Source organism: Halopseudomonas aestusnigri, assembly GCF_002197985.1.
Classification (GTDB): Bacteria; Pseudomonadota; Gammaproteobacteria; order Pseudomonadales; family Pseudomonadaceae; genus Halopseudomonas; species Halopseudomonas aestusnigri.
Genome location: NZ_NBYK01000005.1, coordinates 10091 through 124423 on the forward strand (window position 1 = coordinate 10091; position 114333 = coordinate 124423).

At 61.1% G+C, this 114333-nt stretch carries 107 protein-coding genes, 3 tRNA genes and 1 CRISPR repeat array (1 of these 111 running past the window's edge); of the genes, 42 read left to right on the forward strand and 68 right to left on the reverse strand.

Going from position 1 to position 114333, the window contains the following annotated elements; genetic code table 11:
- Positions 1-545: 545 nt before the first annotated feature.
- The 14 genes from B7O88_RS09175 to pedF form a co-directional block, all read right to left on the reverse strand.
- Positions 546-3146 carry a NahK/ErcS family hybrid sensor histidine kinase/response regulator gene (locus tag B7O88_RS09175; protein ID WP_412779070.1) on the reverse strand — a complete coding sequence of 867 codons (2601 nt, stop codon included), beginning with the start codon at positions 3144-3146 and terminating at the stop codon, positions 546-548.
- The gene (gene nosP / locus B7O88_RS09180) at positions 3130-4290 is read right to left on the reverse strand and encodes a nitric oxide-sensing protein NosP (protein WP_328587510.1); all 1161 of its coding nucleotides are present in this window, start codon (positions 4288-4290) and stop codon (positions 3130-3132) included. The genes B7O88_RS09175 and nosP overlap by 17 nt, the downstream gene beginning before the upstream one ends.
- A gap of 312 nt (positions 4291-4602) precedes the next feature.
- Entirely contained in the window at positions 4603-5769 is a 1167-nt protein-coding gene (locus tag B7O88_RS09185) for a porin (RefSeq protein ID WP_088275457.1), read from the reverse strand.
- A gap of 183 nt (positions 5770-5952) precedes the next feature.
- Positions 5953-8529 (reverse strand): insulinase family protein, encoded by a 2577-nt coding sequence (locus B7O88_RS09190; protein WP_088275459.1) that lies wholly within the window; start codon positions 8527-8529, stop codon positions 5953-5955.
- A 168-nt stretch (positions 8530-8697) separates the two neighbouring features.
- Positions 8698-10476, reverse strand: a complete 1779-nt coding sequence (locus B7O88_RS09195) for a PQQ-dependent methanol/ethanol family dehydrogenase (protein ID WP_088275461.1) — start codon at positions 10474-10476, stop codon at positions 8698-8700.
- A 197-nt stretch (positions 10477-10673) separates the two neighbouring features.
- Positions 10674-12713 carry a TonB-dependent receptor gene (locus tag B7O88_RS09200; RefSeq protein WP_088275463.1) on the reverse strand — a complete coding sequence of 680 codons (2040 nt, stop codon included), beginning with the start codon at positions 12711-12713 and terminating at the stop codon, positions 10674-10676.
- 99 nt (positions 12714-12812) lie between these two features.
- A CRISPR array of direct repeats spans positions 12813-15781; the repeat unit is 28 nt; unit sequence TTTCTGAGCTGCCTACACGGCAGTGAAG.
- Between the two features lie 128 nt (positions 15782-15909).
- Positions 15910-16467 (reverse strand): type I-F CRISPR-associated endoribonuclease Cas6/Csy4, encoded by a 558-nt coding sequence (gene cas6f, locus B7O88_RS09205; RefSeq protein ID WP_088275465.1) that lies wholly within the window; start codon positions 16465-16467, stop codon positions 15910-15912.
- A gap of 3 nt (positions 16468-16470) precedes the next feature.
- Positions 16471-17499 (reverse strand): type I-F CRISPR-associated protein Csy3, encoded by a 1029-nt coding sequence (gene csy3, locus B7O88_RS09210; protein ID WP_088275467.1) that lies wholly within the window; start codon positions 17497-17499, stop codon positions 16471-16473.
- A gap of 12 nt (positions 17500-17511) precedes the next feature.
- Positions 17512-18483 (reverse strand): type I-F CRISPR-associated protein Csy2, encoded by a 972-nt coding sequence (csy2, locus tag B7O88_RS09215; protein WP_088275469.1) that lies wholly within the window; start codon positions 18481-18483, stop codon positions 17512-17514.
- Positions 18476-19783 (reverse strand): type I-F CRISPR-associated protein Csy1, encoded by a 1308-nt coding sequence (gene csy1, locus B7O88_RS09220; protein ID WP_088275471.1) that lies wholly within the window; start codon positions 19781-19783, stop codon positions 18476-18478. The genes csy2 and csy1 overlap by 8 nt, the downstream gene beginning before the upstream one ends.
- Before the next feature lie 20 nt (positions 19784-19803).
- Positions 19804-22998 (reverse strand): type I-F CRISPR-associated helicase Cas3f, encoded by a 3195-nt coding sequence (gene cas3f / locus B7O88_RS09225; protein WP_235821148.1) that lies wholly within the window; start codon positions 22996-22998, stop codon positions 19804-19806.
- 35 nt (positions 22999-23033) lie between these two features.
- A complete protein-coding gene (gene cas1f, locus B7O88_RS09230; protein ID WP_088275475.1) occupies positions 23034-24011 on the reverse strand; it encodes a type I-F CRISPR-associated endonuclease Cas1f in 978 nt (325 codons plus the stop codon).
- A gap of 180 nt (positions 24012-24191) precedes the next feature.
- Positions 24192-25079 (reverse strand): substrate-binding periplasmic protein, encoded by an 888-nt coding sequence (locus B7O88_RS09235; protein ID WP_088275477.1) that lies wholly within the window; start codon positions 25077-25079, stop codon positions 24192-24194.
- Between the two features lie 4 nt (positions 25080-25083).
- Complete coding sequence (gene pedF / locus B7O88_RS09240) at positions 25084-25521, reverse strand: cytochrome c-550 PedF (RefSeq protein ID WP_088275730.1); 438 nt, start codon at positions 25519-25521, stop codon at positions 25084-25086.
- A gap of 378 nt (positions 25522-25899) precedes the next feature.
- Here pedF and exaA point away from each other — a divergent pair, with 378 nt between their 5' ends.
- The 18 genes from exaA (at position 25900) to B7O88_RS18065 (ending at position 41034) form a co-directional block, all read left to right on the forward strand.
- Positions 25900-27756, forward strand: coding sequence for a quinoprotein ethanol dehydrogenase (gene exaA, locus B7O88_RS09245; protein WP_088275479.1), 1857 nt, complete (start codon positions 25900-25902; stop codon positions 27754-27756).
- A 49-nt stretch (positions 27757-27805) separates the two neighbouring features.
- On the forward strand, positions 27806-28471 hold the full coding sequence (locus B7O88_RS09250) for a pentapeptide repeat-containing protein (RefSeq protein ID WP_088275481.1): 666 nt from the start codon (positions 27806-27808) through the stop codon (positions 28469-28471).
- Between the two features lie 89 nt (positions 28472-28560).
- Entirely contained in the window at positions 28561-30894 is a 2334-nt protein-coding gene (locus B7O88_RS09255; protein WP_088275483.1) for a putative bifunctional diguanylate cyclase/phosphodiesterase, read from the forward strand.
- A 489-nt stretch (positions 30895-31383) separates the two neighbouring features.
- Positions 31384-32634, forward strand: coding sequence for a tyrosine-type recombinase/integrase (locus B7O88_RS09260; RefSeq protein ID WP_088275485.1), 1251 nt, complete (start codon positions 31384-31386; stop codon positions 32632-32634).
- Positions 32635-32715: 81 nt separating this feature from the next.
- The gene (locus tag B7O88_RS09265; RefSeq protein WP_235005768.1) at positions 32716-32970 is read left to right on the forward strand and encodes a hypothetical protein; all 255 of its coding nucleotides are present in this window, start codon (positions 32716-32718) and stop codon (positions 32968-32970) included.
- Positions 32967-33248, forward strand: a complete 282-nt coding sequence (locus tag B7O88_RS09270; protein ID WP_088275487.1) for a hypothetical protein — start codon at positions 32967-32969, stop codon at positions 33246-33248. Before B7O88_RS09265 ends, B7O88_RS09270 begins: the two co-directional genes overlap by 4 nt.
- The gene (locus tag B7O88_RS17955) at positions 33245-33517 is read left to right on the forward strand and encodes a hypothetical protein (RefSeq protein ID WP_088275488.1); all 273 of its coding nucleotides are present in this window, start codon (positions 33245-33247) and stop codon (positions 33515-33517) included. Before B7O88_RS09270 ends, B7O88_RS17955 begins: the two co-directional genes overlap by 4 nt.
- 90 nt (positions 33518-33607) lie before the next feature.
- Positions 33608-34246 carry a hypothetical protein gene (locus B7O88_RS09280; protein ID WP_088275490.1) on the forward strand — a complete coding sequence of 213 codons (639 nt, stop codon included), beginning with the start codon at positions 33608-33610 and terminating at the stop codon, positions 34244-34246.
- 117 nt (positions 34247-34363) lie between these two features.
- A complete protein-coding gene (locus B7O88_RS09285) occupies positions 34364-34552 on the forward strand; it encodes an AlpA family transcriptional regulator (RefSeq protein ID WP_088275492.1) in 189 nt (62 codons plus the stop codon).
- Positions 34553-34840 (forward strand): helix-turn-helix domain-containing protein, encoded by a 288-nt coding sequence (locus B7O88_RS09290; RefSeq protein WP_088275494.1) that lies wholly within the window; start codon positions 34553-34555, stop codon positions 34838-34840.
- A 2-nt stretch (positions 34841-34842) separates the two neighbouring features.
- On the forward strand, positions 34843-34986 hold the full coding sequence (locus B7O88_RS17960; RefSeq protein ID WP_160003171.1) for a hypothetical protein: 144 nt from the start codon (positions 34843-34845) through the stop codon (positions 34984-34986).
- Positions 34974-35846, forward strand: a complete 873-nt coding sequence (locus tag B7O88_RS09295; RefSeq protein WP_088275495.1) for a toprim domain-containing protein — start codon at positions 34974-34976, stop codon at positions 35844-35846. Before B7O88_RS17960 ends, B7O88_RS09295 begins: the two co-directional genes overlap by 13 nt.
- Positions 35843-37480: a DUF3987 domain-containing protein gene (locus B7O88_RS09300; RefSeq protein ID WP_160003170.1), complete on the forward strand. Its 1638-nt coding sequence runs from the start codon at positions 35843-35845 to the stop codon at positions 37478-37480. Before B7O88_RS09295 ends, B7O88_RS09300 begins: the two co-directional genes overlap by 4 nt.
- On the forward strand, positions 37477-38040 hold the full coding sequence (locus B7O88_RS09305; protein ID WP_088275498.1) for a TubC N-terminal docking domain-related protein: 564 nt from the start codon (positions 37477-37479) through the stop codon (positions 38038-38040). The genes B7O88_RS09300 and B7O88_RS09305 overlap by 4 nt, the downstream gene beginning before the upstream one ends.
- Positions 38037-38267 carry a helix-turn-helix domain-containing protein gene (locus tag B7O88_RS09310; protein ID WP_088275500.1) on the forward strand — a complete coding sequence of 77 codons (231 nt, stop codon included), beginning with the start codon at positions 38037-38039 and terminating at the stop codon, positions 38265-38267. The genes B7O88_RS09305 and B7O88_RS09310 overlap by 4 nt, the downstream gene beginning before the upstream one ends.
- Positions 38268-38349: 82 nt before the next feature.
- Entirely contained in the window at positions 38350-38628 is a 279-nt protein-coding gene (locus B7O88_RS09315; protein WP_088275502.1) for a hypothetical protein, read from the forward strand.
- A gap of 400 nt (positions 38629-39028) precedes the next feature.
- On the forward strand, positions 39029-40159 hold the full coding sequence (locus tag B7O88_RS09320) for a phage major capsid protein (RefSeq protein WP_088275504.1): 1131 nt from the start codon (positions 39029-39031) through the stop codon (positions 40157-40159).
- A gap of 467 nt (positions 40160-40626) precedes the next feature.
- The gene (locus tag B7O88_RS18065) at positions 40627-41034 is read left to right on the forward strand and encodes a hypothetical protein (RefSeq protein ID WP_140418573.1); all 408 of its coding nucleotides are present in this window, start codon (positions 40627-40629) and stop codon (positions 41032-41034) included.
- Here B7O88_RS18065 and B7O88_RS09325 read toward each other — a convergent pair.
- The 5 genes from B7O88_RS09325 to dapA all read right to left on the reverse strand — a co-directional run bounded on the left by B7O88_RS09325 (position 41035) and on the right by dapA (position 44725).
- A tRNA-Ser gene (locus B7O88_RS09325) sits at positions 41035-41124 on the reverse strand.
- Between the two features lie 45 nt (positions 41125-41169).
- Entirely contained in the window at positions 41170-41883 is a 714-nt protein-coding gene (purC, locus tag B7O88_RS09330; protein WP_088275506.1) for a phosphoribosylaminoimidazolesuccinocarboxamide synthase, read from the reverse strand.
- A 36-nt stretch (positions 41884-41919) separates the two neighbouring features.
- Positions 41920-42681: an MBL fold metallo-hydrolase gene (locus tag B7O88_RS09335; RefSeq protein ID WP_088275508.1), complete on the reverse strand. Its 762-nt coding sequence runs from the start codon at positions 42679-42681 to the stop codon at positions 41920-41922.
- Positions 42659-43813 carry an outer membrane protein assembly factor BamC gene (gene bamC / locus B7O88_RS09340; protein WP_088275510.1) on the reverse strand — a complete coding sequence of 385 codons (1155 nt, stop codon included), beginning with the start codon at positions 43811-43813 and terminating at the stop codon, positions 42659-42661. Before bamC ends, B7O88_RS09335 begins: the two co-directional genes overlap by 23 nt.
- Before the next feature lie 36 nt (positions 43814-43849).
- On the reverse strand, positions 43850-44725 hold the full coding sequence (dapA, locus tag B7O88_RS09345) for a 4-hydroxy-tetrahydrodipicolinate synthase (RefSeq protein WP_088275512.1): 876 nt from the start codon (positions 44723-44725) through the stop codon (positions 43850-43852).
- A 230-nt stretch (positions 44726-44955) separates the two neighbouring features.
- On the opposite strand from dapA, the gene B7O88_RS09350 reads away from it, so the two are divergent.
- A complete protein-coding gene (locus B7O88_RS09350; protein WP_088275514.1) occupies positions 44956-45513 on the forward strand; it encodes a glycine cleavage system transcriptional repressor in 558 nt (185 codons plus the stop codon).
- 18 nt (positions 45514-45531) lie between these two features.
- Positions 45532-45999, forward strand: a complete 468-nt coding sequence (locus tag B7O88_RS09355) for a peroxiredoxin (protein ID WP_088275516.1) — start codon at positions 45532-45534, stop codon at positions 45997-45999.
- 23 nt (positions 46000-46022) lie between these two features.
- On the opposite strand, the gene B7O88_RS09360 is transcribed toward B7O88_RS09355, so the two are convergent.
- Together B7O88_RS09360 and B7O88_RS09365 are read right to left on the reverse strand one after the other, a co-directional pair.
- Positions 46023-47120, reverse strand: a complete 1098-nt coding sequence (locus B7O88_RS09360) for an AI-2E family transporter (RefSeq protein ID WP_088275518.1) — start codon at positions 47118-47120, stop codon at positions 46023-46025.
- Positions 47121-47126: 6 nt separating this feature from the next.
- On the reverse strand, positions 47127-47378 hold the full coding sequence (locus B7O88_RS09365; protein WP_088275520.1) for a sulfurtransferase TusA family protein: 252 nt from the start codon (positions 47376-47378) through the stop codon (positions 47127-47129).
- 125 nt (positions 47379-47503) lie between these two features.
- On the opposite strand from B7O88_RS09365, the gene B7O88_RS09370 reads away from it, so the two are divergent.
- On the forward strand, positions 47504-48928 hold the full coding sequence (locus B7O88_RS09370) for a M48 family metalloprotease (RefSeq protein ID WP_088275522.1): 1425 nt from the start codon (positions 47504-47506) through the stop codon (positions 48926-48928).
- A 40-nt stretch (positions 48929-48968) separates the two neighbouring features.
- On the opposite strand, the gene nadA is transcribed toward B7O88_RS09370, so the two are convergent.
- The 15 genes from nadA to aspS form a co-directional block, all read right to left on the reverse strand.
- A complete protein-coding gene (gene nadA / locus B7O88_RS09375) occupies positions 48969-50027 on the reverse strand; it encodes a quinolinate synthase NadA (RefSeq protein WP_088275524.1) in 1059 nt (352 codons plus the stop codon).
- A 153-nt stretch (positions 50028-50180) separates the two neighbouring features.
- Positions 50181-50256, reverse strand: a tRNA-Lys gene (locus tag B7O88_RS09380).
- Positions 50257-50328: 72 nt separating this feature from the next.
- Positions 50329-51024, reverse strand: a complete 696-nt coding sequence (gene queC, locus B7O88_RS09385; RefSeq protein ID WP_088275526.1) for a 7-cyano-7-deazaguanine synthase QueC — start codon at positions 51022-51024, stop codon at positions 50329-50331.
- A 79-nt stretch (positions 51025-51103) separates the two neighbouring features.
- Complete coding sequence (gene ybgF / locus B7O88_RS09390) at positions 51104-51889, reverse strand: tol-pal system protein YbgF (RefSeq protein WP_088275528.1); 786 nt, start codon at positions 51887-51889, stop codon at positions 51104-51106.
- A gap of 13 nt (positions 51890-51902) precedes the next feature.
- Complete coding sequence (gene pal, locus B7O88_RS09395; protein WP_088275530.1) at positions 51903-52403, reverse strand: peptidoglycan-associated lipoprotein Pal; 501 nt, start codon at positions 52401-52403, stop codon at positions 51903-51905.
- A gap of 43 nt (positions 52404-52446) precedes the next feature.
- Positions 52447-53748 (reverse strand): Tol-Pal system beta propeller repeat protein TolB, encoded by a 1302-nt coding sequence (gene tolB, locus B7O88_RS09400; protein WP_088275532.1) that lies wholly within the window; start codon positions 53746-53748, stop codon positions 52447-52449.
- Positions 53748-54773 carry a cell envelope integrity protein TolA gene (tolA, locus tag B7O88_RS09405; protein WP_088275534.1) on the reverse strand — a complete coding sequence of 342 codons (1026 nt, stop codon included), beginning with the start codon at positions 54771-54773 and terminating at the stop codon, positions 53748-53750. The genes tolB and tolA overlap by 1 nt, the downstream gene beginning before the upstream one ends.
- On the reverse strand, positions 54770-55210 hold the full coding sequence (gene tolR, locus B7O88_RS09410; protein ID WP_088275732.1) for a protein TolR: 441 nt from the start codon (positions 55208-55210) through the stop codon (positions 54770-54772). The genes tolA and tolR overlap by 4 nt, the downstream gene beginning before the upstream one ends.
- A gap of 24 nt (positions 55211-55234) precedes the next feature.
- Positions 55235-55906 (reverse strand): protein TolQ, encoded by a 672-nt coding sequence (tolQ, locus tag B7O88_RS09415; protein ID WP_088275536.1) that lies wholly within the window; start codon positions 55904-55906, stop codon positions 55235-55237.
- Positions 55907-55961: 55 nt separating this feature from the next.
- Positions 55962-56399, reverse strand: a complete 438-nt coding sequence (gene ybgC, locus B7O88_RS09420; RefSeq protein ID WP_088275538.1) for a tol-pal system-associated acyl-CoA thioesterase — start codon at positions 56397-56399, stop codon at positions 55962-55964.
- Between the two features lie 61 nt (positions 56400-56460).
- Positions 56461-57522: a Holliday junction branch migration DNA helicase RuvB gene (gene ruvB, locus B7O88_RS09425; RefSeq protein ID WP_088275540.1), complete on the reverse strand. Its 1062-nt coding sequence runs from the start codon at positions 57520-57522 to the stop codon at positions 56461-56463.
- A 48-nt stretch (positions 57523-57570) separates the two neighbouring features.
- Positions 57571-58176: a Holliday junction branch migration protein RuvA gene (gene ruvA, locus B7O88_RS09430; protein WP_088275542.1), complete on the reverse strand. Its 606-nt coding sequence runs from the start codon at positions 58174-58176 to the stop codon at positions 57571-57573.
- A 24-nt stretch (positions 58177-58200) separates the two neighbouring features.
- Positions 58201-58728: a crossover junction endodeoxyribonuclease RuvC gene (ruvC, locus tag B7O88_RS09435; RefSeq protein WP_088275544.1), complete on the reverse strand. Its 528-nt coding sequence runs from the start codon at positions 58726-58728 to the stop codon at positions 58201-58203.
- 76 nt (positions 58729-58804) lie between these two features.
- Positions 58805-59551: a YebC/PmpR family DNA-binding transcriptional regulator gene (locus B7O88_RS09440; RefSeq protein ID WP_088275546.1), complete on the reverse strand. Its 747-nt coding sequence runs from the start codon at positions 59549-59551 to the stop codon at positions 58805-58807.
- A 60-nt stretch (positions 59552-59611) separates the two neighbouring features.
- The gene (gene aspS, locus B7O88_RS09445; protein ID WP_088275733.1) at positions 59612-61387 is read right to left on the reverse strand and encodes an aspartate--tRNA ligase; all 1776 of its coding nucleotides are present in this window, start codon (positions 61385-61387) and stop codon (positions 59612-59614) included.
- A 250-nt stretch (positions 61388-61637) separates the two neighbouring features.
- Between aspS and B7O88_RS09450 the strand changes: the two genes are divergently transcribed.
- Both B7O88_RS09450 and B7O88_RS18280 read left to right on the forward strand, forming a co-directional pair.
- The gene (locus B7O88_RS09450; protein ID WP_088275548.1) at positions 61638-62108 is read left to right on the forward strand and encodes a Dps family protein; all 471 of its coding nucleotides are present in this window, start codon (positions 61638-61640) and stop codon (positions 62106-62108) included.
- A 146-nt stretch (positions 62109-62254) separates the two neighbouring features.
- Positions 62255-62896: a cold-shock protein gene (locus B7O88_RS18280; RefSeq protein ID WP_276527215.1), complete on the forward strand. Its 642-nt coding sequence runs from the start codon at positions 62255-62257 to the stop codon at positions 62894-62896.
- A 10-nt stretch (positions 62897-62906) separates the two neighbouring features.
- Here the strand turns inward: B7O88_RS18280 and B7O88_RS09460 are convergent, their stop codons facing one another.
- Both B7O88_RS09460 and B7O88_RS09465 read right to left on the reverse strand, forming a co-directional pair.
- The gene (locus tag B7O88_RS09460; RefSeq protein ID WP_088275553.1) at positions 62907-63125 is read right to left on the reverse strand and encodes a SlyX family protein; all 219 of its coding nucleotides are present in this window, start codon (positions 63123-63125) and stop codon (positions 62907-62909) included.
- Entirely contained in the window at positions 63122-63553 is a 432-nt protein-coding gene (locus tag B7O88_RS09465; RefSeq protein ID WP_088275555.1) for an HIT domain-containing protein, read from the reverse strand. Before B7O88_RS09465 ends, B7O88_RS09460 begins: the two co-directional genes overlap by 4 nt.
- 272 nt (positions 63554-63825) lie before the next feature.
- Between B7O88_RS09465 and B7O88_RS09470 the strand changes: the two genes are divergently transcribed.
- The 4 genes from B7O88_RS09470 (at position 63826) to B7O88_RS09485 (ending at position 68246) form a co-directional block, all read left to right on the forward strand.
- The gene (locus tag B7O88_RS09470; RefSeq protein WP_088275557.1) at positions 63826-65079 is read left to right on the forward strand and encodes an OprD family porin; all 1254 of its coding nucleotides are present in this window, start codon (positions 63826-63828) and stop codon (positions 65077-65079) included.
- A gap of 150 nt (positions 65080-65229) precedes the next feature.
- Positions 65230-66963: a proline--tRNA ligase gene (locus B7O88_RS09475; RefSeq protein WP_088275559.1), complete on the forward strand. Its 1734-nt coding sequence runs from the start codon at positions 65230-65232 to the stop codon at positions 66961-66963.
- Positions 66963-67667: a hypothetical protein gene (locus B7O88_RS09480; protein ID WP_216359006.1), complete on the forward strand. Its 705-nt coding sequence runs from the start codon at positions 66963-66965 to the stop codon at positions 67665-67667. The genes B7O88_RS09475 and B7O88_RS09480 overlap by 1 nt, the downstream gene beginning before the upstream one ends.
- 3 nt (positions 67668-67670) lie before the next feature.
- Positions 67671-68246: a lytic transglycosylase domain-containing protein gene (locus B7O88_RS09485; protein WP_088275563.1), complete on the forward strand. Its 576-nt coding sequence runs from the start codon at positions 67671-67673 to the stop codon at positions 68244-68246.
- Between the two features lies 1 nt (position 68247).
- Here the strand turns inward: B7O88_RS09485 and B7O88_RS09490 are convergent, their stop codons facing one another.
- The 3 genes from B7O88_RS09490 to B7O88_RS09500 are packed head-to-tail and all read right to left on the reverse strand — an operon-like array spanning position 68248 to position 70253.
- Positions 68248-68520 carry an acylphosphatase gene (locus B7O88_RS09490; RefSeq protein WP_088275567.1) on the reverse strand — a complete coding sequence of 91 codons (273 nt, stop codon included), beginning with the start codon at positions 68518-68520 and terminating at the stop codon, positions 68248-68250.
- 3 nt (positions 68521-68523) lie between these two features.
- The gene (locus tag B7O88_RS09495; protein ID WP_088275569.1) at positions 68524-68982 is read right to left on the reverse strand and encodes a TlpA family protein disulfide reductase; all 459 of its coding nucleotides are present in this window, start codon (positions 68980-68982) and stop codon (positions 68524-68526) included.
- Entirely contained in the window at positions 68979-70253 is a 1275-nt protein-coding gene (locus tag B7O88_RS09500) for a YihY family inner membrane protein (RefSeq protein WP_088275571.1), read from the reverse strand. Before B7O88_RS09500 ends, B7O88_RS09495 begins: the two co-directional genes overlap by 4 nt.
- Positions 70254-70338: 85 nt before the next feature.
- On the opposite strand from B7O88_RS09500, the gene arsC reads away from it, so the two are divergent.
- Genes arsC through B7O88_RS09515 form a run of 3 tightly spaced genes read left to right on the forward strand, consistent with a single transcriptional unit; the run spans position 70339 to position 71706 of the window.
- On the forward strand, positions 70339-70689 hold the full coding sequence (arsC, locus tag B7O88_RS09505) for an arsenate reductase (glutaredoxin) (protein ID WP_088275573.1): 351 nt from the start codon (positions 70339-70341) through the stop codon (positions 70687-70689).
- Positions 70686-71303, forward strand: coding sequence for an NAD(P)H:quinone oxidoreductase (wrbA, locus tag B7O88_RS09510; RefSeq protein ID WP_088275575.1), 618 nt, complete (start codon positions 70686-70688; stop codon positions 71301-71303). The genes arsC and wrbA overlap by 4 nt, the downstream gene beginning before the upstream one ends.
- Positions 71296-71706 (forward strand): DUF2069 domain-containing protein, encoded by a 411-nt coding sequence (locus tag B7O88_RS09515; RefSeq protein WP_088275577.1) that lies wholly within the window; start codon positions 71296-71298, stop codon positions 71704-71706. The genes wrbA and B7O88_RS09515 overlap by 8 nt, the downstream gene beginning before the upstream one ends.
- Before the next feature lie 35 nt (positions 71707-71741).
- Here the strand turns inward: B7O88_RS09515 and hda are convergent, their stop codons facing one another.
- Genes hda through B7O88_RS09530 form a run of 3 tightly spaced genes read right to left on the reverse strand, consistent with a single transcriptional unit; the run spans position 71742 to position 74703 of the window.
- The gene (gene hda / locus B7O88_RS09520) at positions 71742-72455 is read right to left on the reverse strand and encodes a DnaA regulatory inactivator Hda (RefSeq protein WP_088275579.1); all 714 of its coding nucleotides are present in this window, start codon (positions 72453-72455) and stop codon (positions 71742-71744) included.
- Positions 72455-73570, reverse strand: a complete 1116-nt coding sequence (locus B7O88_RS09525) for an AI-2E family transporter (protein ID WP_088275581.1) — start codon at positions 73568-73570, stop codon at positions 72455-72457. The genes hda and B7O88_RS09525 overlap by 1 nt, the downstream gene beginning before the upstream one ends.
- A gap of 50 nt (positions 73571-73620) precedes the next feature.
- A complete protein-coding gene (locus B7O88_RS09530) occupies positions 73621-74703 on the reverse strand; it encodes a DUF2066 domain-containing protein (protein ID WP_088275583.1) in 1083 nt (360 codons plus the stop codon).
- Positions 74704-74973: 270 nt separating this feature from the next.
- On the opposite strand from B7O88_RS09530, the gene purM reads away from it, so the two are divergent.
- The 3 genes from purM to B7O88_RS09545 are packed head-to-tail and all read left to right on the forward strand — an operon-like array spanning position 74974 to position 77481.
- Positions 74974-76038 carry a phosphoribosylformylglycinamidine cyclo-ligase gene (purM, locus tag B7O88_RS09535; protein ID WP_088275585.1) on the forward strand — a complete coding sequence of 355 codons (1065 nt, stop codon included), beginning with the start codon at positions 74974-74976 and terminating at the stop codon, positions 76036-76038.
- Between the two features lie 4 nt (positions 76039-76042).
- The gene (gene purN, locus B7O88_RS09540) at positions 76043-76702 is read left to right on the forward strand and encodes a phosphoribosylglycinamide formyltransferase (RefSeq protein WP_088275587.1); all 660 of its coding nucleotides are present in this window, start codon (positions 76043-76045) and stop codon (positions 76700-76702) included.
- Positions 76703-76713: 11 nt separating this feature from the next.
- Positions 76714-77481, forward strand: coding sequence for a DUF3108 domain-containing protein (locus B7O88_RS09545; protein ID WP_088275589.1), 768 nt, complete (start codon positions 76714-76716; stop codon positions 77479-77481).
- Between the two features lie 329 nt (positions 77482-77810).
- Here the strand turns inward: B7O88_RS09545 and B7O88_RS09550 are convergent, their stop codons facing one another.
- The 12 genes from B7O88_RS09550 to B7O88_RS09610 form a co-directional block, all read right to left on the reverse strand.
- Positions 77811-79034, reverse strand: a complete 1224-nt coding sequence (locus B7O88_RS09550) for a 3-hydroxyacyl-CoA dehydrogenase (protein WP_088275591.1) — start codon at positions 79032-79034, stop codon at positions 77811-77813.
- A 173-nt stretch (positions 79035-79207) separates the two neighbouring features.
- Positions 79208-80545, reverse strand: a complete 1338-nt coding sequence (locus B7O88_RS09555) for a tetratricopeptide repeat protein (RefSeq protein ID WP_088275593.1) — start codon at positions 80543-80545, stop codon at positions 79208-79210.
- 111 nt (positions 80546-80656) lie between these two features.
- Positions 80657-81130 carry a winged helix-turn-helix transcriptional regulator gene (locus B7O88_RS09560; RefSeq protein WP_088275595.1) on the reverse strand — a complete coding sequence of 158 codons (474 nt, stop codon included), beginning with the start codon at positions 81128-81130 and terminating at the stop codon, positions 80657-80659.
- 52 nt (positions 81131-81182) lie between these two features.
- Positions 81183-82154 (reverse strand): NAD(P)H-dependent flavin oxidoreductase, encoded by a 972-nt coding sequence (locus B7O88_RS09565; protein WP_088275597.1) that lies wholly within the window; start codon positions 82152-82154, stop codon positions 81183-81185.
- A 164-nt stretch (positions 82155-82318) separates the two neighbouring features.
- Entirely contained in the window at positions 82319-83020 is a 702-nt protein-coding gene (locus B7O88_RS09570) for a hypothetical protein (RefSeq protein ID WP_088275599.1), read from the reverse strand.
- 131 nt (positions 83021-83151) lie between these two features.
- On the reverse strand, positions 83152-84378 hold the full coding sequence (locus B7O88_RS09575; RefSeq protein WP_088275601.1) for an alanine racemase: 1227 nt from the start codon (positions 84376-84378) through the stop codon (positions 83152-83154).
- Entirely contained in the window at positions 84375-85667 is a 1293-nt protein-coding gene (locus B7O88_RS09580) for a D-arabinono-1,4-lactone oxidase (protein ID WP_088275603.1), read from the reverse strand. Before B7O88_RS09580 ends, B7O88_RS09575 begins: the two co-directional genes overlap by 4 nt.
- Before the next feature lie 236 nt (positions 85668-85903).
- On the reverse strand, positions 85904-86806 hold the full coding sequence (gene arcC, locus B7O88_RS09585; protein WP_088275605.1) for a carbamate kinase: 903 nt from the start codon (positions 86804-86806) through the stop codon (positions 85904-85906).
- Between the two features lies 1 nt (position 86807).
- Entirely contained in the window at positions 86808-87809 is a 1002-nt protein-coding gene (gene argF / locus B7O88_RS09590; protein WP_088275607.1) for an ornithine carbamoyltransferase, read from the reverse strand.
- 22 nt (positions 87810-87831) lie between these two features.
- Positions 87832-89061: an arginine deiminase gene (locus B7O88_RS09595; RefSeq protein WP_088275609.1), complete on the reverse strand. Its 1230-nt coding sequence runs from the start codon at positions 89059-89061 to the stop codon at positions 87832-87834.
- 31 nt (positions 89062-89092) lie between these two features.
- Positions 89093-90541: a YfcC family protein gene (locus B7O88_RS09600; RefSeq protein ID WP_088275610.1), complete on the reverse strand. Its 1449-nt coding sequence runs from the start codon at positions 90539-90541 to the stop codon at positions 89093-89095.
- A gap of 806 nt (positions 90542-91347) precedes the next feature.
- A tRNA-Ser gene (locus tag B7O88_RS09610) sits at positions 91348-91438 on the reverse strand.
- 202 nt (positions 91439-91640) lie between these two features.
- Here B7O88_RS09610 and B7O88_RS09615 point away from each other — a divergent pair.
- The 3 genes from B7O88_RS09615 (at position 91641) to B7O88_RS09625 (ending at position 94779) form a co-directional block, all read left to right on the forward strand.
- Positions 91641-92333, forward strand: coding sequence for a crotonase/enoyl-CoA hydratase family protein (locus B7O88_RS09615; protein WP_088275734.1), 693 nt, complete (start codon positions 91641-91643; stop codon positions 92331-92333).
- A gap of 78 nt (positions 92334-92411) precedes the next feature.
- Entirely contained in the window at positions 92412-93479 is a 1068-nt protein-coding gene (locus B7O88_RS09620) for a metal-dependent hydrolase (RefSeq protein ID WP_088275612.1), read from the forward strand.
- A gap of 73 nt (positions 93480-93552) precedes the next feature.
- A complete protein-coding gene (locus tag B7O88_RS09625; protein ID WP_088275613.1) occupies positions 93553-94779 on the forward strand; it encodes an MFS transporter in 1227 nt (408 codons plus the stop codon).
- On the opposite strand, the gene B7O88_RS09630 is transcribed toward B7O88_RS09625, so the two are convergent.
- From B7O88_RS09630 to B7O88_RS09645, 4 genes are all read right to left on the reverse strand, one after another.
- Positions 94780-95109, reverse strand: coding sequence for an AzlD domain-containing protein (locus B7O88_RS09630; RefSeq protein ID WP_088275614.1), 330 nt, complete (start codon positions 95107-95109; stop codon positions 94780-94782).
- A complete protein-coding gene (locus B7O88_RS09635; RefSeq protein ID WP_088275615.1) occupies positions 95096-95827 on the reverse strand; it encodes an AzlC family ABC transporter permease in 732 nt (243 codons plus the stop codon). The genes B7O88_RS09630 and B7O88_RS09635 overlap by 14 nt, the downstream gene beginning before the upstream one ends.
- Before the next feature lie 117 nt (positions 95828-95944).
- Positions 95945-99442, reverse strand: a complete 3498-nt coding sequence (locus B7O88_RS09640) for a hybrid sensor histidine kinase/response regulator (RefSeq protein WP_088275617.1) — start codon at positions 99440-99442, stop codon at positions 95945-95947.
- A 100-nt stretch (positions 99443-99542) separates the two neighbouring features.
- Entirely contained in the window at positions 99543-100190 is a 648-nt protein-coding gene (locus tag B7O88_RS09645) for a response regulator transcription factor (RefSeq protein WP_088275618.1), read from the reverse strand.
- Between the two features lie 178 nt (positions 100191-100368).
- Here B7O88_RS09645 and B7O88_RS09650 point away from each other — a divergent pair, with 178 nt between their 5' ends.
- Positions 100369-101304 carry a DMT family transporter gene (locus B7O88_RS09650; RefSeq protein ID WP_088275735.1) on the forward strand — a complete coding sequence of 312 codons (936 nt, stop codon included), beginning with the start codon at positions 100369-100371 and terminating at the stop codon, positions 101302-101304.
- Here B7O88_RS09650 and B7O88_RS09655 read toward each other — a convergent pair.
- Entirely contained in the window at positions 101298-101981 is a 684-nt protein-coding gene (locus B7O88_RS09655; RefSeq protein WP_088275619.1) for a tRNA-uridine aminocarboxypropyltransferase, read from the reverse strand. The two genes, B7O88_RS09650 and B7O88_RS09655, sit on opposite strands and share 7 nt — an antisense overlap.
- A gap of 170 nt (positions 101982-102151) precedes the next feature.
- Here B7O88_RS09655 and B7O88_RS09660 point away from each other — a divergent pair, with 170 nt between their 5' ends.
- Both B7O88_RS09660 and B7O88_RS09665 read left to right on the forward strand, forming a co-directional pair.
- Positions 102152-102550: a PA3611 family quorum-sensing-regulated virulence factor gene (locus tag B7O88_RS09660; RefSeq protein ID WP_088275620.1), complete on the forward strand. Its 399-nt coding sequence runs from the start codon at positions 102152-102154 to the stop codon at positions 102548-102550.
- A gap of 11 nt (positions 102551-102561) precedes the next feature.
- Positions 102562-103647 carry an LOG family protein gene (locus tag B7O88_RS09665; RefSeq protein WP_088275621.1) on the forward strand — a complete coding sequence of 362 codons (1086 nt, stop codon included), beginning with the start codon at positions 102562-102564 and terminating at the stop codon, positions 103645-103647.
- On the opposite strand, the gene B7O88_RS09670 is transcribed toward B7O88_RS09665, so the two are convergent.
- The 3 genes from B7O88_RS09670 to B7O88_RS09680 all read right to left on the reverse strand — a co-directional run bounded on the left by B7O88_RS09670 (position 103607) and on the right by B7O88_RS09680 (position 105733).
- Positions 103607-104050, reverse strand: coding sequence for a regulatory protein RecX (locus B7O88_RS09670; RefSeq protein WP_088275622.1), 444 nt, complete (start codon positions 104048-104050; stop codon positions 103607-103609). The genes B7O88_RS09665 and B7O88_RS09670 overlap by 41 nt on opposite strands.
- Before the next feature lie 12 nt (positions 104051-104062).
- Positions 104063-105100, reverse strand: a complete 1038-nt coding sequence (recA, locus tag B7O88_RS09675; RefSeq protein ID WP_088275623.1) for a recombinase RecA — start codon at positions 105098-105100, stop codon at positions 104063-104065.
- Between the two features lie 111 nt (positions 105101-105211).
- Positions 105212-105733 (reverse strand): CinA family protein, encoded by a 522-nt coding sequence (locus B7O88_RS09680; RefSeq protein WP_088275624.1) that lies wholly within the window; start codon positions 105731-105733, stop codon positions 105212-105214.
- Between the two features lie 241 nt (positions 105734-105974).
- Here B7O88_RS09680 and mutS point away from each other — a divergent pair, with 241 nt between their 5' ends.
- A complete protein-coding gene (gene mutS / locus B7O88_RS09685; protein ID WP_088275626.1) occupies positions 105975-108554 on the forward strand; it encodes a DNA mismatch repair protein MutS in 2580 nt (859 codons plus the stop codon).
- A 145-nt stretch (positions 108555-108699) separates the two neighbouring features.
- The gene (gene fdxA, locus B7O88_RS09690; protein ID WP_088275627.1) at positions 108700-109023 is read left to right on the forward strand and encodes a ferredoxin FdxA; all 324 of its coding nucleotides are present in this window, start codon (positions 108700-108702) and stop codon (positions 109021-109023) included.
- A 729-nt stretch (positions 109024-109752) separates the two neighbouring features.
- Here the strand turns inward: fdxA and groL are convergent.
- The 3 genes from groL to B7O88_RS09705 form a co-directional block, all read right to left on the reverse strand.
- On the reverse strand, positions 109753-111396 hold the full coding sequence (gene groL, locus B7O88_RS09695; protein WP_088275628.1) for a chaperonin GroEL: 1644 nt from the start codon (positions 111394-111396) through the stop codon (positions 109753-109755).
- 48 nt (positions 111397-111444) lie between these two features.
- A complete protein-coding gene (locus B7O88_RS09700; RefSeq protein ID WP_088275629.1) occupies positions 111445-111738 on the reverse strand; it encodes a co-chaperone GroES in 294 nt (97 codons plus the stop codon).
- A gap of 204 nt (positions 111739-111942) precedes the next feature.
- Entirely contained in the window at positions 111943-112392 is a 450-nt protein-coding gene (locus B7O88_RS09705) for an FxsA family protein (protein WP_088275630.1), read from the reverse strand.
- A 200-nt stretch (positions 112393-112592) separates the two neighbouring features.
- Between B7O88_RS09705 and B7O88_RS09710 the strand changes: the two genes are divergently transcribed.
- Positions 112593-113351, forward strand: a complete 759-nt coding sequence (locus B7O88_RS09710) for an SDR family oxidoreductase (protein WP_088275736.1) — start codon at positions 112593-112595, stop codon at positions 113349-113351.
- A gap of 60 nt (positions 113352-113411) precedes the next feature.
- Here the strand turns inward: B7O88_RS09710 and B7O88_RS09715 are convergent, their stop codons facing one another.
- On the reverse strand, positions 113412-114333 hold the 3' portion of the coding sequence (locus B7O88_RS09715; protein WP_088275631.1) for a DUF481 domain-containing protein. The gene runs 95 nt beyond the window's last position; 922 of the gene's 1017 nt are visible here — the last part of the coding sequence; its start codon lies beyond the right edge, outside the window — the gene reads right to left on this strand; it ends in the stop codon at positions 113412-113414.

A 114333-nucleotide genomic window follows, 5' to 3' on the forward strand; every position in this document is an offset into this window, starting at 1 on the left:
GCCTATGACTCTTTTTCCCGATAAATCTGCGCTACTCGCCCGCGTAAACGGGATCTGGGGCCGTGCGCACTCGACCCTATCCTCCGTAATCAAAACCACACACACGGGACGGTCGAGCTCCCGCTCGACCAGCGAACCGCCGTGCAACGTCATGGCCGAGTTGGAACTCGGCCTTCCCGTAGTGCATGTTCCTGCGACGGGGGATGAGGTGCGCACGGACCAATACCCCCGTCTGCGCGGGCGAGTAGCGCAGGGCTGACGGGAAAAAGAGTCGTAGGCTGTCTGAGGAGCGCAGCGACGAGTTTTACGACTCCCCGTCAGGCCGAGCAACGCAGCGAACCCGAAGGGCCGCGCAGCCGGGTGGCCTTTCTTTTGGTTACTTTTCTTTGGCCACACAAAGAAAAGTGACTCGCCAGAAAGGCGAAAGGAATCGCAATGAATGCGAGGAAGTGAGCCTTAAATACCAAAGCCGAGCACGCATATCGAAGAGACCACAAAACCAGCAAAGGGCACGATTTGCTGTATTTATCAGGGCGACCCAAAGATCACCCACTCACCGCCAACAAATGACTCATCGCCGTCTTCAACTTCATCGGCTTCACCGGCTTGTGCAAAATCACATGCCCCAACTCCCGCACCTGTAGCTTGAGCGCGTTGCTGTAGTTGGCGGTGATCAGCAGCACGGGCAGCGGTGAGCTGCGGCGGGCGTTGATGCGTTGGACGACGTCGACGCCGTTGACGTCGTTGTCGAGGTGGTAGTCGGCGATCAGCAGGTCGGCCTGGGCGTGGAAGTTGTCGACCTGGGCTGCGAGGTCTTCTTCCGACAGCGCGGTGATGACGTTGCAGCCCCAGCCTTCCAGCAGCGTGCGCATGCCGGCGCAGATGGCGGCATCGTTATCCAGCACCCAGACGGTGGAGCCCGGCAGGCGTTCGCCGATGCGGGCGGTGACCGGTTCGTCCTGCACCACGGTCGGTTGCAGGCGGCCGAACGGCACATCCACGCTGAACACCGAGCCACGGCCTTCGACCGAGCGTACACGGATGCGATGGCCGAGCATGCGGGCGATCTTGTCGACGATGGCAAGACCAAGCCCCAGCCCACGGTCGCGGGTGTTGGCGCTGGGGTTGACCCGTTTGAACTCCTGAAAAATCTCCTGCAGCTTGTCTTCCGGGATACCCATGCCGGTGTCCCAGACTTCGATGCGCAGGCCGTGGGCATGGCGACGGCAGCCAAGCAGGATGCGCCCGGATGGCGTGTAGCGGATGGCGTTGGTGAGGAAGTTGCGCAGGATGCGTAGCAGCAGTTGGGCATCGCTGCGCACCACCGCACCACACGGCACAAAGCTCAGCTGCAGACCTTCGCTGGCGGCGAGCTGGCGATATTCGTTGGCGAGGTTGTCGAGCAGGCTGTCGAGGCAGAAGGCGTTGATATCCGGCTTGATGACCCCGGCGTCCAGCTTGGAAATGTCGACCAGCGTGCCGAGCAGGTTTTCGACATCCTCCAGCGAGTGGCTGACCTGCCGCACCAGCGATGCACTGCCCTCCGGCACCTGCTGCTCCAGCAGCGCGCCGGTGAATAGCCGGGCGGCGTTGAGCGGCTGCAGCAGGTCGTGGCTGACGGCGGCGAGAAACTTGGTTTTCGACAGGTTGGCCTGCTCGGCTTCGCGCTTGGCCTCGCGCAGGCGCGCTTCGGCCTCGGCGCGCTCGCGGATCTCCTGGCGCATCTGACTGTTTACTTCGGTCAGCTCCTGAGTGCGCTCGCGCACGCGCTGCTCCAGATGCTGATAGGCCTGATGCAGCGCCTCGGAGGTGCGCCGCCGCTCGGTGATGTCGCGAATCATGACGAAGATGCCGACCACCTCGCCCTCGCTGTCACGGTTCGGCACATAGGAGCGCAGCAGGTAGCGCTGGTGGCCGTCCAGATTGGGTTCGGCAAACTCGAAGCTGACGCTTTCGCCGTTGAAAGCCCGGGCGATGTATGGCTCCAGGCGGGCGTACTGCTCGGCGCTGTGCACCCGATGCAGGCTGTGACCGAGAATCTCGCCACGCGCCCAGCCGTACCAGTCTTCATAGACCTTGTTGGTGAACTGGTAGGTCAGATCGGCACCGACGTAGGCGATCAGCGCCGGTACATGGTCAGTAATCAGCCTGACCCAGCGCTCGCTGTCCTCCAGCGCGCGGGCGTAGAGGTCGCGCTCAGTAATGTCGGTAAAGGTGTTGACGAAGCCGCCGGTGGGCATGGGATGCGTGCGCACCTCCAGCACCCGGCCATTGCCCAGATGCTGCTCGCAGGTCAGCACCGGCGCGCCCTGCTCGGTGCGGCTATAGGGCGTGAACAGCTCCAGCTCGCTGTCTTCCATCACCTCATCAAAGGGGCGGTGGGCTTCAATCGGCGCCAGCCCGGCCAGTTCCAGGAAGCGGCCGTTCCAGACTTCCAGCGCGCCTTCGTCATTCACCACGGCGACGCCCTGGGACAGACTGTCGACGGTACGCTGCAGCAACCGGGTCTTCTGCTCCAGCGCCTTCTCGCGCCGCGCTTTCTCGGACTGCTTGAGGTCGGTGATGTCGGTGTACATGATCACCAGCCCGCCTTCGCGGGTCGGCCGTTCGCTGACCTGCATCCAGCGCTGGTCACGCAGCTGGTGCAGCAGATGGCCGTCGGCAGCGGCGTCGGTGTCGACAATCAGCCCGGCACGCAGCGCCATGCGCTTGACCTCACCCAGCGAGGTGCCTTCGGTAATGCGCACGCCGGTGCCCTGCCAGAACGCGGCGAAGCGGCGGTTGTAGAGCACGATGCGCTTGTTCTCGTCGAACAGCACGAAGGCATCGGGCACGCTTTCGATGGCGTCGATCAGATAGTGATGCGCCTTTTCGGCGCGCGCGCGCGCATCGCTCAGCAGGCGGTTGCTGGCCTGCAGCTCGGCCATGGTGTCGTTCAGCGCCTGAGTGCGTTCACGCACCTGTTCGGCCAATTCCACCGAGTGCTGAAACGCGGCGTAGCTTTCGGTGCGCTGGCTGGAACTGGATTCGACCCGTTCGATCAGCGCGGCGTTGATGCGTTTGAGTTTGCGGTTTTCCGCCCGCAGCGCCTCCAGCTCGGCCAGCAGCTCCGGGTCATGCAGCGGCAACTCAACGCGGGAATGCAAAGGCCACCCCGGTGAAGGTCTGGTTGATGTGCATGCCGTTGAACTGCTCGCCGTAGGTGTTGAAGCCGATCACCCGGTTGGCAGCGAGAAACTCCGACATGCGCTTATCTTCACCACGCAGCTCGGATTCCATGCGGCGCAGGAAGCAGTCGCAGCCGAGGATCAGCACCGGTTCACCGAGACGCTGACGCAGCTGCTCAAAACGCAGGCGCAGATTGGGCAGCAGCTCGCCTGGTGTCATCGCGGTCAGCACGATGCCGGTATCCACCGCGCAGTAGAAGGTCAGGCTGCGGTCCGGATTGACGCGCTGAATCGAGCGCACGTAGAACTGGTCGCGAATGCGCACCGCCAGCGCGTCGAGGGCGAAGTGTTTGCCGCTCAGCTCATCCACCGGCACGCCGACCAGCCGGGCGTATTCCTCGGCGGCGGGTTCGGCGTTCAGTTCAAGTACGGTACGGGTGCTGCTGTCGGCGTCGGTCACCACCAGCTTGCTGTCGGTGGGTTTGAGGTGATGGGTGGTGAACACCTCAAAGTCCAGCCAGGTGTTGACCATCACCACCACGGCGGCGCCGGTAACGAAGCGGCCCTGGTAGTAGACGTGGGTGTGGCTCAGGTGGTTGTCGTCGCCGGCCGAACCGCCGAAATGGGGAATGCTGCCGAGCGCGGCGCTCAGGGTGTTGAGCACCAGCTCCTCGCGACTGGACAGACCATCGAGCAGGGTCAGGGCAAAGGTGTGATCCTTGACCGGTGCCAGATTGACCTGCCGACAGTGACCCAGCATCCGCTCTACCGCCTGCTGCGCCTCAACCAGACTGAAGCTCTCAAGTCCACGGATCAGCGTGCAGTCGACCGCAAAGGTGCGCAGGTCGAGCCCGACCGCGCTGATGCAGCCGCGGCCATATCCTGCGGCGCTGATTTCTCCGGCGGTGGTGCAGCCCAGCAGCATGACGCCGCCAAAGTGCTGATCCAGCGCGGTCGCCAGCTGGTCGAGCGGATATTCCGCCGAGCAGAAGAACAGCACGCAGCCCAGATGCGGGTGCAGCAGCTGACGCGCCAGATCCTGCGCCGCAGCGTCCGGGTCGGTGGCCTCGGTCATGGCGGTGCGGAAGCAGTCGTCGAGCGGCTGGGTGCTGAAGTCGGGCATACCGGAAATCGGGTTCATGCCAACGATTCTAGAGAGCAGGCAAGCCCCGGCCCTATGCTACTTCAGTACTGGATTGGTAGGTCTTGGGGACGACGCGGAGCGGGGCTGGTGATTGACGGAGAAGCCTGCGGCGTTCTCCATCCTACATGGTTGAGGTGCGGGGCTGGCGGCGGCCGTAGGGTGGAGAATCGCGTAGCGTTCTCCACCATGAGCGCCCCGCCGAAGCCCCGCAGCCAAGCTGGAACTCGGCCGTCCCAGAAACAAAAACCCCCGCCTGCTCACACAGGCGGGGGCCGGTACTGCTGAAGGCTCTTACCAGCTCAGGGCAACACCCAGAGCGACGGAGTCGGTCTCTTCGATGGTGACGCTGTTGGTGCGGTCTTCGATCTCAAACTGGTTGTACTCGGCTACCAGCGTCAGGTGCTCGTTGATGCTGTGGAACAGGCCGATGGCGCGGGTTTCGTAGTCAGCGGCAACGCCCAGGCCATTGCCGTCGTCTTCGGTCTTGCCATAGGACAGCGCCAACCGGGTCTTGCCGCCGAAGGTGTAGGAACCCTGCAACAGGTGTCCAGTGCTGTCAACTTCACGCAGTACCGCTTCGCCCGCATTGTTGGTGAAGAACGGGTTGATGCCTTCGGCGTCAAAACCGGATGCGGTCAGCGACAGGGCGCCCATCTTCGCCTGGACGCCGTAGCCAAAACCCTGCGAGGTCACGTCGTCGACGGTGCTGTCGGTGTTCTTGGAGGTCTGGTAGCCGGCGTTCACCCAGCTGTAGATATCGGCGCCAGCCAGATCGAACTGGTAGGTGACTTCAGTTTCGAAACGCGGTGCGTCCTGGTAGTTCTTGCCGACAGCGCTGTCGTCACTGGTGTCGACCGGGTCCATGATACCGGCGGCAACACGCAGGCCACCCATGACCGGCGAGCGGTAGGTGATCTGAGCGGTCGGGAACGGGTACGGGTAGCCGCTGCCGATGTTGCCGAAGGACACGCCGCCGCCGTCGACCAGACCCAGTGTGTCGCTGACCTGACCGTAACCGGCGAGCATTTCGTCGAGCAGGATGTTGGAGCGGGCAAACAGCCCGAAGTCCTTACCGACCAGCACTTCACCCCAGTCGCCGCCGATAGTGCCGTAGAACTGACGTACGTCGATGGCGGTCGCGGTGCCGTTGGTTTCGCTGTCGTTGATGGTGACCCAGAACGACGAACGCGCGCCGAGTGTCAGGTCGCCCATGTCCTTGCCCATGTTGAAGCCGATGTAGTTCGGCAGAAAGCCCATCTTGACGCGGGCCTGATCGCGGTCCAGGTCGTCATTGATGTTGTCGGTGTCGGTCTGAACGTAGAAGGCATTGACGTAGCCGTCAGCGGAGAAGGTGGTGCCGTCTTCGTCGTACAGGGTAATGGCGGCGGAGGCCGGCGCGCTCAGCAACGCGAGGGCGATGGGGGTCAGCAGGGTGCAGGCAATCTTGTTCTTGTACATGGTGCTCTCCGATGTAATCAGTGACTGAAGCGTCACGCCGATTATCAGAAAGCCCCCTGCCCGCCCCCATTGGCCATGAGCGGCGGTTGTATTGCCCTTTGGTGTGTGCGACCAAGCGACGAAGAAAATCGCCGGCGGCAGGTTGTATTTACAACCTACCTAGGTAGTACACATGCGCCTTTTTCAGTCCGCCCCGGCCTGCCGACTGAGCAGGCGCCAACGCGCACTGTGCGGCAGGCGACTGACGAATGCGCGCCAGTGCAGGGCGTCAAGCTGCAGCAACGCCTGCCGCTCTGCCACCAACTGATCTTCGCGCTGCCAGAGACAGTCTTCCCAGTGCGCCTCAAAACCCTGCTGCGGGTGCTGCCGATACTGCTCCAGCAACTGCGAAAGGTGCACGGCATGGTCCTGCAATTGAACGGTAGACAGGGCACCCAGATGCTTGAGGCTCTGCTCCAGAAAGCGGTCTACCGCCGATTCGATGCAGCGGTGTGAACGGTCCGGCGACTGCACCAGCAGCAACAGACCGGGGCGGCCGGCACGGCGATGCAGGCGCGCGACTACCCAGTAGCCCAGCTGCTGGCGGGTGCGCAGCTCGGCAAAGAAGGAATCAGCCAGCAAGTGGTGCAGCAGACGCCAGCAGGCCGCTTCCAGCAGGCTGTCGCCTTCAGCCGGCAGATACAGCAGCTGGGCGCGGTCGGTGTGCTTGCTGCTGACCTCGCTGACCTGCAGCTGCCCCGGCTGCAGCTGCGGCAACGGACAGCGCCAGGCAAACGGCTGCATCAGACTCGGGCACAGATTGATCAGCAATTTGGCCACTTGCGAGCGCTCGGCCTCCGGCCAGCCGTCGGGTTTGAGCCAGATGATCTGCGCCTGCCCGCACAGCCGCTGCCAGAGCGCCAACGGGTCGCGCAGCCGCAAGGCCTGAGTCGAGCGTTCCTGCTCCAGCGTCTGCAGCAGCCGCCAGGCGGGCAAGGCGTCCTGCTCGTCCTGCAACCAGCGACGACTGCGACGCTCGATCAAAGGCAGCTGGCTGGCCGCAGGCGGCGTCTGCAACTGACTCAGCAGCTCGCGCACAAAGCCAGGCAACAGGGCCTGCGGACCACGCACATCCAGCACCAGTTGGCCCGGCGCCAGCGACCATTGCAGCCCCACGCCAACCCGCGCGCCCCAACGCTCCAGCGCCTCGCTTTGCAGCGTCCAGCAAGCCTGCAGCCAGCGCCGCTCGGCCAGTGTTGCCGAACTGTCTGCCCAGCACCATGCCAGTCGGGTGCGCAACGCCCCACCTTGCGGACTAAAGCGTTGCAGACGCAGACCGGGCGCGACCGATGACCAGCGCAGCCCTTTGGGTGCCTCGGCCAGCGGACCAAGGCAGGGGCCGAGCCGACCGGCCAGGTTGGCGGTCGGCGCAGGGCTAGGCGGCAACGCGCATGCCTGCCAGCGGGTGTCGGTGTGCGCACACAGCTCGTCGCCTGGCAGCCTTGGCAGGCGCTGCAACAGTAAACGGTTGGTCGGATTCAGTTGGCTGAGCAGTTGCTGCCAATCGGCCAGGCCGAGAGTCGGCAGCGCAACGCCAGCCACATCCAGTACCTGTTCCGCCGACAGCGTCAGCAACCGATCGGCGTAGCAACGGCAGCTGTCGAGCATGTCACCCTGCGGGCCAAGATCAAAGGCGGTCTGCGCCAGAGCCCGACGCGCCGCCTGCTGCCACTCGGCCGGGTCCTTGCTGCGCATGGCCTGCAGCCAGCCGTCCAGGCCGGCCAGCACCTGTTCGGGCTCGGCGTCAGCACTGTACAACTCGATACGCAGCAGCGCCTGACCGCCGACGTCCGGCTCCAGCGAGGCGCGCAACTCATCGAGCAAACCGCGATCGCGCAGATATCCCAGCGCGCCTGCGGGCGAGGGGCTGTTCAGCCATTCATCCAGCCAGTGCGCTGCAGCGCCGTGCGAATCACACTCGCGCAGGGGATACAGCAACACCGTCTGCGGCTGACTGCTGCGACCTTGCCATTCCACCTGACGCGGCAACTGGCCTGGCGCAAACAGCGGCAGGACGAAAGGTTCAGGCGCGCGCCCCGCCGGCAGTTGCTCCGCGCTGTCCCGTGCCAGCGCCAGCAGTTGCTCTGGCGCCTGCGGCCCGTGCAGCACCAGCGCCATGCTTCCCGCACGGTAGTGGATGGCGTGCCACTGGCTCAGCCGCTCGGATACCCTAGCCGCGTCCCCCGCCAGTGTTTGCGCATTGCCGGCGGTAAAGCGGCTGAGTGGATGCTGCGATTGCACCTGCGTGGCGAGCACCGCCTGGGCATGGATGTCATCGTCGGCCAGTCGGGTCTTGAACTCGGCGTCAATCACCCGCCGTTCCTGCTCGATCTGTTCAGGGGCAAACAATGGTGCCGCCAGCATGTCGGTCAGCTGGGCCAGGCATGGCTGCAGGCCCTGCGGGCTGACCGAGCAGAAAAAACGGGTGGCATAGGGTGCGGTGCTGGCATTGAAGCGCCCGCCCCACTCCGCTACCCGGGCCGGGAACGCGCCGGGCTCAGGCCAGCGCTGCGAACCCATAAACAGCATGTGTTCGAGCAGATGCGCCAGCCCCGGCAGGTCATCGGGCTCGGCATGGCTGCCGGCGGCAACCTGATAAACCGCCGTCGCCTGGCTGGCGTGGGCGTCGTGAATCAGCAGACAGAGCAGACCGTTACTGGCGCGGTACAACTGGTAGTCGCGCTGGTCGGCAGGCAGGGAGGCAAGCGGTATCGGGTGCACGGCAGGTCACGCAGGGTAGAAGCCAGTGCTCAGGTTAACGCAGCCTGAGAGGGCGCCCGGCAAACCGGTACCAAAGTAGTAAATTGCCGCGACAGGCGGCGAAGAACCGGGCGCAGGACGCGCCCGGTGGCAGGATGCGGGAGTACGCCTAGGCGCACTCCCGACTGCTTAGCGCTGGCTGACTGCCGCGCTGCTCGGCAGCTTGAAGGTCCAGAGAGTGCCGCCCTGGGTGAAGTTCTTCACCCGCTCGGCAACGTGGCCACCCCACAGCGGTACCGCACCACCCCAGCCGGACATGACGGAGACATACTGCTCGCCGTCCATCTCCCAGGTAATCGGTGAGCCGATCACGCCGGAACCGGTATTGAACTGCCACAGTTTCTCACCGTTACGCGAGTCAAACGCCATCAGGTAGCCCTCGGGGTTACCGGTGAACACCAGGTTGCCCTTGGTGCTCAGCACGCCGCCCCACAGCGGAGCCTCGTTCTGGTAACGCCAGATTTCCTCACCGGTTTTCGGATCCATCGCACGCAGGACGCCGATGTACTCCTCGTTCAGCGGCTTGATGGTGAAGCCGGCACCCAGGTAGGCGGCGCCCTTCTTGTAGGTGGTGGATTCGTTCCAGATGTCCATGCCCCACTCATTGGACGGGACGTAGAACAGACCGGTGTTCTGGCCGTAGGACATCGGCATCCAGTTCTTGCCGCCGAGGAAGGCCGGTGCGGTGAACACCTGACGGCCGGCATCGCCGGATTCAGTCGGTGCGCCCGGACGGTAATCATCGGCGTAGATCGGACGGCCATTCTCATCCAGACCGGTTGCCCAGGTGATCTTGTCTACGAACGGGAAGCCGCGGATAAAGTCGCCGTTGGTGCGATCCAGCACGTAGAAGAAGCCGTTGCGGTCGGCGGTACCGGCCGCTTTCACTTCCTTGCCGTCTTCTTCGTAATTGAAGGAGATCAGTTCGTTCACACCGTCAAAGTCCCAGCCGTCATGCGGGGTGGTCTGGAAGTGCCAGACGATCTGACCGTTGTCGGGGTTCAAAGCCAGACGCGAAGACGAGTACAGGTTGTCGCCGGGGCGCAGGTGCGAGTTCCAGGGTGCCGGGTTACCGGTGCCGAAGAACAGCAGGTTGGTTTCCGGATCGTAATAGCCGCCCAGCCACGGCGCGCCGCCACCGGTCTTCCACAGGTCGCCCGGCCAGCTCTGGTTTGCTTCGCCACCGGAGATACCGGCCTCGACGGCCTTGCCGTCTTCGTAGGTGTAACCCATGTGACCTTCGATGGTCGGACGGGTCCACAGCAGTTCGCCGTTGGAGGGATTGTAGGCTTCGATCTTGCCAACCACGCCGAATTCACCACCGGAGACGCCGGTGATCAGCTTGCCGTCAACCACCAGCGGAGCTGCGGTGATCGAGTAGCCGGCCTTGTAGTCAGCAACGGTCTTGCGCCAGACAACCTTGCCGGTGTCCTTGTCCAAGGCGACCAGCTTGGCGTCCAGGGTGCCGAAGATCACCAGGTTATCCCACAGGGCTACACCACGGTTGATTACGTCGCAGCACGGCATGATGCCGTCGGGCAGGCGGGCGTCGTATTGCCAGAGTTTCGCACCGGTGCGGGCGTCAACCGCGAAGACCCGCGAGTAGGAACCGGTGACATACATCACGCCGTCCTTGATCATCGGCTGGGACTGCTGACCGCGCTGCTTTTCGCCACCCAGCGAGAAAGCCCAGACCGGCTGCAGGCTGCTGACGTTTTCGGTATTGAGCATGTCCAGGGTGCTGTAACGCTGACCCTGCAGACCCATGCCGTTGGTGACCACCTGGCTGTTGTTGGTGGCATCGGCACGGATATCGTCGTTGGTGACATTGGCTGCGGCCACGCCGGCGACGCTCATGGCGGCAACCAGCGTGGTCAACAGAAAGGAAGAGCGGGCATGTTTGGTCATTGCTGCTACCTCTGAGATGTTGTTGTATTGGCGCAGTCGGGTTGTGCCGAGCGATACTCGCTGCCGCTCGGCACGTCCCACACGATGAAACGGGAAAATTTCCTGCTTCTGGCCACGATTCTTGGCTCAGAGCCCAATACCAACAATTGCTCGCAGGGGTAATTTCCTTACTCCCTTGGTAGCACTACCCGCCCGCCTCAGAACACGAAACGCGCGCCAACCGTGAGGTTGCGGCCCGGCAGCAGCACCTCATCCTTGATGAACGAACTGTGCTGACGCGCCTTCTCGTTGAGCAGGTTGTTGCCGCGCAGATACAGCAGCAGATCGCTTTCACCCAGCTGTCCACGCCAGTTCACGCCAGCGCCCAGCAGGGTGTAATCGCCTGTCTCGGTCTCGTAGTCGGCGGTGTTGTCCTGACGCATCACCTGACTCGCTTCCAGCTGCGCAGACACTGACCCAGTCAGACGCTGATCCAGCCGCACGCCGACCCGATCAGCCGGGATACGCGGCAGATCACCACCGTCCTTCAGACGGCCACGCACACTATCGCCGAACAGGGTCAGCCCGGTCGCCGCGGTTGCCTGCCAGCTCACGCTGCCTTCCAGCCCCTGCAGCACGGCATCAGCCTGGCGGTACTCAACGACGCGATAGCCCGCGCCGGGATCAGCCCCGGTATCAGCGGCGTAGATGAAGTCATCCACCTCGTTGCGGTAGACACTGACATCAAAGGTGACCGCGCCACGGGTACGACGCAGACCGAGTTCAGCGTTGATCGCAGTTTCCCGATCCAGATCCGGGTCACCCAGTTCTACCGTACGGGTCGCCGCATGCGGGCCGTTGGCATAAAGCTCTTCGGCGGTCGGCAGACGCTGTGAGCGCGACAGCGAACCGTACAGCGCCAGGTCCGGCTGAAACTGCCAGGACGCGCCGAACGACAGCGAGGTACCGCGATGGTCAGCGTCGTCACTGCCCTGCTTCACATCGACCGACTGCCATTCCTGGCGCAGACCGACTTCGTACAACCAGTCGCCGGCCTCATAGCTTTCCAGCAGGAACAGCGCGCGGTTGTGGGTCAGCGTCGCCGGAACGTACGCCTCCTCCCCTTCGGCGGCAAAGTCGCGACGAGTCAGCTGGGTGCCGATCACCCCGCGCCAGCCGGCAACCGGGGCGTGAGTAACCTCCAGACGCCCGTCTGTACCGCGATTGGTAAAGCGGGTTCCGACTTCATCACCTTCCATCTCGACGTGGCGGTAGTCGGTATCGGCAACGCGCAGGCGTACACGTTCTACCCCGGCAAACGGATTCTGGTATTCGCCACGCAGATCCCAGCGGCGCTGCTCCATATCGATCCAGGCATCGGCGTGTTCGTGGTCATGATCATGGTCGTCGTGATCATCGTCGTGGTCGTGATCGTCATGACCGCCGCAGTGCCAATCAGGGCCGTGGGTGTGACAGTCGGCGTGCTCGTGCGCCAGCAAACCGTATTCGCGATCCTGACGGCTGTAGGCCAGGCCCAGATAACCCTGCTCACCAATCCAGCTCAGCCCCAGAGAACCGGTATCGGTATCGTTGTAGGCGCCTTCCTGACGGGAGGGGTGCCCGGGAATACGATAGGGATCAGCCTCACTCTTGCCGCCCTCGATACGCATGGCAAAGGCACCGGTACCCAACGTCAGACCCGCAGAACCCGCGCGCTCATCGGCAACCGTATTGGCGCGCAGATCAATCTCACCCTCGTAACCGCGCTCGGGTACGTAGGTCGGCACCCGGCGGTCGATCAGGTTGACCACCCCGCCAATCGCACCGCCACCGTACAACAGCGTGGCCGGGCCCTTGAGTACCTCCACCCGCTCGATCAATGCGGTATCGGCGCTGATCGCGTGGTCCGGGCTGATAGTCGAAGCATCCAGCACATCAGCACCGTCGCTGAGCACCCGCACCCGCGCACCATCCAGCCCGCGAATCACCGGTCGGCTGCTGCCCGGGCCAAACCCGGCAGCGCGCACCCCCGGCAGCGACTCCAGACTGTCCGCCAGCCCGGTCTCACGCAGCGCAAACCAGTCCTCACCCTGCAGCACCGCCGCCGGCTGAACCATTTGCTCCGGAGTCTGATTCAGCGCACTGGCGCTGACCGTCAGCGTCGGCAAATCCAGCGGCGCATCCGCTGCCTGCACGGAAGAGACACCAGCGGCCACCGCCGCCAGCGCCAGAGTCAAAGGCGTCTTGCTTGAAAACATGGCTGCTCCCTTTCGATTTGGTATTGGCAACGGCGTGGCTGACACACCGCGGGGCAGACTATAATTGTTATAACGTAACAATAAAAGAGATTTTCCACGAACCTATGCTGCCTACACGGCAGTGAAGATGGGCAAGCCGGGCGGTTATTCTGATCCGATTTTCTGAGCTGCCTACACGGCAGTGAAGCCACTCTTTGCGCCCGGCGCGGATCTCAGACATTTCTGAGCTGCCTACACGGCAGTGAAGTTCCGCCTGCATTTCGAGTGCTCGGATTTGTGTTTCTGAGCTGCCTACACGGCAGTGAAGTGGGCGCCATTGTGGTCGACCGGTCAGAGTCGTTTCTGAGCTGCCTACACGGCAGTGAAGACTCCAGCGCGAACTGCACTGTGTAGGGTGCCTTTCTGAGCTGCCTACACGGCAGTGAAGGGGCGGTTGGGTCAGCAGCATGGCGCTGGACCTTTCTGAGCTGCCTACACGGCAGTGAAGCAGTGGCTGGCGTACCAGGCGGTGCAGATGCTTTTCTGAGCTGCCTACACGGCAGTGAAGGCAAGTGGTATGAGCTGCGTGATCTGGGCAACTTTCTGAGCTGCCTACACGGCAGTGAAGCGTAGGTGCCGCCCATGGGGTTGGTGGCATCATTTCTGAGCTGCCTACACGGCAGTGAAGCTGGACTGCGGACTCCCACTCTTCCGGAGTAATTTCTGAGCTGCCTACACGGCAGTGAAGTGCGCCGGATAGCATTCTCTGATCGTTCGATATTTCTGAGCTGCCTACACGGCAGTGAAGGGTCGGTGATGGCCTGCAGCGTGCCGTCCATTTTTCTGAGCTGCCTACACGGCAGTGAAGGACAAGATCGGCGACGTTTTCAAGGATGTGCATTTCTGAGCTGCCTACACGGCAGTGAAGTATGCACAGGCGCGTGACAGCGGCGTGCTGCTTTTCTGAGCTGCCTACACGGCAGTGAAGGTGACCCTGAATCACCCTGCGAGAAGTATCGCTTTCTGAGCTGCCTACACGGCAGTGAAGGAGTCGATGATCTTCGATGCAGAGACGTTGGATTTCTGAGCTGCCTACACGGCAGTGAAGTGGCACGTAACAGCTTGCTGGTCTCCGTGGTATTTCTGAGCTGCCTACACGGCAGTGAAGGGGGACCCCGGCAGCGCAGCGGTAGCGCGGCTTTTCTGAGCTGCCTACACGGCAGTGAAGTACACCGCCCAACAACCGGCAGCGCCTGATCCTTTCTGAGCTGCCTACACGGCAGTGAAGGGCGCGGTCTCGCTGGCCAGCTTCAAGGTGCATTTCTGAGCTGCCTACACGGCAGTGAAGCGAACCCAGAACTTCGCGGTAATCACGTCCTTTTTCTGAGCTGCCTACACGGCAGTGAAGTTTGTTGTCAGCGTGCCCTTGGTCAACGGTGTTTTCTGAGCTGCCTACACGGCAGTGAAGTCGCCGGCGTCACTGATGCCTTTGGACTTCTGTTTCTGAGCTGCCTACACGGCAGTGAAGATGATCTACGATGCTGGCGGAGATCCGTTGGCTTTCTGAGCTGCCTACACGGCAGTGAAGAGCAGAAGCTGGCACTGCAGCGGCTGATGGAATTTCTGAGCTGCCTACACGGCAGTGAAGGGTCGCTCTATCGCTCGCTGATGGAACCTATCTTTCTGAGCTGCCTACACGGCAGTGAAGAGTAGAAATCAAGACAAGTGAGCTGGAAGGTGTTTTCTGAGCTGCCTACACGGCAGTGAAGGGGACGCTTGCGCCTCTTGACCGGATCACTACTTTCTGAGCTGCCTACACGGCAGTGAAGAGAAACGCCTTGCTGATGCCGGTGGCCTGGACTTTCTGAGCTGCCTACACGGCAGTGAAGCTCTTGCGCGATAGTGTTCGCGATTACCGTCTTTTCTGAGCTGCCTACACGGCAGTGAAGTCGAGCTTGAGACCATGATGGCGGAATGGGACTTTCTGAGCTGCCTACACGGCAGTGAAGGATCAGCCGCATCAATGGTGCCGTTTAGCGCTTTTCTGAGCTGCCTACACGGCAGTGAAGAGCAGGCACGGCTTGATGCCGCGCTCAATACCTTTCTGAGCTGCCTACACGGCAGTGAAGTTTCGCGTCTTCGTTCCGGTCAATTTCATCTTTTTCTGAGCTGCCTACACGGCAGTGAAGGTTGTGGTGCTGTTCCGTGCTGGCTACGGTTCTTTCTGAGCTGCCTACACGGCAGTGAAGTTATTGTTCCCGGGATAAATATGCATTTCTCATTTCTGAGCTGCCTACACGGCAGTGAAGGGTGCTTGTCGAATAGGGTCCACGGGCAAGACTTTCTGAGCTGCCTACACGGCAGTGAAGGGACGCGGATAGTCTCAACCGGCGCGCTAGAATTTCTGAGCTGCCTACACGGCAGTGAAGAGAGTCTGCGCAAACTGCACGGGGTGCATGATTTTCTGAGCTGCCTACACGGCAGTGAAGGCTTTTCGGGTACAGACGCTTGAGCTCAAGCATTTCTGAGCTGCCTACACGGCAGTGAAGGAGGTCGGTGCCCATTGCGGTTGCGACGTCCATTTCTGAGCTGCCTACACGGCAGTGAAGATACCCAGTTCTGGGACACAGCGCTAGCAGCTTTTCTGAGCTGCCTACACGGCAGTGAAGACTACCCAGCACGGCATCCAATGCGCCGGACTTTTCTGAGCTGCCTACACGGCAGTGAAGTCACCCGGACAGCGACCGGCGACAAAGGCCGATTTCTGAGCTGCCTACACGGCAGTGAAGGCAAGCGTGGGGACGTACCGAGCATCGCTACTTTTCTGAGCTGCCTACACGGCAGTGAAGTCATCAACGTAGTCGGGAACCACGACGACACGTTTCTGAGCTGCCTACACGGCAGTGAAGTTCCAGATGCCCAGCAGATCCGCTGCTGGGGCTTTCTGAGCTGCCTACACGGCAGTGAAGAAAACAAGTTTGATATTCGATGCGACTTCTCTTTTCTGAGCTGCCTACACGGCAGTGAAGACTTGCTTGGCACCGGAGGTCATCGCCGAGCGTTTCTGAGCTGCCTACACGGCAGTGAAGTAGAGATACTTGCACATAAATTATTGGTTTTTAAAGAGCAAAACCACCTGCCTGGTGTTTTCCCTTTTTTTCAGAAAAACACCAAGCATTTGATTTCAAAGGCAGTTATGGAGCGCCCTAAAAAAGGGTCAGAACCAAGGCACCGTAGCTGTACTGCTAAGGCCATAGCTGTTGAACTCACCCGTTCGAGTTTCTGGCGCTTGGGTCTGCTGAATGAACAGCAGAAACTGCTGCCCCGAGCTGGTGCTGTTGATACGCAGATGCGGTAATGCCAAAAGACGCTCGACCCTATCTGGTATCAGCTCAACAACGGAGCTTGAGTCTGTAGTTGGGTGGCGTTTCAAATAACGCCTCCGCAGTCGTGCTGCATTGGATTTGGCTTGGACACGCCTCACCTGATAGGGCACTGCCATAGGAGGGACAGGCTCAACTCGCGTTATTTCCAGGTGATCTCGCATGCCTCCCAGCCAGGTTTTCGTCATATGCGCAGTCAACCGGGCAACACTACCGTGCAGGCGCATAACGCGCCCAAGATGCGACGCGGTCGCATCCGGGAAGCTGATCGCGATATCGATAGACGCATCAGCAGCAAGGGTTCTATGCAGCTTGGCAAACAGTGCATTCATCAACATCGGCGCAGAGAACTCGGGATCAGGCAGAAGCCGTATGTCCAGATAATGATCCATGACTCAATCCTTGTCTGAAGCGCCGAATACACCACCGCGAATCAGCGTGGCCATAACGTAATGCTGATCCCCTGCAGAAGGCGCTTGCCCCTTGAGCACCCAGTTATCGAGAAGGTTGTAGAAATCGACCTTTTGCTTCGGCTGACGATAGGCACGCCCTTCTGACGTAACCGAACCATAAGGTTCAACTGCAATCGGCCCGATGCTGCCCTCTTCCATCGGATACCAAGTATCGATAGTACGCAAGGCATTGCCGATCTTCTGGCTGTGCATTCCAGCAACATTGTCGATCACATACAGGGTTTTGCTCTTGCCTTTACCCCGGTCCAGAATCAGCTCTTGGGAGGGATAGACTTCCTGTGCATCCCCCATGCGTGCGTAAGCTTGCACATCCAGCAACGCGTAACCATCCGGCGCTGCAAGCCCACTCTCGATCACGGCTGCCAGGGCGACCAGATCACTATTGCTCGCTTCAAACCCACGCAGGGAAAAATCATGCGCGCTGAAAGTCCAATTCGCGACCACCCTGCCCTGTTCAAGATGGCTGACTCGCACTTCAACAACTTCTGCGCCTACCCGGTTACGCCACAGAAAGCGACCGTTGGCTATATTGCAGGCAAAACGCGTGGCCAACTCCGTAAAGCCCTGGCTCTGCGTGTACCCTTCAACCACCTGTAAAAGTGCTGCCTGATAATCGGCATTGTTGCAGGCAGAGGGGACTCCAGCACCGCCGAGAACCCGCAGCGTAAAGCGGGCACGCAGAGTATCTGCATTAGCAGGCAGGGTAGCCACGTCAACCGTCTGCAGATTGGGCGACTGAATCTGCGCGTCCAGCTTGGCTGGATCCTGGGCGTTAGCTTTCAGGCGATTTGAAATAGTGCCGCGTACGGACTTCTCACGCACGCTAACAGCTGGCCATTGGGCGCCATTGTCACGGTCTTCCCAGCGCCCCGCGCTAAATAGCGCGTCAGACGGATCCAGCTTACGTTCAAATGCCAGTACGGATGCGGTTTTAAGTTCACTCTTGGCCATGATCACATCTCCTTATGCTATGCCTTCAGCGGCATCGGTCAGATAGTCGGTATAGCGGTTGATACAACGGTATATGCCGGCTTCAGGGTCGGCTTGGTGGTGCCAGAGCAACTGCTCCAGACAACTAACACGGTGCGGACTCACCCATTCGCCAATGCTGTACAGGCTTTCCACAAAACGAACGGGGGTTTCAGCATCCCGGCTGTTGAGTACTTCGCCCGGCGCATACAGCTCGCCAAGACCGGCATAGCCGATGGGCAAAGGCACCAGCCAGCCCTCGCGACGACGAACATGCCACTCGGTGCTGCCATTCGGCTCAGGTTCGGCGTTGGGTTCAATATTCAGGCGCGACAAGTCCAGCAAGGCATCCAGTGCTGTAGCGTTGGGTCGGGTTTCACGCAGGCGTTGCAGTCCTTGAGCCAACCGATCTTCACGCAGGGTGAGCGCAAAACCCGGCAACCAGTGGCGGCGTAAGCTTCTGAATGCATCATGCCGATCAGCCTCGGCCGAAGGCCATTCCTCCAGCCGTGGTGCATAAGGAGGGCCAGGGCGCTGCGGTAGCAGGCTCCCCCCCGCCAGGCGCATGGACATAGCCACTCGGCTGATACTCGCCAGAACCCATGCACGATCATCCTCGGGCACCCAGTCGGCCAGCGCAATCACCAGCGTTACCTCCAGGTGCGCTTTGCCCTCCTCCACCAGAGAGGCGGTTGCTCCGTCCTTATTTACCGGGTTGCGGGTGAGACAGAACACGCGGGTATAGCTGCCTGCCGGGCGGTACACCTGCGGTTCGAACTGATGACAGATAATGCCTACTCCGGCAAAGCCGCCGGGCAGCTCAGCGGTCAACCGACGCTCCAGCGCATGAGCAAAACCGGTGAAAGCTGTGGGCGACGGAAAGCCCCAGCTCAGCGGCCCAGACACAGCATTAGCCGCCTGAACGCGCAGGCGCGGCAATATCAGCAGACTATTGATTTCAGTCATGGCGTAACTCCCTATACAGCATGGTCAGCTCTTGCTCCAGCAGGCGACTCCATTCGAACGCCTCGCTCTCACCAACGGGGAGGCCTTTGCCCGTATCAAACAGACGAGCATTAAACCAGTTGGCAAAGCGGCGGCAGACCTGATCCTGCCAATCGGACTGCCGATAGCGTTCGGCGAAGCCTTCATCCAGAAGGCTTCGCTGCGGATCCAGCCAGCATTGCTCTTCCTCGTTCAAACGGCACTCCGCCTCGGCTGACCACCCTGGGGCAAGGCCCCACAACGAAGCCGCATAATGCAGCAACGCATCAAACACAGCCTGCACTCGCCGCGCCCTGCCCTCGCGCACTGGTTTGTTATTGACGTTTTTGACGCGCTGCAAATAGCTGCGCAGATCGTCCATCGCATCCCGCACGCTGCGCTGACTGGTAAACCCGCGAACAAAAATGCTCTCGGTATTCAGCGGGGGCCGAATGGCCGCTGATTGCCAAGAGGGCGGTACCGACGGCAAAAGATGGTTCTCGCCGTAACGCTCACTGTTTAGCTGACTGATATTCTGCGGCTTGGTACCGCCAAACTTCTGCACTACTACATTGGGATACTCGTGATAGCCATGGGCAAAAGGGAGCTTGTTGCGAGCCGCTTCACGAGCAGCCTTGGCGGGATCTGAGAAACGGTATTCCCGCACCTCTCGCCAGACAGCACTGACCAGGGAACTGGGGAACAACGGCGCCAGCAAATGGTACTCGCCATTACCCAGAGGCCAGTACATCTGCTTGGCCAAGGTATGCGAAGCCGGTTTGCCCTTGGCCTCTACCAGCCCGGCAAAGGCCGTCATCCACTCCTCGGCTTTGGCGGTATCTGCCGACAGTGCCTCTCGCAGCGCGGAGTTTCGCTCCAGTGCCAGCGCCAACAGACTTCGGCCAGCCACCTCAACGCGGAGGAATTTGTATACGTCCAGGGCGGCGGCATTGCCTACTACATCAGGCTCAAACGCATCGCGCAGAACATGCGTACCGACATACTGATCACCAACATACAGATTGCCAGCATTGAACAAGTTGGTGCCGCGCGCATCCGGGTGGATGTACTTTATGGCATGCGTGACCTGCTGAATCTGCCCCACCCGCCGCGCAGCGTCTGCCAACCAAGTCTCCGGCTCATGCGCTCCCAACAGTTTTGCTCGCTCCTCGTGCTGATCCTCCTTGAGCTTGTCGAGCTTGGCTTGCAGGCGGGTCTGAATAAACTCGCTTATTGCTTGCCGCACGTCGCTTGCCGTCAAGGCAACAGTCGTTTCTTCCATGCAAATAGCTCCCTGCGTTACTAAACCATTCTGTTAAACCCCAATACCGGGTGATACGTCCAGCCGTTCTCACACCCTTTCGCTGGCAAATCCAACCAGCCATAACGGCGAGCAGTCTGCTCAACTGACATATCCAGCTGTTCTGCGAGCCGCTCCAGCTCTGCCAGATAATCCGTCACACCCCAGGCGCTGATCCCCGGCGCCAACTCCAGGACAATGTCATGCTTCAGGTTCTCTACCGGCACCAACTGCCCCTCCCTGTCTAACTGGTGCAGCCGCGCTCTCGCATCGTCCGGCATCAGGACATAGCGTTGACGCCCTTTGGGGTCATAGCGAAACGGCTGATGACGCTGAAGTACCGAAGTCAGTCCGGCAGACGTCTTCCACCAGAAACTTGCCGGGATGACCTTTAGCGGTGAGCCGTCACCAGCGCCCTGAATCCAGTGGCGAGTGACCTCATGTTCGAGGTCAACGAGGTTCCCAGCAGGATCAGTCTGGTCCCGCTGCCGAATTCGGCTGCGGGCATCAATGTGCTGCCACTGCTCATCGCTAAGCAGCTCATGCAGCAAGTGTGTGCGCAAACGAAACTCTTTGCTCTCAAAACCGGGCCGGCAAAATGCTTCGGCCGCAAGGCCGCTGCGCAGGTGTTTGAGGTTGGTATCCAGCAAGTGGAGGTTGGGCGCTGCAACGTTGCCTGGTCGATGGCGGCGCACACGCCCCGCCAGTTGAATGATCGAACGCATGGAGGACGGCTCTACTATCCCCCAATCGTAATCATGATCACGCCCCACTTCAGCGACCGGTGTGGCCAGCACCACCAGAATATGATTTTGCTCAGGATTACCATCAAGGATGTGCCTGACTGGCTCAGAGGCCCACCAGGTATCCGGCTGATGCCTGGCAAGCAAGTGATCCAGCTTCCCCTCAATAGCCGAGCGCACCAGTAGCGGATGCTGCGAGTGGTACACGCATAAATGCACTCGCGTGTCCTCAGCCGCCGGTAAGGCGCACAGCGCCTGTGCGACGTTCACCAACGGATGAATATTGGCCATACGCACCAAACCAATACTCAACCGCTTGCCGCTAACCGGATCAGCCATCGAATGCGCCCTGTCCAGCGCGACAACCTGCTGTCGAATGCTGGCTGCAAAAGTGCGGAATAGTTCGGACTCTGGTAGTCCGTGGCGTATATCCAGCGGCTGAATCAACGCCTTGCGACGGTTATCATCCGCCTGTCTGCTCTCCAGTTTGCGCAAGCGCTGGGCGACAAACGCCTGATGCTGGCAGAGAAAACTGTCCGCGTCGCCATGCTCGCCCGCGAGCGGCGTGAACTCGTCAAACCAGGCGCAACACACAGACAATGACCGACCGGGCTGCCCTCGGTTGAGTTGATACTGTTCTCGCCCAGCGAGGTAGGCGTTAAACAGCCCCTGAATCAACACGGGTGGCAGGGTGGCAGAGGACAGCAAGACCCTGCTGCCCAACATACCCGCCCAGTTGACCAGCCGCGCCAACGCGGGCAGATCTTCAAGCCCGAAGTCATCCGGCTCATCCAGTACCAGGTCGGAAGTCATCAGCCGCAGCATGGGCGCAATTTGCTGGCCTCCACGGGTACCCTCGGTTGCAGGCATCAGGTGATCAATAGTGCAGGCCAGCACAGGCGCATCAAGCAAGCGCTGCGCAGTCGGGCTTTCAGCCAGCCAGCGATGTAACGGGCCATCAACCATGCTGCCCTCGAAGTGAACGTGCTGCCACTCGGGAAGCAGCGGTGCCGCCGATTCGGAGCCATTGTGCAGTTTGAGTTCGTACAATTCCCTGACGGCAGCGCCGCCAACCATAACGGCCAAGTCCTGCTCCGTCAGACCAAGCCGATCCCGGTAGGCCTGTCCAGTCTGCAGGGTCAAGGTACGTAAACCCAGCGCGACACTGAAACGCGCGCCGCGCGCAGGATTCGAAAGCGCATACATGATGCGACCGTTGGCCAAGGTCTTGCCACACCCGGTGGACGCCATATTGACGCCGAAAAAGCCCTGCTCTGCGCTTTTGTGCTGCAGTCCCTCAGCCAGGTCAAAGGCCTTGTCTTGCCAGGCAAATCGTCTGTCCGCGCTACGCTGACGAAACCCCTTGTGACGGGCAATACTGGGCAGACTGCCGGTCAACTGAGGCAGGCTACGCAGAATGCGGCTGGCATTCACTTCAACACCTATCAGGTGCTCGTCCAAGCGCTGTTTGAGCGCCCTCGTCTGCCTATCCGTGTTGGCATAAAGCGGGAAGTCCGCATCGCCATAACGTGCATGCCCGGGTTGGCCAGAGTAATAATGGTCCGCCAGCATCAACGTCATACGAGCGGTATGCATGGCATAGGCGTTGATGCACCAGTCTGTGCTCAACAACCCGACCCGGCGCAGCATCTGTACGGCCAGCTTACGGGCATGTTCGCACCAGTGACGGCTGTCAAAAGGCAAACCGGCCTTCAGATTCCAGCACTGTTTCAACTCGGATTGCGTCGCATCCTTGCGCTCGCCGCACCACGCCTTGGTAATAGCGTCAGGCAAAGATTCGATGTGCTTGTGATTGAATTTTTCCTGCGACGCGGGCATCCGGTGGTGACTTACGATCAGCCAGCCAACCGCCTTGGCCAGCGGCGGCAGGCCCGCAAAGGGCCCGCGGTGCTCGCCAAGTCCGTCGCACTTCAGCAGTTTGAGGCACGCCTTGGTTGCCGTTGCATCAACGGCTGCCAATCGCTGCAGCCACTGCTCATCCTCTTGACCTGCAACAAAGGCCTCAAACAAGCGCAGGGAGATCCACTCATGTCGATAGGGATCAGCAATCGCAAGGTTTTTGCGTAACTTGTTCTGAAATGCCAGCACCGCCTTGCCAAAATCGTGAAACAGCGCCGCGACACAGGCAAGCAGGCGAATGTCTTCGGCACTGTGCCAGTCATCCTCATCTCCGGCGCGCAAGACATCGCGCTGGGTCATGTTAGTTGGCGTTGCGCCCTGGCTATTGAACTGCCGGGCGTCGCCCACAATCCAGAGTAACTCGCTGTGATCCTTGCCACGAATCCAGTGGCAGGCAACCGCCGTGTTCTTGCGCGCAGTCTTGCGCAACAGCTTGTGCAGCGTCTGCAACCCCGCCATGGTGATCGGCGTCTGCCAAGTGCGCTCGCCGCGGCGCTCGGCGAACTGGTCGAGGATACGGCGAGTCTCTGTCAACGCACGCTTGCTGCATTGAGAAACCAACAGGACATTCATTGCGTCCCGTCCCCGAGCGCATCCGCTACCACTTTGATCGACTCAATCATAAAGTCCAGCGATTCACTGCGGCTCAGGTTTTCAATACATGCCTGACGAAATTCCTGCTCCTCATCACCACGCATCGCGGATATAAATGCCTGCGGCAGAATGGAGGCATCTTTCACCAGGTCCGCGACATCAAAAACCAGTCCGCCGCGTCGGGTTTTTCCATGCAGCACGGACAGCCCGTGCGGTAACCCGAGCACCCAGGTCGCAGTCGCAGCAAGGCCATAAGCGAGGTAGTTGCCGTGATCAAGAAAACGATTTGCCGGATCGCCACCCGAGCCGCGCTTGGCGCGGGTAAAATCACCATAGCCAGTGGCATCAACCGCCAGTTTGAACAGCGCCTTGGTCAGTCGCGCCTCTTCGGTCAACAACATGGTGTTGTCGCCTGCCTCTTGGTTACGGGCTGCAGCCTCCTTGAGTAAGTGCCGCAGGCGCTCCGCTGGCACCGTAAAGCCTGCGTCGTCAAAGGCACGATTACCTAGCCATGTACGCTCAATACGGTCAAGGCGCAACTGTTGCAGTTGTTTGGCAGCAGCCAGCCGCTGCACATCGTCAAACCAGAACTTCACCCATGCCTGCAGGTACTCTGTCGGTCGATACTCACTCTGCGGTGATAGCCACGCCACTTCCACATCCACTTCATTGGCGCTGAACAGGGGCGTCCCACCTCCACCACAAAATCCGACTAGCACACCAGCCTTTGCCAGCTCGCGCATTGCCGCCTGAGTAATGGAGGTGCCAGTCCCCAGCAATACTGTTGTGGTGTTGGCAATGGGAATATTCCAGTAGAGAGACTGCTTGCCCTCATCGGTAACGTATTCAACGCGTCCACCGTTGACCAACACCCGGCAGTGCTGCAAGTAATAAATATTGGCCCGCTTGGAATGCAGGATCGTTTTCAGATCCGAGGGAGAAAAGTCGTCCATGCCGTGAGTCCTTCACTATGGCGATTAGGAGCAGATAGCCATCATCCTGATAAGGGCAATAGCAGCACGCCTGAGGTGATGTGTCCAGCATCGAAGCACATCGACACGACAAACACTGTCGCTGTAACGCAAGGCAAACAAAAAAAGCCGGCCCAGAGGCCGGCAAAGGAGATCAGTCGATTACTGCGCGTAGCGATCAGGCGGCAAATACCGCAGCCCGTGCGCCGCGTAGATAGCCGCCATCCGGCCATCGAGAATCATGCTTTCCACCTCATCACCCAGCGCGTAGGCCAGTTGACGGTTGGATTCGTGGACGGCCATACCCAGCTCCCACACCTGCTTGCCGATGTTCGGGTAGGCGTTTTCAGTCAATTGCATGCCCGCTGCCGGGTGTTGCGCCAGCAGCCAGTCGATTTCCGCCTGGGTGCCCATTACCGCGTTGACCTCGCCCTTGAGCATCGCATCAAAGGCAACACTGAGGGTGCGGTAGTGGTGAATCATTCCGGCCAGGCGGCCGTTCATCACCGAGCCCAGATAGAACGACGGCACCGAGTCTTCCTCTACCCCGACCGGGTAATACTGGAAGATGGCGATGCTGGGGACGGCGTCGATCTTGCCTGGGTCAAACGCCGCCTGCCAGCGTTCGCGCTGGTAGGGCCCGAACATGTGCACCAGCTCGTTCTTCGGCAGACCAAGCTCATCGCGGCGGTTGCTGAAGTCCTGATCGTAGGGCACCCGCAACATCACATCGGCGACTTCGCCCGGGCGCAGGTAATGCCCTTTCCACAGGTGGTTACGCAGGTCACCGTCAATGGTTTCGTCCGCCTGCATCCACTGGATACTCAGGCGGACGCCAAGCCCTTCGGCCAGTGCCTTGGCCAGCGCGACATCAACCCCGGTGGGCTCGCCGTTTTGCATGAAGCTGTAGGGCGGGAAGTCCTGGTACAGGGCCACCCGCAGCTCGCCAGAGGCGACGATTTCGTCGTACTCACGGATGTGGGTGATGTTGTACGCCTGCGCTGGCAGTCCCAGCAGCAGGCAGAGACAAAACAGCCAGGCGCGGACCATGGCGTTATTGCTCCACTGCCACGCTTTCCAGCCAGGTACGGATGGACCAGAGTGCTTCCTGACTCAGGAAGTCGGCCATCTTCGGCATGTAGACGCGTCCATCTCGGACCGAGCCATTGATCACCCGCTCCTTGAACCACTCATCGCCGTAGTCGCCGACTTCCAGATAGCGCAGGTCGGGCGTAATGCCGCCGGAGATGCCTTCCAGACCATGGCATGCGGCGCAGTTCTGGTTGTAGGCTGAGGCGCCGACCTTGATCGCCAGCTCGTGCTGCGGGTGGCCCTCACGGTAGGGGTTGGTTTCGCGCCATTCCGTGCCCAGCTCTTCCAGCCCCTTGGTATCTACTGCCTGAGGGGTGACATTGCCGTGGGCCAGCGCCTGACCGGCGGCCAGTGCCAGGCCGAGTGCGGTCATCTTCAGTGCGTTCTTGTAATGGTTCATACTGCTCACCTCGTGGCCGAATCGATTGCGCAAGTGCATTGCTGTCGATGGCCATGGTAGGAAGCAGCCGCAATCGGCCCAATGCTGCTTTGGTGGCCGCGATCTAGTTCGTTGGTAGTAGAAACCACATCGAACCCGACCAGAAAGCCTTGTTCTAGAGCGGCTACGACGGCTGTGACCGAACACCGCATACTCATTGGGCCAAATTCACTCCGCCCCAAGTCCTGCTACCTTTCACCCGCTACCAAGCGCCACCGGTACGGGCAATTTTCCCGCCGTACCCGGGCTGTTTTCCGTATCCGCGCCCTGACACCACGCCCACCATGAGCCGTGGATCAGCCCTCGCTGAACACGCCAACGATCAACAGGAAAACTGCCATGAAAACAACAAGACTTCCCGCGCTGAAGCCCGTCAGCCAGGCCATCAGGAGCCTGGTATTCGCCGCTGGCCTCGGCCTCGTCGCGGGCCCTGCTGCGGCCACCCCGGTTACCTGGGAGGACATCGCCAACGACCACATGACCACCAACAACGTGCTGATGTACGGCCTGGGCACGAACGCCCAGCGCTACAGCCCGCTGAACATGGTCAACGACGAGAACGTGTTCAAACTGACGCCGGCGTGGTCCTTCTCCTTCGGTGATGAAAAGCAGCGCGGTCAGGAATCCCAGGCCATCGTCCATGATGGCGTGATCTACGTCACCGGCTCCTACTCGCGCATGTTCGCCCTTGACGCCAAAACCGGGCGGCGACTGTGGAGCTACTCGCATCGCCTGCCCGACGATATCCGCCCGTGCTGCGACGTGGTCAACCGCGGCGCCGCCATCTACGGAGACAAGGTGTTCTTCGGTACTCTTGATGCCGGCATCGTTGCGCTCAACAAGGACACCGGCAAGGTGGTCTGGCGCAAGAAATTCGCCGACCACAAGGCCGGCTACACCATGACCGGCGCACCAACCATCGTGCAGGACCAGGCCACCGGCCGCGCGCTGCTGATCCACGGCTCCTCCGGCGATGAATTCGGTGTGGTCGGGCAGCTGTTTGCCCGCGACCCGGAAACCGGCGAAGAGGTATGGATGCGCCCGTTCGTCGAAGGTCACATGGGCCGTTTGAACGGCGAAGACAGCACCCCCACCGGCGACGTAAAAGCGCCCTCCTGGCCGGATGATCCGAACTCGCCGACCGGCAAGGTCGAGGCCTGGAGCCACGGCGGCGGCGCGCCCTGGCAGAGCGCCAGCTTCGATGCGGCAACCAATACCATCATCATCGGTGCAGGCAACCCGGCCCCCTGGAACGGCTGGGCACGCACTCCGGAAGATGGCAACCCGAACGACTACGACAGCCTCTACACCTCCGGGCAGGTCGGCGTCGACGCCACCACAGGCGAGGTCAAGTGGTTCTACCAGCACACCCCGAACGACACCTGGGACTTCTCCGGCAACAACGAGCTGGTGCTGTTCGACTACGAGCAGGACGGCGAGAAAGTACCCGCGACGGCCCACGCCGACCGCAACGGCTTCTTCTATGTGGTTAACCGCGAAGACGGCAAGCTGATGAACGCCTTCCCGTTTGTCGACAACATCACCTGGGCAAGCGGCATTGACCTGGAAACCGGTCGCCCGATCGAGAACGCAGGTCAGCGTCCGCCGCGCCTGGAAGAAGGCCAGGAGCGCAGCGAAGCGATCGAGGTCTCCCCGCCGTTCCTCGGCGGCAAGAACTGGAACCCGATGGCCTACAGCCGAGACACCGGTCTGTTCTACGTTCCGGCCAATCACTGGAAGGAGGACTACTGGACAGAAGAAGTCAGCTACACCAAGGGCTCCGCTTATCTGGGCATGGGCTTCCGTATCAAGCGCATGTATGACGATCACGTCGGCATTCTGCGCGCGATGGACCCGCAGACCGGCCGCGTGGCATGGGAGCACAAGGAGCCACTGCCACTGTGGGCCGGTGTACTGGCCACCGGTGGCAATCTGGTATTCACCGGCACCGGCGATGGCTACTTCAAGGCCTTCAACGCCGAGACCGGCGAGCAGCTGTGGCAGTTCCAGACCGGCACCGGGATCATCTCCCCGCCGATCACCTGGGAGCAGGATGGCGAACAGTACATCGGCGTGACAACCGGTTACGGCGGCGCGGTTCCACTGTGGGGCGGCGACATGGCCGAGCTGACAAAACCGGTCGCTCAGGGCGGCTCGTTCTGGGTATTCAAGCTGCCCAGCTGGGCCAACGAGTAACCCCCTGAAACGCCCTGCCCACCTGGTGGGCAGGGCTATGGAGAAGAGCATGAAACTGCTTATTCGTTTGACTGCCAGTCTGCTGGCACTGGGCAGCCCCGCGTTGCTGGCGCAGAGCGCTGACATTGCCGAGGAAGACATTCGCACGCTGAACGGCTGCGCGCTGATTCCCGGCACGCAATGCCAGGGTGCTGATCTGCGTGGCGCTGATCTCCGCCACCTGGATCTGCGCAAGGCGGACCTGACCGGCTCCGACCTGCGCGATGCAGACCTCCGTCATGCAGTACTTGACCAAGCCAGACTCGACAACGCCCGGCTCGAAGGAGCCAACTTTACCCGTGCCAGCTTGCAGCAAACCGCCATGCGCGGCGCCCAGGCCGACGAAGCACAGTTTGTGGCCATCAGTGGCTGGAACCTCACAGCGCAGGGAGCCAGCTTCAAGGGCGCAGACTTTACGGGCGCCAGCCTGGACTTTGCGCGTTTCAGCGGTGCAACCATGCAAGGCACCGTGCTGCGCGCCGCCAATCTGGAGATGGCCTGGCTGCCCAAGGCCGATATGGCCGGCGCCGACCTGCGCGACGCCAACCTGCAGGAAGCCAAGCTCAACCACGCCAACCTGACCGATGCCAACCTGGAAGGCGCTCGCCTGCACTACGGCACCTTTCTGGACGTCACCATGCATGGCTGCCGGGCCTGTCCGGTTGATTGGGAATAACTCGGCTGCGACCTAAAGCCTATCGTCAGATGTGATTGCATTCTGCTAGTGTCTAGACAGAATGCAGTCACGTCATCGGTGGGTGTCGTTTGAAACCATATTCACAGACCTTTGAATCACTGCGCGACGACATCGCGCAAATGTACCGCAGTAACGAGCGCGAAATGGCGCTGTTACGGGGCACCCACCTCACCTCGGTAATTCGCGTTACGCCCGCGATGATGTTTGCCAACGTCGGCGCCGGCGGCTGCATCCTGCTGAGTTTTTCGCCCGATATTCCAAGCGGGCTATGGGTCTGGTTTTGTGCTCTCACCCTGAGCTGCCTGCTCGCCTGCGTCAGTTGGTGGCGAATGCCGGATAAGGGTCTGATGACGTCAGGTGTAAGCCGAATAAAGCGCTCTACCCTTCTCGCGGCGGGGCTAGCCTGCCTTTGGGGTGTGATGATCATCCTCTGGTTCCCAACCAGTGGTGGCCTGCAGCAGATGACCATCTCGACACTGGTAACAGGAATGATCGGCGCCGGCGGGTTTGTTCTCAGCCCGCTGCCACGTGCCAGCATCATCTATGTCGGCATATACACGCTGGCCTCCCTGATCGGCCTGCTGTTTACCGGTCAAACTCACTTCTTTGCTTTCGCCCTGCTGCTGTCACTCTACTCGCCGATGGTAGTCATCGGTGCGCTGCTGTCGTGGCGCAAATCAACCGACCTGATCAATGCGCAGCGCAAAGCTTCGCGCCAGGGCGAAATGCTCTCGGTGCTGCTTCAGGACTTCGAGCTGGATGCCGGTGACGCGCTGTGGGAAACAGACGCCGATGGCATGCTCAACCACGTTTCGCCGCGGCTGATCGAACTGCTTGAACTGGCGCCCAATGAGCACCTGGAAAAACGCTTCGTGGAGCTGCTGAGTGATCGCTGCGCGGAGTTGAAGAAGCAAGGCACCGAACTGATTGAATGTCGCCAGAACTTCCGTGCACTGCCGCTCAGCTTGCAAGGCCGCCGCGGAGTGCGCCACCTGGCCTTGACGGGCAAAATTCTTCTGGATGATCAAGGCCGCTTTGTCGGACGGCGTGGCATCGTCAGCGACGTGACCGACAAGGTCAACAACGAACGCATGCTGCAAACCCTGGCCCATACCGACTCACTGACCGGCCTGGCCAACCGTTTCAAGCTGCGCGACACCATCAGTGCACTGGTCAAACGCGACCAGCCACTGGCCCTGCTATCGGTCGACCTGGACCGCTTCAAGAGTATCAACGACAACCACGGCCACAGTACCGGCGACGCCCTGCTTCAGGTCATCGCCCGCCGCCTGCTCGGTTGCGCCGGCGACAACATGCTGGTCGCCCGCCTCGGCGGCGATGAATTCGCCTTGGTGGTATGGCAGTTTGAGAGCAGCACAGAGATCACCACCCTGGCCCAGAAGCTGATCAGCAACCTCAGTAACCCTGTCACCGTCGCTGAGCGAGAGTTTCGCGTTGGCGCCAGCATCGGTATCAGCGTGCGCCCGCCGGGCGGTCCTCATCTGGATGATCTGATGGTGCAATCGGATATGGCACTCTACACAGCAAAGGCTGCGGGCAGGGGCTGCTGGTCGCTCTACTCCGAGGAAATGGGCGAGCGCAGCCGGCGCAGACTGGCCATTGAAGAGGGTTTGCGACACGCCATTGAGCGAGGGCAGATTCAGGTTCACTGGCAACCAAAGGTTGATCTCGCGCAGTGGGAGATTGTCGGCGCCGAGGCATTGATTCGCTGGAGCCATCCCGAGCTGGGCAGAGTCGGACCGGACGAGTTTATTCCCATTGCCGAACAGTGCGGTCTGATTGACGGTCTGGGCCACTGGGTACTTGAGGAGGCCTGCCGGGCCGCAGTCAACGAACTGCAAGGGCTGACCATTTCAGTCAATGTCTCGGCGATGCAGATACAGTTCGGGCATTTTCTTGAGGACCTCAAGACCCTGCTGCAACGCTACCAGCTCGCCCCGCAGCGGCTTGAGCTGGAGGTCACCGAGTCGGTAATTTTGGATGACCCGGATCAGGCGCTGGCCATGCTCCACGCCATCCGTGAGACCGGCGTAAGACTGGCACTGGACGACTTCGGTACTGGCTACTCGTCTTTGTCGTACTTGCGCTGCTTTCCGTTCGACACCCTGAAGATCGACCGCTCATTCATTACCGAATTGCTGACCCGACAGGATGCCCAGGCCATCGTGCGGATGATTACTGAGCTGGCCATCACCCTCAGCAAGCGTACGGTCTGCGAAGGCGTTGAAACTGCCGAGCAGCTCAATGCCATCTGCGCCACTGGCTGCAACGAGGTACAGGGCTATCTGATATCCGCGCCGGTGCCGCTCTCGGCATTCCCGCGCAGCCTGCCCGAGCGCCCCAGCGTTGTCACGGTCATGACAAGCGAGCTGCAGAACTGACGCCGCCCGGCCCTGAGATGGCAGGTAAGCTTGCAGGCTCGGTCGAACGAGGGTTCTCACCGAGAGCTCGCCGGATAAACAAAAACGCCCAGCTGAGCCGGGGACTGTGCCGTCTGAGACTTCGTCAGGGATTATTCGGCGCTGCGCGCCTCACCCCTCTTCGAGGGGCCGCCGTCGCGATGCTCCGGCGTTCCTCGCCTGCAAGCAGGCTCGGTCGAACGAGGGTTCTCACCGAGAGCTCGCCGGATAAACAAAAACGCCCAGCTAGGCTGGGCGTTTTTGTTTATTGGCGGAGAGTCAGTCCTACAAAAACCAATCTATAAGCGTCTATTCAATTCCACTAAACGAACAAAATAAATCAACAAAGCCTAGCATTCACGGGCATTACAGCCTAACATCCGTCCAACAAGCACCAAAGCACCCTGTTTCCTTCCACCATCTTAATGGGGGATCAAATGGGGGATCAGCCGAATAAGTGGGGGATCAGGCATGGCGGACCGGACTGCAAACAAGCTGAAATCCAAGCAGGTGGAAAGCCTGACAGAGCCGGGAACCTATGAGGACGGCAACGGCCTGCGCCTTGTAGTCAGCAAAACTGGCCGCAAGTCGTGGGTGTTCCGCTATCAGATCAACGGCAAGCGCCGGGAGATGGGGTTAGGCAAATACCCTGGCCGTTCACTGGAGAACGCCCGCAGGGATGCCGAGGACGCTCGCAGACAGATCGCTAGCGGCATTGACCCTATCGACGCCGCCCATGCTGAACGCGAAGCCCAGCAGGCCGCCGCTATTGTCGAGGCCGCCAAACGGATCACCTTTGACCAAGTGGCCGCCGATTACATTGCCGCCCATCGCGCCGGCTGGAAGAACGCCAAGCATGCCCAGCAATGGGAAAACACTCTGAACACCTATGCATCGCCCGTTATCGGCAAGCTGTCACCGGATGACATAACCACCGAGCAGGTGTTGAAGGTCCTGCAACCGATCTGGACGACCAAGCCCGAAACCGCAAGCCGAGTGCGCAACCGCATTGAGTTGGTACTGGACGCAGCCAAGGCACGCGGCCTGCGCGATGGCGAGAACCCAGCCCGCTGGCGCGGACACCTGGATAAGCTGCTGCCCAAGCGTGCCAAGGTGCGAGCGGTGAAGCATCACCCCGCCCTACCCTGGCAGGACCTGCCCGCGTTTATGGCGCGACTGAGCGAAGCCGGCAACCTGACGCACGCCGCCATGCGCCTAACCATCCTGACCGCCTGCCGCAGTGCCGAGGTGCTGAACGCTGAATGGTCGGAGATCGACATGCAGGCCCGCACCTGGACCATTCCAGCCGAACGCATGAAGGCCAGCAAAGAACACCGGGTGCCACTATCTGACGCTGCCATCGCTGTGCTGGAAGCCCTGCCCCGTGATGATGACAGCCCCTATGTGTTCCCTGGTGCCCGACGCGGCCGCCCGTTGTCCAATATGGCTATGCTGATGGGGCTGCGCCGTCTGGAGCGTGACGACCTGACCATGCACGGCTTTCGCTCCACGTTTCGGGACTGGGCAGCAGAGGCCACCCATTACCCGCGCGACGTATGCGAGCAGGCACTAGCCCATACCATCGGCAATGCAGTTGAGGCGGCTTATCGGCGTGGCGATCTGTTCGACAAGCGCCGGGCCATGATGGATGACTGGGCGCATTACGCGACCACCGCCCCAAGCGGCAAGGTAGTGCGCGGCAATTTCAAGAAATCTGGATGACCGGACGGCATCCGATAGGTGCCGGGCCGCTGTTGGAGCAGTGGCCCGGCTATCACACGGCGACTATACGAGGTACACGCCATGCAATACCAAGAGCATATCAAGAAGCTGCCTAAACTGGCATGGGACCACGGCGAGCGGACGGTAAGCGCTGCACTCGGGCTTGATGCTATAGCCAACCTGCTAGGCGCTGACGGTTCTGAGCACTACATGAATAACGAGGACCGCGAAGGCCTGGCGCACGCAATTCGTGCTTTGTCCGGGTTCCTTCATAGTGCAGGCAACGACCTGTGCGAAGAAGCCGAAATGTGCGGCGCGCTGGAGAAATCACAATGACCACTGAAAACACTACTGCTCTCCTGCATAGCATTCTTGGTGAAATAGGAACCGCAGCAAACACCCTGGGCGGCGAGCTTATGGAGGCGTGCGCCACCGCAGACGCTTGCACCGGCCGACGCCTGCACGCGCTTGGGGCATTGGCTGACAAAATCGGCTGGCTTGCAGACCTGGCGTTGGAGAAAACCACCGGGAGCGCGGAAATTGTGGGCGATGCCGAAGACTGGTTTCTGCCGCCGAGTTACCACGCCGCCAAGAGCATGGAGGGCAAGCAATGAACAAGTCTACGCACCCCAAGTTCGATTCCGCTGGAGACTTCACCCGGTTTCTTGTCGTGCAGCGCGGAGACATACTCCGAGGCCCCTATGGGTATCTAGGACCATTCGCAACTGACGATGAAGTAGATCTAGCCTGCGAACGGCTGGCCTTGGCAGAACCGGCACAGAGCTTCTACGCAGCAGAATGCATGCTTATCTCGGTCGCAGCATCGGAGATCGAGGCGGACTACCAACAGGCATTGCGACGCCTTGACGGCCTAGCAGCCTAACCGAGTTCGACCAGCCTAGCCCGACGGGGCGAAAAGCGGATCACCTACCCGCCTGGCTGGTTGATTTAGTAGGTCGCCTGAGGAGGCGCTATGAAAGTATCAGACCTTGTTTTGTATCGCCGATTTGACCCAAAGGTTCACGGCATTACGGCAGAGGAAGCACTGGACCGAGCAGTTGACGGCGAGATACCCGTCTTTTACAAAATTGACGCGCCCGTCACGCTTCACGGCCCAACACATACCGAGCCAAGTGGAAAGAAAGTTGCCGGCCCAGACCTTGGCAAGTGGCACAGCATCACTATTCAGATACCGCAAGGCCTCCTGTTCGACCTCATGCTCGACGAGCAAGCACACCTGACCGACGCAGATGGCAACCCAACCGCACTTGAGGTTGAAAGCGTCTACCCTGCCGCTCCACAAGAGTTCAGCTCATACTTGCTATGGCCGGAAGGCCGCCCGATCCAGCTAGAGAGGGACAAGCTATTTTTCAACGCTGCCGACTTGAAGGGGCTTGCTACCGACAAAGAGCGACCAATACATACAAGAGAGCGCCGGAACGTAGCCCAGATCATAGCCGCGCTGGCACGCATGGCTGACCTTGACCTGTCCGAGCCTTACAAAGCGTACGATGCTATGGAGAGCTCGAGCGACCTAGCCGGCGCGCAACTCCCCAGCAAAGACACAGTGGCAAGATGGCTCAAAGCCGCCCATGCAGAAGATAAAGCATGAACGCCAGAGTCTAACTAGAACAACGGCAATTCTAGTTAGAACACCTCAGAGGCAACCATCTATTGAATGCATAACCACAACCCATTAAGCGCCAACAAGCGCAAAGGAGTTCTGGTTATGTCTACCCGCTACATCATGCGCCTGCCGGAAGTGATCGAGAAAACCGGCTACAAGCGCGCCAGCATTTACAACTTCATGAAGGCCGGCACGTTTCCGCAGGCCCGCCGCATCGGTCCGCGCGCCGTTGGCTGGGATAGCCTGGAAGTCGAAGCCTGGATCGCCAAGCAACTGGGGGAGGTCGCCTAAATGACAGGCAAAGAAAAGGCCGACCCGAAGGCCAGCCCCAATACACACAGCCCCAATAATACCAGTACTGGCGCTCAACGCGCACGACTGCTGGAGCACCTGGAATATGGCGCGGTGGACACCATCACCGCCCGCAGCAAACTGAACGTGATGCAGCCCGCCGCACGCATCAAGGAACTGCGCGACGCCGGCCACAACATCAGTACCCAACGCATCACCCAGACCGACGAACACGGCCGCACCCATAAGGGCGTCGCGCTGTACTACCTAAGCCAGTCGGAGGCATAACCATGACCACCAACCAACACTGCCGGCAGGCGGTGACGCCCCCGGCTTGCCTGCAAACAACCAACGCCCTGTTGCTGGCGCTGCAACCCGCTGGCCCTGACCTGATACTGCTGCTGGCGCTGGAGGTGCTGCTATGGACTGCATAACCGCCTTCCGTGATGCCCCGCAAGCGGTCTATGGAGCAATGGACCTGGACCCGATAGCAGACGGCATGATTCATCGTTTCACCGTCCCCGGCGACCGACCCGGCAGCAATAACGGCTGGTACGTCCTGCACGCTGGCGTCATTGCGTCTGGTGCCTTTGGTAGCTGGAAGATTGGCGACTGCCACACCTGGACCAGCCGGGAGCCTGCCGACCAGCGCGAAGCCCACCACCTGCGCCAGCAGATGGAACAGGCCCGACGCCAACGGGAGGCAGAGCAACGCCAGCGCCAGCAGGCCACCGCCGAGTATGCCCGCAAGCTGTGGCGTGATGCCCGCCGCGCCGATCCAGAACACCCCTACCTAACCGCCAAGGGATGCCGACCGCACGCCCTCCGCCAATTGGGTGATGCCCTGCTGGTGCCGCTGACCCACAAAGGCGAGCTGATGAACGTACAACGCATCCACCCAGACGGCAGCAAGCGCTTTCTGTCTGGTGGCCGCGTGAAAGGCTGCTGTAGCCCGCTGGGACTGATACAAGCAGGCCAGCCCCTGTACCTGTGCGAAGGTTGGGCAACCGGCGCAACCCTGCACGAGAACACCGGCCACCCCGTCGCCTGCGCGATGAACGCCGGCAACCTGTTAGCCGTCGGGCAGCAGCTGCAACGCACCTACCCTGACGCCCTGCTGATCGTAGCCGGTGACGACGACCGCCAGACCGAGGGCAACCCCGGCAAGACCGCTGCCATTACCGCCGCCGCGACGCTGGGCTGTGGCCTGATCCTGCCGCCCTGGAGCGGTGACGAACCCCTGACCATGACAGACTTCAACGACCTGCGCCAATGGCAGGAGGGCAAGCTATGACGCTGATACCAGATCCCACCTACCCCCAGCCGTTGCCGCTGATGCCTGAAGCATCCGAGCCCGCGCCCTATCCGGTGCATGTTCTGCCAACACTGCTGCAAGACGCTGCAAGGGCTATCGCTCACCATGTGCAGGCACCCGAAGCCATCGCCGGGCAATGCGTTATTGGCGTCGCTGCCTACCTGGCTCAAACCCGCGTCAATGCCCCCGCGCTGAATCGCCTGGACGGCATGCCCTGCTCCCTGTTCCTGCTCACACTGGCAAACAGCGGCGACCGCAAGAGCGAGTGCCGCCGCCTGGCGTTTCGCGTCATCGACGACGCCGAGCGCGAAGCCCGCAGCGCCTACCGCCAGCAGTGCAAAGAGATCGAGGACGGGGCGGCACACCTGAAAGGCAAAGCCCGTGATGAGTACCTGGCAGAGCATCCATTGCCGAGTGATCCACGCACGCAATACAGCGACGCCACGTTCGAGCCGATTGCAGGCGACTTTATCCGAGGCATGCCGGCTGCCTGCTGGGACACCGACGAAGGCGGCCAGCTGTTTGGTGGTGCATCACTGAAAGCCGATACCCGCGCTTCAACACTAGGCGGCCTGGTCAAGGCGTTTGATAGCGGCACCTTTGAACGCACGCGATCACGAGGCAACGTCGAGGGCTCTGGCGTGGCCTATCACCGCCGCCTAAGCGTTCACCTGCTGGCGCAGGCTGTGACAGTGGCCGAAGCGCTGGACGACCCGCTATTGCAAGGCCAAGGCTTCCTGCCGCGCTTCCTATTCGCTGACGCCCCGAGCCTGGCCGGTACGCGCCTTTTGACCCCGGACCGCATGCACAGCAGCGCATTTAACGATCCGCGCCTGCATCGTTTCTGGGACCGCTGCCGGGCCATCATGGCAACCGATGCTGCCATCGACACCGAGACGGGAGAGGTGACACCGCCCACCTTGCAGCCAACCCCGGCGGCCGAAGAAGTCTGGCGAGAGCATTACAACGCCACCGAAGCCGAACAGAGCACACTAGGCGATCTGGCAGGCGTGCGGCCTTTCGCTGGACGCGCTGGCGAACTAGCCAGACGCCTAGCCGCCGTCCTCGCCTGTTTTGAGCAGTGCCCAGAGATCACCGACAGCATCATGCAAAGCGCCTGCGCGATAGTCCGCTACTCGGTTGGTGAGTGGGCGCGCTACACCGAGGGGGAACGCCTTAGCCCTGACCTGAAGCAGGCCGCAGCGTTAATAGCCTGGCTGGTAGAGAAAGATTGGCAGTCCTTCGATGCCCGGCAACTACAACGAGAAGGCCCCCAATCTGTTCGCCGCAGCGCCAAAGCCCGCGACCGCCTGCTAGCCGTCCTGGTCGAGCACCGCTATTTGCTGACCAGCAACGGAAAGCAATTTCAGCTAAACCCCGCTGCGACAACTGCGACACCCGCGACAACGCCCGCCACACCTAGCCCCGGAACGTGCGACACCTTTGCGACAACCTGCGACAAATCAGAGCCGGCCGACACTTTGTCGCAACCTGTCGCAACTCTGTCGCAACCGTCAAACCCAGTAAACACGGGACTTGTCGCGGGTGTCGCAAATGTCGCAACCACTTCACGCGAAAAAGAACAGGCCGCCCTGTTTGAGGGGGAGATATGAGCCCCGCCCACCTGATCGAACACGCCCGGCAATCCGGTGTTGTACTGATGCTGATTGGCGACCGCTTGACCTGGAGTGCACCCGAACCACCAACCCCCGATCTGCTGGCCCTACTGCGCGACCACAAGCCCGCCGTAATCGAGCACCTGCGCCAGCAGCAACGCACCTGGCTGGAGCGTGTGGCCGCCCTGCTGAACACCACCGCAGATGATCTGCTGGCGCGTGGATTGATCGACGCCAGCGACATGGCAGAGCAGTACCGGACAGACCCACGACACGCCGCCAAGCTGATCGCCAGCTGCCCGGATTGGCTGGCACTGGCGCGAGTATGCGGGCAATTGCGGGAGCAGTACGCGCGCGCGCATGCGCGCGTAGGCCCGTTTCGCGAAAGCAACCCCATAAGCGGGAGCAGCAACACCCGCACCGCTGAATGGACGGCCGCGCGCGACGCCCTGCACCGTCACAGCCTGAGCAGTTGCCCTGCCTGCCATCCGGCGACGGGGCGATACTGCCCGACCGGCCGGGCACTGCTGGCGCAATACCTGGAGCAGCAGCCATGACCATCGACGACGAGATTCGCGCCCACCTGGAGCGCATGGGCGTAGTACCACTGCTGGGCGGCCTGATACCTGAGCCTGCAACAGCAGAGATGCTTGGCTATGCACCGTCCTGGCTGCGCCGGCTAGCCGCTGCCGGCACCCCGCCCCTGCCCTATGTGCGCAGAGGGAATCGGCGCTTTTACAGAATCGACGACATACGACGCTTTGTGACTGAAACCAACGAATGACGCCCGAGAACGCCCTACCAGCAGAGCAGCAACGGGCCTAATTTGGGCTTATCGGGCTTTTTCATCAGATAGAGGACAGCGAATGACCAGTGCAGCACCAACCAGAGGCCGCCAAGCGAGAGCCACCAAAGCCGAAGTAACCAATGCCTGGCGCCGCATTCGCGACGCTGCCGAGGATGGCAGCTTGCTCGGTAGCGCCCTGCTGATCGCACTCAGTGAAGGCAAACCGTTTGCGCACGCTGATGGCGGCATCCTCAACCTGCCCGGTCATGGCGGCTGGGTAGGCGATCCAGCCGACCCCGGCGAGACAATCCGGGCAGCTATTCAAGCCGGCACTACCACCCGGGGCGGCGACCAATGAGCACACCCAGGGCGGCGATCAAAAGCATTCGCGACTATGAGCAGTTCCTCAAGGTCCGAGGCTTTAGCTGCCGAGAGGCAAAGATTCTGGCGCGCGCCTGGCGCACGCTCGAGCCACCAGCGCAGGGGGAGGGTTTTCGGGCATAGGGCTGCCCCAGTTTCGCGACTCCCCTGCGCGGGCCTCCCGAGTCGCGAAACAGCCCAGGGACAATGACCGCTTGAGTCACCCGTAGCAGTACATCGAGCAAGGCATAGGGGGCGGCACCGGGAAGGTGCTGCCGGCCCCCTTCGACGAAGGAGCCGCGGCGAGAGGTCGCGAACCACCCGAACTGATTGCTGGCGTGAGGCCTGGCGGCATCGGGAGTCGCTGAACACTCAATCCCCAACTGAAGGACACCACCATGCCTACAGACCTGAAAGACGTACAAGCAGTGGCCGAAGCCCTCGGCCAGAAGTTCGACCAGTTCAAAGCCAAGCAAGACGAGCGTTACGACCTCATCGAGAAGGAACTGGTTACCCTGAAGCGCCCCGGAAGCATTGCCGAAGGTCGCAAATCGCAAGCGAGCAGCGAAGGCAAATCAGCCCTGCGCACCTACATCAAGAGCGGCGACGACAGCGGCCTGATCGAGCTGCAAGGCAAAGCCATGTCTATCGGATCAGATCCGGATGGCGGCTATGCTGTGCCCGAGTATCTCGACCAAGAGGTGGAGAGCCTGGAGCTCGACGCATCAGCCATTGCCCGCCTGGCGCGAACCGTCACCACCGCAGGCCCGAACTACAAGAAGGTGATTAACCTGCGCGGCACAACCTCTGGCTGGGTCGGAGAAACTGACGGCCGCCCCGAAACGGGCACCCCGCAGCTCGCGATTATCGATATTCCGGTAGGCGAGTTGTACGCCAACCCGAAGTTGACCCAAGCGATGATCGACGACGCCATGTTCGACGCCGAGAACTACATCACCACCGAGATTGGCGACGAGTTCTCCGACCAACTGGGCGCGGCGCTGTTCAACGGCGACGGCACCAACAAGCCGACCGGCATCCTCACGAAGACCATCACCGCAGAGGCCGACGGCGTTCGCGCATTCGGTAGCCTGCAATCGGTCGAGTCGGAGACCGCTGGAGCGATTGGGTTCGACGACCTCAAGAACCTGAAAGCCGCCCTTCGCGCCAAGTACCGAACCGGTGCCGCCTGGATCATGAACGACAACACCGCCCTGGTGCTGAGCAAGATCAAGGACAACAACGACGACTATGTGTGGCGCGATGCAGTGGCGGAAGGCGAGCCCGACACCCTGTTCGGTTACCCGGTCGAGATCGACGAGAACGCACCGGACATTGCGGCCGGCGCATACCCTGTCCTGTTCGGCAACTTCCAGCGGGGCTACTACATCGTGCGCCGAACTGGCCGCCGCCTGCTGCGCGATCCGTTCACCAGCAAGCCATACGTTAACTTCTACACGACCGAGCGTGTAGGCGGTGACGTGGTGAACAGCGAGTGCATCAAGCTGCTGAAGGTCAAAGCGTCGTAAAGGTGACGGGGGCAGGCAATCTGCCCCCTTTCCTGATGCCGCAGCAGGCGTCATAACGGGACACCGCCCCGCATCAAAACCAGCCCTTCCTGCATTTCTGCGAAAACACTGCACACCAAGCACGGCGCGGCCTGTAGCCGATTCCTGCATTTCTGCACTGAGAGGATGCAGGAACACATTCGGCAGCATGATCCATATCTGGATCACTCGCCCCGCCAACAGTGCGCCTATCGAGCAGCCACTATATCTAGGCCCAGCCAGCAGGCTTTACCACCACTGGAGGTAAAGGCCTAGCAAACGCTGACCTGTCCGCATCGCGTGCGGACACATCGAGCCAAGCCCCGCGCCCCGGTCAATGGGTCCTCCCGGCCACCCCTGCCCCGAGGGTAATTCGGGCCCCGCCATCACGCTATGTACGACAAAAATGCAGAGGTTGGTTGTTGTGTTGTCAGCGCGATGAAACGCGCATGGAAGACGGCCTGCATGCCGTCGATATGCCAACCAACGCCTGGTATGACAACGAGCCAAGCCCCAAAGACGAATCGGTGCCGACGCGACGCTGTGCGCGGTGGCTTGGACGCCTACACCGCTGGACGGCTAGCGTCACGGATCTGGAACAGGGAGGGGGGAGGCAAAAAGCTGGAGCTCTGGATATCCCGAACGACGGGGGGAACCGTTTTTATGTTTCCGCAAAATTCGCATTCTGGAAATTATGGGCAGACCACGCAAATCGACGCCCTGGGGACCTCGGATTTCCACAAAATTCGTATTACCGAGAGAACGGCTTTCCGCCAACCAAATGGGGGATCAAGTGGGGGAACAGCGAAACCCAAAAACAACAAAGCCCCGATATACGGGGCTTTGAGGTCGAATAGTGGCGGAGAGTCAGGGATTCGAACCCTGGGTACGGTTGCCCGTACAACGGATTTCGAATCCGTCCCATTCGACCACTCTGGCAACTCTCCAAGTCGGCGCGCATCTTACCAGCATTCGCGGGCAGGACGGAAGCCTTACGGCAGCGGTACGCCCAAGCGATGGGCAACTTCTTCGTAGGCTTCGATCACGCCGCCAAGGCCCTGGCGGAAGCGATCCTTATCCATCTTCTTGCGGGTTTCCTTGTCCCACAGGCGGCAACCGTCCGGGCTGAACTCATCGCCCAGGACGATTTCGCCCTTGAACAGGCCGAATTCCAGTTTGAAGTCGACCAGAAGCAGGCCGGCAGCGTCAAACAAGCCCTTGAGGATGTCGTTGATCTTGAGGGTCAGTTCCTGCATGCGCGCCAATTGTTCAGCGGTCGCCCAGCCGAAGGTGACAACGTGCGACTGATTGATGAAAGGGTCGCCCTTGGCGTCGTCTTTCAGGAACAGTTCGAAGGTCGGCGGCGTCAGGGCCATGCCCTCTTCCACACCCAGGCGCTTGACCAGGCTGCCGGCGGCGAAGTTACGCACGACGCATTCGACCGGGATCATGTCGAGCTTTTTGACCAGGCATTCGTTGTCCGACAGCAGGGCGTCGAACTGGGTCGGAATACCCGCTTCTTCCAGCTTCTGCATGATGAACGCGTTGAAGCGGTTGTTGACCATGCCCTTGCGATCGAGCTGTTCGATCTTCTTCCCATCAAAGGCGGAGGTGTCGTTGCGGAACAGCAGGACCAAGCGATCCGGATCATCGGTGGTGTACACCGACTTGGCTTTACCACGATAGAGTTCGTTACGTTTTTCCATTATCGGCTCCCGCTGTCCGCAACATGGTGATGGGTGTTACTCGATGGTCTGCCAGGGCAGCCCTTGATTCTGATGTGCCATAAGCAGGTTGCCGGACCAATCGGTCAGGGCCTCCTGCATGGCGGCCAGAGCGAGCTCGGGCCGATTATTCTTTTCGCTGATATGGGCCACGGCAATATGCTGCAAACGCTCGCGGCCGCCGGCAATGCGCAGAAATCCGGCCGCCTGCTGATTGCTCAGGTGGCCCAGATCACCGCCTACACGCGCTTTCAGGAAGGCCGGATAGGGGCCGACCGACAGCATGTGCGGATCATAGTTGGCTTCGAGAAAAAGCGCATCCAGATCGGCGTAATGTTCAACGATCCAGGGGGTAATGGTGCCAGTATCGGTCAGCACGCCGAAGCGCCGCCGGCCGTCGTCAAAGATGTACTGACAGGGCTCACGCGCATCGTGGGGCACGGCAACCGGGGTAATCTCCAGATCGCCAATCTCGAAGCGCCCGTGCAGATCGACCCAGCGCAGATCCAGGCCCTCTTCGCGCAGCTCAAAGCCGGTACCGGGGGTAAGGTATACCGGCAAGCCATAGCGGCGTGCCAGCTTGCCGACCCCCTGGATATGATCGCTGTGCTCGTGGGTGACAACAATGGCGCTCAGTTGGTCGCCCCGCAGACCGGCTTCAGCGAGGCGCTGCTCGGTGGCCCGCAGGCTGAAACCGCAATCCACCAGCACCCGAGTGGCACCCTGTTCAATCAGGGTGCCGTTACCACGACTGCCACTACCGAGGGAGCAATAGCGCACCGCCGTTGGACCCCTCGTTCAAGCCGCGCTGAATGCGCTCCAGCAGGTCGCGCGCGCGTGCCGAATCTGCCGCTGTTTCAATGCCGGCATCGACACTGACTTCAATCCGGTTGGAGGACGGGGTCAGGCGCACCTGCAGCTGATTCTCGTCAGCTACCTGTTGCTCGGCTTCATCGTCACCACCGAACCAGCGGGCGAAGAAGCCCGGCTCTTCCTTCTCGGAGCGGGTCCGATCCAGGTCAACATAGTAGACACCGGAGCTGCGATTGTAGTCGGTCACAAGGACATCGGCGCGAGCCAGGGCCTCGCCAACATCGGCCCAGGCGCGGTTAAAGTCGGCGCTGATGTACAGGACGCTGTTGCCTGCGCCGTCCTGCTCGAGGCTGTTCTCAACCGGACCACTGTTGATGATGCTCGAGACCAGAGCACTACCGCCAGCGCTAACGCTCTGGTTGAGATAAGTTTCCAGCTCGGCCAGCAGACCACGCTCGAAGTTGGGGTTATCGGAACGCGCCGGCCACTGGCTGTCACTGTCGCCAATGTCCCGGTTCTGATGGATCACCTTGATCTCGCTGGTGCCGGCGTTGACGCCCGGTTCCAGGCGAACACGGAAGCGTTGCTCCTCATCGTCCACCCGGCGGCCATCCTCAAGCAGCGGCATCATGCGACGCACCAGCGGATTACCGGCAGCCTCACCGAAGTTGACCCACTCGGTGGAGAACTCGCTGAGCGCAGCGTCCTGCTCGGCCATGGGCACCCGATAATCGGACCAGAAGCGTGCCAGCAGCGGCCAGACTTCGTTGGCAGGCAGCTGAGCCACCAGCCAGCGTGAGCTGCCCTGCTGCTGCAGAGCAAAGGCCGAGCTGTCGGCGCTGGCCAGCATCGGGCGTGGGCGCGGCGTTTCAAAGCCGTCTTCTCCGGCCGGCGCAGCTGCTACCTGGCCCGGCACCGGCAGCAGATCGCCAATGGAACGCGTTTGCAGATCTGCCGGGATAGTCATCCGCGGTGCGACCTCGGCCTGCTGATAGTCACTGCCACGATCACGGAAAAATCCGTTGTCGCCCATCAGATACCCACAGCCGCTCAGGCTGGCCAATACCCCCAGAGTCAGTGCACTCAGCACAGGCTTCATAAACGTTTCCTTGGTCAACAGGTCTTCCCGGTTAGATTACAGCATCCCGCATTGGCGCAGAGCGCCGTGCACGGCGTCATGGCAGCGAGCACTGAGCGGCGTCAGAGGCAAACGAATGCCATCGGCGATCAGGCCCATTTCCATCAACGCCCACTTGACCGGAATCGGATTGGATTCGATAAACAGTGCCTTGTGCAACGGCATCAAGGCTTCATTGAGACGACGGGCAGTCTGCTCGTCGCCACGCAGGGCAGCAGCGCACAATTCATGCATCTGTTGCGGTGCGACGTTGGCAGTAACCGAAATATTGCCCTTGCCGCCCATCAGAATGAGTTCTACGGCAGTTGCGTCGTCGCCCGAGTAGACCGCCATACGACCATCGACCCGCTCAATCACCTCACGGGCACGCTGCAGGTCACCGGTCGCTTCCTTGATACCCACGATATTACTGATGGCAGACAGGCGCTCGACAGTTTCCGGCAACATGTCACAGGCCGTTCGGCTGGGCACATTGTAGAGAATCTGCGGGATAGCCACGGTTTCGGCGATATGCTTGTGATGCAGGTACAGGCCTTCCTGGGTCGGCTTGTTGTAGTAGGGCGTCACCAGCAATGCGGCATCAGCGCCCACACTGCGTGCGGCTTCGGTCAGCTCAACGGCTTCACGCGTAGAGTTGGCACCGGTACCGGCGATCACGGGAATGCGGCCGGCCACCTGCTGTACCACCCGACGAATGGCTTCCTTGTGCTCGGCCATATCGAGGGTTGCAGACTCGCCGGAGGTACCGACTGCAACGATGCCATCGGTGCCCTTCTCCAGGTGGAAGTCGATGAGACGCTCCAGTGCCTGCCAATCGAGGCCCCCGCCGGAATCCATGGGTGTTACCAGCGCCACCAGACTACCCGAGATCATGCAACTCTCCACTTGAAACAATAAACGGCAATGGTACTTTCGCGCTGCGGCCAGTACAAGGGAAGCGCCGATTAAATACGCAGGCTTGCGACGGATCGACAGCCCTCTGGACACAGGGCATCAACCCAATCGGCGGCGGCAGTTGAACCGCTCCCGACAGGCTGTGACAATAGGCCCTTGCTTTGCGCCCGCCAGACGGGCGATGCCCTTTTTTCAGCCCGAGGAACCCAATGTCCAGCACCCCGAGTCACCGCGAGCAATATCTGGTCGTTCATGTCATGGGCCAGGAAACCACATCGCTTGCCAGCCTGCTGACTCGCCTGTGCACCGAGCACCGCTGCCAGATCGTCAGCAGCCGGATGAGTCGCCATGGCTCCTGCGCCGTTCTGCTGCTTCAGCTCAGCGGCAATTGGGATGCGCTGGCACGCCTGGAGTCGCTGCTGCCGGCGCTGGCCAAGCGTGAGCACTTCCAGTTGTCCATGAGCCGCAGCCACAGCATCGACGAGCGCCCCCAGGCACTGCCGTACAACGTATTTGTGACGGCGGCCCAGCGGCCCGAACTGGTCGGTGAACTTTGTCGTTTCTTTCAGCACCTGAACATCGACATCGAGGAGCTGCACAGCTTCACCTATCTGGCCCAGCACACCGGCACCGCGATGCTGAACCTGACGCTGACCATCGCCATTCCGGTGCAGACCCAGCTAAGCTGGCTGCGGGAGCAGTTTCTGGACTTCTGTGACGAACTCAACCTGGATGCCGTGATCGAACCCTGGCGTCCGCTTCACTGACTAGCTGACGAGGTTTTCATGCACGTTGAACTGAACAAGCCCGTACCGGATTTCAGCGCCCAGGCCACTGGCGAGCAGACCGTGACACCGGCAAGCCTGGCCGGCAAGAACGTTGTGATCTATTTCTACCCCAAGGACAACACCCCCGGCTGCACCACCGAGGGCCAGGACTTTCGTGACGCCCATGCCGAGTTTGCAGCGGCCAACACGGTCATTTACGGGGTATCCAAGGACAGCCTGCGCACCCATGCCAACTTCAAGGCCAAGCATGAGTTCCCATTCGAGCTGATCAGCGACCCGGACGAGGCGCTATGCCGCCTGTTCGACGTAATCAAGCTGAAGAAGCTGTACGGCAAGGAATACGAGGGAATCGAGCGCAGCACCTTCCTGATCGACGCCAAGGGCGTGTTGCGTCAGGAATGGCGCAAGGTGAAGGTACCCGGCCACGTGGCCGAGGTGCTGGCCGCCGTCCGCACCCTCGGCTGATCGTCAGGTACTCGTTCGCTGCCTCAGGCCTGCTCGGTCCGAGGCAGCTCTTCTGACTTGATGTCATGGGCGGCTTCAATGCCGCGTGGCCAGGCGTAGAGCACGGCCTTGAACAGGGTCGCCAGCGGGATCGCAAAGAATACCCCCCAGAACCCCCACAAACCGCCGAAGATCAGCACAGCGGCGATAATTGCCACCGGATGCAGGTTGACCGCTTCGGAGAACAGAATGGGCACCAGCACGTTGCCGTCCAGTGCCTGAATCACGCCGTAAACGATCATCAGCATCATGAACTCGTTACCGAGCCCCCACTGGAACAGACCAATCACGGCAACCGGGATGGTTACAACCGTAGCGCCGATATACGGCACCAGCACCGACAGGCCCACCAGCACCGCCAGCAACGCCGCGTAGTTGACGCCGAGAATGGCAAACGAGATGTAGGTTACCGCCCCTACGATCAGAATTTCGACCGCCTTGCCGCGAATGTAATTGGCAATCTGCTGGTTCATCTCGGTCCAGACGACGCGCATCAGCCGGCGCTCACGCGGCAGATGACTCACGGCCCAATCGGTTATGGTCTGGCTGTCCTTGAGGAAGAAGAACACCAGGATAGGTACCAGCACCAGATAAACCAGCACCGTAACGATGACCGGCAGGCTCGCCAGTGACTGCGACAGCGCCCACTGACCAAACGAGCCCACCTCGCCGTTGATGGAGGCCATCAGGCGCTCAATCTGCGCGGCGGAAATGAACGACGGATACTCCTCAGGCAGATGCAGAAGCTGATCACGCCAGGAGGCGATCATTCCCGGCAGCTCGTTGAACAGATTCAGCATCTGCTTCCAGACCAGCGGCACCAGCACGCCGAACAGTGCCGCCAACGCGCCGAGAAACAGCAGAAACACAATCCAGACTGCCAGGCCGTGCGGCAGCCAGCGCTGCAGCCGCGATACCAGCCCCTGCAGCAGATAAGCGAGCACCACACCGGTCAGCAACGGCGCCAGCTTGTCACCGAAACTGATAACAATGGCAAACCCCAGCGCCAGCACAACCGCAAGCACAACCGCCTCTTCGTCGGAGAAATAGCGCTGAACCCAGCCTCGAAAAACTTTTAGCATCGGAACCTAATCTGCTTTACGCAACCAATAGTGAAATTCGCCGTCCAATACCCGGGACTCAAGCAATGCATGTCCGGACAACTCCGCGAAGCGTTGAATATCCCGCTGAGACCCCGCATCAGTGGCAACCACATGCAGCGTCTGGCCTGCTACCATGCCGTTCAAGGATTGCTTTGCCTTGAGCAAGGGCAACGGGCAAGACAGACCGCGGGCGTCCAGCTCGACGTCGATGGGTAGATGGGTGTTTTCAACAGACATGCAGGGACTCCACAGCGAGTGGGCCACAGTATAGCCTTGACGGCTCTCACTCCGACAACTGCCAGCACGGGTACGCAACAAAAATGATGCAAAAAAGGATGTCCAGCCGACCGCTCGTCAGGGCCATGATGCTTGCAGTATCAATGACGCTGCCCGGCATTGCCCTGCCCGCCGGCGACGAGTTCAACCTGCCCTCCCTTGGCGACACCAGCTCGTCCATCATGTCCCGCCAACAGGAATACCAGCTCGGCCGGACCTGGCTGACCATGCTCAGGGGCGCAGTCCCGACGCTGGATGATCCGCAACTGAAAAGCTTTGTCGAAGACCTGACCCGTGGTCTGGCGGAAACCAGCCAGCTGAGCGACCGCCGCCTGGCTTTTGTACTGATTGACAGTCCGCAACTGAACGCCTTTGCCGCGCCCGGCGGTGTGGTGGGCGTCAACGGCGGCCTGTTCCTGCATGCCCGTAGCGAAGCCGAGTTTGCCTCGGTTCTGGCCCACGAACTGGCCCACCTGTCGCAGCGCCACTTCGCCCGCGGCCTCGAGCAGCAACAGCGCATGCAAGTGCCCTTCATGACCGCCATGCTCGCCAGCATTGTGCTGGCCGCCGCCGGCGGCGGGGACGCTGGCTTTGCCGCCTTGGCGACCACCCAGGCCGCCGCCATCCAGGAACAGCGCCGCTTCTCGCGCCAGAATGAACAGGAAGCCGACCGCATCGGCATTCTCAACCTGGAAAAAGCAGGCTACGACCCCAGAGCAATGCCGGACATGTTCGAGCGTCTCGCCCAGCTCAGCCGCTACGACACCACGCCGCCCGAGTTCCTGCTGACCCACCCGGTCAGCCAGTCGCGCATGGCCGATACCCGCAACCGTGCCGAACAGATGGCGGGCAGCGGTCGTACGGATTCACTCAACTTCCAGATGATGCGTGCCCGGGTTCAGCTGAAGTACGAGCAAAGCCCGGGGCTCTCTGCCAAGCGCTTCCGCGCCCTGCTTGACGATAACGGCGGCGAGCACGCAGCGGCGCGCTACGGCCTGGCACTGGCACTCAGCCGCGGCGGCGAGCACGGCGAAGCCACAAGCACCCTCGCCCCGCTACTCGAAGCGACACCGGATGACCTGACGGTCAACCTCGCCCAGATCGAGATCGACACCAATGCGGGCCGACTGGCACAGGCGCTGGAGCGCAACCGTCGGTTGCAGCAACGTTATCCTGACAACTTCCCGCTGGCCTTTTCCGAAGCCGACCTGCTGATGAAACAGCAGCAGTATGCCGAGGCCGAACGCGCGATCAATCGACTCGCCAATCAGCGCGAGAGCGATCCGGACGTATGGTACCTGGCGGCAGAAATACGCGGCCTGGCCGGCAATATCCTGGGCGTGCATCTGGCCCGCGCCGAGTACTTCAAGCAGACCGGCGACCTGCAGCAGGCCGGGCAGCAACTTGACCTGGCGTTACAACGTGCGGGAGGCAACTTTGTTGTCAGCTCGCGTATCAAGGAGCAGCAGAACGAGCTGCAGCGTCAGCGCGAGCTGATCGAATCACTGTAGGGGAAGGCAACGCCCGCCGCACACCGCGGCGGGCGCGCAGTCAGGCATTACCCTTGGCGGCCAGACTGGCCTGGCGGGTAAAGTCGAGCATGCGATCCAGCGGGCGCACCGCACGCGGAATCAGCTCGGGATCAACCAGAATCTCATCAGTACCCTGCTCCAGGCTGGCGAGCACCCGAGGCAGAGTGTTCATCGCCATCCACGGGCAGTGCGCGCAGCTGCGACAGGTTGCGCCATTGCCCGCCGTTGGCGCTTCAATCAACAGCCTGTCCGGCGCAGCCTGCTGCATCTTGTAGAAGATGCCGCGATCGGTCGCAACGATAAAGGTCGGATTGGGCAGATCACGCGTCGCCTGAATCAACTGACTGGTCGAACCAACCACATCGGCCATCTCGACAACCGATTGCGGAGATTCCGGGTGCACCAGGACGGCTGCGTCGGGATAGACCTTGCGCAGATCCTCCAGCGCCTTGGCCTTGAACTCCTCGTGAACGATGCAGGAGCCCTGCCACAGCAGCATGTCTGCACCGGTTTCACGCTGAATGTAGTTACCCAAGTGCTGATCGGGTGCCCACAGGATCTTTTCACCCTTGTCCATCAGGTGCTCGACGATCGGCAGCGCACAGCTGGACGTCACTACCCAGTCAGCACGCGCCTTTACCGCCGCTGACGTATTGGCATAGACCACCACGGTGCGGTCCGGATGCTGATCACAGAACGCGGAAAACTCGTCTATCTGACATCCCAGATCGAGCGAGCAGGTCGCCTCCAGCGTCGGCATCAGAACGCGCTTTTCCGGGCTCAGAATCTTCGCCGTCTCACCCATGAAGCGAACACCGGCAACAATCAGCGTGGTGGCCGGGTGATCACGACCAAACCGGGCCATTTCAAGCGAGTCGGAGACGCAGCCACCGGTCTCCTCGGCCAACTCCTGCAACAGGGGGTCGGTGTAGTAGTGGGCAACCAGAACGGCGTTCTGTGCCTTCAGCGCTGCTGCAATACGGGCCTTGTAGTCTGCCTTCTCTGCATCGCTGAGCGGAGCAGGCGCCTTGGCATCCAGGTGGGCCTGAACGAGCAGACGCTCGGGAATCTGGGACATGGTTTGTATCCATCAGGAGAACAACGGAGGGCGGCATTGTAGCACGGCTGCCGAAACTGCCCAGCGGCGCCGAATCGCACGAACGCGAACGCCTCGGCCGAAGCCAAGGTAGAAAACACAATAAGGGGATCACATCCTGGGAAGGATCCAGAGTGGTGGGTCGTGTAGGATTCGAACCTACGACCAATTGGTTAAAAGCCAACTGCTCTACCAACTGAGCTAACGACCCCTGCTGGACGCGCGCTATATTACTGATTTATCAGAGGAACTCAAGACTTTTTTCGCATCCAGTGAAAAAAGATCAGCTGTAGCGAGTCGGGTCGGCCAGGCCGGCTGCCCTGAACCCTTCCGCCCTCAGCCGGCAACTGTCGCAGCGCCCACACGCCCTGCCCTGATCATCGGCCTGATAGCAGGACACCGTCTTACTGTAATCCACACCGAGGGCCGCGCCAGCCTGCACGATCTCTGCCTTGCTCATGTGCTGCAAAGGTGCACGAATATGAAAGCCTTCACCCTCCACGCCTGCACGGGTGGCCAGATTGGCAAGCCGCTCGAACGCCTCGATAAACTCCGGCCGGCAATCGGGATAGCCCGAGTAATCGACTGCGTTGACGCCGATAAAAATCTCCCGCGCACCCAATACCTCGGCCCAGCCCAGCGCAAGCGACAGAAACAGCGTGTTGCGTGCCGGCACGTAGGTCACCGGAATACCGTCCTGCGGCCCTTCGGGCACCGCGATGCTGTCATCGGTCAGCGCTGAACCGCCTATGCCACCTAGATTCATGCCAATGACCTTGTGCTCGACCACACCAGCAGTACACGCCACCCGCTCGGCCGCCTGCAGCTCGGCGCGGTGACGCTGACCATAATCAAAACTCATGGTGTAGCAGCGCAGACCCTGCGCCTGAGCCATCGCCAGCACAGTCGCCGAATCCAGGCCGCCGGACAACAGCACAACGGCGGCAGGCGCTTCTGACGCAGGATTGGCATGACTCATGAAACCTCCGGGGCAGAAATACAAAAGCGCCCACAGGGCGCTTTTGCACAGACATATCGACGGGCCAGCGGCCGCATCATCAGTTGAGCGTATTCAGCTCACGACCGGCCAACTGGGCCGCCGACGAGTCGGGGTACTTGCTGATGACCTGCTGAAACAGATCACGCGCCTTGTCGTTATTGCCAAGCCGACGCTCGACGTCGCCCAGCTTGTACATCGCATCCGACTCCTTGCGGTGATTCGGATAGCGGCTGATTACCTGGGCAAACGCCTTGCCGGCGGACTCCAGGTCAGACTGAACCAGATAGACCTCACCCAACCAGTACTGTGCATTGCCTGCATACTGACTGTTCGGATAACGCCTGAGGAAAGCATTGAAGGCCTGTGCAGCCTTGTCAAAATCCCGCGCCTTGACCAGGTCAAAGGACGCGTCATACAGCAGTTTTTCCTGCTCGGGATCAGCCGGGCCGGCGCTGGCCGCTGGCGCTTCGGCAGGCGGTGCTGCAACATCACTGTCAGCCGACGCACTGCCACTGGCGGCGGGAGCCGGAGCGGAGGTCATGCCGGACAGACGGCGATCAAGATCCTGGTAACGATCAAGCTGGTCCTGCTCCATCTGCTTGATCTTGTAATTCTGCTCTTCGAGCATGCCCCGCAGCAGAGTGACTTCCTGCTGGAGCTGATACAGCTGTTGAAACAGCTGGCCTTCACTTGAAAGGCCAGCCGGGGCCTGTTGGGTCACAGAGGAACCCCCGTAACTGGCAGACGACGCGTTGCTCGAACTACCTTCCATTACCGGGACCTGGGCAACTGCCGCCAGCGGCGACAGTGCCAAGGCCATTACGATGCCTCTGTAACCCTTCATAAGACCTCTTTTATTACTTGCGCAGCTCTACACGACGGTTCTGAGCCATGGCTTCTTCAGTAGAACCCATCGCTGCAGGCTTTTCTTCGCCGTAGGATACCAGTTCCAGCTGAGCCGGAGACACGCCTTGCAGAACCAGGTAACGCTGTACGGAGGCCGCACGACGCTCGCCCAGAGCCATGTTGTACTCGCGAGTACCGCGCTCGTCAGTGTGACCTTCCAGAACAACGCGGTTACCAGCGGACTTCAGGTCCTTGGCGTGAACGTCCAGAGCGCGCATGGCTTCCGGCTTCAGCTCGGAGCTGTCGTACTCGAAGTAGAAAGTGGTGATGGCGCGCAGAGCAGCTTCTTCGCTGTTCATGCCGTTGTCCATACCAGCGCCGTTGCTGCCTGCGCCGTAGCCAGCGTTCGGATCAACTGCGCCAGAGGTGTCACCACCCTTGGAGGAACAGCCAACAACAACGCCGAAAGCAACAACCAGAGCAGCCGCTTTGCCAAACTTGATAACTTGCATCATGAACTCCTATTAACCCCATATGGTTTAGTGTTGGTGCGCCCTATGGCAGGTATGGGGACCATGATGGTACGCGCAGGTCGTTGAACTGAGTCGGTATCACCGACCGTGCACGCCCGTTTGTTGATACCAGCATGAGTACACCCCGCCCCTGTTGACGGGTAGCATAAATTAACATAACGCCGTTGGGTGAGACCGTCGGGGACTCATCCAGTGACGTTTCTGTTAAAACTCTCAGGTTGCCGCGCTCAAGATCCTGCGTGGCAATCTGAAAATTACGGTAGCCCTCCTGACGGTGCACCATCACCATGGTGCGGCCGTCCACGGACAGCTTGGCGTTGGCGTTGTAGTTGCCAACGAAGGTCAAACGCTCGGTATTACCCGAACTCAAATTCTGCTTGTAAATCTGCGGGCGCCCGCCGCGATCGGAGGTAAACACCAGCGTATCGTTACCCATCCAGGTCGGCTCGGTATCGATCGCGAAGTGGTTGGTCACCCGACGCAACTGCTTGCTCGCCAGATCCATCACATAGATTTCCGGATTGCCGTCGCGCGACAGCACAAACGCAAGCCGCGTGCCGTCAGGCGACCAGGAAGGCGCTCCGTTCAGGCCCTCAAAGCTGCTGATGCGTTCACGACGGCCGGTACGAATATAGTGGATATAAATCTCCGGGCGACGCGACTCGAACGACACATAGGCGATGCGCTCGCCGTCGGGCGAATAGCTCGGGCTCAGAATCGGTTCGCGCGACTGCAGCAGCGTCACCGCACGCGCGCCATCGTAATCACTGCGCTGCAGGGTGTAACGGGTATTGTCGACCGAAAACCGCTCGGCAGCGACGTACAGCAACTTGGTGTTGAAGGCGCCCTGAATACCGGTCAGCTCCTTGAACACCTCATCACTGAGATGGTGAGCGATATCCCGCAGCTGCGTGCGAGTACCACTGATCGAACGCGCCAGCACGACCTGCTCACGCACCACATTGTACAAACTGTAGGTCAGCGAAAACGCATCTGCCCCTGTGGCAGACACCTGCCCCACCACCACGTAGTCAGCCCCGATCATGCGCCAGTCGCGGGCATTGATTTCGCTGTCGCGGGTTGGATAGCTGAGCATGTTGCCGCGCGGAATCGGCGCAAACATACCCGAGTTGCGCAAATCGTTGGCGGTAATGTCCGCCATATCTTCCGGCAGCGGCGCGCTGCCCTGCCAGCCAAACGGCACTACGGCAATCGGCGTGGCCTTGTCGGTACCACGGGTAATCTCGATGGCGCCCTGGGCCAGCAGAAGCTGGGTAAAACACAGGGCGACCAGGCCTACCAGTACGTGCGTCAGTCTCTTCATCAGAATGCCAGATCCTCTGGTTTGAAGCGCAGCGTACGCTGTCGATACATGCGATCGAACGCTGCGGGATTTTCACGTGACAGTGTCTGCATTTCCGGGATGCGTCCCACATTTCTGACCGCCTGCACGGCGGACTGATCAAAACCGGCGTCCCCACTGGAGCGCGTGACCACCACATCGGTGATCTGCCCTGTCGGCAGCATACTCAGCTGCACCTCAACGACCATGCCATTACGCGCGGTCGGCGGGCGGCGCCACTGCTGGCTGACATAGCGACGAATCACATCGTCGTAGCTGGCCGCAACCTGATCACCACTGCGATCAGCCTGGGCCATCTGGTACTGCGTCTCTTCTGCCAGCAACTCGCTGAGGGCGCGGGCCTTGGCCTCTTCCTGGGCACGGCGCTCATTGGCCTGACGCTCCTGCTCGCGACGACGCTGCTCGGCGGCCTCCGCAGCCTTGCGCTCGGCTTCGGCTTCAGCCTTGCGACGAGCCTCTTCCTGCGCCTTGCGCCTTGCCTCTTCTTCGGCGCGCTTGCGCTCTGCCTCGGCACGCCGGGCTGCTTCAGCTTCTGCGGCCTTTTTCGCCTCTTCAACCTTGCGTCGCTCGGCGGCAGCAGCCGCCTCGGCCGCCTTGCGATCGGCCTCTGCCTGCGCCTGACGTTCCGCCGCTGCAGCGGCTGCCTGCGCTTGCTCTCTGGCCTTTTCGGCCGCGGCAGCGCGGGCGGCTTCAGCTGCTTGCTGCTGCTGACGCTGGGCTTCCATAGCCTCTTCTTCATGACGCGGCGCAGCTGTCTTCTGCGCCTCGCCGGCAATCTTCTGGTCAGTCTGCGTCACAGCCGGACTCATTGAGTCCAACTGCACCAGCGTGGCTTGCACGATCGGCTTGGCCGGCTCGAACTCTGGCGCACTGCTGAATGAAGCGAACAGCAGAATCGCCACCGCCAAATGCAGCCCTGCGGCCTTCAAAAACGGCGTCGAGTAGCGCTCGGACGCCGTAGGCCGATGTTGATATCGCGTGCTCACGGCGCCTCGGTAATCAGACCCACGTTGGGGACGCCTGCCTGCTGCAAGGCCCCCATGGCAGTCACAACCACGCCATAGTTGGCGTTCTTGTCACCCCGAATGTAGACCAGCGTGTCCGGTTTGGCGGTCATGATCTTGGTGACACCTTCGGTCATTTCGGCCAGCGATACGACGCTGTCGGAATGATTTTCGGTATCCACGCTCTCACCCAGGTTCCAGTAGTAGGTACCATCAGCCAGCACCGACAGGGTCAACACCTGCTGATTGCTGTCAGACGGCAGAACCTCACTGGATACCTGCGGCAGATCGACCTTTACACCCTGGTTGAGCATCGGCGCGGTCACCATAAAGATGACCAGCAGCACCAGCATCACGTCGATGTACGGCACCACGTTCATTTCCGCGACGGGTTTGCGCTTCTGTCGCCGCCCCTGCATGTGCATGCCCATAACGACTCTCGCTTACTCCTCGCGTGCGTGAACGCGGCGGTGCAGAATGCTGGAGAACTCTTCTGCAAAGGTGTAATAGCGGCCGATCAGCATTTCCGAACGCGCGGCAAAGCGGTTGTAGGCCACCACGGCCGGAATGGCCGCAAACAGGCCGATTGCCGTCGCCACCAGTGCTTCGGCAATACCCGGAGCAACGGTCGCCAGCGTCGCCTGCTGCACGGTCGCCAGCCCGCGGAACGAGTTCATGATCCCCCAGACCGTACCAAACAGGCCCACATACGGACTGGTTGAACCGACGGTCGCGAGGAACGGCAGATGCTGCTCAAGCTTTTCCTCTTCGCGCGAAATGGCAACACGCATGGCGCGCTGCACTGCGTCCATCACCGCATCGGGATCCACTCCCGACTGCTGACGCATGCGTGAAAATTCCTTGAAGCCGGCACGAAAGATCTGCTCCAGACCCGAGTTCTCATCCGGGGAGCCGGTGACCTGACGGTACAGCTGGGACAAATCGACACCGGACCAGAAGCGGTCTTCAAAATCATCCAGTGCACTCTTGGCCCCGCGCATGACGCTGCCGCGCTGGAAAATGAGCACCCACGACATCACCGATGCCGCCAGCAGCGACAACATTACCAGTTGCACCAGCACACTGGCGCCGGACACCAGGTGCCATATCGACATTTGGTCAGCCTGCACGCTCAGCTACTCCTCGCTTGTCCATCAAATTTCTGACTCATTACCCGTTGATCTCGGCCCGGGCGGTGTTCTCGAATGCCGTACGCATGGCTTCGGGAATCGCTCTCGGGCGATAGCGGTCGGCGCTGACGCAGGCGACCAGCACCTCACCTTCACACAACAACTCTCCCGCCCGAGTCACGCTCTGGCGGAAGCGAATACTTGCTCGCTTGGTTTCCAAGACAGTCGCAGTTACGACAAGTTCATCATCCAATCGTGCGGGCGCGTGATAACGCGCCGTGACCGAGTGCACAACAAAAATGACGTTTTCTCTCTGCAGAGCGCTTTGATCAAAGCCCAGAGTACGGACCAGCTCCGTCCGCGCACGCTCCATAAACTTCAGGTAATTGACGTAGTAGACGATGCCACCGGCATCGGTATCTTCAAAGTAGACGCGGGCTTTCAGCTCGAACGGCGGCCCAGAACGTTCAACGCGCATAATGTAGAGCCAAGCAAGGGTTTTGCATAGTGGGTCTCCTGGCAAAATGCAAAATATTTTTTCAGGACGCGTCCGGCGCCGCCGGATCGTCAAACAGATCGGCTGCCGCCCCGGCCATCCGGGGCGGCAGCCTCAGACCAAAGTGCTGATAGGCGTGCCGCGTGACGACCCGACCACGGGGCGTGCGCATGATGAACCCCTGCTGGATCAGGTAGGGCTCCAGCACATCCTCAATGGTGTGTCGTTCCTCGCCGATAGACGCCGACAGATTGTCCAGCCCGACCGGCCCGCCATCGAACTTGTCGATCATGGTGAGCAGCAGGCGGCGGTCCATATGATCAAAACCCTGCTCGTCCACATCCAGCAGGTTCAGAGCCTGATCCGCCACGTCCTGGCTGATGACACCGGCACCGCGCACTTCGGCAAAGTCCCGTACCCGGCGCAGCAGGCGGTTGGCGATTCGGGGGGTGCCGCGGGAGCGGCGGGCGATCTCGCGCGCGCCGCCGTCATCCATCTGCAAACCAAGAATGGCGGCAGAACGCGCCACGATGGTTGCCAGGTCGGCAACCGAATAGAATTCCAGCCGCTGCACAATGCCGAAGCGGTCGCGCAGCGGGTTGGTCAGCATTCCGGCTCGGGTGGTGGCCCCGACCAGGGTAAAGGGCGGCAGATCCAGCTTGATCGAACGGGCAGCCGGGCCTTCGCCGATCATGATGTCGAGCTGATAATCTTCCATCGCCGGATACAGAATCTCTTCGACGACCGGAGACAGGCGATGAATCTCGTCAACGAAGAGCACATCGCCCGCTTCCAGATTGGTCAGCAGTGCAGCCAGGTCACCGGCGCGCTCCAGCACAGGTCCGGAGGTGCTCTTGATCTTGGCGCCCATCTCCTGGGCGATGATATTGGCCAGCGTGGTCTTGCCGAGACCGGGCGGCCCGAAGATCAGCACATGATCCAGCGCCTCGCCACGCCCCTTGGCCGCCTTGATGAACAATTCCATCTGCTCGCGCACGGTCGGCTGGCCGATATATTCCGCCAGCTTGAGCGGCCGAATCGCCCGGTCAATGACTTCTTCCTGCTGCCTGGGCGTTGCCGCGATCAGGCGATCTTCTTCCAGCATGTCTTATCCATTCAAAGGGAACGCAACCGGTTCTGCACCGGATCTGCGCTACACCATGCCCCTGAGCGCACGGCGAATCAACTCCTCACTGCTCAGACCGTCTTCCTCGACCGCCGCAACCGCCTTGCTGGCCTCCTGCGGCTTGTAGCCCAGGGCAATCAGCGCACTGACCGCGTCGGCACTTGGCTTGACCGGCGCATTGGCGATACCCGACGGGGCCGCCAGAGACACTGCACCCGGCAGCGCGTCCCAGGCCTTGAAGCGATCACGCAACTCGATCAACAGGCGCTCGGCAGTCTTCTTGCCAACCCCCGGCACCCTGACCAGGGCACTGACATCCTGATGCTGCACGGCCATGACCAGCTCATCAACTTCCATGCCCGACATCAGCGCCAGCGCCAGCTTCGGACCCACGCCATTGAGCCGGATCAGCTCGCGGAACAGCTCTCGACCGCGCTTGTCAGCGAAGGCATAGAGCAACTGCGCATCCTCACGCACGACCATGTGGGTATGCAGGGTTACCTTCTCGCCAAGCGCCGGCAATTGATAAAACGTGCTCATCGGCGCATCCAGCTCGTAACCAACCCCTTGCACATCCAGCAAAATATGTGGCGGCTGTTTTTCCAGCAAAATACCGCTCAAACGCCCTATCACCAGTGCCTCTCCCTGAAAGTCAGTTCAACGACGGCGCACACGGCCGGCGCGCATCGCCAGCGCGGCATTGCCCAGCTGCTGCTGCACACCGCTCATGTGGGCATGACAGAGGGCAATCGCCAGTGCATCGGCAGCATCGGCCTGGGGTGTACCGCCCAGGCCCAGCAATTGGGTAACCATGTGCTGCACCTGCTTCTTGTCAGCCGCCCCGGTGCCGACTACCGCCTGCTTGACCTGGCGCGCACTGTACTCGTGCACCGCCAACCCGGCATTGACCGCAGCGACGATAGCCGCCCCCCGCGCCTGACCCAGCTTGAGGGCAGAATCCGGGTTACGCGCCATGAACACCTGCTCGATGCTGACCACATCAGGCTGGTATTGACCAATCAGCTCCGACAGATAGTGAAAAATTCTCTGCAGGCGCTCCGGGAAGGCACCATCGCCCACCCGGATACAACCGGACGTCACATACTCCTGACGGCCAGCCGCGTGGCGGACAATACCGAAACCGGTTATCCGGGAGCCGGGGTCAATCCCCAGTATCAGCGCCATGTGTTATCCGTCAGCATGCGGGCCATAGAAAAAAGGGAGGCCCGCGCCTCCCTTACCTGCATCAGTATGCGCCGGCTCAACCCAGCTGTTCCATGATGTCATCGGAGATCGATGCATTGGAATAGACATTCTGCACATCGTCCAGATCTTCCAGCATATCGATCAGCCTGACCACCTTCTGCGCCGTATCCAGATCCAGCTCGGCCTGGGTCGACGGCACCATGGTGACCTCCGCCGATTCCGGTGCAAAGCCCGCCGTCTCAAGGGCATCGCGCACCGCACCGAACTCCTCGAAGCTGGTGAACACGTCAAAGGAGCCGTCATCATTGGTGACGAAATCTTCCGCGCCCGACTCCAGCGCCGCTTCCATCAGCGACTCTTCATCCGCATCGGCAGAAAACGTCAACTGACCGCGCCGGGTAAACAGATACGCAACGGAGCCATCGGTACCCAGATTGCCGCCGCACTTGCTGAACGCATGACGCACTTCGCTGACTGTGCGGTTGCGATTGTCCGTCATCGCCTCGACCAGCACGGCCACACCACCGGCACCGTAACCCTCGTAAGTCAGCTCTTCCATGTTGTCGGCATCGTTGCTGCCGGCACCACGAGCAATGGCGCGATCGATGGTGTCACGGGTCATGTTGGCGCCCAGCGCCTTGTCGACCGCCGCGCGCAAACGCGGGTTGTCAGCCGGATTGCCGCCGCCGACCTTGGCGGAGACAGTCAACTCACGAATCAGCTTGGTAAAGATCTTGCCGCGCCTTGCGTCCTGAGCCGCCTTGCGGTGCTTGATATTGGCCCATTTTGAATGACCGGCCATAAAACCAACTCCAGATAGCAGAATCCCCGCCGAGCCAGCGGCACTGCGGGGACAAGGAACTTACTCAGCCTTGGGCTGTTCACGCAGACGAATGTGCAGCTCGCGCAGCGACTTGTTATCCACCTCACCCGGCGCCTGGGTCATGACACAGGCAGCGCTCTGGGTTTTCGGGAAGGCAATGACTTCGCGAATCGACTGCGCGCCGGTCATCAGCATGACCAGACGATCCAGGCCAAAGGCCAGACCACCGTGCGGCGGCGCACCATATTTCAGCGCATCCAGCAGGAAGCCGAACTTCTCCTGCTGCTCGTCTTCGCTGATGCCCAGCACACGGAATACGGTCTGCTGCATGGTCTTGTCGTGGATACGAATGGAACCGCCACCCAGCTCGGTACCGTTCAGCACCATGTCGTAGGCACGCGACAGCGCGGCAGCCGGATTGGCTTCCAGCTCTGCCGGGGTGCACTTGGGCGCGGTGAACGGGTGGTGCATCGCGGTCAGACTGCCGTCGTCGTTCTCTTCGAACATCGGGAAGTCGACCACCCACAGCGGCGCCCATTCGCAGGTGAACAGATTCAGATCGTGACCGAGCTTGATACGCAGCGCGCCCAGTGCCTCGGATACGATGCGCGCCTTATCTGCGCCAAAGAACACGATGTCACCATCAACCGCGCCAACGCGATCCAGAATCACATTGATGTTGTCCAGCGGGATGTTCTTGACGATCGGCGACTGCAAGCCTTCTACACCTGCTGCGCGCTCGTTGACCTTGATGTACGCCAGGCCCTTGGCGCCATAGATGCCGACGAACTTGGTGTAGTCGTCGATCTGCTTGCGCGGCATGCTCGCACCGCCCGGAACGCGCAGCGCGGTGACGCGGCACTTGGGATCATTGGCCGGACCGGCAAACACCTTGAACTCGACATCCTTGAGCTGATCTTCAACATCCACCAGCTCCAGCGGGATACGCAGGTCGGGCTTGTCGGAGCCGAAACGGCGCATGGCTTCGGCCAGTGACATGTGCGGCAGCTCGCCAAACTCGACATCCAGCACTTCCTTGAACAGGTTGCGCACCATGGTCTCGGTGATACCCATGATGTCTTTTTCATCGAGGAAGCTGGTCTCGATATCGATCTGGGTGAATTCCGGCTGACGGTCTGCGCGCAGATCTTCGTCGCGGAAGCACTTGGCGATCTGGTAGTAACGGTCGAACCCGGCAACCATCAGCAACTGCTTGAACAGCTGCGGCGACTGCGGCAGGGCGAAGAAGCTGCCCGCGTGGGTGCGGCTCGGCACCAGGTAGTCACGCGCACCTTCCGGCGTGGCACGGGTCAGAATCGGGGTTTCAACATCGAGGAAACCATTGTCATCCAGGTAACGGCGAATGCTGGAGGTGATGCGCGAACGCAGCTTCAGCTTCTCGGCCATTTCCGGGCGACGCAGGTCGATAAAGCGATAGCGCAGGCGGGTTTCCTCGCCCACGTCGGTATATTCGTTGAGCGGGAACGGCGGCGTCTCGGCCTCATTCAGCACCTCAAGCTCGTAGCCCAGTACCTCGATGGCGCCCGACGCCATGTTGGCGTTGCGTGCACCTTCCGGACGCAGGCGTACCTTGCCGGTCACCTTGACCACATATTCGCTGCGCACACGGTCAGCCTTGGCAAAGGTTTCAGCGCGGTCCGGATCAAACACCACCTGGGCCAGGCCTTCGCGATCACGGATATCAAGGAAGATGACCCCACCATGGTCACGGCGACGGTGAACCCAGCCGCAAAGAGTTACTTCCTGATCCGCCAGCGATTCGTTCAGCTGGCCGCAATAGTGGCTACGCATCATGGTATGGTGCTTCCTGTGGTCGGCAAATTCGTTGCGATAGGATGCGTTGCGGCGGTACACGCGCAAGGCACCCAAACAAAACGCCATACTATACCGGAAACTTGCCCCGCTAGGGAGTCCGCCCCGGCATGCTCACGGTACCGGGGAACCTCTCGCGATAGCGGACATCGGAGTAAAGAGATATACCGCAGCGACGACACATCCAGCAGCGCCGCAGCGGTACAAACAGCAATGCAAGCAAGGAGCCAAGATGAAAATTGATATCGGCATTACCGAAACTGATCGCGCGCAAATCGCTGAAGGCCTGTCACGCCTGCTGGCAGACACCTACACCCTGTACCTGAAAACCCACAATTTCCACTGGAACGTCAAAGGCCCGATGTTCCAGACCCTGCATCTGATGTTCGAGACCCACTACACCGAGCTGGCACTGGCAGTCGACGAGATTGCCGAGCGCATTCGCACACTGGGCTTCCCGGCGCCGGGTACTTACCGCCAGTTCGTCGAACTGAGCAGCATCAAGGAAGAAGAAGGAGTACCGGAGGCGAAGGAAATGATTCGCCTGCTGGTCGAGGGTCACGAAGCCTGCGTACGCACCGCGCGCAGTATTTTTCCGCAATGTGACGAGGCCCATGACGAACCCACGGCCGATCTGCTGACCCAGCGCATGCAGACCCACGAAAAAACTGCCTGGATGCTGCGCAGCCTGCTAGAAAGCTGATCAGGTCGACAGCCCCGGCAACCGGACGCCCGACTCCGTTTGGAGGCCGGGCGTTTTCAGGTTAGAGTGCCCCGGCGGCTCAAGCTATGAGCCGCACCAAGCAGCATGATCACAATACCAACAGCACTCTATTTACGGTGAGCCTCTTGAAGACCCTTCGTTATTTGCACCTTTTCATCGGTGCTGCCGCCCTGCTGGCCGGCCTGTTTGCCAGCGTCCCGTTCCTGACCCCGTCAGCACCGATCAGCTACCCTGGCCTGCTGGCCATTCTGACCGGCCTGATCAACCTGCAGCAATTCGCCCAGCAGCGCACAGCAGACCACGGCATGGCCGGCGGCGTTGCCCTTCTCGGCTCGGCCCTGCTGATCGTCTCCGCGTGCATCCCGTTCGGCGCGTTGCTGATCCACCCGATGTTTGCCGACTGGAGCATCTGGGCACTCAGCGCCGCCATTACCGGCGTCTGCCTGCATACCCTGATCGTACTGGTGCAGGAACTGGCTGCCATTCAACGCGCCCCGCGACCAGCCAAAAAGGCAGCCAAGCCCAAAGCATCCAGCAACGGTGGCAGCGGACGAGAAAACGGCACTGTCAAATGGTTCAACACCAGCAAGGGTTTCGGCTTCATTACCCGCGATGACGGCGGCGATGTCTTTGTCCACTTCCGGTCGATTCAGGGCGAAGGTCATCGAGCCCTGCAGGAAGGCCAGCGCGTGTCCTACGTGGTTGCCAATCGCGACAAGGGCCTGCAGGCCGAGGATGTCACCATTCTCAACGAGCGCAAGCGCTGAACACCGCGTCTCAGTAATGGGGCGGCGGTGCTTCCTCCCCGGCGTCGCCGGGGATCTGCGCCGCCAGGTCGGCCTGCCGCTTGGCCACCAGCTCCAGCGAGCGCCGCAGGCGATCCAGCTCAAACTGCTGCGCCGCCAGCGCGTCATTCAACGCCTGAATGGTGTCATCCTGAAACGCCAGACGCGTTTCCAGCTCATCCACCCTTGCCACCAATTGATCCTGCGTCATTTTTCCTCCTCAACGAACCCGCATTCGCCGCGCAGAGCAATCCTCACCTTATCCAGAACTGCTTGCAGCGCCGCGGCTTCATAAGGCTTGGCGGGCAACTTGCCCCACACCGGGGCCGGCCATGCCGGATCCGTTTGATATCGCACAATATGATGAACATGCAGCTGGGGCACCATATTCCCCAATGCCGCAATATTCAGCTTGTCAGCCGAAAAGATATCAGCGAGCAACGCAGCAAGCCGATCGGATTCCCGATGAAACTGAGCCCGGTCATCATCGGCAAGTTCAAACACCTCATGCATCTGCGCTCGCCGCGGCACCAGAATAAACCAGGGATATTGACTGTCGTTCAACAGCAAAACACGACAGAGCGTAAAGTCTCCGACAAACACACAGTCCTTCTGCAGCTGTGCATGTAATTCAAACATCCGAATCCGCCTCAGAATCAATAAACTTTAAAAACGTCTCAAACAGGGATAAATCAAACGCTTTTCCGGTATTTACGCACACTGCGTATAAAAAAATGCACACAAGGTATCGCCATTTGTGGCGCAATATTTTATAAACATTCCCCGACAAAACGCTGTTTTTTAAGGCGCTTGCTTTCGCCTTTGGCACATAGGTGCTTAAATATAGAGCGAAAACAAGAGACCAGGCCGCTAGAGCCTAAAGGTTTTCTTTATATCAAAGGAGCACACCAATGAAGAACGCAGTTAAATGGAGTACGCTCGCACTGGCAGTTGCCGCTGGCAACGGCCTGATTGCAAGCCAGGCAATGGCAGAGGGCGAAGGCTTCGTGGAAGGCGCCTCCGCCACCCTGAGCAACCGCACCGTTTACTTCAACCGCGATTTTCGTGACAACACTGCCGGCCAGAGCAAGGCAGACGAGACCGCTACCGGCTTCCTGCTGAACTTCCAGTCCGGCTACACCCAGGGCCCGATCGGCTTCGGTGCCGACGTTCTTGCCATGCAGGGCATCAAGCTGGACAGCGGCCGCGGCCGTTCCGGCACACGCCTGCTTGAGCTGGACGATGACGGTTCAGCCAAGGATGAATACTCGGAAATCCGTGGCGCTGTGAAAGTCGCCATTCTGGAAGACACCGTTGTGCGCTATGGCGTCCATCTGCCGGAAAACCCGGTTGCCTACTACGACGACGCCCGTCTGCTGCCGAACCACTACCAGGGCTACAGCATCACCAACAGCTCCATCGATGGTCTGTTCGTCGAAGCCGGTCGCCTGACTGATCGCAGCGAGATGAACGACTCCAGCGAAACCGATGGCGCCCTGCGTGAAGACGAGAACCTGACCTACGCCGGCGGTACCTACAGCTTCAACGACAACCTCAGCGTCTCGCTGTACGGTGCAGAAGCCGAAGACTTCTATGATCGCTACTTCGTGGGCGCTGACTGGACCCTGCCGCTGAGCGAAGGCACCAGCCTGAGCACCAGCCTGGCGTACTATGACACCAGCGACGAAGACAGCACCGACGGCGATGAAGTAGACAACCAGGCAGCGTCCCTGTCCGTAACGCTGAGCACCGGCTACCATGCGTTCGGCGTTGCCTACCAGCAGATGCGCGGCGATGCTGGCTACTACTACACCGATGGCGACATCTATCTGGCCAACTCCATCCAGTACCTTGACTTCAACGCCAAGGACGAGAAGTCGTATCAGGCTCGCTATGACTACGACTTCGCCGGCATGGGCATCCCGGGCCTGAGCTTCATGACCCGTTACATCACCAGCAGCAGCATCGATACCGACTACGTCGGCATTGATCGCGACTCCCGCTGGGAACGTAACACCGAGCTGCAATACACCGTACAGAACGGCTTCCTGGAAGGCCTGAATGTGCGCTGGCGTAACGCCACCATCCGTCAGGATGCCAACCTCGACGGCGGCGACGTCGACGAGAACCGCCTGATTGTTGGTTACACCTGGACTCTGCTGTAAGCCTCCAGGTACTTGGGAAAACCCGGCTCCGGCCGGGTTTTCTGTTTCTGCGTCTCTCATCCACTGCACTGCCGCGCGGGCTGTACGGCTTACCGGCACAATCGTACAATACCGCCCAAATTGCCCGTCACATCAGGACACCTGTTTCCCATGCGTACCAGTCAATATCTGATTTCTACCCTCAAGGAGACACCCTCCGACGCCACCGTCATCAGCCACCAGTTGATGCTGCGTGCAGGCATGATCCGCAAAATTGCCTCGGGCCTGTACACCTGGCTGCCGATGGGGCTGCGAGTGCTGCGCAAGGTAGAAGCTGTAGTGCGTGAGGAGATGGACAAGGCCGGCGCGCTGGAAGTGCTGATGCCAGCCATCCAGCCAGCAGAGCTGTGGCAGGAATCAGGGCGATGGGAGCAATACGGCCCAGAGCTGCTGCGCCTGAAAGACCGCCACGATCGCGACTTCTGCGTAGGCCCGACCCACGAGGAAGTGATCACCGACCTGGCCCGTAACGAGATCACCAGCTACAAACAGCTGCCGATCAACATGTACCAGATCCAGACCAAATTCCGTGACGAAATTCGTCCACGTTTTGGCCTGATGCGCGGCCGCGAGTTCCTGATGAAGGATGCCTACTCCTTCCATCTCACCCAGGAGTCGCTGCAGCAGACTTACGACGGCATGTACCAGGCCTACTGCAACATCTTCAGCCGCCTGGGTCTGGAATTTCGCCCGGTAGTCGCCGACAACGGCTCTATCGGCGGTGAAGGCTCGCACGAATTCCACGTGCTGGCAGACTCCGGCGAAGACGCGATCATCTTCTCCGACACCGGCAGCTACGCCGCCAACATGGAGAAAGCCACCGCTCAACTGCCGCAGGGCGAACGCCCCGCCGCCAGCCAGCCGATGACGCTGGTCGATACCCCGGACCAGCTGACCATCGCTGCGGTCAGCGAATTCCTCAAGGTGCCGGCCGAGCAGTCGGTCAAGACCCTGATCGTGCTCGGCAGCGAAGAGGAAGGCAAACCCCAGCCACTGGTGGCGCTGGTACTGCGCGGCGATCACGAGCTGAACGAGATCAAGGCCGAGCATCTGCCCGAAGTGCACGCACCGCTGACCTTCGCCAGCGAAGCGCAAATTGTTTCTACCGTTGGCTGCAAGCCCGGCTCCATTGGCCCGGTCAAGCTGCCGATCACCGTCATTGCCGACCACAGCGCCGCTCATCTGGCGGACTTCGTCTGCGGTGCCAACGTCGACGGCAAGCACTACACCGGCGTGAACTGGGAGCGTGATGCCCAGTACACCCGAGTTGCCGACCTGCGCAACGTCGTCGAGGGTGATATCAGCCCGGACGGCAACGGCACGCTGGTGATCAAGCGCGGCATCGAAGTGGGCCACATCTTCCAGCTGGGCCAGAAGTACAGCCAGGCAATGAACTGCACCGTGCTCAACGAGCAGGGCAAGAGCCAGACCCTGATCATGGGTTGCTACGGTATTGGCGTTTCCCGCGTGGTTGCCGCCGCTATCGAACAGAACTACGACGACCGCGGCATTCTCTGGCCGGACGCCCTGGCGCCGTTCCAGGTTGCCCTGATCCCGATGAAAATGGAAAGCTCCGAAGCCGTACAGCAGGCGACCATGGCGCTCTACGAAGGCCTGCAGGCCGCCGGCGTTGAGGTGCTGCTGGATGACCGCGACAAGAAAACCAGCCCCGGCGTCAAGTTTGCCGACATGGATTTGATCGGCATTCCGCACCGCGTGGTCATCAGCGACCGCGGCTTGGCTGAAGGCCAGCTAGAGTACAAGTATCGTCGCGATCAGGACGCCACCAGCGTGGCTGCAGATCAGATGCTGAACTATCTGCTGGAGCGCATTCAGGGAAAATGATGCCGCGCCGACTGGATGCCCTTACCGGCAGTCGCCTGCTGTGGGCCAGCGCCTTGCTGGCCACACTGCAAGCCTGCAGCGTAAACGAACCCCAAGAACCCGCGTCCGGCCATATCGAACGCGAGCTGCTCAGCCACACCCTGCACATCGAGACCGGCGAGCCCCGGGTACTCGACACGCCACATCGCAGCATTCGCATCACCGAAAACCGGCTGTTCCGGGTCAGCCAGTACGATGCCGGTGGCACCCTGCTGGACCAGCACCGTCAGTATCAGAGTCTGCCCTGGGCGAACCGCACGGTGGATATCCAGCTCGGTGAGCTGCAGGTCCAGCGCGAGACAGACAGCGAAGGCACGTTCCGTCTCAACCTGCTTGACGAAGACATCGTACCCGTCGACTTCGATCAGCTCCGCACCATTGAGTTCGACGCGCGCACCAGCGCAGAAGTCCACGCCGAAGCAGTGCTGCTGGTTGACCGCGAGTTACGCACGGTACTGCATGAAGCCTCGGAGCTGATCTACGACAACCTTGAGGAAGACGACGTAGAGCAGTGGGTCAAGCGCATTCACCGGTTAAGCGAGCTGGGACTCAAGGAAGAAGCCAGTCAGCTGGAGAACATGCTGATTCTGCTGACCACCGGCGACCCGCACCTTCAGGGCGAGTTCATCCAGGCCCTCGACAACAGTCTGCAGCATCAGGAGTAAGGCATGCGCCCAGGGATGGTGCTGTTTCTCCTGAGCTGGCTGGCGTGCAGTCAGCTCCAGGCGTCGACCGAACCGACACCGGTAGATCCCGAGCTGCGCGCCGAGCTGATGCGTACCATTGCCAGTGCCGACAGTTTCCAGGATCGCTTTGACGCCGAAGTCTGGCTACTCGACATGTCGACCCGCATGGCCCCCTTCATCCCCGACGAGCAGGCACGGCTGCGACTGCTGCGACTGGCTCACCAGGCCGCCAAGCGCGCCGGGCTAAAGCCGGATCTGGTGATTGCCGTGATGCACGCCGAAAGCCTGTTCGATCCCTATGCGCTGTCGTCCGTTGGGGCCCAGGGCGTCATGCAGGTCATGCCGTTCTGGAAAGCGGAGATTGGTCGGCCGGACGATAACCTGATTGATCTGGCGACCAATCTGCAATACGGCTGCACCATCCTCAAGTTCTATCTGGACAAGGAGAATGGCAACCTGCGTCGCGCGCTGGCGCGCTACAACGGCAGCCTGGGAAGCAACCGCTACCCCGACCGCGTGCTCGATTACTGGTACAGCTACTGGTACGTCAAGGACTGAATCAGAGCTGAACAAAGCCGGCTATGTCCTGCCAGACGCAGGCTTCCAGCTCGACACGCTCAACCTCTGCGCGCGCCGGGCCGCGCTGCAGCCAGCCGGACATCGCTTCCAGCGCATCCTCGGCACCACACAGCAGCACCGCGACGCTGCCGTCCGACTGATTACGCACCCAGCCACTGATCCCCAGACGTGAAGCCTCGCGCACCGTCGCCTGACGAAAGCCGACGCCCTGCACCTTGCCCACTACCCGCCCCTGCAGACAGATATCACTCATCGCTCACTCCCCCGCTTCGGTTGCCATCAACGGCTTCAAGTCATCGTAATGTTGCGGCCCCTGCAATGTAGCCAGGATCGCGCCCTCGCCATCCAGCAGGTAGGTTGTCGGCAGCACCTGTGGGCGCGGCAGACCGTAGGCACTGGCAAACTCGGCACCCAGCACCGGAAAGCGAATATCCATTCGCGTGACAACCGCCTGCAACTGCTCACCAGTGGCGCCATCATAATCAATGCCGATAACCCCCCCGCGCGGCAACTCGGCGGCCAGACGATTTAGCTCCGGCAGTTCATCCCGGCATGGTGCACACCACTCGGCCCAGAAATTGACCAGCACGCGCTGGCCCTGCAACTGCTCCCGGTCCAGCGCCACGCCCTGATGGTCAAGCCAGCCAGCCGAACGATCACAGCCGCTCAGCAGCAGCGCAGCGCTGAGCAACAGCATCAATCTGCACAGTTTCATGTGGTCTCCTTGTTCGCCGAAACAGCCGCCGACACAGCGGCCGAAAGGGAGTCTCCCAGCAGCCACTGCCGTACACTCCCCTGCAGCCGCGCCCTGCGCGCCTGATCCGCCTCCGCCAGCGCTTCACTGAAAGCCGGATACCAGTCCTCGCCAGCCGGCAGCGCCGCTGGCAGCTCCTCGTGGGTAACCGGGGGCACCGGCATACGTTCCAAAAGCCGGTTCAGCTCCAGCGTGTCGGGATCACGGCAGAGCACAAAGCTGCCATTCTGGGTTCGAGTCACGACCTGCTCGCCCTCCAGCCAATCGGTCAGCTGCAGCCACAGCTCCTCGTGCATCACCCAGCCAGCGGCGTTGACCCGTGCCTGGTCCACCTGCTCCCCGCGCTGCTGGGCAATGAGAAAAACCCGCAACAGCACCAGCAGATTGATCATCCACGGATACTCCGGGCGACGCCAGGCATGACCATTACCCAGATTACTGACCAGCTCGGCGCCCAGCAGGATGATCAGCCAGCTGACATAAATCCACAGCAGAAACAGTGGCACTGCGGCAAAGGCACCGTAAATCAGTTGATAACCGGGGAACAGTTTGACGTAGACCCCAAAGCAGGCCTTGGCCGCCTCGAACAGCAGCGCAACAAACACGCCACCGACCAGACCATAGCGCAGAGGCACCCGGGTGTTGGGCACCGCAACAAAGATCAATGTGAAGGCAGCGATGCTGAGCAGGATTGGCAGCAACAGCAGGACCTGGCTCCAGACCGACCCCAAGAGTGCGCCCTGCTGAAACAGCGAGATGGAAGCGATATAGGTACTGACGACAAAACCGGCACCAAGCAGCAACGGCCCGATACTCAACACCGCCCAATAGAGCAGAAAGCTCGACAGCCCCCGGCGTGGCTGGCGAATCCGCCAGATGGCGTTAAACGCCTTTTCGATGTTCACCAGCATCAGCAACGCGGTAATCATCAACAGCGCAACACCCACACCGGTCAGCTGCCGGGCCTGGGTCGAAAACTCGCTCAAATGACGCTGCAACGCTTCGCCACTGGCAGGCAAAAAATTCTTGAAGATGAACGCTTCAACCTGCCCGCCCACCTGATCGAACGCCGGAATGGCCGCCAGCATGGCGTAGGCCACCGTCATGACCGGCACCACCGCAAACAGCGTGGTATAGGTCAACGCGGCCGCATTCTTGATGCAATTGTCTTCGAGAAAGCGGCGCACCAGATAACGAACGAAGTGCAGAAACAGATTCAGTTGGCGCGGCATTCCATCTCCCTGACAGCCCGAGGCATTAACGCTTAGAATACCCCCCAACCCTGACTCAGGCCACCGTCACACGGAGCACCTCCCGATGACCACTACCATCTTTCACAATCCGCGCTGTTCCAAATCCCGTCAGGCACTGGAACTGCTCGAGCAGCGTGGTACCGAGATCGACATTGTTCGCTATCTGGAAACCCCGCCGGACGCCGCCACCCTGGTTGACCTGCTCGAACGCCTGGGGCTCAGCGCCCGCGAACTGATGCGCAAGGGCGAAGATCCGTATAAGGAACTGAATCTGGACAACCCCGAGCTGAGCGAAGCGCAGCTTGTGCAGGCCATGGTCGACTACCCGAAGCTGATCGAACGTCCGATCGTCATCCATGACGGCAAGGCGGTTATTGGACGCCCGCCCGAGCGCGTGCTGGAGCTGTTCGCATGAACCAGTCCGGGTACGTTCTAGTGCTGTATTACAGCCGTCATGGCGCAACCGCCGAGATGGCTCGACTGATTGCCGAGGGTGTCGAGCAGAGCGGTATCGAGGCGCGGGTTCGCACGGTGCCGCCGGTTGCGCCCGAGACCACAGCCAGCCTGCCACCGGTGCCGGAAGATGGCGCCATCTATTGCACCAGCGACGACCTCAAGCACTGCTCGGCACTGATTCTTGGCAGCCCGACCCGCTTCGGCAACATGGCTGCCCCGCTCAAGCATTTTATTGATGGCACCAGCAGCCTGTGGCTGGCCGGTAACCTGAGCGGCAAACCGGCTGCGGTATTCACCTCCACCGCCAGCCTGCATGGCGGCCAGGAAGCCACTCTGCTGTCGATGCAGTTGCCGCTGCTGCACCACGGCATGCTGCTGGTCGGATTGCCGTACAGCGAAAGTGCGCTGACCGAAACCCGCGGCGGCGGCACGCCCTACGGTGCCAGCCACCATGCCGGCGCACAGGGCGACCGCCGGCTCGATAACCACGAAAGCCAGCTGTGCCGCGCACTCGGCAAACGGGTCGGCAGCATCACCCGCCAGTTGGCAGCAGGAGCACAGATCGGTGGCTAGAGAGAAAAAACCCCTGCCGTCGCTGGCCTACCTGCAGCCGCGCTGCCGCGTCAGCCGGCTGATCGCGCTGGTCGGCTATGCCGGGCTGGTGCTTGGCATGCTCGGCTACAACCTGCTGGTGGCCGATCTGCACGGCGCCAATCCGGTGATTATCATTGGCGTGCAGCTGCTGCCACTGCTGATTTTCCTGCCCGGCATTATCACCGGCCACGTGCGCACCCACGCCTGGCTCAGTTTTGCCATCAACCTGTATTTCATTCAGGGCGTGCTGATCTGCTTTCAGCCCGGGCGCCTGGGCTACGGGCTGTTCATGGCCGGGTTCAGTGTGCTGTATTTCGTTGCGGCGCTGTACTACATCCGCTGGAGCTTTCAGGCGCAACGCGTCGAGCGGGGGGAAACCTGAGCGGAGCCGCCCAGGCAGATACGCGGGAGCTGCGGCTACCAGCCCATCTCCCGCTTGACGAAGGGAATGGTCAGACGGTGCTGATCTCGCAACGATGCCTGATCCAGCGTTTCTAGCGCGGCAAACAGCTCACCCATGCCGCGGGCACCACGACTGAGAATGTAGCGAGCAACATCGTCGCCCAGTTGCAGCCCGCGCTGGGCCGCACGCAACTTGAGCACCTCCTGCTTGCCCTCATCGTCCAGCGGCTGCAGCTGGAATACCAGGCCCCACCCCAGTCGCGACTCGAGATCGGGCAGCTTCAGCCCCAGCGCTCTGGGTGCAGCCGCCGCAGCCACCAGCAGGCGGCCGCCCTGCTCACGCAGGCGGTTGTAGAGATGGAACAGCGCCTCTTCCCAGTCAGGCCTGCCGACCACTGCCTCCAGCTTGTCCAGACACAGCAAGTCGACCGACTCCATCCCTTCCAGCAGCAGCGGACCTTCGTCAGCCAGCTCATCGAGCGGCAGATACATGGCCAATCCGCCCTCGTCTGCCAGCGCATGACACGCCGCCTGCAGCAAGTGGGTGCGTCCGGTACCCTCGGTTCCCCAAAGAAACAGACAACACTCAGGCACCGCCGACTGCAACGAAGCGAACGCGCGGGTTGCAGCCAGCACGGTGGCATTGGGCCCCGGGTAGTAGCTGGCGAAGGTCGCCTCGTCCCTCAGTTTAATCCCCAGGGGCAGTTGAACGGGTTGTCCTGCAGACATCAGCGCTGCTCTTCCTCATCCAGTTCGACACGCACGGTGTCGACTTCATAATTTTCCGCCAACGGTTCGCCATAGGCGGCCGAGGCGCGATAGTGCCGATAGGCATGGCGCAGCAGCACCATGACAACCGCCGCAATCGGCAGCGCCAGCAGGATACCGACAAAACCGAACAACTGCCCGCCGGCAAGGATGGCAAAGATAACGGCCACCGGGTGCAATCCAATACGATCACCCACCAGCAGCGGCGTCAGCACCATCCCTTCAATCATCTGGCCGACACTGAACACGGCTACCACTGCGACCAGATGGAACAGGTCACCAAACTGGAATACCGCAGCGATCAACGCCGCACAAATACCGACAAAAAAGCCCAGGTAGGGCACGATACTGGCCAGACCGGCGAGCATCCCGATCAGCAGCGCCAGATCCAGACCGACCAGCCAGAGGCCAAGCCAGTAGATAACGCCCAGGCAGGTCATAACCAGCAACTGACCGCGAATGAACGCGCCGAGCACCTCGTCGCACTCTCCCAGCAGCTTGACGATCAGCGGCTCCTGACGACGGGGCAACATCTCACGGCACCGGGCGACGATCACATCCCAGTCGCGCAGCAGGTAAAACCCGACGACTGGAATCATCACCAGATTGGCCGTCCAGGTAACCAGCGCCATGGTCGAACGGGTGGCCTGCGCAATTACCGTAGCCAGCACGCCACCGGTTTTGCCGAGATTGTCGGCAAGACTCTCGCGCACGCTATCGAGCCTGAAGTCAGACACCTGCACACCAAGCCGTGCTTCAACCCAGGGCAAGGCGGCATTGTGAAACCAGTCGATCATCGCTGGCACATTCGAGCGCAGGGTGGCGATCTGGTGACCCAGCAGGGGAATCAGTATCAGCAGCGCAGCGATCAATATGCCCGTCACCACAGCAAAGACCACAACCACGCCGAGGGTGCGGGACAACCCGCGCGCTTCCAGTCGATCAACCAGCGGGTCACCCAGGTAGGCCAGCAGCATGCCAATCAGAAAAGGCGCCAGAATGGGCTGCAGAAAATAGATCAATGCCAGCAGCGCCGCGAGGCCAGCGGCCCAGTACCAGCGATAGTCCGAGGTCATGGTGTCGTCCTTAAAAGCCTCTGGATAGGCCGACCAAGCGCGACCTGCGCTCAGCGCCAGCGATAATACAGGGTATCGCCCCGCTCTGCCGCCTCCGCTGAAGACGGCGCCGTTTCAGTCAACGACTCGGTCGGCGCCGTTTGGACCTCAGGAGCATCAACCTCGACAAGGCGCTGGTCCAGCAGCAACATGCGCTCAAGCTGGGCACGGTCGCCGGCAAAGTCGACGTGGAAACGCACCTGATCGTCCTGCACCGACAACAGACTTGGCAGCGTCTCCATGCCCAACTGCTGCAAGGTGCGCTGCAGATCGGCAAAGGCATCAATACTGTTGATACCGCTGACCTCCAGCACCCAGCCCGCTACCGGCGCAGCGCTGGCTACGCCGCCCACCGCATACTGCTGGTGCACCTCGGCGGCCACCGCCCGCATCAGCTCGTCGGCCACGGCCAGCGGGGCCGTACTCTCAGCCTTGCCGGTCAGCTTGCGATCGTTGAGCCAGAAGGTCCAGCTCAGCGCCCAGCCGTCATCCTCCCGAGCGACCGTCAGCGCCAGCACGCCCTCGCTGGCGTAACGCTGACTGGCCTCTGCCAGCACCGCCTGATCGGCATCCAGCACATCCTGTTCGCTGACACCGGCACGATCCTGCAGATCGGCCAGCGGTTGAGTCAGCACCACGCCCCGATACCGGGCCGCAGTCTGCAATGCCTGCCCCATTTCGCCTGAGGCAGCCAAAAAATCCTGACTGTAAGCGTCGCCCTCTACCGCCCAGACCAGAATGCCGGGCCGATTGCGACCCAGTACCGGCACCTTCGCCTTGCCCAGCGCGTCGCGCAGCAGAAGCGGGTCAAACTCGACACGCAGCGCCCCATCCTCACCCAGCGAGCCAATCTGTCTGGTCACCTGGCCAGGCTGCGCCAGAATCTCGGCCAGCGGGCCGCTGTCGACTTTGGCGTTTGCACCGGCAAGCCGCTCCAGCATCACCTGCGCGGCCACCTGCAATTGGGCAGCCTGATCAGCCTCTGCGCGCGGCGGCACATCAACCTGGTACAAGGATTCGACGACTGCAGCCTGCGACAGCAGGGGCAGACAGAGAGAGAAAAGGCCAATACAGGCGTTGCGCAACAGAGGCATGAACACTTCCGTCAGGGTAGCTGGGCGTTCTCACAGCCATGACGCTGCGAAGGGTTTTGACCCGCTACATTAAACAAGCCTTGCAGGCGCGGCAACCGGCTTGCCGCAGGCCAGCACCGCGCAAGGCATGCAGCACGTCGGCAGACCGCGTTCGGCATGGCTCTGCCGGACATGACTTGGTAGACTATGCCGCTATTCGAAAGCGCCTGCCCGCACAGCAACCAAGGCGTGTCGAGACCTATCCTTTTTTTCACAGTTCGAGATCCGCTCATGAGCAGCCAGACGCCTTCCAAACCCTCGATCAGCTACAAAGACGCCGGTGTGGACATCGCCGCCGGTAACGCCCTGGTCGACCGTATCAAGCACGTTGCCAAGCGCACCGCGCGTCCGGAAGTAATGGGCGGCCTGGGTGGTTTCGGCGCCCTGTGTGAAATTCCCGAAGGCTACCGCCAGCCGGTACTGGTTTCCGGCACAGACGGCGTCGGCACCAAGTTGCGTCTGGCCATGGACCTGAACATGCATGACCAGATCGGCATCGACCTGGTTGCCATGTGCGTCAATGACCTGGTGGTCTGTGGCGCCGAGCCGCTGTTCTTCCTCGACTACTACGCCACCGGCAAGTTGAACGTGGACGTTGCCGCCCAGGTTGTAACCGGCATCGGCGCCGGCTGCGAACTCGCCGGCTGTGCTCTGGTTGGCGGCGAAACCGCCGAGATGCCCGGCATGTACGAAGGCGAAGACTACGATCTGGCCGGTTTCTGCGTTGGTGTGGTCGAGAAGGCCGACATCATCGACGGCAGCAAGGTCATCGACGGCGACACCCTGATCGCCCTGCCGTCTTCCGGCCCGCACTCCAACGGTTACTCGCTGATCCGCAAGATCATCGAAGTCGCCGGTATCGACATCCACAGCACCCAGCTCGACGGCAAGCCACTGAGCGAACTGCTGATGGCGCCGACCCGCATCTACGTCAAGGCCCTGCTGCAACTGATCAAGCAGACTGGCGCCGTGAAAGCCATGGCCCACATCACCGGTGGTGGCCTGCTGGAGAACATTCCGCGCGTTCTTCCGGAGGGCTCGCAGGCAATCATTGATCTGGCCAGCTGGCAGCGTCCGGCCGTATTCAACTGGCTGCAGGAGCAGGGCAACGTTGACGAAACCGAAATGCACCGCGTGCTGAACTGCGGCGTGGGCATGGTCATCTGTGTGGCTGCGGAACAGGCCCAAGCCGCTCTGCAAAGCCTGCGCGACGCTGGCGAGCAGCCCTGGGTGATTGGCCGTATCGCCAGTGGCGCGGACGGCGCCGAAGCGGTTGTTCTGCAGCACGGCAACTAATAGCGTGCGCAGCCGTATTGTTGTCCTGATCTCCGGGTCAGGCACCAACCTGCAGGCACTGATCGACGATCTCGCCGGCGCCGACGCGCCAGCCGAGATCGTCGCAGTCGTTTCCAACAAGGCCGAGGCCTTTGGACTGGTACGCGCCAGCAACGCCGGCATCCAGACCCGCGCCCTCGACCACCGCGAGTTTGCCGATCGGGCAGCCTTTGATCGGGCGCTGATCGCTGAAATTGACGCCTTTCAGCCGGATCTGGTGCTGCTCGCCGGCTTCATGCGCATTCTCACTGCCGACTTTGTGACACATTACCGTGGCAGGCTGCTCAACATTCACCCCTCGCTACTGCCTCGCCACAAGGGCCTGCAGACCCATCAGCGGGCACTGGATGCGGGTGATGAAGAGCACGGGGCCAGTATTCATTTCGTCACCGAAGAACTTGATGGCGGTCCGGTAGTCATACAGGGACGCGTAACCGTTCATCCTGACGACGATGCCGCCAGTCTGGCGTCCCGCGTACAGGTAAAGGAACACGCTTTGTACCCGCTCGCGGCGCGCTGGTTTGCAACCGGGCGCCTGCGTCTGGAAGGGGATCAGGCATGCCTCGATGGCACGCCCATTCCGCCCAGCGGGTTAAGACTGGAAGACATCGAATCCGGCAGATGAGAAAAGACCAGATGCATGCCAACACGACCATTAAAAAGATAACGCACAATCGATTCATCAAGCCCCTCGCGGCCCTGCTCCTCGGCTTGAGTGCCAGTGCCGCCGGCGCTATCGAGCTGCAGCCGTTCAGCGCCAGCTACGCCGCCGACATGAAAAACATTCCGGTCAACGGCGAAGCCATTCACAGCCTGCAAGCCAATGATGACGGCAGCTGGAACCTGTCCTTCAGTGCCAGCATGTTTGTAGCCCGGCTGACCGAGCAAAGCACGCTGCGGGTAGCCGACGACCGGATTCAACCGCTGACGTATCACTACGAGCGTCGCGGCCTGGGCCGGGGCAAGGAAATCCTGCAGCACTTCGACTGGCCCCAGGCGCAGGTCACCGGCACCTACAAGGGTGAATCGTTCAGCCTGCCAACCGAACCCGGCCTGCTCGACAAGACCACCTACCAGCTTGCGCTGCAGGCGGATCTGGCAGCCGGCAAGACAGACATGACCTACCGCGTAGTCGATGGCGATGAGGTGGAAGAGTACGCGTTCCGAGTGGTTGGCGAAGAACGGGTCACCACCAAAGCCGGACAGTTTGATGCGGTGGAGGTCGAACGGGTACGCGAGCCCGACGCCCGACGCGAGACCACCCTGTGGTTTGCCAAGGACTGGAACTACCTGCTGGTACGCCTCAGCCAGATCGAAACCGACGGCCAGCACTATCAGATCATGCTCAAGGAAGCGACCGTCAACGGCCAGACCGTGACCGGCATACCGGTGAGCCACAAGTAACAAGGCGACGCCTGATCGGCGGCCACCTGCGTGGGCCTGATGGCGCTCTGGTGGACACGCCTTCGGCTTAGTCCACCCTACGCCAACGGCGCCAGCCCGTAGGGCGGACCAAGCGCAGCGTGTCCGCCGTTGCGCCACCTGTGTGGGCCTGATGCCGCTCTGGTGGACACGCCTTCGGCTTAGTCCACCCTACGCCACCGGCGCCAACCCGTAGGGCGGACCAAGCGCAGCGTGTCCGCCGTTGTCCCGCCAGCCCGCTTCGGCCTCTGTGAAAAATCAAAAAAAAACCGCGACAGCGCAAGCTGCCGCGGTTTTTTTTATCGGCTCGATCAGGCCTTGGTGAAGCGACCACCGGCTTCGGCCAGTTTGACCAGACCGGCAGCGGGCTTCCAGAACTCGCCACGCTCGGCTTCAAGCGCGCGGATCTCGGCCAGTACCTTGTCCAGACCCAGGCTGTCGGCGTACGCCATCGGACCTACGCGGTCAGCCGGGAAGCCGTAACCAAAGCGGTAAACGCGGTCGATATCTTCGGCGGACTCGGCGAAGCCTTCGTCCAGAATGCGCGCACCTTCGTTGACCAGCGCCAGGATGCAGCGGGTCACGATTTCCTCGGCGGATACGTCACGGGCGGTGTAGCCGGCTTCTTCAGCCACTTCACGGGCCATCATGTCGGTTTCCGGATCGTGGATCGCCTGACGGCTGCCTGCTTCGTACTTGTAGAAGCCGTGGCCGCTCTTCTGACCGAAACGCTCCATTTCACACAGCTTATTGTCCAGCCACACGATCGGCTCGCCACGACCGATGCCGGCCAGCTGACGGGAACGCCAGCCCAGGTCAACACCCACCACGTCGTACATGCGGTAGGGGCCCATCGCCATGCCGAAGCCCTGCAGCGCCTGGTCGACTTCCCACGGGGTGGAACCTTCCAGTACCACTTCGCGGGACTGGCGGGAGTATTTTTCCAGCATGCGGTTGCCGATAAAGCCGTGGCAGTTGCCGGCCAGGACTGCTTCCTTGCCGATCTTCTTGCCAACAGCCAGGCAAGCGTCCATGACGTCCTGGGCAGTAGCCTTGCCGCGAACGACTTCCAGCAGCTTCATGATGTGCGCCGGGCTGAAGAAGTGCAGACCCAGAACCTGAGTCGGACGCTGAGTCGCGGAAGCGATTTCGTCGATATCCAGATAGGAGGTGTTGGTGGCCAGAATCGCGGACGGCTTAACCGCCTTGTCCAGCTCGGCGAAGATCTTCTTCTTCAGATCCATGTTTTCATAGACGGCTTCAACAACCAGGTCCATGTCGGCCAGATCTGCGTAGTCCTGGGTGGTGCTGATACGGGCAACACGCGCCTGCGCTTCGGCATCGTCAAAACGCTCCTGGGCAACCGAGCGCTTGTAGACCGCGGCGATCTCGACCAGGCCCTTCTCCAGCATCTCGCCATTGACGTCCAGCCAGGTGACCGGGTAACCGGCGTTGACGAAGTTCATCACGATGCCGCGACCCATGGTGCCAGCGCCGATAACGCCAACTTTCTTGATATCTTCAAACGCAGCCATGTCAGCTACCTCCGGATAATGTGAGCAAGATGAAGTGCAAAGACTGTTCGGTGTGCAAAGGCGGCCCACCGGCCGTTCTGCGGGGACCGATACAGTACGCAAATTGCGTCCGGATTGGACCCCCGCCAAACTGATAAAACTTATTCACGGCATGAATAAGACAACGATAGTGCTCAGAGTGAGGGCAGCGCCTCACCGACCGTCCATTCGGCGGCAGCACGCCGGGCCGTCTTGAGCTGGCTGGCGCTCAGTTCATCGGCCATCACGTCACGCGCCTCGCGAGCTCCCTCAAGCCCCTGCCCGGCACTGAGCGCAAACAGCATGTAGGCCATCGCATTGTTGGTACGAATGCCCTCGCCGTTCATATACATGATGGCCAGATTGAACATGGCGCTTGCCTCACCCTGACTGGCGGCAGCCGTGTACCACCTGATGGCCTGTGCATTGTCTTCCGGGGTGCCTTCACCCTCGTCGTACATGATCGCCAGATTGTACTGGGCATTACGCTCACCCTGCTCGGCGGCAGCGGTGTACCACTTGATCGCTGCCTGATTGTCCTCGGCGGTGCCTTCCCCTTCGTCGTACATCAGCGCCAGGTTGTACTGGGCCTTGGCATGTCCCTGCTCGGCGGCGAAGGTATACCAGTTGATGGCCTCGGCATCGTCCACCTTGGTGCCTTCACCCTCGTCGTACATCAGCGCCAGGTTGTACTGGGCATCCTTGTGCCCCTGCTCGGCGGCCTTGCGGTACCACCCGATAGCACGCCGATCATCCACCGGCACGCCTTCGCCCTCGTCGTACATGATCGCCAGGTTGTATTGCGCGGCGGCGTCACCCTGCTCGGCCGCAGCGGTATACCAGCGAATGGCCTCGCGGTCATCCAGCGGCACACCCTCGCCCAGGTCGTACAGCAGCGCAAGGTTGTACTGGGCATCGGCGTGTCCCTGCTGCGCCGCCATCAGGTAATACTCGGCGGCCTTGCTGTCATTGACCGGCACACCTTCACCTTCGTCGTACATGAGTGCCAGATTGTATTGCGCGTCGGCGTGGCCCTGCTCTGCCGCGCGCAGGTACCACTCAATGGCGGCGAGGTCGTCCACCGGCACACCCTCGCCCTCGTCGTGCATCAGCGCCAGGTTGAACTGGGCAGCCGCGTTACCCTGCTCGGCGGCCAGGGTGTAGTACTCGATGGCCTTGAGGTCATCCAGCTCGACGCCCTCACCCATGTCGTACATGTAGGCTACGGAGAACTGGGCCTCGGCATCACCCTGGGCTGCAGCTTCGCTGTAGAGTTCGAAGGCCTTGGCATAATCCTGCTCGACGCCTTCACCATCGTAGTAACGCTGCGCCAGTTCCCGCTGGGCTTGGGCATCACCGTTGAGCGCCTGATTGATCCACTGGGTGATCTGGGTACGCAGGTCGCCTTTCTTGTCGTACTCGGTTACCGCCTGCAACGGCGCAGACAGCAAGGCACCGGTCAGACCCAGCGCAAGCAGTGAGGTAGCTTTCATTGATTAACCATCCCTGTGACTGTGAGGTGGCCGCGCAGCACGCGGAGCTTTGGCAAATGATACCCAAGTAAACGCCGATGCCCACCCCGAACAGGCGAAATCGTGCGCCAGTCAGGCCTCGCCGACCAACTGACGCACATAGTCATCAGCGCCGGGCCCGGCCTGCACTTCGACCTCCCAGGCCTTGAGCGGGCGATTATCGGCCGATAATACCTCCGCTCCCCGAATGGGCTGACCGCTCGCCTTTTCCAGCAGCAACATGCGGTCACCCTTGCCGTTAGGGCGCCACTTCTCACCCCACTGCATCAGGCCAATAATGATCGGATAGAGGTCCATGCCAGCGGGCGTCAGACGGTACTCGAACGAGCGCCCGTCAGCCGCCGATGGCACTTTTTGCAGCACGCCAGCCTCGGTGAGCTTTTTCAACCGGGCGCTGAGCACGCTGCTGGAGATGTCCAGCTGGCGCTGGAAAGCATCGAAGGTACGCATGCCATGAAAGGCATTGCGCAGAATAAGCAGCGACCACCACTCGCCGATGATCTCGGCGGTTTTCACAACACTGCAGTCGATGTGGGTGGTCGGCATAGCAACGTCCTGACAGGGACACCGCCCGGCACCATGCCAGGCGGCAATCCGATTACAGCATCGACACCAGACGGGCGCGAATGATGTCTTCGGCCTGCTTCATGATGCGTTCGATCAGGTCTTCACAGCTCGGAATGTCGTGAATCAGGCCGGCAACCATACCGCAGGACCAGGCGCCCAGATCCATTTCACCGTTCTGCATGATGCGCGGATAGACACCGGCAACTTCATCGATGATATCGGCGAAGGTCAGCTTGTCGCCCAGTGCCTTCTCTTTCTCGACGATACGCTCAACAGCCGCGTTGTTCAGAACGCGCTCGGTGTTGCGCAGCGGGCGCATGACCAGACGGGTATCCAGCTCGGAAGCCGCGACAATGGCCTGCTTGACGTTCTCGTGAACCGGCGCTTCCTTGGTGGCGATGAAACGAGTACCCATGTTCATGCCTTCAGCGCCCAGCGCCATGGCCGAAACCAGCGAGCGGCCGTCAGCCATACCGCCGGAAGCAACAAACGGGATTTCCAGCTCGTCGGCAGCGCGCGGCAGCAGGATCATGTTCGGGATATCGTCTTCACCCGGGTGACCGCCACACTCGAAGCCGTCAACCGAGACCGCGTCGCAGCCGATGGACTGGGCTTTGAGCGAGTGACGAACCGAGGTGCACTTGTGGATGACCTTGATGCCGGCATCTTTCAGCAGCGGCATGTATTCCTGCGGGCTGCGGCCTGCGGTTTCAACGATCTTGACGCCGCCCTTGACGATGGCATCGATGTAGCCCGGGTAGTCCGGCGCATTGACGGTCGGCAGGAAGGTCAGGTTGACGGCGAACGGCTTGCTGGTCAGTTCCCGGCATTTGGCGATTTCGTTGGCCAGATCGGCCGGGGTCTTCTGGGTCAGGCCAGTAATGGTACCCAGACCGCCAGCGTTGGAAACGGCAGCCGCCAGTTCGGCAAAACCTACCCAGTGCATACCGCCCTGGAGGATCGGGTGCTGAATGCCGAACAGTTCTGTAATACGTGTTTTCACTTTATTCTCGCCTCTTGCTGGGACATGACGGGTCGGTCGCGCCGACCAGTGATTTAGCTTCGGATCCAGAAGCTAAATCCTTCACCAGCAAAAAGCAAGGCACCTCCTGCCCAACGGCAGACCTGAAATATCGGCCAACAAACCGGGTGAATAAAGCACCGCGATTACAGACCGAACCCGCTATGGGCATGGCAGTACATGCGCTGCCGCTCCCCTGCCACCCGGTTGCCGTTACCGCAACGCTCCCCCAGCCAGGCCTTGGCACCCTTGCGGCAGGTGCGGTAGTCAATCGAGCCGCGGCGGTAGTTGCTGCAGAAGCTGGCCGTGTCGATCAGGCTGTTGCGATAGCTGTAGGCGGTTTGCCAGCGGCTGCGCCGACCACGGGCATCCTCCCAGGAGAAGGTGGCAGTCCCCGTGCCGTTCAGACCACGCTGACGCGGCTGTTCAATGCGTCGCGGTTGTGATTGCGCATGCTGGCGAACATGACGCGACTCCATCACATTCACTAGCGGCCGGGGCACATAGTTGTCGTCATTGAAGGACGTCTGGCGCCCGCCGGATGCCTCGGCCCGGACGACCGGGGCAACCTGCTGCCCCGCAGCGGTCTGCGAGTCTGCCAGCGGCGGCGTCTCGGCGGGGGCTTGTTTGGCAGGAGCCTCCTCGGGAGTATGAGTTACCGGCCCCTGCGCAGGCGGGGGCGAAAGCGCGGCGACAAGCTGGTCACGCGCAGCGGGCAACCAGTCCGGGCGGCCAACGTGCACCAGCAACAATACCACCCCAATCCAGAACAGCCGGCCCGCCACCCGGCCAATCGACGCGCCCGCCCCGACCGAACGACGCGGACGATCCTCCTGATCTGCTCGCATGCAACGCTCCCTGTTCTCTCACCGCTCATCCCGAGCCGGCCTGTTTACCGTTTATTCATGCTAGCGCCCGAGTGCAGCGCTGCCGGCACCAGCCATCGCAGACGTGATCCAGCGCAAACCTGCGGCGCCAATCAGCCATTAAACACCGGCCAGCGCTCGACGACCTGTCCGCCGCGCACCGCCAGCAGATCCCCAAATTGCAACAGTACCGCTTCGCTCTGGCGAGGACGCAGGAATACCAGCTCATCAAGCTGCGGCGCCGTATGGGTGGATGCCAGCAACAACTGCTGATTGGAGCTGCTGCCATAAAGTGCACTCGGCGCCAGACCGCCAGGCGAGACCGGGTCGGCCAGCCAGTTGCCACCGTAGACAAACATCGCCTCACGGCCCCGACCGGACAGACGAGACAGCAGCCGGGGCAAGCGACCAAGCCCGGGCAGGCTCAGCGAAGGCGCACGTTTGAGCACCGGCGTAGCGATAAACAGAGCAGGCAAGTGATCGGCCAGACTCGACAGATCAAAATGCGCAGGCTTGAGCAGCCCGCTGCCGAGCGCCAGCTCGTTGCTGAGCTGCTCCTGATCGTGCAGTCGATAGGTAGGACTGCCCGCGGTGTTCACCGTCAGCGGCGGCTGACCGTCCGCTGCCAACGCCTGAGCCCACAGATCCGGCGCCTCCCGCTGCACCTGCTCCACCCGCGCCTGATAAGTCACCATCGCCTGCGCCAGCAACCGGGCCGGCGATCCGAACAGGCGCGGCACCATCGCCACATGCGGCTCGTAACCCATAAAACCGGTAAAGGCCAGGTGCTGCGGGTACTGTTCGATCGTCCGCAAAATCTCACGCAACATCCTTTCACCGGCCTCCCCTTCCGGAATGCCGCCGCGATGCAGGCCCACATCCAGCTCGAGATTCACGTTCAGACGAATCCCGCGCCGCTGCGCCAGCGCCAGATACTGCTGCAGCCGCTCAGGCGAATCGATCAGCCATTGCAGTTGCCGCTGCGGATCAAACCCGCCCTGATGCAGCTGATAGAAACGTTCGGCCAGCGCCGCCGGCAGCGGCTTGCCAAGCAGGATGTCGGCATCCGGCCAGTGCCGGGCGTCGAGATTGAGAAAGGGTTGGTGAAACGACATTAACCGCCGGGTACCCGCTCGCCGGGCAATATAATCAAGCAGTTGGAACGACGGCAGCGACTTTTCCACCAGCCGCAACGCCTTGCCGGCCTGCGCGGCAAAGGCCACCGCCTGATCAATGTTGTGATCCAGCCGATCCAGATCGACGATCAGCCGCGGCAGCAGCTCACCCTCCGCCTGCAGCGCCGCCTGAAGCCTGCTGAAATAGGCATCATGCGTACTCATGGCAGCACCAGCAGCTTGCGCAAATGGGCGTTGAACATACGACCTTGCGGGTCCAGGCGCTCACGGACTCGCCTCGCATCATCCCAACGCGGATACAGCTCGGCCAGCCGCACCGCATCCAGCGAATGCAGCTTGCCCCAGTGGGGACGCCCGCCGTACTTCCAGAAAATCGGCTCCACCAGGTTGAACAGTGGGCGGTAATCCGTGCAGACATGCTGATGAATCGAGATGGACGCACTGTCACGCCCGTAGAACGGCGAGAGCCAGGCCTCATCTGCCGCCACCGTGCGGTACTCCAGCGGAAACAACGTGCGCAAGGATGAACGCTTGACGGTCGCCAGCACCTCTTCCACGCATTCCAGTCCGCGTGCCAACGGCAGCTCGTATTCCATTTCGTTAAAGCGCGACGCCCGCGGGCTGGGGAAAATCTGGTACGAGCGCCCGACTCGGCACACCTCCGAGTGCAGCGCGGTCAACAGCCGCTGCATCAACGCATCTGCGCCTGCCACGCCATGGGCAATCCGTGAGGTGATATCGAGCACCCTGTCGACGGGCAGATTGAAACGGGGCTTTGCAGTCGGCGGCTCGGTTGACTCGTTCAGCACCTTCACGACAGCCCTGTCGGTGCGGAAAAACGCCCAAAACTCGGCGTGGCGGTTATCCCGCGCAAGCCCCTCAAAACAGCTCAGCACCTCAGCCAGCGGCAGCAGGTACTCACGCTCGGCCAGGTGATAACTGGAGCGGTTTTGCAGGGTAACCCGGGTGATCACGCCCAGCGCACCAAGCGAGGTTGCCCCCGCCTGCAGAATGTCCGCATTGTGCGAGGAATCAGCGTCGATCACCTCACCGCTCGGCGTCACCAGCCGCAATCCACGCACCAGTGCAGAGAACGACCCCAGGCCCAACCCGGTACCGTGGGTAGAGGTGCCGCACGCCCCTGCCAACGACTGCGCATCAATATCGCCCTGATTGATCAGCCCCTGGCCGAGCGGCCAGAGCAAAGAGCCCAACGCGTGCAACGGCGTGCCCGCCATCGCGGTGGCGGTCAGACGTTCAGCGTCGTGGGAGACCAGCCCGTTCAGATGCTCAAGGGAAACCAGATTCCCTGCCGTTTTGCACAGCGCACTGAACGAATGCCCCGCCCCGGTCACCCGAACCTCACCGCTCGAGCTCTGCAACAACGCAACCAGCTGGTCCTCGCTGCCCGGACGCCACCAACGCCCGGGCATCGCACGCTGCGACCCTGACCAGTTACGCCATTCACCCTGCGAACTCACAACCGCCGCCATACCCACTCCTTGTCATTGGACCCGGATCAATCCGGGGGCGCGGTACACTGCCGCGCCAAGCTGATCATTACCCGAGATGGCAACGGGAACAAGGTTGGAAATCAGGATAGAAGCATCGGTGAAGGTGGCTGACCTGATGCGCTGCAGAGGGGCGGCGAACGGCAAACAGCACACAACGAACAGCGGCCTTGGCGCTAACCGACGCCTTCACTGCAGCGATGCGACGACAGACTTCGTCAGCCGATTCGCGTCCCGGCGCTCCCTCGCAGAATGCCTGATGCATCCTCCAGCCGGCCGATGGCGGCGATCTTGCCGGTGCCGGCAAACTGCGCGGCAGCCTTTGCCTTCGGCAACATCGAGCCGGCCGGCAGGCTGATGCCGTCGAGGTCAGCTACGCTCAGCGCACTGACCTGTCGGGCCTGCGGAGTACCGAAATCGCGATAGATCGCATCAACATCGGTCAGCAAAAGCAGTGCATCGGCGTCTATCTGCTCTGCAAGCAATGCACTGGCCGCGTCCTTGTCGATCACCGCCTCTACGCCAACCAGGCTGCCGTCGGGCCGGCGCACCACCGGAATACCACCGCCGCCCGCACAGACGACAATCACCTCGTTGCGCAGCAGGATTTTCAGCACCGACAGGTCGGGAATCTCAAGCGGCGCCGGCGATGGCACCACGCGGCGCCACTTGTCACCATCCTGCGCAATCGACCAGTTGGCAGCCGCCGCCCTGCGTTCGGCCTCGGCTTTGTCGTATACCGGCCCGACAAACTTGGTCGGCTTTTGAAACGCCGGGTCAGCCAGATCCACCACCACCTGGGTCAGCAGCGTCGCGACCGGCTTCTGATGGTCGATAGCATTTTCCAGCTCCTGCTCGATCATGTAGCCGATCATGCCTTCGGTCTCGGCGCCCAGCACATCCAGCGGGTCGGCACCATCGGGGCGGTAGGCTGCGCCCTGCAGGGCCAGCAGGCCGACCTGCGGCCCATTGCCATGGGTGATGACCAGTTGATGACCTTCACTGACCAGCTCCGCCAGCGCGGCAGCAGCCGTGCTCACATTGGCCCGCTGAGTTTCGGCAGTCATGGCCTCCCCGCGCTTGAGCAGGGCATTGCCGCCCAGGGCGACGACGATCAGCATGCTAGCCTCCGAGGGTGGCGACCAGAACCGCCTTGATGGTGTGCATTCGGTTTTCCGCCTGATCGAACACGATGGATGCCGGGCTCTCGAACACCTCCTCCGTCACCTCCATGCAATCGAGACCGAATTCGCGCTGGATTTCAGCCCCGACAGTGGTTTCCGCGTTATGAAAGGCGGGCAGGCAATGCATAAAGCAGGCGCGCGGATTACCGGTCTTCTCCATCACCTCGCGGGTGACCTGATAGGGCTTGAGCAACTTGATACGCTCTGCCCACTTCTCCTTGGCTTCGCCCATGGAGACCCAGACATCGGTATAGACAAAATCCACACCCCGCACCGCCTCGTCCACGCTTTCGGTCAGGGTCACCCGCGCGCCTGTGTGCTCTGCTATCTCCCGGGCCTCACGCTGAATGCTCTCCTCCGGCCAGCAGGCACGCGGGGCACAGAGGCGCACATCCATGCCCATCTTGGCGCCACCGATCAGCAGGCTGTCGCCCATGTTGTTGCCCGCGTCACCGAGAAAGGCATAGGCAACCTGATGCAACGGCTTGTCGACATGCTCCTGCATGGTCAGAAAGTCAGCCAGAATCTGGGTCGGGTGAAACTCGTCTGTCAGCCCGTTATACACCGGCACACCGGCGTAGGCAGCCAGCGTCTCCACCACCTCCTGGCCAAAACCCCGGTACTCGATGGCATCGTAGATTCGTCCAAGCACACGCGCGGTGTCCTTTACCGTTTCCTTGTGACCGATGTGGTTCCCGGACGGCCCGAGATAGGTCACTCTGGCACCCTGATCGTAGGCAGCCACTTCAAAGCCGACCCGGGTTCGGGTGGAGCTTTTCTCGAAAATAAGCGCAATATCCTTGCCCTGCAGAACAGGGCGTTCGGTACCGGCGTACTTTGCCGCCTTGAGGTCGGCCGCCAGTTTGAGCAGAAAGGCGATTTCTTTCGGCGTGTAGTCGCGCAGCGTCAGAAAGCTGCGATTTTTCAGATTGAATGCCATGGTCTGTGGTCTCCTGTCCTGTTCAAACCGGGTCGCGCGCCGTTGGGCAGCTCATGCAGTGGCCGCCCCCCCGACCGCGCCCCAGTTCGGCACCCGGAATTTCCAGCACCTCGATGCCGGCTGCCTTCAGTTCGGCGTTGGTATCGTCATTGCGGTCATAGGCGATGACGACGCCGGGGCGAAGCGCCACCACGTTATTGCCATCGTTCCATTGCTCACGGGCTCGCTCCTCCTCGGTATCACCACCGGTGGGCACGACATGCAGCTTGTTGAAGCCAAGCACCTCGGCCACGATCTCGAAGATCGGACGCGGATCCATACGAAAATCCAGAGCCCCCAGGGCGTCTCCCGGGCGAATGTCGTAACACACCAGCTCATCCGCCACTTCCTTGAAGGTGGTCACCACGTCGCCGCCGCACAGGGTAAACACGGTATCCAGGTGCATGGCCGAGCGGGATTTGGGGATGCGAAACGCCAGCACGCGCTCGACCACCTCCCCGGCAAACAGGGCCTGCGCCAGCTGGCCGACGGCTTGGGGCGAGGAACGCTCCCCCATTCCGACCAGCACGGTCTTGTTGCCAACCGGCATGATGTCGCCCCCTTCAAGGGTCGCCAGCCCGTGGTCGACCGTCGGGTCGCCCCAGTGAATCTTGGTACGACCGGCAAAGTTCGGGTGGAATTTGTAAATCGCCGTATTCAGCAGCGTCTCAGGGCGGCGGGCATTCCAGAACATCGGGTTGACCACAACGCCGTCGTAGATCCAGGCGCTGTTGTCACGGGTAAAGAGCGCGTTCGGCAGTGGCGGTAACACAAATCCGTGATGGCCGATGTAACTGCCGAACAGCCCCGCGGGCTCAAAGGGCAGCTCCTCAACAGTCAGGCCGCCGAGCAGGTGCCTGGCCAGCAGCTCACTCGGAATCTCTTTCATCCAGCTGACCAGTTCGGATTTTGCGCCTACTCCGACCTGATTGGCGGTAATGCGGTGGTCGAGCACCCAACTGCGCGCCTCGGGATTATCGAGGGTTCCGGTCAGCAGGGTGTTGACGTCCAGCACCTCCACGCCTTCGTCGCGCATCAGCTGGGTAAATACATCGTGATCCTTCTGTGCCTGCTTTACCCAAAAGACGTCATCGAACAGCAACTCCTGGCAATTACCGGGTGTGAGACGCCGATGAGCCAGCCCCGGCCGGCAAACAACCACCTGACGCAAACGCCCTGTTTCGGAGTGAACGCCCAGCTCTTGAACAGACATATCCTTTCTCCCTATTGCATTGGCCAAGCGCTCACAGCAGAACGGAAATGCTCAGAACGAGAGTGATAAACAACACCAGAATAACCAGCAGCGGCCAGACGAAAGCCAGCCAGCGGTCGTAGGACACCCGGCCGATGGCGAGGCCGCCAACCACCACCGCAAAGGTCGGGTTGATGAAGTTCACCAGACCGTTGGCCGACTGATAGGCAGTGACCACAAGGTCACGTCCGACCCCGGCGAAATCAGCCAGAGGCGCGAGAATCGGCATGGAGAGCACAGCCAGCCCCGAAGATGACGGCACCAGAAAACTCATCGCCGCCTCAATCCAGAACATCAGATTGATAAAGGCCAAGCCGCCCATGCCGTCCAGCGCCTGTGCTGCGCTGTGCAGCATGGTGTCTGCGATCAGGCCGTTTTCCATGATCACCACAATCCCGCGCGCCAACCCGACAACCAGTGCCACACCCAGCAACTCTCTGGCACCGTCGACAAAGTGACTGGTCAGACCCTTCTCGCCCAGACGTGCAATCACGCCGATCACGATTGCAGACCCGAGGAACAGCGCGCCCATCTGCGCCATCCACCAGCCCTGGGATGAAACGCCCCAGATCATCACCGCGAAGGTCAGCGCAAACAGCACCAGCACCACCGACTGAATGCCGGTCAGGTGATCACTATGCTCCTCAGCCGCCTGACGCTTGAGGAAAAAGGCCTTGTGCTCCTCAAGCTGCTTGGCCACCGCCGACCTGGACGGGTCCTGTTTGACGCGATGGGCATACACCATCACGTAGGCGATGCAGATCACCAGCCCGCCGAGCAGAATCACGAACCGGGGGATAATCCCGTCGGTAAACGGAATACCCGCCGCATTGGCCGCAATGACCGTCGCAAACGGGTTGATTGTCGAGCCAAGCACACCAATACCGGCCCCGATCAGAATGATCGCCACACCGGTGACCGAGTCATACCCCGCCGCCATCATCACGGGTATCAGCAAGGCATAGAACGCCAGCGTCTCCTCAGCCATGCCATAGGTCGTACCACCGATGGCAAACAGGCTCATGAGTATCGGGATCATCCAGATCTCGTGGCCCTTCAGATGCACCATCGCCGACCGGATGCCCGTATCAATGGCGCCCGTGGCGTTCACCACACCGAGAAAGCCGCCCAGAAACAGCACGAACAGCGCCACATCAATCGCGTTGGCCGCATAACTGTCCGGATCATAGAAACCCGCGCCGGGCGCCAGCATCACCTCGACGATGCCCTGCGGATTCGGCTCCACTTCATGGTAAGTGCCGGCAACCGCCACCTCACGCCCAACCGCCTCGTTCATCTCGCGGTCAAACTTGCCCGCCGGCATGATCCAGGTGAGACCGGCCATCAGAATGATCAGCAGAAAAAGAATCGAATACGCGGTAGGGAAGCGGGAGGCCATATCCTGGCCCTTGTCTTTCTCACGATCAGGTGCGCTGTCCATTGGACACCTCCAGAGGAATGAAGCCTTATCCGTGTTCACCCCTGCGGCAACGCACAGGCAAGGGCAAATCCATCTACAAAACCTTTGACACAGTCAGCCATCTGCATGGCGATGCACTTGAACGTATCACCACCAAGACAAACCTTAGTTGATACAAATCATTTCGTGAGGCGTATTTTCGAATGGCCCCTGGAGTGAATCTGCCGCGCTTCGCAGAGCGGCATGCAGTGTGGGGGGGGGAATATTCTGGTGCTGCAGAAGATACTCGGGCATACCTTGCTGGCGATGACCATGCGCTACGCACACCTTGCACCTAACCATCTGCAGGAAGCTCTGAGGCTTAACCCGTTCGACACTTTTTCGACACTTTCCGACGTTGGAAAAGAGAACCCCTGAAATCTTAAAGAAATCAGGGTTTAACTATCGAATCTGACGGCGAGAGGGATTACTCGGCGCTTGGCGCCTCGCCCTCGGCTGAACCAGCCTCGGGCCGTCGTCGCTGCGCTCCGACGTTCCTGCGCCAGCGGTGCTGGCTCCGGTCGAACCGTTAGGGTTCTCGTCCGTCTGTTCACCGCACAAACGAAAAAGCCCCAGCTTGCGCCAAGGTCCTTCGTTGTCTGGCAGAGAGGGATTACTCGGCGCTTTGCGCCTCGCCCTCGGCTGGACCCGCCTCGGGTCGTCGTCGCTGCGCTCCGACGTTCCTGCGCCAGCGGCGCTGGCTCCGGTCGAACCGTTAGGGTTCTCGTCCGTCTGTTCACCGCACAAACAAAAAAGCCCCAGCTTGCGCTGGGGCCTTTTTGTTTGTCTGGCGGAGAGAGAGGGATTCGAACCCTCGATACGCTATTAACGTATACACACTTTCCAGGCGTGCTCCTTCAGCCACTCGGACACCTCTCCGGATCTCGGCGTGCGGGTTACCCTGCTACCGAGGCGCGCTAATGTACCGAAACGCGGGCGCTTTGGCAAACCCTTTTTCCATTGTTTTCAACCACTCGTGACTCCGGCTTTGGCGGACTCGCCAGTCATGAATTAGTTGGTAAACTGCCTGCTTTATGCTGCGGCACTGATGCCGTATGACTTTCTATGTGAGGACTTTCTGATGAGCGAGCTGGTCTCCTATCGTTTCGCTGACGGCGTTGCCCACCTGAGCCTGGATAATGGCAAGGTCAACGCCCTGTCGCCCGACATGATCGCCGCGATTAACGCTGCACTGGATCAGGCGGAAAAGGACCGCGCCGTGGTGGTGCTGAGCGGCAAGCCGGGCATTTTCTCCGGCGGCTACGATCTGAAAGTCATGACCTCTGGCCCGGATGCGGCCAAGGCGCTGGTGGCGTCCGGTTCCACCCTGTCACGCCGCATGCTGTCTCACCCCTTCCCGATTGTTGCCGTGTGCACCGGCCACGCAATTGCCAAGGGCGCGTTTCTGCTGCTGTCGTCCGATTACCGACTGGGCGTTGAGGGTCCGTTCAAGATTGGCCTGAACGAAACCGCCATCGGCATGACCATGCACCACGCCGGTATCGAACTGGCCCGTGCGCGCCTGACGCCAGCCGCCTTTGGCCGTGCGGTGATCAACGCCGAAATGTTCAGCCCGGAAGAAGCCGTTGTTGCCGGCTTCCTCGACAAGGTGGTCGCGGCCGAGGAGCTGGAAGCGGCAGCCATGGCCAAGGCCCGGGAGCTGGCTGCGCTGAACATGACTGCCTTCCGCCAGACCAAGGTCAAGAGCCGCAAGGCTTACCTGGAATTGCTGGATCAGTGCATCGAGCTGGATCGTCAGCACGACCTGAGCTGAAAAATCGGGAAACGTGGCAGGACTGCGCAGGGCAATGATATGCAGTAGGCTGTGCATCTCACCCTGCGGAGTCTTTTCATGGATTCAGTTACCCAGATCGTTCTCGGCGCCTCGATCCAGGGCGCAATGCTTGGCCGCTGGCAGGGCCGCAAGGCGCTGATCTACGGCGCAGCACTGGGCACGGTGCCCGATCTGGACGTGCTGATCGACTACGGCGATGCGGTCGCCGACATGACCTACCACCGCGGGTTCAGCCACTCCCTGTTCGTGCTGGCAACACTCGCCGCGCTGCTCACCTGGCTGATACGCAAACGCTGGCCGGACGCGGGCTACAGCAGCGGCAGGCTGTTCGCCACCCTGGCCCTGGTGCTCTGCACCCATCCGCTACTCGACAGTTTCACCACCTACGGTACCCAGCTGTTCTGGCCGCTGCCGATGCCGCCGGTGGCGATTTCCAGCATTTTCATCATTGACCCTCTCTACACCCTGCCCTTGCTGCTGGCGATGCTGGCAGGGCTGGTGATCGGGCTGGGCCGCAGCGGCCTGCGCTGGCAATACGCCGGGCTGTTGCTCAGTTCGCTGTATCTCGGCAGCACGCTGATCGGCAAGCAGATGGCCGACCATCACCTGCAAGCCGCACTGGCACAGCAGGGTATCCAGCCCCAGGCGACCTTCAGCACGCCGACCCCATTCAACACCCTGCTCTGGCGGGTTATGGCGGTCGACGGCGACAACTACTACGAAGGGCTGGTCGGCTGGCTGGACCATGAACCGCTGACCCTGATCAAGCTGCCGACCCGCGCCAGCGAGGCCCGTCAGGCACTGCTCGAATCACCACAGGACCAGCGTCTGCGCTGGTTTACCGGTGACCGCCTGCGCTATGACCTGATTGACGGGCAGTGGGTGGCGACCGATCTGCGCCTTGGCATGAGTGGCTACCATCCGTTCCGCTTTGCCCTGGCCACCGTGGACCCCGCCACCGGCGAGACTGCGTTGATCAAAGAGGTGGAACAATGGCCGCAGCGGCGACCGGATGCGGCCGCACTGCGCCTGATGGCAGAGCGGGCACTGGACGCCAGAACGCCGCTGTCGATTGCGGAGTTGTCGCGCTCACTCACCGAACCGGCACCCCATCAGCAACGGTGATGGCCGCACTGGCTGTCCGCTGGGGCGCTGATTTTGCGATAATCTCGCTCTTTATTCCCGGGGGAGCGTGAACATGTCAGGTCAATCGCCAGCCAGCAGCGCCGCGTCGAGTCGCCGTGTGGCGATGATCGCTGCCCTGATGGCGATTTTCACCACCATCTTCGCGAGCAACGTGCCCACCCCGCTGTACGCTGTCTGGCAGGCGAAGATGGGCTTTTCCTCCACGGCGCTGACCGCTGTCTTCTCGATCTATGTCCTCGGGGTGGTGACCACCCTGCTTACCCTGGGCTCACTGTCGGACAAGATTGGCCGTCGCCAGATGATGGTGCCGGGGCTGCTGTTCATTCTGGCCGGTGCGGTAATGTTTATCCTGGCGCGCGATATCTATGGGCTGGGTATCGCCCGGGTGCTGACCGGTATCGGCACCGGAATCGTGACCGGCGCCTCCTCGGCCGCACTGGTCGAACTGGAACCGGACGGCAACTGGACCCGCGCCGCCACCCTGTCGGCGCTGTTCTTTACCCTTGGCGCCTTTGCCGGCCCGACCGTCAGCTCGCTGATGCTCGGGCTGGGCGACGCGGCGCTGACCTGGCCATTTGCGGTAACCCTGGCCCTCGGTGGCCTGACGGTCGCCCTGCTGCTGCTCGCCCCCTGGCCTGCCGATATTGGTCAGCGCCACCCGGACTTTCGCTGGCGCGCCTGGCGGCCGACCACTATCAAGGTGCCGCGGGAGATGCTCGGCGCGTTTATCTTCGCTGCCGCGGCGATCTGTCTGGCCTGGTCCACCGGCAGCCTGTATGCCTCGCTCGGCCCCTCACTGGCGACCAAGCTGGTCGGCATCGATGATCGCACCAAGGCCGGCCTGTTCGCCGCGGGCTGGCAACTGATGGCCGGGGTAAGCCAGTTTGCCTGCAAGCGTCAGCCACTGGATCGCCTGCTGCTGGTTGGCCCGTCCACACTGATCATCGGTCTCGGCGTGATGGCTGCGGCCGTGGTCTACAGCTCGCCCTGGATGTTTACCCTTGCAACCCTGGCAACGGCCAGCGGCGCGGGCGCGACCGGCGTTGTGGGTATTGCCTCGATCAGCAACAGCGCACCGGCCGATCAGCGCGGCGGGATCAACTCAGCGTTTTACCTGATGGCCTACCTGACCATGGCGTCGGTGGTACTGGGCGTTGGCTTTGTCAGCGACATGATCGGCTTCGCGCCGACGGTGCTGGGCTTTGCCAGCATCATTTCCTGCGCCGCGCTGGCGCTGATGCTGGTCGCCCTCAGCAGCCGCCGCGCCTCGCTCTGGTAGTCAGCCCGCCAGCCACCAACGCCAGAGGAAGAACACCAGTATGCTGCCGAAGATGGTCAGCAGCAGGTTGCGACTGAACGCGGCAATCAACACGGCGACCACGCCACCGACCAGGTAGGCGTTGTCCAGCGTAAGCTGCAGGCTGTTGCCGTCGGGCATGACGACAGCCGGAACAATGATCGCCGTCAGGACCGCGACCGGCACATAGCCGAGCGCCTGCTGCACCAGCGGGCTGAAGCGCACCCGATGACCCACCGCAAACAGGGTGTAGCGAATGGCGAAGGTGATCACGCCCATGCCCAGCAGCAGTACCGCTTCAAACTGACTCATTGCCCACCTCCCGTACGGAGGCTGCCGCGCTCCAGCGTTCGGCCAGCACGCCGGCGCTGACGCCGCAAAGCGCTGCCAGCATCAAGCCCAGCTTCCACGGCAGATCGTAGGCAACCAGCGCCACCAGCCCTGCCACAACGGCGGCCAGCAGCATGGGCCGGGTGCGCAGCAGCGGCACGACGATCCCGGTGAAGGTCGCGACCATGGCAAAGTCCAGGCCCCAGCCGGCCATGCCGGGCAGCGCGTTGCCCAGCAAAGCCCCCACCAGCGTGCACAGGAACCAGTTGCTGTACATCGCCAGACACGAGCCGAGGTAGTACCAGTGCTTGCTCTCCAGCGGGATCTGCGGATCCAGATAGTGCCGCTGGACCACGGCAAAACTCTCGTCGGTCAACCAGAACGCCAGCGGAATCTTCCAGCGCTGTGACAGGTGGCTGACATGGCTCATCAGGCTGGCGCTGTAGAGCGCATGCCGCAGATTGACGATAAAGGTCGTCAGCAGCAGCACAACCAGCCCGGCGCCGCTGGCGATCAGGCTCACGGCAATAAACTGGGCTGAGCCGGCGAAGACCAGCGCCGACATCAGCAGGGTGGCAGGCAGCGAGAGGCCGCTGGCAACAGCCAGCGTGCCGAAGATGACACCGAACGGCGTCGCGCCGATCAGCATGGGAACGGTATCGCGCGCGCCGCAGAGCAACGCGTTGGTTTTGGCAGACATGGGCGTAAAGACGGGCCAGGCAGTATCAGAATATATAGATGTGCAGCCTAGCCCGCCGCCGGGCGACAGGACAGATACAGCTAGAAAACAACATCCGGCAAACTGTTATGGTTGCCGCTAGGCGAGCGCAATGTGTCTGCTGATCAGCGCCCGCAGCGCCGCCGGCTTGACCGGTTTGGGCAGATACGACAGGCCTGCCAGCGAGATTTCATTGAGCACATCCTGGCGGCCATCGGCACTGATCACCACCCCCGGCAGGTCCGCATCAAGCAGGTCACGCAGCCACAGCATCAGTTGGGTGCCGGTATCGCCATCATCGAGGTGGTAATCAACCAGCACCAGCTCCGGGACGAAGCCCTGATCGAGCAATTGCCGAACTTCCTGCCGGTCGCGCGCGACTGCGACACGGCACTGCCAGCGCCCGAGCAGGCTCTGCATGCCGGCCAGAATGCTGCTCTCATTGTCGATACACAGTACCGGCGCGCCGTCGAACTGCGGTGGCAGCTCGGGCTTGGCCGTCCGACTGCGCACTGCCCGCGGCATGCTCGCCAGCGGCACGGTAACGCTGAACACACTGCCGTGCCCCGGCCAGGAACGCACGCTCAGCTCGTGCCCGAGTACCCGGCACAGACCGTCGGCAATGGCCAACCCCAGGCCCAGCCCCTTTTCGGCCTGGGTACGGTGACTGTCGAGTCGCTGAAACTCTTCAAAGATCAGCTGCAATTTGTCCTGCGGAATGCCCGGCCCCTGATCCCAGACCTCAATCCGTACCGCGCCGTGCAGATGGCGCACACCGAGCACCACCCGCGCGGCACTGGCATAGCGGAAGGCGTTGGTCAGGAAGTTCTGCAGCACCCGGCGCAGCAGGCGCATGTCGCTGCGCACCCGCAGCCGGCTGCTGTGAATGCGCAGATCAATACCCTGTTCGACCGCCAGCGCGCTGAACTCGATGCGCAGCGGGTCAAACAGCTCACTGAGGGCAAAATCACCCAGCTCCGGCACGATGCGCCCGGCTTCGAGACGGGAAATATCGAGCAGATCGGAAATCAGCTCCTCGGCGGACGCCAGCGAGCTGTCCAGATGGCGCACCAGCTCTTCCACCTCCGGCGGCATGTCGGACTGATGGGCCAGCGAGGCGGAGAACAGACGCGCGGCATTGAGCGGCTGCATCAGGTCATGGCTGACGGCGGTCAGGAATCGACTCTTGGACTGACTGGCCCGCTCGGTCTGGGCCTGAGCCTGCAGCAGTGCCTGGTTCAGCTGGGACAGCTCGCGGGTGCGCTCGTCCACCCGCCGCTCCAGACTCTCGTTTGCCTCCTGCAACGCCCGCTCGGCTTCGCGGAAGGCGGAGATATCGGTGAAGCTCATGACGAAGCCGCCACCGGGCATCGGGTTGCCGATGATCTCGATGACGCTGCCGTCAGGGAACATGCGTTCGGAGCGATGCGGCGTACCCTGCTGCATCCAGGCGATGCGCTTGTCGACGTGCAGTTGCGGGTCACCGGGCCCGCACAACCCGCGCCGGGCATTGTGCAGAATGATGTCGGCAATCGGACGACCGATGGCAATCAACCCTTCCGGATACTGGAACATTTCCAGATAACGGCGATTCCAGGCCACCAGCCGCAGGGATTTATCAACCACGCTGATCCCCTGACTGATGTTCTCGATCGCGCCCTGCAGCAGGCCCCGGTTGAACTGCAGTACCTCGGAGGCTTCATCGACGATGCGCACCACATCGTCAAACTGCATGTCGCGCCCTTCAATCGCCGCCTTTACCACCAGCCGCGCCGACGACGCGCCCAGTACGCCGGCCAGCAGGCGCTCGGTCAGGGTAATCCAGCCGGAGTCTGCAGTTTGGCTGCCATGCAGGCTGCCACCCTGGCGCTGGGCATAATGATTGAAGGCCGCCTCGGCGCGCTCCTCCCCAACAAAACGCGAGGCCAGCTCCAGCAGGTCGTCGACCCGCACCCGCAGCAGTACCTTGCCGGGCCCGTCAATCCAGGGCTCGCTGTCCTGGCTGACAAAGCGGCTGGCCTGCCAGTGTTCCAGCACACGCGTCCGGCTGAACAGCGAGCCGGCAACAAAAACCAGGAAGTTGCATACCAGTGACACCACGCTGGCCAGCGTCAGCGCATCCACGCCCCAGCTCGCGGCGGCGGTCCGTACCGCTTCGATCATCGGCAGCTGGCCGGTATGCCAATGCAAGCCGGCCCCTACCAGCGGCAACACCAGCAGATACAGCCACAGCACGATCCCGACCAGCAGGCCCGCCAGCACGCCGGTGCGGTTGGCCTGCTTCCAGAACAGCGCGCCAAACATCGCCGGCGCCAACTGCCCGATAGCGGCAAACGCGACCTGACCGATGCTGGCCAGACTGGTCTCGCTGCCGATCAAGCGGTAAACCACATAGGCCAGCAGCAGAATAATCAGAATGCTGGTGCGCCGGACGTTCAGCAGCCAGCCACGAAAACGCTCGTAGGAATGCTCGGCGCCGACGCGGTTGCGCAGCAGGATCGGCAATACCACATCGTTCGACACCATGGTGCTGAGCGCGATCGCCGCCACGATCACCATACCGGACGCTGCCGAGGCACCACCCAGGAACGCAGCCATGGCCAGTACCGGATTGCCCTGCAGTAACGGCAGACTGATGACGTAGGAATCGGGCGACATGCCGTCGCCAAGCAGCATCTGACCAGCCAAAGCGATGGGCACCACAAAGAGGCCGGCCAGCAGCAGGTAAACCGGAAAAACCCAGCGTGCCAGACGCAGATCACCTGGCTCGCTGTTTTCCACCACAGCGACCTGGAACTGCCGGGGCAGGCAGATGAAGGCGAAAATCGCGATGGAGGTTTGCAGCAGAATGCCGATGACCGGCGTATCGCGCTGCCAGTAGCTCTCCAGCACCGGCTCGGCGCGCGCCTGAGTAATCAGGTCTGCTGCGCCGCCGAACAGCCCAAACACCACAAACAGCCCGACCGCCAGAAACGCCAGCAGCTTGACCAGCGCCTCAAAGGCAATCGCCAGCATCATGCCTCGGTGGTGCTCCGTCACATCCAGGCTGCGGGTCCCGAACAGCACGGTAAACAGTGCCAGAACCAGGGTGACGGCCAGCGCGGTATCCTCCGCGCCGAACGCATTCAATGGCGTTGCCGCTTCGGTTCCGCCGCCGGTAAGCAGGCTGTAGCCCAGCACGATACCCTTGAGTTGCAGCGCGATATACGGCAGCACGGCAACCAGACACAGCAGCGAGACGACAACGCCCAGGCTTTGCGACTTGCCGTAGCGCGAGGCAATAAAGTCGGCGATGGAGGTAATATTTTCTTGCTTGCTGATCGCAATCATGCGCGCATAAAGGCGCCAGCCAAACAGAAACAGCAGCAACGGCCCCATGTAGATGGGCAAAAAGCCCCAGAGCTGGTCGGTCGCCATGCCGACCGAACCGAAAAAGGTCCAGCTGGTACACCAGACTGCCAGCGACAGGCTGTAGACCCAGACCCTCAGGCGCGGCTTGAGCACACTCGCGTTGCGATCACCCCAAAAGGCAATGACGAACAGCAAGGCCATGTACAGCAGAAATATGAAGGCTACCAGCCCACCGGAAAGCATCATGAGGCGCGCTCAACCCGCAACAGTGTCACAACCTTCAGTCTGACAGTGCCAAACGGCTTTGCCCAGCCGACTTCCGTCGTAGCCGGCATTCGGCGACGCTCTAGCTGGCCAGTTCCATCTGCTGCAGCACAAGCGCAGCCTGGGTGCGGGTACGGACGTTGAGTTTGCGGAAGATGGCGGTGACGTGCGCCTTGACGGTGGCCTCGGACACGTCCAGCTCGTAGGCGATCTGCTTGTTCAGCAGGCCATCACAGACCATGGTCAGCACGCGAAACTGTTGCGGGGTGAGGCTGGCGACCCGCTCGCTGATCTGCTGCTGCTCGTCGCTCATGCCGGGCGGATTGTCGATACCCGGCGGCCAGCAGACGCTGCCGTCGAGCACAGACTGCACCGCAGCCTGGATGGCTTCGAGACTGGCGGACTTGGGGATAAACCCGCTGGCACCGAAATCACGCGCACGGCGGGCAATGGTCGGTTCTTCCTGGGCTGAAATGAGGATCACGGGAATTTGCGGGTACTGACCACGCATCTGAGCCAGCCCGGAGAAGCCGTAGGCGCCGGGCATGTTGAGGTCCAGCAGTACAAGATCCCAGTCGGCTCGTTCGGCCAGACGCTGTTGCAGCTCGCTGATGCTGCCTACCTCGCTCAGGCTGACGGTCTCGCCCAGCCCATCGCGAAGGGCCTGACGCAGCGCACTGCGAAACAGGGGGTGATCATCGGCAATCAAGATGTCATAGGTGAGACCCATGCTAGGCGTCCTGGCAGTCATTTTTGTTATTGGCTGAGACAAGCACGCTGAGACTGCCAGTCAGAGGCGTTTCAGTCAATGCCATGTTGTACCGGTACAGTCTGTGCAGGCAGCTGTATCTGGCAGCAGTTCCGCGGTCGCGGGGATAATGGCGGTTTTGTCTGCCGAGCTTGATAGCATGAACCTGCGCCATTACCGTGCCGATGTCCTGATGCTGATCACTGCCCTGATCTGGGGTAGTACCTTTGTGGCCCAGCGCCTGGGCATGGATCACATTGGTCCCTTCCTTTACACGGGCCTGCGCTTTCTGCTCGGTGCCGTAACCGTAATGCCGCTGATCTGGCTGTTGCGCAAGAGCGCCAAACCCGACACCCCCGCACGACTCAGCAAACCGATGCTGCTGGGCAGTATTGCACTGGGCGCGGTACTGACGCTGGGTATCAACCTGCAGCAGATTGGTCTGATGTTCACCACCGTGACCAACTCGGGATTCATCACCGGACTGTACGTTATTCTGGTCCCGGTGTTTGGTCTGTTTATCGGCATGCGCACCCACCGCGGCACCTGGGCCGGCGCCGTGATGGCCCTGATCGGCATGGTGCTGCTCAGTGTAACCGCCGAATTTACCGTTGCCCCCGGTGACTGGCTGCAGCTGGTCGGAGCCTGCTTCTGGGCAGTCCATGTGCTGCTGGTCGGAGCCCTGGCCAGCCGCTACGACCCGATCCTGGTGTCGTTTATTCAATTTATGGTGTGCGCGGTCGTCAGCCTCACCCTCGCCCTGATCTTTGAGCCCATCAGTCTTGCGGCTGTCCATGACGCTCTGCCGGCCATTCTCTATGGCGGGATTCTCGCCGTTGGTGTGGCGTTTACCCTGCAAGTCGTCGCACAAAAGGACGCGATCACCTCGCACGCGGCCATTATCCTAAGTCTGGAAGCCGTATTCGCCGCCCTCGCCGGCTGGCTGATCTTGGGAGAAACCCTGACTCCCCGCGGGCTGCTGGGTTGCGCATTGATGCTGGCAGGCATGCTCACCGCCCAGCTGGTGCCGATCTACCTGGATCGGCGCAGGCAGGCGACTGTTGCCGTGCAGCAGGAACCTGCCGGCCATCACTGAGGCCGGCGGCGGCAGGAATCCATATAGCCCCGACTGAACAGATCGAAATAGTCATCGAGCTGGCGGGCGGCAACCTCCTCTGCGGCCAACGCCAGACAGGCGGCAGCTACTTCGACGGTGCATAGATGATCGTCGCGGCTGGAACGACGCAGCCGGTAGCGCGACAGCCGCTCAGTGTGCAGACTCAGTATCGGCAGATCGGCCAGATAAGGGCTCTTGCGAAACATCTTGCGCGCCTGGGTCCAGGTCGCATCCAGAATGATCAGCAACGGGCGACGGCCAGGCTCAGGCTCAATTGCGGCGCAGACCTGCTGGCCCGGCTGCGCATATTCGCCGGGGAACACCACATAGGGCTGATACTGCGGGTCGGCCAGCAAGGCCAGCAGCGCGGGATCAACCTCGGTACGCGCCCATTCAAAGGCATGGGTGTCCGGCAGGCAGTCCGCAATCAGGCGGCCGGTGTTGGTCGGTTTGAGCGGCTCATAGGCATGCATGATCAGACAGAAGCTGATGGCGCAATCCAGCTGCGGACGCTCGGCACAGATACAGGCCCAGCGCGCCAGCTGGCAGCCTGGGCAACGCTGCACCCGAGCCCCGCGGGCCTTGAATGGGCGAGTGGATCGCGCCACCGCCTCATCGCGCAGACGATTGACCGCATGGCCGGGCTTTTCCGACATCCTCATTTCCTCAGGCTGGACAGCTGCTGCATCACAATGCCAGCATTCTACCCGATTAGCTGCCGTCGAAGGACGCACATGCCGCGCGCTAACCGCTGCGAACCAGTTGCCGGGGTCGTGGTCTGAAAGGGAAGTCGCAGCACCAAGATGATCTGATCTGGAGAAATATAATGCGCTGGTTACCCCTGCTTCTCGCCGCCAGCCTGGCGGCCCCCATTCAGGCAGCCTCCCTGCGTGATATTCGCCTGACGGAAACCCTGCAACAGGTTGCCGCCCAGAGCAGCGAAAACACCCCGCGAGAAATCAACAGCAACATCACCGACTTGGGCTTCAGCGCTAAGGGCGATGAACTGATCAACCGTCTGGCGGTAGACCCGGAATACGCCCAGCGCATGCAGGAAGACCCGCTGCTTATCCGTAGCCAGCTGCAATCGAGCGTCTGCACAGACCTGCGTTTTCGCCGCCTGCTCGACATGGGCGCAACGCTGACCTACCACTTTGTACTCAAGGAGAGTGCACAACCGGTGCTGACCCAGAGCTTTATTGCCGACCATTGCCAAACCCTGTGAGGCCCCGCCCGATGCAAGACAACGACCCGGCGGACTATCTCAGCCGTCACTGGCAAACCGGCAGCAGCGAGATACCGGCCAAGGTCGACGAACTCATTCAACTCTGCGCCGCCGAAAGCGAAAACGCACCGCTCTACCGGGACATGCTGCTTGACGTGATTCGCATGGCCCAGGCGGATCGCAACCGCTGGGACGCGAAGATCATGCTCCACACCATTCGCGAAATGGAGCAGGCCTTTTCGCGCATGGAAATCTTCAAGCGTCGCCGCAAGGTAACCGTTTTCGGCTCGGCGCGAACTCCGATTGATCATCCCCTGTATGCGCTTGCCAGAGCCATGGGCGAAGAGCTTGCCGCCAACGATTACATGGCCATCACCGGCGCCGGCGGCGGCATCATGACCGCCACCCACGAGGGCGCCGGCCTGGATCACAGCCTGGGCTTCAATATCACCCTGCCCTTCGAGCAACGCTCCAATAACATAGTGCATGGCACCAGCCACGACCTGTCATTCGGGTTCTTTTTCCTGCGCAAGTTGTTCTTCGTCAAGGAAGCGGACGCCCTGATTCTCTGTCCCGGCGGATTCGGCACGCTGGATGAAGCGCTCGAGGTGCTGACGCTGGTGCAGACCGGCAAGAGCCCGATGGTGCCCATCATCCTGCTGGACCAGCCGGACGGGCAGTACTGGCAGGCCTTTTTGCAGTTCGTTCGCAGCCAGCTGATCGACAATCACTACATCAAGCCTGACGACATCAACCTGCTGACACCCTGTTCATCCCCCGCACAGGCAATGCAGGTGGTGCTCGACTTCTACAGCAACTATCACTCGTCTCGACGTGTTGACGACCAGTACATGCTGCGCCTGAACCGACCACTGACCGCGCAGGCACTCGCCCAACTGGACGAGCGGTTCGGCCATATCTGCAAATCAGGCGGTTTTGTGCAGCAGGGTGTCTGCGATCAGGAGAGCGATGAGCCGGAGCTGGGCGAGCTTACCCGTCTGTGCTTTGACTTCAACGAACGAGACCAGGGTGGTCTGAGGACACTGATCGACTTCGTCAATCAGCCTGAAAACTACCAAAGCCGCGGTACTGCATAAACCGAAGCTGTTTGCTGCGCTCGGCCGGGTCTGACGCCCGGCCTTCCGGAAAGCGCTTGGCAAACACCCGCTGAGCCAGTGCCGTCCAGTCCTGATCGAACTCTGCAAGGGTCCGTTCAACCAGCGCCTCGGCCACACCGCGCTGGCGCAGCTCTTCTTTCAAGCGGGCAGGCCCGTAGCCGCGCTGGCTGCGAGCATACAGATAGGCTTCACAGAAACGCGCATCGCTGAGCAGGCCATCTTCGACCAGACGGTCCAGCTCAATCTCGGCCGCATCGGTTGCCGCACCTCGCTGGCGCAGCTTGCGCAACAACTCGCTGTAGCTGTGCTCACGCCGCGCCAGCAGGTCCATCGCGGAGCGACGGATCGCCGCCGGACTGTCCAGCGCGGTACGCGGGCGCATCAAACCAGACTCTTAGCCTTCCAGCTCGGCATCGGCTTCAGCCTCCGCCTTGGCCTTGCCCGGCTTGGCCAGCAACTGGTCACGGATGGCCTTCTCGATTTCATCCGCGATCTGCTGGTTATCCTGCAGGAACTTGGCTGCATTGGCCTTGCCCTGACCGATCTTGTTGCCCTGATAGCTGTACCAGGCGCCTGACTTCTCAACCAGACCGATCTGCACGCCCAGATCGATGATCTCGGCGTTGTGGTAGATGCCGGTACCGTACAGAATCTGGAATTCAGCCTGACGGAACGGCGGAGCCACCTTGTTTTTCACAACTTTGACGCGGGTCTCGCTGCCGACAACCTCGTCGCCTTCCTTGACCGCACCAGTACGGCGAATATCCAGACGCACAGAAGAGTAGAACTTGAGCGCGTTACCACCGGTGGTGGTTTCCGGGTTGCCGAACATGACGCCAATCTTCATGCGGATCTGGTTGATGAAGATCACCAGGCAGTTGGCGTTCTTGATGTTACCGGTGATCTTGCGCAGCGCCTGGGACATCAGACGGGCCTGCACACCGACGTGGTGATCACCCATCTCGCCTTCAATTTCGGCCTTGGGCACCAGCGCTGCCACCGAGTCGACGATGATCACGTCAACCGCATTGGAACGCACCAGCATGTCGGTGATTTCCAGTGCCTGCTCACCGGTATCGGGCTGCGACACCAGCAGGTCATCCACGTTGACACCCAGCTTGCCGGCATACTCCGGGTCCAGCGCGTGCTCGGCATCAACGAAGGCACAGGTTGCCCCGTGCTTCTGCGCCTGGGCAATGACAGACAGGGTCAGCGTAGTTTTACCGGAGGATTCCGGCCCGTAGATTTCAACAATACGGCCCTTGGGCAGGCCGCCGATACCGAGGGCGATATCCAGACCGAGCGAGCCGGTGGAGATGGCCGGAATGGCCTGGCGCTCGTGATCACCCATGCGCATTACCGCGCCCTTGCCAAACTGACGTTCAATCTGGCTCAAGGCAGCCGACAGCGCCTTCTTTTTGTTCTCGTCCATTTCGCATCCTCTTGGCTTGGGGTGGGCACCGCGGCGACCGACCGATCAACTACTGTATATTTGGTCAGTATTATTCCACAGAAAAAATGGCCCGCCTACCCCCGATTTCACTCAGACTGACAACCGGTTCGCAGCCTGCTTGTGCGCCTCTTTGACCAGCCGTTCCAGAGCGTGCAGAACCGTCTGGGCACGCACCTCTCGGCGTCCGCCCTGGAAGCGCTTGCACTCGCTGACGACGCTGCCGTCGGCCAATGCCCAGCCAAACCAGACGGTCCCGACCGGCTTTTCTGCACTGCCGCCATCAGGGCCGGCAATACCGCTGACCGCAACCGCCATCGCCGCCCCGGCAGCCTCCCTGGCCCCTGACGCCATCGCTCTGACCACCGGCTCGCTGACCGCGCCATGAGCCTCGATCACCTCTGCGTTCACCCCAAGCCAACGGCTTTTGCTGGCGTTGGCGTAGGTGACGAATCCGGTCTCGAACCAGCGCGAACTGCCAGCCACCCGGGTTATTGCCTCGGCAATCCCTCCACCGGTACAGGATTCAGCGGTGCTGACCTGCAGCCCCAGCTGCTCCAGCACTTTGCCAAGCCTCGCAGCAGCCGAGTCGATCAGCGGGTCATAATGCGACATGGTTCACTCCTGGACGAACGGATATCAGGCAACAGCATGCCAGTTGGCGCGCTGCCTGCGAATACCCTGCGACCACATTCAGCCGCCTCGGGTTCCTGCTGCCGGAGTCGCCGGCAGCACTGCAGCAGCCACCAGCGACGTGATACCCTTTGCGCCAACCTGAAACGGCGCTTCAGCCACCGCCTTCAGCGCATCCATCGCGCCCGGTGACACCGCCTTTGCCGCATATTTCGAGTCATTGATGAAAAAGAGCAAAACCGAATCCTCCGCCCACACGCCGATGATGCAGCAGTATTTCAGCATCAAGCAGCAACACCCCGAGCAACTCCTGTTCTACCGCATGGGTGACTTTTACGAACTGTTCTACGACGACGCGAAAAAAGCCGCCCGTCTGCTCGATATCACCCTCACCGCACGCGGCCAGTCCGGTGGTCAGCCGATTCCGATGGCCGGCATCCCGTTCCATGCCGCCGAGGGCTATCTGGCCAAGCTGGTCAAGCTGGGTGAGTCGGTCGTCATCTGTGAACAGGTCGGCGATCCGGCCACCAGCAAGGGCCCGGTCGAGCGCCAGGTTGCCCGCATCATTACCCCCGGCACGGTCAGTGATGAAGCACTGCTCGATGAGCGTCGCGACAACCTGCTGGCCGCGCTGGTGGGCGCCGAACGCGGCTTCGGTCTGGCCACGCTCGACATCAACAGTGGCCGCTTTGTGGTCATGGAATTGCGTGGCTGGGAAACCCTGCTCGGGGAGCTGGAGCGCCTGGCACCGGCCGAGCTGTTGATTCCCGATGACTGGGAAAGCAACACGCCAATCGAGCGCCGCCGCGCCGTGCGTCGTCGCGCCCCCTGGGAGTTCGATCAGGACAGCGCCTTCAAGGCTCTTACCCAGCAATTCGGCACCAAGGATCTGGTCGGCTTCGACTGTCAGGACCTGACCCTCGGCCTCGGCGCTGCCGGTGCGCTGCTGAGCTACGCCAAGGAAACCCAGCGCACCGCCCTGCCGCACATCCGCAGCATCGCCCAGGAGCGCTTTGAAGACAGCGTGATCATCGACAGCGCCAGCCGCCGCAATCTGGAAATCGACCAGAATCTGTCCGGTGGCCGTGACAATACCCTGCTCGACGTGCTCGACCACACCGCCACCGCCATGGGCAGCCGCCTGATGGCGCGCTGGCTGAATCGTCCGCTGCGGGACCTCAAGGTCCTGAGTGCACGCCAGGACAGCATCAGCGCCCTGCTCGACCAGCAGTTCTACCTCGACCTGCAACCACAGCTCAAGGGCATTGGTGACATCGAACGCATCCTCGCCCGGGTTGCCCTGCGCTCTGCACGGCCGCGCGATCTGGCACGCCTGCGCGACGCGCTGGCGGCCCTGCCCGCACTGCAGGATTGCATGCAGGCGCTGGAAATACCGCATCTGCGCAATCTGGCCGAGCATGTACGCACCTATCCGGAACTGGCCGAGCTGCTGGAACGCGCCGTGATCGACAACCCGCCCGCCGTGCTGCGTGATGGCGGCGTGATCAAGCCCGGTTTCGACGCCGAGCTGGATGAGCTGCAGAACATCAGCGAGAACGCCGGCCAGTACCTGATTGATCTGGAAACCCGCGAGCGCGAGCGTACCGGACTGAGCACCCTCAAGGTCGGCTACAACCGGGTACACGGCTACTTTATCGAACTGTCGCGCAGCCAGGCCGATCAGGCGCCGGCAGATTACATTCGCCGCCAGACCCTGAAGGGCGCCGAACGCTTTATCACACCCGAACTGAAGGCCTTTGAAGATAAGGCGCTGTCGGCCCGCAGCCGCGCCCTGGCTCGCGAGAAGCAGCTGTACGACGAGCTGATCGACCGTCTCAACGAGGACCTTGCCGCACTGCAGACCACTGCCGCCAGCCTGGCCGAAATTGATGTGCTCTGCACCCTCGCCGAACGGGCCGGCAGTCTCGATTACAGTCGCCCGCGCTTTATCGAGGGCAGCCAGTTGAAGATCAGTCAGGGCCGTCATCCGGTCGTCGAGCAGGTACTGGAAACGCCCTTCGTGGCCAACGATCTGGACCTGGACATCGACACCCGCATGCTGGTGATTACCGGCCCGAACATGGGCGGTAAATCCACCTACATGCGCCAGACCGCGCTGATCGTGCTGCTGGCCCATATCGGCAGCTTTGTACCGGCGGCAGGCGTCGAGCTGTCCTGCGTCGACCGCATCTTCACCCGCATCGGTTCCAGTGACGATCTGGCCGGCGGCCGCTCAACCTTCATGGTCGAAATGAGCGAAACCGCCAACATCCTCAACAACGCCACCAGCGCCAGTCTGGTGCTGATGGACGAAGTCGGCCGGGGCACCAGCACCTTCGACGGCCTGTCACTGGCCTGGTCTGCTGCCGAGTATCTGGCCAAGGTTCGCGCCTTCACCCTGTTTGCCACGCACTACTTCGAGCTGACCGGCATGGCCGACACCGACGAAGGCGTGGCCAACGTGCACCTGAACGCCACCGAACATAATGAACGCATCGTATTCTTGCATAACGTCCAGCCCGGCCCTGCCAGCCAGAGCTACGGCCTGCAAGTCGCCCAGCTTGCCGGTGTACCGCGTCCAGTCATTTTGCGCGCCCGCGAACACCTCGCCCAACTGGAGCAGCAGGGCCTGGAGCAGCACGGCAGCAAGCCCGCAGGCAAGACTGAGCAACCGTTCCAGACTGATCTGTTCGCCAGCGCACCTCACCCTCTGATCGAACAGATCCAGGCACTGAATCCGGACGATCTCAGCCCGCGCCAGGCGCTGGACCTGCTGTACAAGCTCAAACGCGAGTGGGCGTAAATTCAGCAAATGATATTCATTTGCATCAAGCGTGTTGGAACTACGCTTTAATCTGCGCAAAACCCGGCGGTGCTCTGTACCGCCGGGAAAAAACTGCTAGACTACGCGCCAGATTTTGCCAGCCTGATTCAATGGAGACCTCACCATGACCTTTGTTGTTACCGACAACTGCATCAAGTGCAAATACACCGATTGCGTTGAGGTCTGCCCGGTCGATTGCTTCTACGAAGGCCCGAACTTCCTGGTCATTCACCCGGACGAGTGCATCGACTGCGCCCTCTGCGAGCCCGAATGCCCGGCAAACGCCATCTTCTCCGAAGACGAAGTACCGGAGGATATGCAGGAGTTCACCGAACTGAACGCCGATCTGGCAGAAGTGTGGCCGAACATCACCGAGAAGAAAGACGCACTGCCCGACGCCGAAGAGTGGGATGGCGTACCGGACAAGCTGCAATATCTGGAGCGCTAAGCAGCAAGCTGCTACGCAAAAAAACCGGCCATGTGCCGGTTTTTTTATTGCTACAAGCTACAAGCTACAAGCGCACCAGTGTGGGCCTGTTCTTCCGGCTTAGGCTTAGGTTTTAGCTTGGGTTTTGGTTTGGCTTGAGGCTTGCGACTTATGAGGCCGAGAGTTTGGAGTCAAATTTCAGACAAAAAAAGGGGCGGGATAGCCCGCCCACTCTTTATTCCATATGTGCTTTCCGTGTCCAGCCATCCTGGCTTCATCATCCTGAAAATCCCTGACTCAGCTCCCTGCCGAGTAGCGCCATCCTTTGCGCTTGGGTGAATTTTAACGAATGCGGCATCGCCCGCAACCCCCCTCCAGCAAGCACAACAGGCATATCGCCAAAAATAAAATCCTTAAATTTCATATATTTACAATTTTCAGCACGAGTAAAAACTCGTTCCGCCCACACCCTGTAGCGGCGAAGTCTCACACGTCTTGTAGGAAATCTCTTACAAGACAAACGCACCTGCCCAGCCGGGTAACGGAGTAACAGGTTGCTGCAACGCGGTGGAGTAAGCCTGCGGCGTCTCCACCCCATCGGCGCCAGGCCCGGAGCAGGCGGCAGGCGAAGGCGCTCGTGAGCACAACGGCGGATACGCTGCGCCTGATCCGCCCTACTCATGGCGCTGCGCTGAGACATAAAAAAACCCGGCTCTCTCGAGCCGGGTTTCGGATTAGCCGGGAGGCTGATTACATCATGCCGCCCATACCACCCATGCCACCCATGCCGCTCATGTCGGGCATGGCCGGCTTCTCTTCCGGCAGCTCGGCAATCATGGCCTCGGTGGTGATCATCAGACTGGCGACCGAGGAGGCAGCCTGCAGCGCGCTGCGGGTTACCTTGGCCGGGTCCAGGATGCCCATGTCGATCATGTCGCCGTACTCGCCGGTCGCAGCGTTGTAACCGAAGTTACCTTCGCCGGCCTTGACGCGCTCCAGAACAACAGCAGCTTCTTCACCAGCGTTGGTGACGATCTGGCGCAGCGGTGCTTCAACAGCGCGGCGCAGCAGCTTGATACCGACGTTCTGGTCTTCGTTGTCGCCAGCCAGACCTTCGATAGCCGCCAGGGTGCGAACCAGGGCAACACCACCGCCAGGTACCACACCTTCTTCAACAGCAGCGCGGGTAGCGTGCAGCGCGTCTTCAACGCGGTGCTTCTTCTCTTTCATTTCCACTTCGGTCGCAGCACCAACCTTGATTACTGCTACGCCGCCAGCCAGCTTGGCCAGACGCTCCTGCAGCTTCTCACGATCGTAATCGGAGGTAGTTTCCTCAACCTGCTTGCGGATCTGGTTAACGCGGGCTTCGATATCAGCCTTGGCGCCAGCGCCATCAACGATGGTGGAGTTGTCCTTGTTGATCTGAACGCTCTTGGCTTGACCCAGGTGCTCCAGAGTAGCGGTTTCCAGACTCAGGCCAACTTCTTCGCTGATCACGGTACCACCGGTCAGGATAGCGATATCCTGCAGCATGGCCTTGCGGCGATCGCCGAAGCCCGGTGCCTTGACCGCAGCAACCTTGACGATGCCGCGCATGTTGTTGACAACCAGAGTCGCCAGCGCTTCGCCTTCAACGTCCTCGGCAACGATCATCAGCGGACGACCAGCCTTGGCAACGGCTTCCAGAACCGGCAGCAGCTCGCGGATGTTGGAGATTTTCTTGTCGACCAGCAGGATGAACGGACTGTCCAGATCAGCGGACATAGTTTCCGGCTTGTTGACGAAGTAGGGAGACAGGTAGCCACGATCAAACTGCATGCCTTCTACAACAGACAGTTCGTTGTCCAGACCGGAACCTTCTTCAACGGTGATGACGCCTTCCTTGCCAACGCGGTCCATGGCTTCGGCAATGATGTTGCCGACGGACTCGTCAGAGTTGGCGGAGATGGTGCCTACCTGAGCGATGGCCTTGGAGTCGGCACAGGGCTTGGCCAGGTTCTTCAGCTCGGCAACGATGGCAGCAGTGGCCTTGTCGATACCACGCTTCAGATCCATCGGGTTCATACCGGCAGCAACAGCCTTCAGACCTTCGGTAACGATGGCTTGAGCCAGTACGGTGGCAGTGGTGGTACCGTCACCAGCGTCATCGTTGGCGCGGGAAGCAACGTCCTTGACCAGTTGCGCGCCCATGTTTTCGAACTTGTCTTTCAGCTCGATTTCCTTGGCAACGGAAACGCCGTCCTTGGTGATCAGCGGCGCGCCGAAGCTGCGCTCGATCAGCACGTTACGGCCCTTCGGACCCAGGGTAGCTTTAACCGCGTTGGCCAGCGTGTTTACGCCGTCCAGCATCTTGTTGCGACCGGAAATACCGAATTTAACTTCTTTTGCAGCCATGTTTGCTTTCCTTCAAATGAATTCGTTAAGGGGTGTGAGGGTGGCTGATCAGCCTTCCAGTACACCGTAGATTTCGGATTCGCTCATGATCAGCAGATCTTCACCATCGATCTTGATGGTGTTGTTGCCGGAGTAAGGACCGAAAACAACCTTGTCGCCTTCTTTGACGGCCAGCGGACGAACTTCGCCGTTGTCCTGCAGACGCCCGGTACCTACAGCAACGATAACCCCGGTATTCGGCTTCTCGGCAGCCGAGCCGGGCAGAACGATACCACCAGCGGTCTTGGTTTCTTCTTCGCTGCGACGAACGACTACGCGATCGTGTAACGGACGAATTTTCATCGTTGTGTGTCTCCCAATAATTGATCTTCAATGCCGGAAACCCGGCGCTTTCACGTTGTAATCCGGACCCGCAATGCGAATCCGAAGGACGAGCCTCACGGCTCGTCGCTGTTCGAGGCTCCGCGCTTGCGCGGAGCCTGCCAAACCGGTGTCACCTAGATGGGGCTTGGTATTGCCATTTCAAGAGGCAAGTGCACAATTTTTTTACTCGCGGTCGATGCGACGATCCGGTGAAACCTGATCTGGATCGTCCGGGCGCCATTCCCCTTCGATAATGGTGGTGCTGCCGCGCCGCCACACGTTCGGGCCGCCCGGCTCGCCCGGACCCGGCTTGCCGCGTGATACCAGTGCCAGCACCAGGCAGGGCAGCGCCAGCGCATCGGTGATCAGGCCGGGGATCATCAGCAGTACACCCGCAAGCAACCACCACATGCCGGTCTTCAACACGGCAAAGGGCGAGCGGTTTTCGGCCATGCGGATCTGCAGCTGCTGCAGCATGGACCAGCCCTGGCGCTGGATCAGCACCAGACCCAGCACACCCGAGCCAAGCACCCAAAGCAGGGTGTAGCCGACACCGATGCGCTGGCCCAGCAGGATCAGAGTGGCCAGTTCAAGCAACGGCAGCAGCAGAAGAAAGAATCGAAACAGGGGCATACGCACCTCGTATTGAGCAGGTCAGGGGTATATGGGTACGACAACAGCAGCTTTCAACCGGGATGGCGACTAACGGCAATAACATGTCGCCAGGAAGGTCAGAAAGTGACTGAAGAGCCATGCAGGGTATTCAAAATATCGGCAATCTGGTGCATGCTTGCGCACCTCAAATCTATCACCCCTTTTGCGAGGAGAGCCCGATGCAATTGCAAGACAGCGTTATCATCATCACCGGCGGCGGACAGGGCCTGGGCCGTGCCATGGGCGAGTTCCTGGCAGCCAAGGGCGCCAAACTGGCACTGGTTGACCTTAACCAGGAAGCGCTGGACGCTGCCGTTGCCGCGTGCAAGGCCGCCGGCGGCGATGCCCGCTCGTACATCTGCAACGTGGCCAACGAAGAACAGGTCAGCCACATGGTCAACCAGGTAGCGGACGACTTCGGTGCCATCCACGGCCTGATCAACAACGCCGGCATTCTGCGCGACGGTCTGCTGCTGAAAGCCAAAGACGGTCAGATTCAGAAAATGAGTCTGGCGCAGTGGCAGTCGGTTATCGACGTCAACCTGACCGGCGTGTTCCTGGGTACCCGCGAAGTGGCCGCCAAGATGATCGAACTGGGCACCAAGGGCCTGATCATCAATATCTCGTCCATCTCCCGCGCCGGCAACATTGGTCAGTCCAACTACTCGGCCGCCAAGGCCGGTGTGGCTGCCATGACCGTTACCTGGGCGAAAGAGCTGTCCCGTTACGGTATCCGCGTTGCCGGTATTGCTCCAGGCTTTATCGAAACCGAGATGACCGGCAGCATGAAGCCGGAAGCGCTGGAGAAAATGACTTCCGGCATTCCGCTCAAGCGCATGGGCAAGCCGGCGGAAATCGCTCACTCGGCGGCCTACCTGTTCGAGAACGACTACTTCACCGGTCGCATCCTCGAGCTGGACGGCGGTCTGCGCATCTAACCGTCGCCTGCGAACTGGCGGCCACGCACCGCCAGTTCATGCTTGAACCGCCCTCCTGCGCTACCAACCCACACCCAGCCCCAAGGTATAGCGGGTATCCCGATAGCCACTGTCATCGGTTGTATTGAGATAGTCCAACTCGCCCTTCAGGCTCAGTGACGCCCAGCTGGTCAGCCGATAGCGTATGCCCAGATCAGCATCCATCAGGTAACGCACCTTGGGGTCGTCCGGAACCTGCGTTTCCGCCGAATGGAACAGCTCAAACCGCTTGCCCAGCAGAAACCGCCGATAATCCCACTGCAGACCAAGAGCGTCATAGCGTGCCCGACTGCCATCGCGCTCCTTGAGCCACGCCCGGTCCAGGCGCACGGACGTTTCAAACCGCCCCAGCGCCGTGTTCCACCACTCATAACCCGGGCCCATACCGAACTGGCGCTGCCTGGCGATCTCGTTGATATGGTCGCGCTTGTACTGCACGCTGCTGGCCCAGAACCATTGATCGGTAATAAAGCGGTTGAGATCGTAGGAGGCGTCAAGGGTGTGACTGGTTTTGACGTCGTTGCTGTAATCGCGGTCGTAGTCCAGCGCCCAGTCATGACGCCAGCGTCCATGGCGCAGGCGGGAGGTGACATCAATATCGATGTCTCGTTTCTCGTTACCCGACGTATCCTTGATATCGAGCGCGGCGCTGGCATCCCCCTCCCAAACCGAATCCTGAACCAGAGGTCTTGGCACCAGCAATTGGCGAATGGCCCGGATATCGGTGGCAACGGGCCGTCGATTGGGCACCCGCAGCAATACCTCACCATCGCGCTCCGACTCGGCCAGCTGCACGGTGTGCTGAATGCCGTCGCGCAGTTTGACCAGCACCGGCTCGTCACTGTTGAAGGTAGTGATACGCGCCACATCGATCGACAGCGTGCCGGCAAAATCAGTCTCCAGCACCAGCTTGCCGCCCTCCAGAAAGGCGACCTTGCCAGTC

What these genes read in the sequence shown, in the direction of transcription:
- nosP (WP_328587510.1), bottom strand. Translation starts at nt 4,290, where the DNA reads ATGCCCGACTTCAGCACCCAGCCGCTCGACGACTGCTTCCGCACCGCC.
- B7O88_RS09185 (WP_088275457.1), bottom strand. Translation starts at nt 5,769, where the DNA reads ATGTACAAGAACAAGATTGCCTGCACCCTGCTGACCCCCATCGCCCTC.
- B7O88_RS09195 (WP_088275461.1), bottom strand. Translation starts at nt 10,476, where the DNA reads ATGACCAAACATGCCCGCTCTTCCTTTCTGTTGACCACGCTGGTTGCC.
- B7O88_RS09200 (WP_088275463.1), bottom strand. Translation starts at nt 12,713, where the DNA reads ATGTTTTCAAGCAAGACGCCTTTGACTCTGGCGCTGGCGGCGGTGGCC.
- cas6f (WP_088275465.1), bottom strand. Translation starts at nt 16,467, where the DNA reads ATGGATCATTATCTGGACATACGGCTTCTGCCTGATCCCGAGTTCTCT.
- csy3 (WP_088275467.1), bottom strand. Translation starts at nt 17,499, where the DNA reads ATGGCCAAGAGTGAACTTAAAACCGCATCCGTACTGGCATTTGAACGT.
- csy2 (WP_088275469.1), bottom strand. Translation starts at nt 18,483, where the DNA reads ATGACTGAAATCAATAGTCTGCTGATATTGCCGCGCCTGCGCGTTCAG.
- csy1 (WP_088275471.1), bottom strand. Translation starts at nt 19,783, where the DNA reads ATGGAAGAAACGACTGTTGCCTTGACGGCAAGCGACGTGCGGCAAGCA.
- cas1f (WP_088275475.1), bottom strand. Translation starts at nt 24,011, where the DNA reads ATGGACGACTTTTCTCCCTCGGATCTGAAAACGATCCTGCATTCCAAG.
- B7O88_RS09235 (WP_088275477.1), bottom strand. Translation starts at nt 25,079, where the DNA reads ATGGTCCGCGCCTGGCTGTTTTGTCTCTGCCTGCTGCTGGGACTGCCA.
- pedF (WP_088275730.1), bottom strand. Translation starts at nt 25,521, where the DNA reads ATGAACCATTACAAGAACGCACTGAAGATGACCGCACTCGGCCTGGCA.
- exaA (WP_088275479.1), top strand. Translation starts at nt 25,900, where the DNA reads ATGAAAACAACAAGACTTCCCGCGCTGAAGCCCGTCAGCCAGGCCATC.
- B7O88_RS09250 (WP_088275481.1), top strand. Translation starts at nt 27,806, where the DNA reads ATGAAACTGCTTATTCGTTTGACTGCCAGTCTGCTGGCACTGGGCAGC.
- B7O88_RS09260 (WP_088275485.1), top strand. Translation starts at nt 31,384, where the DNA reads ATGGCGGACCGGACTGCAAACAAGCTGAAATCCAAGCAGGTGGAAAGC.
- B7O88_RS09265 (WP_235005768.1), top strand. Translation starts at nt 32,716, where the DNA reads ATGCAATACCAAGAGCATATCAAGAAGCTGCCTAAACTGGCATGGGAC.
- B7O88_RS09270 (WP_088275487.1), top strand. Translation starts at nt 32,967, where the DNA reads ATGACCACTGAAAACACTACTGCTCTCCTGCATAGCATTCTTGGTGAA.
- B7O88_RS17955 (WP_088275488.1), top strand. Translation starts at nt 33,245, where the DNA reads ATGAACAAGTCTACGCACCCCAAGTTCGATTCCGCTGGAGACTTCACC.
- B7O88_RS09280 (WP_088275490.1), top strand. Translation starts at nt 33,608, where the DNA reads ATGAAAGTATCAGACCTTGTTTTGTATCGCCGATTTGACCCAAAGGTT.
- B7O88_RS09285 (WP_088275492.1), top strand. Translation starts at nt 34,364, where the DNA reads ATGTCTACCCGCTACATCATGCGCCTGCCGGAAGTGATCGAGAAAACC.
- B7O88_RS09290 (WP_088275494.1), top strand. Translation starts at nt 34,553, where the DNA reads ATGACAGGCAAAGAAAAGGCCGACCCGAAGGCCAGCCCCAATACACAC.
- B7O88_RS17960 (WP_160003171.1), top strand. Translation starts at nt 34,843, where the DNA reads ATGACCACCAACCAACACTGCCGGCAGGCGGTGACGCCCCCGGCTTGC.
- B7O88_RS09295 (WP_088275495.1), top strand. Translation starts at nt 34,974, where the DNA reads ATGGACTGCATAACCGCCTTCCGTGATGCCCCGCAAGCGGTCTATGGA.
- B7O88_RS09300 (WP_160003170.1), top strand. Translation starts at nt 35,843, where the DNA reads ATGACGCTGATACCAGATCCCACCTACCCCCAGCCGTTGCCGCTGATG.
- B7O88_RS09305 (WP_088275498.1), top strand. Translation starts at nt 37,477, where the DNA reads ATGAGCCCCGCCCACCTGATCGAACACGCCCGGCAATCCGGTGTTGTA.
- B7O88_RS09310 (WP_088275500.1), top strand. Translation starts at nt 38,037, where the DNA reads ATGACCATCGACGACGAGATTCGCGCCCACCTGGAGCGCATGGGCGTA.
- B7O88_RS09315 (WP_088275502.1), top strand. Translation starts at nt 38,350, where the DNA reads ATGACCAGTGCAGCACCAACCAGAGGCCGCCAAGCGAGAGCCACCAAA.
- B7O88_RS09320 (WP_088275504.1), top strand. Translation starts at nt 39,029, where the DNA reads ATGCCTACAGACCTGAAAGACGTACAAGCAGTGGCCGAAGCCCTCGGC.
- B7O88_RS18065 (WP_140418573.1), top strand. Translation starts at nt 40,627, where the DNA reads ATGGAAGACGGCCTGCATGCCGTCGATATGCCAACCAACGCCTGGTAT.
- purC (WP_088275506.1), bottom strand. Translation starts at nt 41,883, where the DNA reads ATGGAAAAACGTAACGAACTCTATCGTGGTAAAGCCAAGTCGGTGTAC.
- bamC (WP_088275510.1), bottom strand. Translation starts at nt 43,813, where the DNA reads ATGAAGCCTGTGCTGAGTGCACTGACTCTGGGGGTATTGGCCAGCCTG.
- dapA (WP_088275512.1), bottom strand. Translation starts at nt 44,725, where the DNA reads ATGATCTCGGGTAGTCTGGTGGCGCTGGTAACACCCATGGATTCCGGC.
- B7O88_RS09350 (WP_088275514.1), top strand. Translation starts at nt 44,956, where the DNA reads ATGTCCAGCACCCCGAGTCACCGCGAGCAATATCTGGTCGTTCATGTC.
- B7O88_RS09355 (WP_088275516.1), top strand. Translation starts at nt 45,532, where the DNA reads ATGCACGTTGAACTGAACAAGCCCGTACCGGATTTCAGCGCCCAGGCC.
- B7O88_RS09360 (WP_088275518.1), bottom strand. Translation starts at nt 47,120, where the DNA reads ATGCTAAAAGTTTTTCGAGGCTGGGTTCAGCGCTATTTCTCCGACGAA.
- B7O88_RS09365 (WP_088275520.1), bottom strand. Translation starts at nt 47,378, where the DNA reads ATGTCTGTTGAAAACACCCATCTACCCATCGACGTCGAGCTGGACGCC.
- B7O88_RS09370 (WP_088275522.1), top strand. Translation starts at nt 47,504, where the DNA reads ATGATGCTTGCAGTATCAATGACGCTGCCCGGCATTGCCCTGCCCGCC.
- nadA (WP_088275524.1), bottom strand. Translation starts at nt 50,027, where the DNA reads ATGTCCCAGATTCCCGAGCGTCTGCTCGTTCAGGCCCACCTGGATGCC.
- queC (WP_088275526.1), bottom strand. Translation starts at nt 51,024, where the DNA reads ATGAGTCATGCCAATCCTGCGTCAGAAGCGCCTGCCGCCGTTGTGCTG.
- ybgF (WP_088275528.1), bottom strand. Translation starts at nt 51,889, where the DNA reads ATGAAGGGTTACAGAGGCATCGTAATGGCCTTGGCACTGTCGCCGCTG.
- pal (WP_088275530.1), bottom strand. Translation starts at nt 52,403, where the DNA reads ATGCAAGTTATCAAGTTTGGCAAAGCGGCTGCTCTGGTTGTTGCTTTC.
- tolB (WP_088275532.1), bottom strand. Translation starts at nt 53,748, where the DNA reads ATGAAGAGACTGACGCACGTACTGGTAGGCCTGGTCGCCCTGTGTTTT.
- tolR (WP_088275732.1), bottom strand. Translation starts at nt 55,210, where the DNA reads ATGCAGGGGCGGCGACAGAAGCGCAAACCCGTCGCGGAAATGAACGTG.
- tolQ (WP_088275536.1), bottom strand. Translation starts at nt 55,906, where the DNA reads ATGTCGATATGGCACCTGGTGTCCGGCGCCAGTGTGCTGGTGCAACTG.
- ybgC (WP_088275538.1), bottom strand. Translation starts at nt 56,399, where the DNA reads ATGCGCGTTGAACGTTCTGGGCCGCCGTTCGAGCTGAAAGCCCGCGTC.
- ruvB (WP_088275540.1), bottom strand. Translation starts at nt 57,522, where the DNA reads ATGCTGGAAGAAGATCGCCTGATCGCGGCAACGCCCAGGCAGCAGGAA.
- ruvC (WP_088275544.1), bottom strand. Translation starts at nt 58,728, where the DNA reads ATGGCGCTGATACTGGGGATTGACCCCGGCTCCCGGATAACCGGTTTC.
- B7O88_RS09440 (WP_088275546.1), bottom strand. Translation starts at nt 59,551, where the DNA reads ATGGCCGGTCATTCAAAATGGGCCAATATCAAGCACCGCAAGGCGGCT.
- aspS (WP_088275733.1), bottom strand. Translation starts at nt 61,387, where the DNA reads ATGATGCGTAGCCACTATTGCGGCCAGCTGAACGAATCGCTGGCGGAT.
- B7O88_RS09450 (WP_088275548.1), top strand. Translation starts at nt 61,638, where the DNA reads ATGAAAATTGATATCGGCATTACCGAAACTGATCGCGCGCAAATCGCT.
- B7O88_RS09460 (WP_088275553.1), bottom strand. Translation starts at nt 63,125, where the DNA reads ATGACGCAGGATCAATTGGTGGCAAGGGTGGATGAGCTGGAAACGCGT.
- B7O88_RS09465 (WP_088275555.1), bottom strand. Translation starts at nt 63,553, where the DNA reads ATGTTTGAATTACATGCACAGCTGCAGAAGGACTGTGTGTTTGTCGGA.
- B7O88_RS09470 (WP_088275557.1), top strand. Translation starts at nt 63,826, where the DNA reads ATGAAGAACGCAGTTAAATGGAGTACGCTCGCACTGGCAGTTGCCGCT.
- B7O88_RS09475 (WP_088275559.1), top strand. Translation starts at nt 65,230, where the DNA reads ATGCGTACCAGTCAATATCTGATTTCTACCCTCAAGGAGACACCCTCC.
- B7O88_RS09480 (WP_216359006.1), top strand. Translation starts at nt 66,963, where the DNA reads ATGCCGCGCCGACTGGATGCCCTTACCGGCAGTCGCCTGCTGTGGGCC.
- B7O88_RS09485 (WP_088275563.1), top strand. Translation starts at nt 67,671, where the DNA reads ATGCGCCCAGGGATGGTGCTGTTTCTCCTGAGCTGGCTGGCGTGCAGT.
- B7O88_RS09490 (WP_088275567.1), bottom strand. Translation starts at nt 68,520, where the DNA reads ATGAGTGATATCTGTCTGCAGGGGCGGGTAGTGGGCAAGGTGCAGGGC.
- B7O88_RS09495 (WP_088275569.1), bottom strand. Translation starts at nt 68,982, where the DNA reads ATGAAACTGTGCAGATTGATGCTGTTGCTCAGCGCTGCGCTGCTGCTG.
- B7O88_RS09500 (WP_088275571.1), bottom strand. Translation starts at nt 70,253, where the DNA reads ATGCCGCGCCAACTGAATCTGTTTCTGCACTTCGTTCGTTATCTGGTG.
- arsC (WP_088275573.1), top strand. Translation starts at nt 70,339, where the DNA reads ATGACCACTACCATCTTTCACAATCCGCGCTGTTCCAAATCCCGTCAG.
- wrbA (WP_088275575.1), top strand. Translation starts at nt 70,686, where the DNA reads ATGAACCAGTCCGGGTACGTTCTAGTGCTGTATTACAGCCGTCATGGC.
- hda (WP_088275579.1), bottom strand. Translation starts at nt 72,455, where the DNA reads ATGTCTGCAGGACAACCCGTTCAACTGCCCCTGGGGATTAAACTGAGG.
- B7O88_RS09525 (WP_088275581.1), bottom strand. Translation starts at nt 73,570, where the DNA reads ATGACCTCGGACTATCGCTGGTACTGGGCCGCTGGCCTCGCGGCGCTG.
- B7O88_RS09530 (WP_088275583.1), bottom strand. Translation starts at nt 74,703, where the DNA reads ATGCCTCTGTTGCGCAACGCCTGTATTGGCCTTTTCTCTCTCTGTCTG.
- purM (WP_088275585.1), top strand. Translation starts at nt 74,974, where the DNA reads ATGAGCAGCCAGACGCCTTCCAAACCCTCGATCAGCTACAAAGACGCC.
- B7O88_RS09545 (WP_088275589.1), top strand. Translation starts at nt 76,714, where the DNA reads ATGCATGCCAACACGACCATTAAAAAGATAACGCACAATCGATTCATC.
- B7O88_RS09550 (WP_088275591.1), bottom strand. Translation starts at nt 79,034, where the DNA reads ATGGCTGCGTTTGAAGATATCAAGAAAGTTGGCGTTATCGGCGCTGGC.
- B7O88_RS09555 (WP_088275593.1), bottom strand. Translation starts at nt 80,545, where the DNA reads ATGAAAGCTACCTCACTGCTTGCGCTGGGTCTGACCGGTGCCTTGCTG.
- B7O88_RS09560 (WP_088275595.1), bottom strand. Translation starts at nt 81,130, where the DNA reads ATGCCGACCACCCACATCGACTGCAGTGTTGTGAAAACCGCCGAGATC.
- B7O88_RS09570 (WP_088275599.1), bottom strand. Translation starts at nt 83,020, where the DNA reads ATGCGAGCAGATCAGGAGGATCGTCCGCGTCGTTCGGTCGGGGCGGGC.
- B7O88_RS09575 (WP_088275601.1), bottom strand. Translation starts at nt 84,378, where the DNA reads ATGAGTACGCATGATGCCTATTTCAGCAGGCTTCAGGCGGCGCTGCAG.
- B7O88_RS09580 (WP_088275603.1), bottom strand. Translation starts at nt 85,667, where the DNA reads ATGGCGGCGGTTGTGAGTTCGCAGGGTGAATGGCGTAACTGGTCAGGG.
- arcC (WP_088275605.1), bottom strand. Translation starts at nt 86,806, where the DNA reads ATGCTGATCGTCGTCGCCCTGGGCGGCAATGCCCTGCTCAAGCGCGGG.
- argF (WP_088275607.1), bottom strand. Translation starts at nt 87,809, where the DNA reads ATGGCATTCAATCTGAAAAATCGCAGCTTTCTGACGCTGCGCGACTAC.
- B7O88_RS09595 (WP_088275609.1), bottom strand. Translation starts at nt 89,061, where the DNA reads ATGTCTGTTCAAGAGCTGGGCGTTCACTCCGAAACAGGGCGTTTGCGT.
- B7O88_RS09600 (WP_088275610.1), bottom strand. Translation starts at nt 90,541, where the DNA reads ATGGACAGCGCACCTGATCGTGAGAAAGACAAGGGCCAGGATATGGCC.
- B7O88_RS09615 (WP_088275734.1), top strand. Translation starts at nt 91,641, where the DNA reads ATGAGCGAGCTGGTCTCCTATCGTTTCGCTGACGGCGTTGCCCACCTG.
- B7O88_RS09620 (WP_088275612.1), top strand. Translation starts at nt 92,412, where the DNA reads ATGGATTCAGTTACCCAGATCGTTCTCGGCGCCTCGATCCAGGGCGCA.
- B7O88_RS09625 (WP_088275613.1), top strand. Translation starts at nt 93,553, where the DNA reads ATGTCAGGTCAATCGCCAGCCAGCAGCGCCGCGTCGAGTCGCCGTGTG.
- B7O88_RS09630 (WP_088275614.1), bottom strand. Translation starts at nt 95,109, where the DNA reads ATGAGTCAGTTTGAAGCGGTACTGCTGCTGGGCATGGGCGTGATCACC.
- B7O88_RS09635 (WP_088275615.1), bottom strand. Translation starts at nt 95,827, where the DNA reads ATGTCTGCCAAAACCAACGCGTTGCTCTGCGGCGCGCGCGATACCGTT.
- B7O88_RS09640 (WP_088275617.1), bottom strand. Translation starts at nt 99,442, where the DNA reads ATGATGCTTTCCGGTGGGCTGGTAGCCTTCATATTTCTGCTGTACATG.
- B7O88_RS09645 (WP_088275618.1), bottom strand. Translation starts at nt 100,190, where the DNA reads ATGGGTCTCACCTATGACATCTTGATTGCCGATGATCACCCCCTGTTT.
- B7O88_RS09650 (WP_088275735.1), top strand. Translation starts at nt 100,369, where the DNA reads ATGAACCTGCGCCATTACCGTGCCGATGTCCTGATGCTGATCACTGCC.
- B7O88_RS09655 (WP_088275619.1), bottom strand. Translation starts at nt 101,981, where the DNA reads ATGTCGGAAAAGCCCGGCCATGCGGTCAATCGTCTGCGCGATGAGGCG.
- B7O88_RS09660 (WP_088275620.1), top strand. Translation starts at nt 102,152, where the DNA reads ATGCGCTGGTTACCCCTGCTTCTCGCCGCCAGCCTGGCGGCCCCCATT.
- B7O88_RS09665 (WP_088275621.1), top strand. Translation starts at nt 102,562, where the DNA reads ATGCAAGACAACGACCCGGCGGACTATCTCAGCCGTCACTGGCAAACC.
- B7O88_RS09670 (WP_088275622.1), bottom strand. Translation starts at nt 104,050, where the DNA reads ATGCGCCCGCGTACCGCGCTGGACAGTCCGGCGGCGATCCGTCGCTCC.
- recA (WP_088275623.1), bottom strand. Translation starts at nt 105,100, where the DNA reads ATGGACGAGAACAAAAAGAAGGCGCTGTCGGCTGCCTTGAGCCAGATT.
- B7O88_RS09680 (WP_088275624.1), bottom strand. Translation starts at nt 105,733, where the DNA reads ATGTCGCATTATGACCCGCTGATCGACTCGGCTGCTGCGAGGCTTGGC.
- mutS (WP_088275626.1), top strand. Translation starts at nt 105,975, where the DNA reads ATGAAAAAGAGCAAAACCGAATCCTCCGCCCACACGCCGATGATGCAG.
- fdxA (WP_088275627.1), top strand. Translation starts at nt 108,700, where the DNA reads ATGACCTTTGTTGTTACCGACAACTGCATCAAGTGCAAATACACCGAT.
- groL (WP_088275628.1), bottom strand. Translation starts at nt 111,396, where the DNA reads ATGGCTGCAAAAGAAGTTAAATTCGGTATTTCCGGTCGCAACAAGATG.
- B7O88_RS09700 (WP_088275629.1), bottom strand. Translation starts at nt 111,738, where the DNA reads ATGAAAATTCGTCCGTTACACGATCGCGTAGTCGTTCGTCGCAGCGAA.
- B7O88_RS09705 (WP_088275630.1), bottom strand. Translation starts at nt 112,392, where the DNA reads ATGCCCCTGTTTCGATTCTTTCTTCTGCTGCTGCCGTTGCTTGAACTG.
- B7O88_RS09710 (WP_088275736.1), top strand. Translation starts at nt 112,593, where the DNA reads ATGCAATTGCAAGACAGCGTTATCATCATCACCGGCGGCGGACAGGGC.